Origin of the sequence: Mycobacterium sp. 20KCMC460 (assembly GCF_022179425.1) — a bacterium.
In the GTDB taxonomy this organism is placed as follows: domain Bacteria; phylum Actinomycetota; class Actinomycetes; order Mycobacteriales; family Mycobacteriaceae; genus Mycobacterium; species Mycobacterium kiyosense.
Map to the genome: position 1 here is coordinate 227957 of NZ_AP025524.1, position 115343 is coordinate 343299.

99 protein-coding genes, 2 tRNA genes and 3 pseudogenes (2 of these 104 running past the window's edge) are annotated in these 115343 nt (G+C 68.0%); 56 read left to right on the forward strand and 48 right to left on the reverse strand.

The genetic code is table 11. The annotated features are described in order from the left end of the window. Positions 1-660, reverse strand: partial view of a serine--tRNA ligase gene (gene serS / locus MKCMC460_RS01075; protein ID WP_236979120.1) — the 5' portion only. 594 nt of this gene lie to the left of the window's left edge; the window shows 660 of its 1254 coding nt (coding positions 1-660); its start codon is at positions 658-660; its stop codon lies off the left edge, out of view. Between the two features lie 208 nt (positions 661-868). Here serS and MKCMC460_RS01080 point away from each other — a divergent pair, with 208 nt between their 5' ends. The 3 genes and pseudogenes from MKCMC460_RS01080 (at position 869) to MKCMC460_RS01090 (ending at position 2912) form a co-directional block, all read left to right on the forward strand. Next, positions 869-2257 (forward strand): septum formation family protein, encoded by a 1389-nt coding sequence (locus MKCMC460_RS01080; protein WP_238305941.1) that lies wholly within the window; start codon positions 869-871, stop codon positions 2255-2257. Between the two features lie 4 nt (positions 2258-2261). Further along, a pseudogene (locus MKCMC460_RS01085) lies at positions 2262-2700 on the forward strand (metallopeptidase family protein). Next, positions 2697-2912, forward strand: a complete 216-nt coding sequence (locus tag MKCMC460_RS01090; RefSeq protein WP_236979122.1) for a hypothetical protein — start codon at positions 2697-2699, stop codon at positions 2910-2912. The pseudogene MKCMC460_RS01085 and the gene MKCMC460_RS01090 overlap by 4 nt, the downstream one beginning before the upstream one ends. Here MKCMC460_RS01090 and MKCMC460_RS01095 read toward each other — a convergent pair. Together MKCMC460_RS01095 and pheA are read right to left on the reverse strand one after the other, a co-directional pair. Then, entirely contained in the window at positions 2889-3587 is a 699-nt protein-coding gene (locus tag MKCMC460_RS01095) for a histidine phosphatase family protein (protein WP_236979124.1), read from the reverse strand. The two genes, MKCMC460_RS01090 and MKCMC460_RS01095, sit on opposite strands and share 24 nt — an antisense overlap. Continuing rightward, positions 3584-4513 carry a prephenate dehydratase gene (gene pheA, locus MKCMC460_RS01100; protein WP_238305211.1) on the reverse strand — a complete coding sequence of 310 codons (930 nt, stop codon included), beginning with the start codon at positions 4511-4513 and terminating at the stop codon, positions 3584-3586. The genes MKCMC460_RS01095 and pheA overlap by 4 nt, the downstream gene beginning before the upstream one ends. Before the next feature lie 98 nt (positions 4514-4611). Between pheA and MKCMC460_RS01105 the strand changes: the two genes are divergently transcribed. The 3 genes from MKCMC460_RS01105 (at position 4612) to MKCMC460_RS01115 (ending at position 7363) form a co-directional block, all read left to right on the forward strand. Next, a complete protein-coding gene (locus tag MKCMC460_RS01105) occupies positions 4612-5397 on the forward strand; it encodes a DUF2470 domain-containing protein (protein WP_236979126.1) in 786 nt (261 codons plus the stop codon). A gap of 50 nt (positions 5398-5447) precedes the next feature. Continuing rightward, the gene (locus MKCMC460_RS01110; protein WP_236979128.1) at positions 5448-6641 is read left to right on the forward strand and encodes an LCP family protein; all 1194 of its coding nucleotides are present in this window, start codon (positions 5448-5450) and stop codon (positions 6639-6641) included. Between the two features lie 176 nt (positions 6642-6817). Next, entirely contained in the window at positions 6818-7363 is a 546-nt protein-coding gene (locus MKCMC460_RS01115) for a ferritin (RefSeq protein WP_236979129.1), read from the forward strand. Between the two features lie 4 nt (positions 7364-7367). Here MKCMC460_RS01115 and MKCMC460_RS01120 read toward each other — a convergent pair whose 3' ends face one another. Together MKCMC460_RS01120 and MKCMC460_RS01125 are read right to left on the reverse strand one after the other, a co-directional pair. After that, entirely contained in the window at positions 7368-8171 is an 804-nt protein-coding gene (locus MKCMC460_RS01120) for a glycerophosphodiester phosphodiesterase (protein WP_236979131.1), read from the reverse strand. A 4-nt stretch (positions 8172-8175) separates the two neighbouring features. Next, positions 8176-9195: a DUF4328 domain-containing protein gene (locus MKCMC460_RS01125; RefSeq protein ID WP_238305943.1), complete on the reverse strand. Its 1020-nt coding sequence runs from the start codon at positions 9193-9195 to the stop codon at positions 8176-8178. 488 nt (positions 9196-9683) lie between these two features. On the opposite strand from MKCMC460_RS01125, the gene MKCMC460_RS01130 reads away from it, so the two are divergent. The 8 genes from MKCMC460_RS01130 (at position 9684) to rraA (ending at position 14453) form a co-directional block, all read left to right on the forward strand. Beyond that, complete coding sequence (locus MKCMC460_RS01130; RefSeq protein WP_238305212.1) at positions 9684-9836, forward strand: hypothetical protein; 153 nt, start codon at positions 9684-9686, stop codon at positions 9834-9836. 162 nt (positions 9837-9998) lie between these two features. Then, a complete protein-coding gene (locus MKCMC460_RS01135; RefSeq protein WP_236979133.1) occupies positions 9999-10622 on the forward strand; it encodes a superoxide dismutase in 624 nt (207 codons plus the stop codon). 215 nt (positions 10623-10837) lie between these two features. Further along, the gene (locus MKCMC460_RS01140) at positions 10838-11371 is read left to right on the forward strand and encodes a peptidase (protein ID WP_236979135.1); all 534 of its coding nucleotides are present in this window, start codon (positions 10838-10840) and stop codon (positions 11369-11371) included. Positions 11372-12026: 655 nt separating this feature from the next. Then, complete coding sequence (locus MKCMC460_RS01145; protein WP_236979137.1) at positions 12027-12425, forward strand: transcriptional regulator; 399 nt, start codon at positions 12027-12029, stop codon at positions 12423-12425. A 96-nt stretch (positions 12426-12521) separates the two neighbouring features. Continuing rightward, positions 12522-13178, forward strand: coding sequence for a DUF6474 family protein (locus MKCMC460_RS01150; protein ID WP_236979139.1), 657 nt, complete (start codon positions 12522-12524; stop codon positions 13176-13178). A gap of 5 nt (positions 13179-13183) precedes the next feature. Further along, positions 13184-13414 (forward strand): hypothetical protein, encoded by a 231-nt coding sequence (locus tag MKCMC460_RS01155; RefSeq protein ID WP_236979142.1) that lies wholly within the window; start codon positions 13184-13186, stop codon positions 13412-13414. 86 nt (positions 13415-13500) lie between these two features. Beyond that, the gene (locus tag MKCMC460_RS01160) at positions 13501-13965 is read left to right on the forward strand and encodes a nucleoid-structuring protein H-NS (RefSeq protein ID WP_236979144.1); all 465 of its coding nucleotides are present in this window, start codon (positions 13501-13503) and stop codon (positions 13963-13965) included. Positions 13966-13967: 2 nt separating this feature from the next. Beyond that, the gene (gene rraA, locus MKCMC460_RS01165) at positions 13968-14453 is read left to right on the forward strand and encodes a ribonuclease E activity regulator RraA (RefSeq protein ID WP_236979146.1); all 486 of its coding nucleotides are present in this window, start codon (positions 13968-13970) and stop codon (positions 14451-14453) included. Here the strand turns inward: rraA and MKCMC460_RS01170 are convergent. After that, entirely contained in the window at positions 14450-15919 is a 1470-nt protein-coding gene (locus tag MKCMC460_RS01170) for an NAD(P)/FAD-dependent oxidoreductase (RefSeq protein WP_236979148.1), read from the reverse strand. The two genes, rraA and MKCMC460_RS01170, sit on opposite strands and share 4 nt — an antisense overlap. 72 nt (positions 15920-15991) lie before the next feature. Here MKCMC460_RS01170 and dinB point away from each other — a divergent pair, with 72 nt between their 5' ends. Continuing rightward, positions 15992-17191 (forward strand): DNA polymerase IV, encoded by a 1200-nt coding sequence (gene dinB / locus MKCMC460_RS01175; protein WP_236984518.1) that lies wholly within the window; start codon positions 15992-15994, stop codon positions 17189-17191. On the opposite strand, the gene MKCMC460_RS01180 is transcribed toward dinB, so the two are convergent. Further along, entirely contained in the window at positions 17188-18198 is a 1011-nt protein-coding gene (locus MKCMC460_RS01180) for a PHP domain-containing protein (RefSeq protein ID WP_236979150.1), read from the reverse strand. The genes dinB and MKCMC460_RS01180 overlap by 4 nt on opposite strands. Next, entirely contained in the window at positions 18198-18623 is a 426-nt protein-coding gene (locus MKCMC460_RS01185) for a hypothetical protein (RefSeq protein ID WP_236979157.1), read from the reverse strand. Before MKCMC460_RS01185 ends, MKCMC460_RS01180 begins: the two co-directional genes overlap by 1 nt. A gap of 40 nt (positions 18624-18663) precedes the next feature. Here MKCMC460_RS01185 and MKCMC460_RS01190 point away from each other — a divergent pair, with 40 nt between their 5' ends. Next, a complete protein-coding gene (locus MKCMC460_RS01190; protein ID WP_236979159.1) occupies positions 18664-19515 on the forward strand; it encodes an LLM class F420-dependent oxidoreductase in 852 nt (283 codons plus the stop codon). A 391-nt stretch (positions 19516-19906) separates the two neighbouring features. Here the strand turns inward: MKCMC460_RS01190 and MKCMC460_RS01195 are convergent, their stop codons facing one another. The 3 genes from MKCMC460_RS01195 to MKCMC460_RS01205 form a co-directional block, all read right to left on the reverse strand. Next, entirely contained in the window at positions 19907-21361 is a 1455-nt protein-coding gene (locus MKCMC460_RS01195; protein ID WP_236979161.1) for a glutamate synthase subunit beta, read from the reverse strand. Further along, the gene (gene gltB / locus MKCMC460_RS01200; RefSeq protein WP_238305214.1) at positions 21354-25937 is read right to left on the reverse strand and encodes a glutamate synthase large subunit; all 4584 of its coding nucleotides are present in this window, start codon (positions 25935-25937) and stop codon (positions 21354-21356) included. Before gltB ends, MKCMC460_RS01195 begins: the two co-directional genes overlap by 8 nt. A gap of 1262 nt (positions 25938-27199) precedes the next feature. Then, positions 27200-27358, reverse strand: a complete 159-nt coding sequence (locus tag MKCMC460_RS01205; RefSeq protein ID WP_236984658.1) for a hypothetical protein — start codon at positions 27356-27358, stop codon at positions 27200-27202. Between MKCMC460_RS01205 and MKCMC460_RS01210 the strand changes: the two genes are divergently transcribed. Then, positions 27300-28217: a MinD/ParA family protein gene (locus tag MKCMC460_RS01210; protein ID WP_236984520.1), complete on the forward strand. Its 918-nt coding sequence runs from the start codon at positions 27300-27302 to the stop codon at positions 28215-28217. The genes MKCMC460_RS01205 and MKCMC460_RS01210 overlap by 59 nt on opposite strands. A gap of 125 nt (positions 28218-28342) precedes the next feature. On the opposite strand, the gene MKCMC460_RS01215 is transcribed toward MKCMC460_RS01210, so the two are convergent. Next, positions 28343-28633, reverse strand: coding sequence for a WhiB family transcriptional regulator (locus MKCMC460_RS01215; RefSeq protein WP_236979173.1), 291 nt, complete (start codon positions 28631-28633; stop codon positions 28343-28345). A 433-nt stretch (positions 28634-29066) separates the two neighbouring features. Here MKCMC460_RS01215 and MKCMC460_RS01220 point away from each other — a divergent pair, with 433 nt between their 5' ends. The 14 genes from MKCMC460_RS01220 to eccD (MKCMC460_RS01285) all read left to right on the forward strand — a co-directional run bounded on the left by MKCMC460_RS01220 (position 29067) and on the right by eccD (MKCMC460_RS01285) (position 46508). Beyond that, positions 29067-30137, forward strand: a complete 1071-nt coding sequence (locus MKCMC460_RS01220) for an FHA domain-containing protein (RefSeq protein ID WP_309297882.1) — start codon at positions 29067-29069, stop codon at positions 30135-30137. 239 nt (positions 30138-30376) lie between these two features. Beyond that, the gene (locus tag MKCMC460_RS01225) at positions 30377-31618 is read left to right on the forward strand and encodes an EspA/EspE family type VII secretion system effector (protein ID WP_236979175.1); all 1242 of its coding nucleotides are present in this window, start codon (positions 30377-30379) and stop codon (positions 31616-31618) included. Between the two features lie 88 nt (positions 31619-31706). Further along, positions 31707-32018 (forward strand): ESX-1 secretion-associated protein, encoded by a 312-nt coding sequence (locus MKCMC460_RS01230; RefSeq protein WP_236979177.1) that lies wholly within the window; start codon positions 31707-31709, stop codon positions 32016-32018. Between the two features lie 2 nt (positions 32019-32020). After that, positions 32021-32857, forward strand: a complete 837-nt coding sequence (locus MKCMC460_RS01235) for an ESX secretion-associated protein EspG (RefSeq protein ID WP_238305216.1) — start codon at positions 32021-32023, stop codon at positions 32855-32857. Positions 32858-32898: 41 nt separating this feature from the next. Continuing rightward, positions 32899-33459 carry a DUF2694 domain-containing protein gene (locus MKCMC460_RS01240; protein WP_236979181.1) on the forward strand — a complete coding sequence of 187 codons (561 nt, stop codon included), beginning with the start codon at positions 32899-32901 and terminating at the stop codon, positions 33457-33459. Next, positions 33456-35186 carry a type VII secretion AAA-ATPase EccA gene (gene eccA, locus MKCMC460_RS01245; RefSeq protein WP_236979189.1) on the forward strand — a complete coding sequence of 577 codons (1731 nt, stop codon included), beginning with the start codon at positions 33456-33458 and terminating at the stop codon, positions 35184-35186. Before MKCMC460_RS01240 ends, eccA (MKCMC460_RS01245) begins: the two co-directional genes overlap by 4 nt. Positions 35187-35189: 3 nt before the next feature. Further along, positions 35190-36635 carry a type VII secretion protein EccB gene (gene eccB / locus MKCMC460_RS01250; RefSeq protein WP_236979191.1) on the forward strand — a complete coding sequence of 482 codons (1446 nt, stop codon included), beginning with the start codon at positions 35190-35192 and terminating at the stop codon, positions 36633-36635. 13 nt (positions 36636-36648) lie between these two features. Beyond that, a complete protein-coding gene (eccCa, locus tag MKCMC460_RS01255) occupies positions 36649-38889 on the forward strand; it encodes a type VII secretion protein EccCa (RefSeq protein ID WP_238305218.1) in 2241 nt (746 codons plus the stop codon). Then, on the forward strand, positions 38886-40643 hold the full coding sequence (gene eccCb, locus MKCMC460_RS01260) for a type VII secretion protein EccCb (RefSeq protein WP_238305220.1): 1758 nt from the start codon (positions 38886-38888) through the stop codon (positions 40641-40643). Before eccCa ends, eccCb begins: the two co-directional genes overlap by 4 nt. A gap of 237 nt (positions 40644-40880) precedes the next feature. Continuing rightward, positions 40881-41981, forward strand: a complete 1101-nt coding sequence (locus MKCMC460_RS01265) for a PPE family protein (protein WP_236979193.1) — start codon at positions 40881-40883, stop codon at positions 41979-41981. 90 nt (positions 41982-42071) lie between these two features. Continuing rightward, positions 42072-42374: a WXG100 family type VII secretion target gene (locus MKCMC460_RS01270; protein WP_236979194.1), complete on the forward strand. Its 303-nt coding sequence runs from the start codon at positions 42072-42074 to the stop codon at positions 42372-42374. Between the two features lie 50 nt (positions 42375-42424). After that, positions 42425-42712: a type VII secretion system ESX-1 WXG100 family target ESAT-6 gene (gene esxA / locus MKCMC460_RS01275; protein WP_236979197.1), complete on the forward strand. Its 288-nt coding sequence runs from the start codon at positions 42425-42427 to the stop codon at positions 42710-42712. Between the two features lie 488 nt (positions 42713-43200). Continuing rightward, a complete protein-coding gene (locus tag MKCMC460_RS01280; protein WP_370653052.1) occupies positions 43201-44976 on the forward strand; it encodes an AAA family ATPase in 1776 nt (591 codons plus the stop codon). After that, complete coding sequence (gene eccD, locus MKCMC460_RS01285) at positions 44973-46508, forward strand: type VII secretion integral membrane protein EccD (RefSeq protein WP_238305224.1); 1536 nt, start codon at positions 44973-44975, stop codon at positions 46506-46508. Before MKCMC460_RS01280 ends, eccD (MKCMC460_RS01285) begins: the two co-directional genes overlap by 4 nt. Before the next feature lie 10 nt (positions 46509-46518). Here eccD (MKCMC460_RS01285) and MKCMC460_RS01290 read toward each other — a convergent pair whose 3' ends face one another. The 6 genes from MKCMC460_RS01290 to mycP (MKCMC460_RS01315) form a co-directional block, all read right to left on the reverse strand. After that, on the reverse strand, positions 46519-47316 hold the full coding sequence (locus MKCMC460_RS01290; protein WP_236979201.1) for a hypothetical protein: 798 nt from the start codon (positions 47314-47316) through the stop codon (positions 46519-46521). A 90-nt stretch (positions 47317-47406) separates the two neighbouring features. Further along, positions 47407-49650 (reverse strand): secretion protein EspK, encoded by a 2244-nt coding sequence (locus tag MKCMC460_RS01295; protein WP_238305226.1) that lies wholly within the window; start codon positions 49648-49650, stop codon positions 47407-47409. Positions 49651-49744: 94 nt separating this feature from the next. Continuing rightward, positions 49745-50074 carry a YbaB/EbfC family nucleoid-associated protein gene (locus MKCMC460_RS01300; protein WP_370653131.1) on the reverse strand — a complete coding sequence of 110 codons (330 nt, stop codon included), beginning with the start codon at positions 50072-50074 and terminating at the stop codon, positions 49745-49747. A gap of 5 nt (positions 50075-50079) precedes the next feature. Further along, a complete protein-coding gene (locus tag MKCMC460_RS01305; RefSeq protein WP_236979205.1) occupies positions 50080-51468 on the reverse strand; it encodes a secretion protein EspB in 1389 nt (462 codons plus the stop codon). An 86-nt stretch (positions 51469-51554) separates the two neighbouring features. Further along, positions 51555-52943: a type VII secretion protein EccE gene (eccE, locus tag MKCMC460_RS01310; protein WP_238305228.1), complete on the reverse strand. Its 1389-nt coding sequence runs from the start codon at positions 52941-52943 to the stop codon at positions 51555-51557. Next, positions 52940-54292, reverse strand: coding sequence for a type VII secretion-associated serine protease mycosin (mycP, locus tag MKCMC460_RS01315; protein WP_236979209.1), 1353 nt, complete (start codon positions 54290-54292; stop codon positions 52940-52942). Before mycP (MKCMC460_RS01315) ends, eccE (MKCMC460_RS01310) begins: the two co-directional genes overlap by 4 nt. A gap of 288 nt (positions 54293-54580) precedes the next feature. Between mycP (MKCMC460_RS01315) and MKCMC460_RS01320 the strand changes: the two genes are divergently transcribed. The 5 genes and pseudogenes from MKCMC460_RS01320 (at position 54581) to MKCMC460_RS01340 (ending at position 59409) form a co-directional block, all read left to right on the forward strand. Next, on the forward strand, positions 54581-55756 hold the full coding sequence (locus tag MKCMC460_RS01320) for a thiolase family protein (RefSeq protein ID WP_236979211.1): 1176 nt from the start codon (positions 54581-54583) through the stop codon (positions 55754-55756). A gap of 55 nt (positions 55757-55811) precedes the next feature. Beyond that, positions 55812-55928 (forward strand): annotated as a pseudogene (locus tag MKCMC460_RS01325) (type II toxin-antitoxin system VapB family antitoxin); the annotation flags it as partial. A 9-nt stretch (positions 55929-55937) separates the two neighbouring features. Continuing rightward, on the forward strand, positions 55938-57713 hold the full coding sequence (locus tag MKCMC460_RS01330; RefSeq protein ID WP_238305230.1) for a serine/threonine-protein kinase PknH/PknJ: 1776 nt from the start codon (positions 55938-55940) through the stop codon (positions 57711-57713). 11 nt (positions 57714-57724) lie between these two features. Further along, positions 57725-58705, forward strand: coding sequence for a serine/threonine-protein kinase (locus MKCMC460_RS01335; RefSeq protein ID WP_238305232.1), 981 nt, complete (start codon positions 57725-57727; stop codon positions 58703-58705). Next, positions 58705-59409, forward strand: a complete 705-nt coding sequence (locus MKCMC460_RS01340; protein WP_238305234.1) for a sensor domain-containing protein — start codon at positions 58705-58707, stop codon at positions 59407-59409. The genes MKCMC460_RS01335 and MKCMC460_RS01340 overlap by 1 nt, the downstream gene beginning before the upstream one ends. Here the strand turns inward: MKCMC460_RS01340 and eccA (MKCMC460_RS01345) are convergent, their stop codons facing one another. From eccA (MKCMC460_RS01345) to MKCMC460_RS01390, 10 genes are all read right to left on the reverse strand, one after another. Further along, complete coding sequence (eccA, locus tag MKCMC460_RS01345; protein ID WP_289624961.1) at positions 59410-61251, reverse strand: type VII secretion AAA-ATPase EccA; 1842 nt, start codon at positions 61249-61251, stop codon at positions 59410-59412. It lies immediately after the preceding gene. Further along, positions 61248-62786, reverse strand: coding sequence for a type VII secretion protein EccE (eccE, locus tag MKCMC460_RS01350; protein ID WP_236979219.1), 1539 nt, complete (start codon positions 62784-62786; stop codon positions 61248-61250). The genes eccA (MKCMC460_RS01345) and eccE (MKCMC460_RS01350) overlap by 4 nt, the downstream gene beginning before the upstream one ends. Beyond that, positions 62783-64420, reverse strand: a complete 1638-nt coding sequence (mycP, locus tag MKCMC460_RS01355) for a type VII secretion-associated serine protease mycosin (RefSeq protein WP_238305235.1) — start codon at positions 64418-64420, stop codon at positions 62783-62785. The genes eccE (MKCMC460_RS01350) and mycP (MKCMC460_RS01355) overlap by 4 nt, the downstream gene beginning before the upstream one ends. Then, a complete protein-coding gene (gene eccD, locus MKCMC460_RS01360; protein ID WP_236979221.1) occupies positions 64417-65919 on the reverse strand; it encodes a type VII secretion integral membrane protein EccD in 1503 nt (500 codons plus the stop codon). The genes mycP (MKCMC460_RS01355) and eccD (MKCMC460_RS01360) overlap by 4 nt, the downstream gene beginning before the upstream one ends. Continuing rightward, complete coding sequence (locus MKCMC460_RS01365) at positions 65920-66945, reverse strand: MinD/ParA family protein (RefSeq protein ID WP_370653053.1); 1026 nt, start codon at positions 66943-66945, stop codon at positions 65920-65922. A gap of 36 nt (positions 66946-66981) precedes the next feature. Next, entirely contained in the window at positions 66982-67815 is an 834-nt protein-coding gene (locus MKCMC460_RS01370; protein ID WP_236979223.1) for an ESX secretion-associated protein EspG, read from the reverse strand. A 62-nt stretch (positions 67816-67877) separates the two neighbouring features. Further along, positions 67878-68168 carry a WXG100 family type VII secretion target gene (locus MKCMC460_RS01375; RefSeq protein WP_238305236.1) on the reverse strand — a complete coding sequence of 97 codons (291 nt, stop codon included), beginning with the start codon at positions 68166-68168 and terminating at the stop codon, positions 67878-67880. Between the two features lie 48 nt (positions 68169-68216). Further along, on the reverse strand, positions 68217-68543 hold the full coding sequence (locus tag MKCMC460_RS01380; RefSeq protein WP_236979246.1) for a WXG100 family type VII secretion target: 327 nt from the start codon (positions 68541-68543) through the stop codon (positions 68217-68219). A 250-nt stretch (positions 68544-68793) separates the two neighbouring features. After that, positions 68794-69297 (reverse strand): pullulanase, encoded by a 504-nt coding sequence (locus tag MKCMC460_RS01385; protein WP_236979248.1) that lies wholly within the window; start codon positions 69295-69297, stop codon positions 68794-68796. Between the two features lie 43 nt (positions 69298-69340). Next, positions 69341-70780 (reverse strand): CCA tRNA nucleotidyltransferase, encoded by a 1440-nt coding sequence (locus tag MKCMC460_RS01390; protein ID WP_236979250.1) that lies wholly within the window; start codon positions 70778-70780, stop codon positions 69341-69343. A 381-nt stretch (positions 70781-71161) separates the two neighbouring features. Here MKCMC460_RS01390 and MKCMC460_RS01395 point away from each other — a divergent pair, with 381 nt between their 5' ends. From MKCMC460_RS01395 to MKCMC460_RS01430, 8 genes and pseudogenes are all read left to right on the forward strand, one after another. Next, a complete protein-coding gene (locus MKCMC460_RS01395) occupies positions 71162-71920 on the forward strand; it encodes an NUDIX hydrolase (protein WP_238305237.1) in 759 nt (252 codons plus the stop codon). Continuing rightward, entirely contained in the window at positions 71917-74337 is a 2421-nt protein-coding gene (locus MKCMC460_RS01400) for a hypothetical protein (protein WP_236979252.1), read from the forward strand. The genes MKCMC460_RS01395 and MKCMC460_RS01400 overlap by 4 nt, the downstream gene beginning before the upstream one ends. Further along, a complete protein-coding gene (locus MKCMC460_RS01405) occupies positions 74334-77966 on the forward strand; it encodes a murein biosynthesis integral membrane protein MurJ (protein WP_238305238.1) in 3633 nt (1210 codons plus the stop codon). The genes MKCMC460_RS01400 and MKCMC460_RS01405 overlap by 4 nt, the downstream gene beginning before the upstream one ends. Before the next feature lie 36 nt (positions 77967-78002). Further along, positions 78003-78656: an RNA polymerase sigma factor SigM gene (sigM, locus tag MKCMC460_RS01410; protein ID WP_236979253.1), complete on the forward strand. Its 654-nt coding sequence runs from the start codon at positions 78003-78005 to the stop codon at positions 78654-78656. Then, positions 78607-79326, forward strand: coding sequence for an alpha/beta hydrolase (locus tag MKCMC460_RS01415; protein WP_236979255.1), 720 nt, complete (start codon positions 78607-78609; stop codon positions 79324-79326). The genes sigM and MKCMC460_RS01415 overlap by 50 nt, the downstream gene beginning before the upstream one ends. Positions 79327-79417: 91 nt before the next feature. Next, positions 79418-80432 (forward strand): annotated as a pseudogene (gene trxB, locus MKCMC460_RS01420) (thioredoxin-disulfide reductase). Next, a complete protein-coding gene (gene trxA, locus MKCMC460_RS01425) occupies positions 80429-80779 on the forward strand; it encodes a thioredoxin (RefSeq protein ID WP_236979259.1) in 351 nt (116 codons plus the stop codon). The pseudogene trxB and the gene trxA overlap by 4 nt, the downstream one beginning before the upstream one ends. Before the next feature lie 167 nt (positions 80780-80946). Further along, the gene (locus tag MKCMC460_RS01430) at positions 80947-82167 is read left to right on the forward strand and encodes an N-acetylmuramoyl-L-alanine amidase (protein WP_236979261.1); all 1221 of its coding nucleotides are present in this window, start codon (positions 80947-80949) and stop codon (positions 82165-82167) included. 6 nt (positions 82168-82173) lie between these two features. Here the strand turns inward: MKCMC460_RS01430 and MKCMC460_RS01435 are convergent, their stop codons facing one another. The 9 genes from MKCMC460_RS01435 to rpmH form a co-directional block, all read right to left on the reverse strand. Then, positions 82174-82956: an acetyltransferase gene (locus tag MKCMC460_RS01435; RefSeq protein WP_236979263.1), complete on the reverse strand. Its 783-nt coding sequence runs from the start codon at positions 82954-82956 to the stop codon at positions 82174-82176. A 431-nt stretch (positions 82957-83387) separates the two neighbouring features. Continuing rightward, positions 83388-84371, reverse strand: a complete 984-nt coding sequence (locus tag MKCMC460_RS01440) for a ParB/RepB/Spo0J family partition protein (RefSeq protein ID WP_238305239.1) — start codon at positions 84369-84371, stop codon at positions 83388-83390. Positions 84372-84374: 3 nt separating this feature from the next. Continuing rightward, positions 84375-85310: a ParA family protein gene (locus MKCMC460_RS01445; protein WP_236984526.1), complete on the reverse strand. Its 936-nt coding sequence runs from the start codon at positions 85308-85310 to the stop codon at positions 84375-84377. Between the two features lie 146 nt (positions 85311-85456). Continuing rightward, positions 85457-86170, reverse strand: a complete 714-nt coding sequence (gene rsmG, locus MKCMC460_RS01450; protein WP_236979274.1) for a 16S rRNA (guanine(527)-N(7))-methyltransferase RsmG — start codon at positions 86168-86170, stop codon at positions 85457-85459. Positions 86171-86274: 104 nt separating this feature from the next. Beyond that, positions 86275-86829, reverse strand: coding sequence for a R3H domain-containing nucleic acid-binding protein (locus MKCMC460_RS01455; RefSeq protein ID WP_236979276.1), 555 nt, complete (start codon positions 86827-86829; stop codon positions 86275-86277). Between the two features lie 119 nt (positions 86830-86948). Continuing rightward, positions 86949-88043 (reverse strand): membrane protein insertase YidC, encoded by a 1095-nt coding sequence (yidC, locus tag MKCMC460_RS01460; RefSeq protein ID WP_236979278.1) that lies wholly within the window; start codon positions 88041-88043, stop codon positions 86949-86951. Beyond that, positions 88027-88290, reverse strand: a complete 264-nt coding sequence (gene yidD / locus MKCMC460_RS31655) for a membrane protein insertion efficiency factor YidD (RefSeq protein WP_370653132.1) — start codon at positions 88288-88290, stop codon at positions 88027-88029. Before yidD ends, yidC begins: the two co-directional genes overlap by 17 nt. Positions 88291-88382: 92 nt before the next feature. Then, positions 88383-88763: a ribonuclease P protein component gene (rnpA, locus tag MKCMC460_RS01470; RefSeq protein WP_236979280.1), complete on the reverse strand. Its 381-nt coding sequence runs from the start codon at positions 88761-88763 to the stop codon at positions 88383-88385. 23 nt (positions 88764-88786) lie between these two features. Further along, positions 88787-88930 (reverse strand): 50S ribosomal protein L34, encoded by a 144-nt coding sequence (gene rpmH, locus MKCMC460_RS01475; RefSeq protein WP_180916038.1) that lies wholly within the window; start codon positions 88928-88930, stop codon positions 88787-88789. 567 nt (positions 88931-89497) lie between these two features. Here rpmH and dnaA point away from each other — a divergent pair. From dnaA to MKCMC460_RS01520, 9 genes are all read left to right on the forward strand, one after another. Beyond that, entirely contained in the window at positions 89498-90979 is a 1482-nt protein-coding gene (dnaA, locus tag MKCMC460_RS01480; protein ID WP_236979282.1) for a chromosomal replication initiator protein DnaA, read from the forward strand. 561 nt (positions 90980-91540) lie between these two features. Beyond that, positions 91541-92737, forward strand: coding sequence for a DNA polymerase III subunit beta (gene dnaN / locus MKCMC460_RS01485; RefSeq protein WP_236979291.1), 1197 nt, complete (start codon positions 91541-91543; stop codon positions 92735-92737). 16 nt (positions 92738-92753) lie between these two features. Continuing rightward, positions 92754-93911, forward strand: a complete 1158-nt coding sequence (gene recF / locus MKCMC460_RS01490) for a DNA replication/repair protein RecF (RefSeq protein WP_238305240.1) — start codon at positions 92754-92756, stop codon at positions 93909-93911. After that, positions 93908-94456 carry a DUF721 family protein gene (locus MKCMC460_RS01495; RefSeq protein WP_236979293.1) on the forward strand — a complete coding sequence of 183 codons (549 nt, stop codon included), beginning with the start codon at positions 93908-93910 and terminating at the stop codon, positions 94454-94456. Before recF ends, MKCMC460_RS01495 begins: the two co-directional genes overlap by 4 nt. A 245-nt stretch (positions 94457-94701) precedes the next feature. Next, on the forward strand, positions 94702-96735 hold the full coding sequence (gyrB, locus tag MKCMC460_RS01500; protein ID WP_236984528.1) for a DNA topoisomerase (ATP-hydrolyzing) subunit B: 2034 nt from the start codon (positions 94702-94704) through the stop codon (positions 96733-96735). Positions 96736-96769: 34 nt separating this feature from the next. Next, on the forward strand, positions 96770-99874 hold the full coding sequence (gene gyrA / locus MKCMC460_RS01505; RefSeq protein ID WP_236979295.1) for an intein-containing DNA gyrase subunit A: 3105 nt from the start codon (positions 96770-96772) through the stop codon (positions 99872-99874). 71 nt (positions 99875-99945) lie between these two features. Then, on the forward strand, positions 99946-100797 hold the full coding sequence (locus tag MKCMC460_RS01510; protein WP_238305241.1) for a DUF3566 domain-containing protein: 852 nt from the start codon (positions 99946-99948) through the stop codon (positions 100795-100797). A 132-nt stretch (positions 100798-100929) separates the two neighbouring features. Continuing rightward, positions 100930-101003: transfer RNA gene (locus MKCMC460_RS01515), tRNA-Ile, on the forward strand. Between the two features lie 148 nt (positions 101004-101151). Further along, positions 101152-101224 (forward strand) — tRNA-Ala (locus tag MKCMC460_RS01520). 734 nt (positions 101225-101958) lie between these two features. Here the strand turns inward: MKCMC460_RS01520 and MKCMC460_RS31505 are convergent. The 4 genes from MKCMC460_RS31505 to cwsA all read right to left on the reverse strand — a co-directional run bounded on the left by MKCMC460_RS31505 (position 101959) and on the right by cwsA (position 105900). Further along, positions 101959-103446: a PE domain-containing protein gene (locus tag MKCMC460_RS31505; RefSeq protein WP_305071299.1), complete on the reverse strand. Its 1488-nt coding sequence runs from the start codon at positions 103444-103446 to the stop codon at positions 101959-101961. Positions 103447-103953: 507 nt separating this feature from the next. Further along, complete coding sequence (locus MKCMC460_RS01530; RefSeq protein ID WP_236984530.1) at positions 103954-104790, reverse strand: SDR family oxidoreductase; 837 nt, start codon at positions 104788-104790, stop codon at positions 103954-103956. Between the two features lie 94 nt (positions 104791-104884). Further along, positions 104885-105235 carry a VOC family protein gene (locus tag MKCMC460_RS01535; protein WP_236979297.1) on the reverse strand — a complete coding sequence of 117 codons (351 nt, stop codon included), beginning with the start codon at positions 105233-105235 and terminating at the stop codon, positions 104885-104887. A gap of 239 nt (positions 105236-105474) precedes the next feature. Continuing rightward, positions 105475-105900, reverse strand: a complete 426-nt coding sequence (gene cwsA, locus MKCMC460_RS01540) for a cell wall synthesis protein CwsA (RefSeq protein ID WP_236979299.1) — start codon at positions 105898-105900, stop codon at positions 105475-105477. 137 nt (positions 105901-106037) lie between these two features. Here cwsA and MKCMC460_RS01545 point away from each other — a divergent pair, with 137 nt between their 5' ends. Then, complete coding sequence (locus MKCMC460_RS01545; protein WP_236984532.1) at positions 106038-106586, forward strand: peptidylprolyl isomerase; 549 nt, start codon at positions 106038-106040, stop codon at positions 106584-106586. 10 nt (positions 106587-106596) lie between these two features. Here MKCMC460_RS01545 and MKCMC460_RS01550 read toward each other — a convergent pair whose 3' ends face one another. Next, positions 106597-107016 carry a PH domain-containing protein gene (locus tag MKCMC460_RS01550; RefSeq protein WP_236979301.1) on the reverse strand — a complete coding sequence of 140 codons (420 nt, stop codon included), beginning with the start codon at positions 107014-107016 and terminating at the stop codon, positions 106597-106599. Between the two features lie 167 nt (positions 107017-107183). After that, a complete protein-coding gene (gene crgA / locus MKCMC460_RS01555) occupies positions 107184-107465 on the reverse strand; it encodes a cell division protein CrgA (RefSeq protein WP_236979303.1) in 282 nt (93 codons plus the stop codon). A 144-nt stretch (positions 107466-107609) separates the two neighbouring features. Between crgA and MKCMC460_RS01560 the strand changes: the two genes are divergently transcribed. Both MKCMC460_RS01560 and MKCMC460_RS01565 read left to right on the forward strand, forming a co-directional pair. After that, complete coding sequence (locus tag MKCMC460_RS01560; protein WP_236979305.1) at positions 107610-108377, forward strand: DUF881 domain-containing protein; 768 nt, start codon at positions 107610-107612, stop codon at positions 108375-108377. A 36-nt stretch (positions 108378-108413) separates the two neighbouring features. Next, complete coding sequence (locus tag MKCMC460_RS01565) at positions 108414-109112, forward strand: aminodeoxychorismate/anthranilate synthase component II (protein ID WP_236979307.1); 699 nt, start codon at positions 108414-108416, stop codon at positions 109110-109112. On the opposite strand, the gene pknB is transcribed toward MKCMC460_RS01565, so the two are convergent. The 5 genes in view from pknB to MKCMC460_RS01590 are tightly spaced (at most 58 nt apart) and all read right to left on the reverse strand, a layout consistent with a single transcriptional unit that may run on beyond the window. Then, complete coding sequence (gene pknB / locus MKCMC460_RS01570; RefSeq protein ID WP_236979309.1) at positions 109090-110967, reverse strand: Stk1 family PASTA domain-containing Ser/Thr kinase; 1878 nt, start codon at positions 110965-110967, stop codon at positions 109090-109092. The genes MKCMC460_RS01565 and pknB overlap by 23 nt on opposite strands. Further along, positions 110964-112217, reverse strand: a complete 1254-nt coding sequence (locus tag MKCMC460_RS01575) for a serine/threonine-protein kinase (RefSeq protein WP_236979311.1) — start codon at positions 112215-112217, stop codon at positions 110964-110966. The genes pknB and MKCMC460_RS01575 overlap by 4 nt, the downstream gene beginning before the upstream one ends. A 58-nt stretch (positions 112218-112275) precedes the next feature. Beyond that, positions 112276-113754, reverse strand: coding sequence for a D,D-transpeptidase PbpA (pbpA, locus tag MKCMC460_RS01580; RefSeq protein WP_236979313.1), 1479 nt, complete (start codon positions 113752-113754; stop codon positions 112276-112278). Further along, positions 113751-115166 (reverse strand): FtsW/RodA/SpoVE family cell cycle protein, encoded by a 1416-nt coding sequence (locus tag MKCMC460_RS01585; RefSeq protein WP_236979315.1) that lies wholly within the window; start codon positions 115164-115166, stop codon positions 113751-113753. The genes pbpA and MKCMC460_RS01585 overlap by 4 nt, the downstream gene beginning before the upstream one ends. After that, positions 115163-115343, reverse strand: the 3' end of a protein-coding gene (locus MKCMC460_RS01590) for a PP2C family serine/threonine-protein phosphatase (RefSeq protein ID WP_236979321.1). It continues 1337 nt past the right edge of the window; 181 of the gene's 1518 nt are visible here — the last part of the coding sequence; its start codon lies beyond the right edge, outside the window; it ends in the stop codon at positions 115163-115165. The genes MKCMC460_RS01585 and MKCMC460_RS01590 overlap by 4 nt, the downstream gene beginning before the upstream one ends.

Genomic DNA, 115343 nt, shown 5'->3' on the forward strand with positions numbered 1-115343 from the left:
GTCGTCGGCTTCGAGTCGGTACACCTCGTCGGCGTGCGCGCCCAGGAAGCCGGTGCCGCTCATCACCTCGGGACGGACCAGCACCGGCGGGATCATCGGGACGAAACCGTTCTCGACGGCCACTCGCAGCGCCAGCTGCAGCAGGCCGAGCTGCAACAAAGCACCGCGGCCGGTCAGGAAGTAGAACCGCGATCCCGACACTTTGGCGCCGCGCTGCATGTCGATCAGGCCCAGCGACTCACCGAGTTCGAGGTGGTCCTTGGGCGCGGTCAGCGCTGGTGGTTCACCCACCACGTCCAGGACTGCGTAGTCGTCTTCACCGCCGGCCGGGACGCCGTCGATGATGACGTTGGAGATGGCCAGGTGCGCGGCGGTGAAGGCCGCCTCCGCGGCTACCTGATCGGCCTCGGCGGCCTTGACCTGCTCGGCGAGCTCCTTGGCGCGCTGCAGCAACGCCGGGCGCTGCTCCGGCGAGGCCTTCCCGACGGATTTGCTGGCGGTCTTCTGTTCGGCGCGCAACGAATCCGCCGCCGAGATCGCAGCGCGGCGCGCGGCGTCGGCGCTCAACAGGGCGTCCACGGCTGCGGGGTCTTCGCCGCGGCTGAGTTGGGAACGCCGCACGGCGTCGGGGTCTTCCCGGAGCAGCTTCAGGTCGATCACGGCCGCAAGACTACTTTTGCGTCGCCGGACGGGTCGCGGCAGCCAGACCACTCCGTCCCCGGTATCACATCTGCAACATTGGTAACACCGCTGGTCGGGTGCTGTCAGAATGGAGCCGATGTTGGACGCGCCGGAGAAAGATCCGAAACCCGAGCACCCCGCCGACGGCGAGGTCGACGAGTCGACGACGGCCGTCGAGGGATCGGCGCTGGTTGACGCTCCCGACTCACTCGCCGGTGAGCCAGGTGAGCCAGGTGAGCCCGGCGAGCCCGGCGAGGCCGATGAACCGGAGGAATCGCATGACGAATCCGCCGAGGCTGCACCGACGACTCCGGGTTCGCCCGGGTTCCGCTGGCCGCGCGCTCTGCAGGCCTCGGCAACCAGGCGGGCCCTGCTGCTCATCGCCCTGGGCGCGCTGCTGATCGCGGGCCTGCTCACCGCGCTACCGGACTTCGGCGCCGGACCGGATCGGCTGGCCGGTTACCTCAACAGCGACCCGGTACCCAGCACCGGCTCCAAGACCAACAGCGCCTTCAGCCGCGCCAACAGTGGTGACTGCCTGAACTGGCCGGACGGCACACCGGAATCCGCCAGCATCGTCAACTGCGCCGAGGACCACCGCTTCGAGGTCGCCGAGGCGGTGGACCTGCAGACCTTCCCCGGCTCGGAGTACGGACCCACCGCCGCTCCCCCCTCCCCGGCCCGCATCCAGCAGATCAACACCGAGCAGTGCGAGCCCGCCGTCCGTCGCTACCTGGGCACCAAGTTCGACCCCAACAGCAAGTTCACCGTCAGCATGCTGTGGTCGGGCGATCATGCCTGGCACCAGGGCGGTGAGCGCCGGATGCTGTGCGGCCTGCAGTTGCCGGGGCCGAACAACCAGCAGGTCGCCTTCAAGGGCAAGGTCGCCGACATCGACCAGTCCAAGGTCTGGCCGGCCGGCACCTGCCTGGGCATCGATCCGGCGACCAACCAGCCCGTCGACGTTCCGGTCGACTGCGGGGCGCCGCACGCGATGGAAGTCACCGGCACCGTCAACCTGGCCGAGAAGTTTCCCAACGGGTTCCCTGCCGAGGCGGATCAGGACGGCTTCATCAAGGACGCCTGCACCAAGATGACCGACGCCTACCTGGCGCCGATCAAGCTGCGCACCACCACGCTGACCCTGATCTACCCGACGGTGTCGTTGCCCAGCTGGGCGGCGGGCAGCCGCGAGGTCGCGTGCAGTATCGGCGCGACGCTGGGTAACGGGGGCTGGGCCACGCTGGTCAACAGCGCGAAGGGGCCGTTGCTGATCAACGGCCAGCAGCCGGTGCCGCCGCCCGACATTCCCGAGGAGCGGCTGAACATTCCGCAGCTGCCGGTTCAGCTGCCCACCCAACAACCCTCGGCTCCCGCCCCGCAGCAGACCCCCACCGCTCCACCGGGCAACCAGCATCTGCCCAACCAGCAGCCGGTGGTGACTCCCACCCGGGAACCGTCCTCGCCCGCCCCCCAGGCCCCGGCCGCCCCGCCTGTGCAGGGGCCCCCTGGCGGTGGCGCTCCGGCGCCGGCGCCGGCGCCGGAAGGTCCAGCGCCCGGCGAACCCCCGGCCTAGCGCCATGGCCGTGCCGATGGACCCGCAGCGCTTCGACGAACTGGTCTCCGACGCACTCGACCAGATCCCCTCCGAGCTGACCGCGGCCATGGACAACGTCGTGGTACTCGTTGCCGACCGCCATCCCGACGACGACGAGCTGCTCGGCCTGTACGAAGGGGTGGCGTTGACCGAGCGCGACTCCGACTATGCCGGGGCGCTGCCGGACGCGATCACGATCTACCGCGACGCCCTGCTGGATGTCTGCGGGTCCGAGGACGAGGTGGTGGAGCAGGTGGCGATCACGGTGATCCACGAGATCGCCCACCACTTCGGCATCGACGACGGCAAGCTCGACGAACTGGGCTGGGGCTGATCATTTCCGGCCCGCAGCGGTCAATTCCGGCCCCCAACGGCGGGGCAGCTCGGATTTGTCGGCGCCCGGTGTTATGAACGGGTTATGAGCACAGGCTGCCGCGACTGCCGGGCAGGTTTTGACCACTGCCACGGCACCATGATCGTTCATTCGCTGAGCAGGCCGGAATGCACGGAGCCCGACTGCGCGGTTCCTGAGTTGTTCACGCACGCGTTCGTCATCGACTGCGACGTGGTCGGGTGCGAGTGCGCGCAGGCGGACGGCGAAGCGGGCTGGTCAGCCCATCGGGTCGGTGCCTAACGCGACGGCATCTTCGACCGGTGTGATGGCCGGTTCGGGGTAGAAGGGCGGGGTGAGCGCACCCCAGTGCACGCAGCTCCACCGCCCGTCGGTGGTCGGCGCCAGCACCACCGACTCGGCGTTGTTCAGCGGGTTGTCGAGCACGAAGGTGCCGTCCACGCCGGCCAGCACCGCCGAGGCCAGCCGGATCGCCGCGCCGTGGCTGACCACCACGATGTCGCCGTCCCATGCGGGGTCGTCGAGGTAGCGCATCCGCAGGTCGGTGAGCACCGGCACGTATCGATCCAGCACCTCCTGCGCGGACTCGCCACCGGGTAGCGGGATGCTCAGCTCGCCGAGATGCCAGCGCTTGTAGATGGCGTTGAATTCGGCGACCGCTTCGTCGTCGCTGCGATTCTCCAGCTCGCCCACCTGGACCTCGTGAATCCCGGCCAGCTCCCGGGCCGCCACACCGAGCTCCGCCCCGATCACCGCCGCCGTCTCCGACGCCCGGATGGCCACCGAGTGCGCCAGGACGGCGGGCTTGCGCCGCGGCCCCAGTTGGCGTTGCGCGAAGGTTCGCGCCTGGTCGCGGCCCAGCGGAGTCAGCGCCGCCCCCGGCGGCACGGTGTCCAATCTGCGTTCGACGTTGCCGAACGACTGCCCGTGTCGCACTAACACCAATCGTCCGCTCATCGCGGCCCCTCCCCCCGTCCGTCGCGCAGCCGTGCCAGCCAGCGCGACGCCTCCTCCGACACCGGAGGTAACGCGCCCGCGGGCTGGCCGGTCGGCCAGGAACCCAGGTAACGCACGTCGGCACAACGACGGTGCAGCGCCTTGAGTGCCTCGGCGACGGCGTCGTCGTCGATGTGCCCTACACAGTCGACGAAGAACATGTAGGTGCCCAAACCGGTCCGGGTCGGTCTGGATTCGATTCGGGTCAGGTCGATACCGCGGATTCCGAATTCGGTGAGTACCAGCAGTAGTGCACCGGGTGCGTTTTCGATGCGCAGCACTACCGACGTGCGGTCGGCGCCGGTCCGGGCCGGCGGGGGGCCGGGCGGGCCGATCAGCACGAATCGGGTGCGCGCACCGGATTCGTCCACCACCCCTTCGGCGAGCGCCGGCAGCGCGTAGTGGGCGGCGGCCAGCGGTGACGTCACCGCTGCGTCGACACGCCCGTCGGCCACCTGCCGCGCCGCGTCGGCGTTGGAGTAGGCCGGGCACAGCTGCACCCCGGGTAACTGCGCGTTGAGCCACTGCCGCACTTGCGCCGCGGCCACCGGGAACGCGGCCACGGTGCGCACGTCGGTGACGGCGCGACCGGGTTGCGCGACGATGCTGAATGCCACGTCCAGCGTCGTCTCGGCGAATATCTGCAGCGGCGAGCCGATGGCCAGGCTGTCCAGGGTGGAAGCCAGCGATCCGTCGATCGAGTTCTCGATGGGCGCGCACGCAAATTCCGCGGCACCGGTTCGCACCGCGTCCAGGGCCGCCGGCGTGCTCTCCACCGACAGTCGGTCCACCGCGCCGTCGTTGGGAACCAGTCCGGCGTCGGCGATTTGAAGCAGCGCGGCCTCGGTGAAGGTCCCTGCCGGGCCGAGGTATGCGATGCGGGTCACACGCACAACCCTAACGGCGCACCTCCACACGGACGCGCCTCTTGCGACCTAGCCTAGCCTAAGTTACGTTAGGCTTACCTAAAAAGCTGGAGGTAATCGTGCTACCGGTCACATATCCGACGCCGACGACAGCCGAGCGTATCCGCAGCGCGTGCGCGCGAGCGGGCGGCGCCCTGCTGGCGGTCGAGAGCGCCGACCCGGTGGCCACCCCCGTACACCACCTGCTCTACGACGGCACCTTCGCGGTTGCGGTGCCCAGCGCAACAACGACCAGTGACATCGATTGCGGATCGCAGGCGCTGCTGGAGCTCACCGACTATGCGCCGCTGCCGGTGCGCGAGCCGGTCCGCTCCCTGGTGTGGGTGCGCGGCCGGCTGCACCGGGTTCCGCCCGGAGCGGTGGCCAAGTTGCTCGACCTGATCGCCACCGAGAACCCCGACCCGGCGTTGCTGCAGGTCGACACCCCGCGATCCGGGCCGGCCCGCGACGACGAGACGCGGTACACGCTGCTGCGGCTCGCGATCGACTCCGTGGTGGTGACCGACGCGACCGGCGCCGAACCGGTCAGTGTCGGCGACCTGCTCGCGGCGCGGCCCGACCCCTTCTGCGAGATCGAGTCGACGCTGCTGTGGCACCTGGCCACCGCCCACAACGACGTGGTGGCGCGGCTGGTCTCGCGGCTGCCGGCACCGCTGCGCCGCGGACAGGTACGTCCGCTGGGCCTGGACCGCTACGGGGTGCGGTTCCGCGTCGAGGCGAACGACGGTGACCGTGACATCCGGCTGCCGTTCCATAAGCCGGTCGACGACATGAATGGCCTCAGCCAGGCCATCCGGGTGCTGATGGGTTGCCCGTTCGTCAACGGCCTGCGCGCGCGTCCGTAATCGCACGTCATCGGCTACCCGTGTGGTGGTCCACCACGTAAATTGACCGGGTGGACGGCGAGCGGTCACCGCGACGACGGCCGGAGGCCGGTCGGTCTCGACGGCCGGTGCCGCGCCCGGTCCCGGAACCGCCGCCGGTGTTGCGCCGCCCGAACCGACCGCCGGCCGGAGCAGCCTTCGCCGCCGAGCCGACGGCACCGCTGCGGTCCCCGCCGGCGCAGCCCAGCCCCGCACCACCGGCCCGGCCCGTCGCCCCGCGGCCACGCCGTCACCGCGGCAGCCGCCGTCGGCTGCGCACACTGGCGCTGAGCCTGGTGGTCGTGCTGCTGCTGGCCGCGGCCGGCCTCCTGGGCCTGACGCTGTGGTTCGATTCGGTCATGCACCGCGCGACGGTGCTGGCCGACTATCCGGATCGGCCGGCCCCCGGCCGCGGCACCACCTGGCTGCTGGTGGGCTCCGACAACCGCCAGGACTTGTCCGCCGCGCAACAGGAAGAGCTGTCCACCGGCGGCGACGTCGGGTCCGCCCGCACCGACACGATCCTGCTGGTCCACCTCCCCGGGTTCGGGTCGGCCACCCCGACCACGCTGGTGTCGATACCGCGAGATTCCTATGTGCCGATCCCCGGCCACGGCCGCGACAAGATCAACGCCGCGTTCGCCCTCGGTGGGGCGCCGCTGCTGGCGCAGACGGTCGAGCAGGCCACCGGGTTGCGTCTCGACCACTACGCCGAGGTCGGATTCGGCGGCTTCGCCGTGCTGGTCGACGCCCTGGGCGGCGTCACGGTGTGCCCGGCCGAGCCGATCCACGATCCGCTGGCGGGACTGGATCTGGCCGCCGGCTGTCAGCAGTTGGATGGTCGCCGGGCGCTGGGCTATGTCCGGACCCGGGCCACGCCGCGGGCGGACCTGGACCGCATGGTCCACCAGCGACAGTTCATGTCGGCGCTGCTGAGTCGCGCCACCAGCCCGGCGGTGTGGCTCAACCCGTGGCGCTGGTATTCGGTGCCGCATGCCGCGGCCGCCGCGCTGACGGTGGACCGCGGGGTGCGCGCCTGGGACCTGGCCCAACTGGGTTGGGCGCTGCGCGGTCACCCCACCGCCCTGACCGTGCCGATCGGCGAGTTCACCGACAACGGCGCCGGTTCGGTGGTGGTCTGGAATCACGATGCGGCCCGCGCGCTGTTCGAGGCGATTGCCGCCGACGCACCGGTTCCGGCCGCCGCGATGGACGAACAGCCGTAACCGGCAAATGGCCGGGCAATTGGACGGATAGCTTAGGTAATCCTTCGGCGATCTTTCGCCCGCCCGGCTGGGCCAAGGGAGAATATGATTATTGTGGGCCAACAGTTAGGAAACCCTTTCCTGAGTAAGTGATACCTTCGTTGCTGATGCCCCGTGAACTGGGATAACCTGCGCCCATGACCGATTACGACGGAACGAAGACAAAATTCCATGCACTAATGCAGGAACAGATTTTCAACGAATTCACCGCCGCCCAGCAATATGTTGCCATTGCCGTTTATTTCGACAGCGAGGATCTTCCGCAATTGGCGAAGCACTTTTACGCTCAAGCGGTCGAGGAGCGCAACCACGCGATGATGCTGGTGCAGCACCTGCTCGACCGCGACCTACGGGTGGAGATCCCGGGAGTGGACGCGGTACGCAATCAGTTCGACCGACCGCGGGAGGCGCTGGCGCTGGCGCTGGATCTGGAGCGAGTCGTCACCGACCAGGTCAGCCGGATGACCGCGGTGGCTCGCGACGAGGGTGACTACCTGGGCGAGCAGTTCATGCAGTGGTTCCTCAAGGAGCAGATCGAGGAGGTCGCGCTGATGTCCACCCTGGTTCGCGTCGCCGATCGGGCCGGCGCCAACCTGTTCGAACTGGAGAACTTCGTGGCACGCGAGGTGCCCACTGCTCCGGCCGGACCGGGCGCGCCGCCCGCCGCCGGGGGCACCCCGTAGCGCCTCAGCCGTTCTCCAACCACGCCTTGGTGCGGCCGGGGTGGTTGGTGGCGATCCACGCCACCCCGACTTCGCGGCAGAAGTCGACGTCGTCGTACTCGTCGACGGTCCAGCAGTACACCGACCGGCCCTGGGCCGCCGAGCGGTCCACGAGTTGCGGGTAGTCGCGCAGCGCCGCCAGCGAGGGTCCCACCGCGGTGGCGCCGACCGCAGTGGCCGCGCTGCTGGTCAAGTACCGTCCGGTCTTGCCGAGCAGCACGGTCGGCAGCATCGGGGCTGCGCGCCGGATCCGCCATACCGCGGCTGCGGAGAAGGACATCACGACCGCGCGCGATCGATCCGCGGAGGCCGGGGCGGCGATACCGAACCGGTGCAGCAGCGCCAGCAGCTTGCTTTCCACCAGGGAGCCGTAGCGCACCGGGTGCTTGGTCTCGATGAAGATCTTCACCGGCCGGTTCCAGTCGAGAACCAGCGCTACCAGCGCGTCCAGGGTCAACAGGCGGGTGTCTCCGTGGGTCCCGTCGGCCCGCCAGCTGGCGTGCCAGGCGCCGTACTCCAGCTCGTGCAGCTCGGCCAGCGTCGCGGTGCTGACCAGGCCCTCGCCGGTCGAGGTCCGGTCCAGCCGGCGATCGTGCACGCAGACCAGGTGACCGTCGCGGGTCAGGCGCACGTCGCATTCCACGCCGTCGGCGCCTTCTTTGAGAGCCACGTCGTAAGCCGCCAGGGTGTGTTCCGGCCGGGCTGACGACGCGCCACGGTGGGCAACCACGAAAGGGTGCCCGGCGAGGACCTCATCCGCCCGCGTCATACGCCTATGCTGCCGGTTCCTGTCCCTCCAGCTCAACCGCAGCGACCGGCGCGGGGCTGGTCTGCTGGTCCGGCTCGACGACGAGCCACCGGTGGGCGGGCCGCTGGACCGGCTTGCGTTCGAATCCTTCGAAGACCCGCGCGACGGCGGCCACGGTGAGTGCGGCGACCAGGTACCCGAGCACCACCATGACGGTGTTGTTGGCGATGCCCTGCGCGTCGGTGGATAAGCAGGTGAGAATCCCGAAAAGCGAGATCAGGTAGCTGACGACCCACGCGAGCCACCAGATGGTGACTTGTTTGCGCACCCGCTCGTAGTTGTCTTCGACGAGCGCCAGCTCGATGACGTAGACCGGCGCCATCACCAGGTTGGCGAACGGCAACAGGCACCCGGCCCACAACCGGCGCACCGAGCGATGCTCGGGCAGCCCGTGGTACTCGAAAGCTGCAGCCCGCCGGCAGATCAGCCATTGGATGAGGGCGACGAAGCAGGCCAGCAGCGCCACCATCGCCGCCACGCTGGCCGCGATGCCCAGCCAGTCGGCGGCGAAAGCGACCAGCGGGTTCAACAGCGTGTTGCGGTTGTAGATCAGCAGCCCGTAGCGCACCGCGTACACCAACGCGGCGCCGCAGAGCACCAGCTGAGCTGCGAACATCAACACGCGCACCAATTCCGGGCGCGGCCCGGCCTTCGCCGGGGTAACTCCGGACGCCGGCACCGCCTGCGGAACCCGATCGACCAGTCCCCAGCGGGGGATGACGCTGTACCGCGGCGTCGGGCCCAGCGGCCGCCGCGGCCGACGCCGCGGCGGTGCGGCTCCGGGACGAACCGCTATCCAACGGAAGCCCGGCGGCAGCCGAGGCGCCTCGCGCGGAGTAGGCGCAGCGGGCGGACGCCACCGGGGGTCACCCGGGGGCACGTCCGGCAGCGGCGCCATCAGGGCACCCCGGCAGCGGGGACACCACATGCGCTGTCGCTCGCGAACGTTCCATCGAGTGCCGCACTGGGAGCACACCTGGATCACCGCACCAGGGTAACCGCGGCGATGGCGGCCGGCGTGCAGCATCCGCGAGAGTGTGGTTGCACCCTGAACGCGCCGTGCGCCGGCTCGCGCCATAAGTGACGTAGGCCACAGCTACCAAGACCTATCCACAATTTCCACAGGTTTATCCACAACGTGGCGAGGCGGTGCAGACAGCTTCTATCGGCCAGGTTCGACGTGAGCTGTGGATAACATTGCGATAACGGCCGGACCCATCGACAGGTTCACGGCTCGTCCGAGCGAAATTCGCTAAGAGGCGGAACCGTTCACTTGTACCCCCTGCGGTCGGCGGCCAAACATTCGCATCAGCAACGAATTTGGCCGCCGACCCGCCGCCGTGGGCATTACGGATCACGAGGATTTTTCATGCCGCGCAGTGCGCGCTATGATCGCGGACACACGTTCGGTTGTGACTCAACTCACTGAAAACGATGCGCACAGCGAAGAACATGCAGGTGGAAGGCATTTAGATGGCCACACATTCGTTCGGCCCGGGATCGACGCAGTCGAGCTCGTACTCGGGGTCGCCCGCCTGGAATCACGCGTACGTCATCGCCGCCTTGCGCGCGGGCCTTATCGCGCTGGCCTTGCTGGCCGTGCTGGCGCTGATCGCGCTGTCTTGATTCCCGATTGATCGCCGGGCAGGGTACTCGAGCCCAACAACCCTCGGGGTCATCCTTGCGGCATGAGCGGTGATGGAGCAGGGTTGAATAGGTCATGCCGCCGCGTGGCGGGACCCCGCGAACGATGCGTCAGACGATCCGCTCATCAAAGGAAGGAATGCCGTGGCTGAATACACCCTGCCCGACTTGGACTGGGACTACGCAGCACTGGAACCGCACATTTCCGGTCAGATCAACGAGATCCACCACAGCAAGCACCACGCCACCTACGTCAAAGGCCTGAACGACGCAGTCGCCAAGCTCGAGGAAGCTCGCGCCAAGGACGATCACTCCGCGATCTTCCTGAACGAGAAGAACCTGGCTTTCCACCTCGGTGGTCACGTCAACCACTCCATCTGGTGGAAGAACCTCTCGCCGAACGGTGGCGACAAGCCCACCGGCGACCTCGCCGCCGCGATCGACGACCAGTTCGGTTCGTTCGACAAGTTCCGCGCCCAGTTCAGCGCCGCGGCCAACGGTTTGCAGGGCTCGGGCTGGGCGGTGCTGGGCTACGACACGTTGGGCGACAAGCTGCTGACGTTCCAGCTCTACGATCAGCAGGCCAACGTTCCGCTCGGCATCATCCCGCTGCTGCAGGTCGACATGTGGGAGCACGCTTTCTATCTGCAGTACAAGAACGTCAAAGCCGACTACGTCAAGGCGTTCTGGAACGTGGTCAACTGGGCCGACGTTCAGGACCGTTATGCGGCTGCCACATCGAAGACCTCGGGCCTGATCTTCCCCTGATCTTCGCCGCACTCGACTGGGGCGTCGCGCTGGTTTGCGCGGCGCCCTTGTCGTTGGCGGACTTTCGGTGTTGCGGTTGCTTTCCCAGCAGTCGTCGTGTCGAGTTGCGTGCCGCCAAATCCCCGCGCATTCTTGGTTATTCAAGCTAGATTTACCTTTTGGCAATTCGAGCTACCAGCGTGGTTACTTCGGATGGAGGCGGTTCGGAGGGCGAGATGGATGCCGGCTCAGGTAGACCTATTGGGGTTGCTCCCTTTCATTCTCGTGGGGCCCTGAAGGGATTCGTGATCTCTGGGCGCTGGCCCGATTCCACCAAGGAATGGGCCCAACTGTTGATGGTCGCCGTCCGGGTCGCTTCGCTGCCCGGATTGCTCTCCACCACAACGGTATTCGGTGCCCGCGAGGAACTGCCCGACGAACCGCAGCCCGACACAGTCGGGTTGGTGCTCGCCGAGGGCACGGTGTTCGGCGATCAGGCGATTCAACCGGGTTACTTCGCGGAGCATCAGCCTCCCGCGCTGCTGATGCTGCATCCGCCGTCCGAGACGATGCCGTCGTTGCCGGAGTGCACGGGTGCGGCGTCGGGATGTGTGCTGCTGCCCGGACTGCCGTATCTGGGTTTGGAGCACCGGGCCGCGTGGGTGGAGGCCGAGGCCGACGGAACCATCACCTCGATGGTGAGCCGGGTCGGTGTCGACCCGATCAGCCACCCGGACACCGCGATCCTGGCGATGCTGCTGGCCGCTTGACGGCCGCGGTGTTCTCGCGGGGCGCGCCGGCACCCGGGCTCCGCCGTGATCGGGGGTCTGCTGACGGTGCGCAGAGCACTCGGAACGGCGGCGCACGGTAGCTCGGCGGGGCCGCGGCGCAAACTCGACAGCGCGGCGCGGGGCGGCTGGACTACGTAGTCGGTGGGGTCGCAGGCCGCCCGCTGCGAGCGATGCGGCCGGGGGTCCTAGAGGTCCCGGCGCGCATTCGGTACAGCCCGCGTTGCGGGCCGCCGGACGGGTCCGCCAGAGGCGGCGCAGGTCAACCACAGTGGCCTCGGCGGCACCGGGCAGCAAAGTGGGTATTTGCGGCTTCCGCTCCATCGACTGGTTGCCCGAGGCGGAGCGATCGCGTCCATCGTGGCTCCGCTGACTTATTCGTCAATTCGGCTGACCGCGGGTCATCGCGTCCGTTCCGGGGGTGTATTCTGCGGATAACCTGTGAATCCGGCCAATTTGTGGACACCCGGTCATATCATTTGAATGCTCAGCGGGGACGCCCCGCGCAGGCGCCCGCAGCCCTGGTACCGAATACGCGCAGGTTTGCAATTGGTTGTGGACGACGGAAGTCGCTACCATGATCAGCAAATAACTAGGAATACCCGTTTGATCTTATTGCCCGGTGGAGGTCATATCGATGAGCACGACGTTCGCTGCCCGCCTGAACCGCCTGTTCGACACGGTTTATCCGCCCGGCCGGGGCCCGCACACGTCCGCGGAGGTGATCGCCGCGCTCAAGGCGGAGGGCATCACGATGTCGGCGCCCTACCTGTCGCAGCTACGTTCCGGCAACCGCACGAACCCGTCGTCGGCGACCATGACCGCGCTCGCCAACTTCTTCCGCATCAAGCCGTCCTACTTCACCGACGACGAGTACTACGAGAAGCTCGACAAGGAGTTGCAGTTCCACGCCACGGTGCGCGACAACGGGGTGCGCCGCATCGCGACCCGGGTGCACGGTCTGTCGGAGGAGGCGCAGCAAAAGGTGCTCGACCTCGTCGACGAGTTGCGCCGCACCGAAGGGATCGACTCCTGACCTGACGGACCGCCGTCGGCGTCGCCGGATTAGGGTTGGCGCAGCGCTCGCGCACGCGCACGCGATAGTCCACGAGAGACCGGGAGGCGGCGGGGAATGGGCCTGTTCCGCAAGCGAAAGAGCCGCGCGACCCGTCGCGCCGAAGCCCGCGCGATCAAGGCCCGCGCCAAGCTCGAGGCCCGGCTGTCGGCCAAGAACGAGAGACGCCGCATCAAGTCCGCCCAGAAGGCCGCCGACAAGGCGTTCAAGGCGCAACTCAAGGCACAGAAGGACAGCGACCGCGCCGCGCTGAAGGTCGCCGAGACCGAACTCAAAGCGGCGCGGGAGGGCAAGTTGCTCTCGCCCACGCGTATCCGCCGGGCGTTGACGGTGTCGCGGCTGCTGGCTCCGGTGCTGACGCCGTTGATCTACCGGGCGGCCGTCACCGCCCGCGGGTTGATCGATCAGCGGCGTGCCGATCAGCTGGGTGTCCCGTTGACCCAGATCGGGCAGTTCTCCGGCCACGGCGCCCGGCTGTCGGCGCGCATCGCCGGCGCCGAGCAGTCGCTGCGCACGGTGCAGGAAAAGAAGCCGAAGGACCCGGAGACCAAGGAGTTCGTCACCGCGATCAGCGCGCGGCTGGCCGATCTGTCGGCGGCCGTCACCGCCGCGGAGAACATGCCCACCCAGCGGCGCCGGGGCGCCCACGCCGCCATCTCCTCGCAACTCGACGGCATCGAGGGTGACCTGTTGGCCCGCCTCGGGCTCGGCTGACCGCCATGTCAGGACGTGGTTTCGAGGCGAAGGCGCAACTGCGGCGGCTGATCGTGCGGATGGGCCTGCTGTCGGCCGTCCTGGTCGGGTGCGCGGTCCTGACGGCCGGTGTGGCCTCGGCCTACGCCGCCGCGCCGCACGAACCGGATCCCAACCCGCCCGTATGGCCGTTTGTGGTCGGGGCGGTTGCCGCCGTCGCGGTTGTGGCGATCTGGCAGGTACGGCGCAGGCCGTAGCCGGCCCGGACCCGGCTGGCATGATGGGACCCGGGGTGTTCAGCGACCTCGTAGGCAACGATTGAGAGCTGTAAAGGAGCGGCCGCATGGCAGACCCGCAGGATCGACCCGACAGCGAACGAGCCGCAGACCCGCCGGCCAGGAAGCAGCCCCCCAAGAAGGCACCCGAAAAGGCGGCCAAGGCGCCCGCCGCCAAGGCACCCGCTGCGAAAGCACCCGCTAAGAAGGCTCCGGCGAAGAAGGCCCCCGCGAAGAAAGCGGCGGCCAAGAAGGCACCCGCCAAGAAGGTCGAGCCCGCACCGGCACCCGTCCAGGCGCCGGCCGCCGTCGACAAGCCTGCCGACCTGCAGCAGCACGCCGAAACCAATGGACAGCTCGAGGCCGCGAAAGATGTTGCGGCACAGGCGAAGTCGACTGTGGAGAAGGCGCAGAACCCGCTGCCCGCCGAGGAACCCGAGGCTTCGCCGCTGCAGTCGCCGCTGCCGTGGGTGGTTGCCGTCACGCTCAGTCTGCTGGCCATGCTGCTGATCCGGCAGTTGCGCCGTCGCTGACCATGACCGTCTCGTTCCGCCCGACGGCCGATCTGGTCGACGACATCGGCCCTGACGTGCGCAGCTGCGACCTGCAGTTCCGTCAGTTCGGGGGCCGCTCGCAGTTCGCCGGGCCGATCACCACGGTCCGCTGTTTCCAGGACAATGCCCTGCTGAAGTCGATTCTGTCCCAGCCGGGCTCCGGTGGAGTGCTGGTGGTCGACGGCGACGGTTCGCTACATACGGCGCTGGTCGGTGACCTGATCGCGGAACTGGGCCGCTCCAACGGGTGGGTAGGCCTGATCGTCAACGGCGCGGTGCGCGACTCCGCGGTGTTGCGCGGCATCGACATCGGCATCAAAGCGCTGGGCACCAATCCCCGCAAGAGCACCAAGACCGGCGCCGGACAGCGGGACGTCGAGATCACCTTGGGTGGTGTCACTTTCACGCCGGGCGACATCGCCTACAGCGACGACGACGGCATCGTCGTGGTCACCGCGGATAACTAAACTGCTACCGCCGCAGGCTTTTTGGCGAAGCGCAGCCCCTCGTCGTCGATCTTGCCGCGCCGGATGAGGTGGATGTCGCGCAGATAGTTCTGGTTGAGCCGCCACGGGGTCCGCGAGCCCTGTTTGGGCAATTCGTCCAAAGACCGCAACACGTAGCCCGGGGTGAACTCCATGAAGGGCCGTTCCTCGACATCGGCCGCGGGCTCCTCGACCACGACGGAGTCGAAACCGTTGTCGTCCATGTAATTGAGCAGGCGGCAGGCGAATTCCGACACCAGGTCGGCCTTCAGGGTCCATGACGCGTTGGTGTACCCGACCGTGTAGATCATGTTGGGCAGACCGGACAGCATCATGCCTTTGTAGGCCGTCGTCTTGCTCAGGTCTACAGGCCCGCCGTCGACACTGGTGGTCGCGCCGCCGAACAGCTGCAGGTTCAATCCCGTTGCGGTGACGATGATGTCGGCCGGCAACTCGGTGCCCGAGTTCAGCCGGATACCGGTCGCGGTGAATCGGTCGATGGTGTCGGTGACCATCTCGGCCTTGCCGTGCCTGATCGCCCGGAACAGGTCGCCGTTGGGAACCAGGCACAACCGCTGGTCCCAGGGACTGTAGTGCGGGCCGAAATGCTTTCGTACGTCGTAGCCTTCGGGCAGCTGACGCTGGGCCCAGCCCATCAGGGTCTTGCGCATGCGCCGCGGCCATTTCTTGCAAGCGCCGTACACGGCCGCCTGTTGCATCACGTTCTTCCACCGGATCGCGGTGTATGCCGCCTTTTCCGGCAGGACGCGGTTCAGCCGGTCGGCGATGGGATCTTTTTGTGGCTGCGACACGATATAGGTGGGTGAGCGCTGCAACATGGTGACGTGCTTGGCGCCCGAATTCGCCAGTGCGGGAACCAGAGTAACGGCGGTGGCGCCGCTGCCGATCACGACGACGTTCTTGTCCTGGTAGTCGAGATCCTCGGGCCAGTGCTGCGGGTGGATGATCGGGCCGGTGAAGTCCTCGGATCCGGGGAACTTGGGCGAATAACCTTCGTCGTAGTTGTAGTAGCCGCTGCACAGGAACAGAAACGAGCAGATGATGGTGGCGGGCGTGCCGTCGTTGTCGATCTGCAGGGTCCAGCGGTTCTCGGTGCTCGACCAGTCCGCACCAGTGACCTTGTGGCGGTAGCGGACGTGCTTGTCGATGCCGTACATGGCGGCGGTGCTCTTGACGTACTCGAGGATCGGCTTGCCGTCGGCGATGGCCTGGCGCTCGGTCCAGGGACGGAACCGGAAGCCGAGGGTGTACATGTCGGAGTCCGAGCGGATGCCCGGGTAGCGGAACAGGTCCCAGGTGCCGCCCATGTCGGCACGCTTTTCCAGGATGGCGTAGCTCTTGGTCGGGCAGCGGTCCTGCAGGTGCCAGGCCGCGCTCACCCCCGAGATGCCGGCGCCCACGATCACAACGTCCAGGTGCTCAGTCATGCAGCCACGCTATCAACGGTGTGGCCTTCGCTATGGAGAGTCGCCGCAGCTGTCGTACCGGCATGCGAACATTTGTTCGTGCGCGGTGAGGCATCGATCCTGCACGCGGATCTGGACTCGTTCTACGCCTCCGTCGAACAGCGGGACGACCCTGGCTTGAGGGGCCGTCCGGTCATCGTCGGTGGCGGGGTGGTGCTGGCCGCCAGCTACGAAGCCAAGGCCTTCGGCGTGCGTACCGCGATGGGCGGCGCCCAGGCGCGGCGGTTGTGCCCCTCGGCGGTGGTGGTACCGCCGCGGATGCGGGCCTACTCCAAGGCCAGTGACGACGTCTTCGAGGTGTTCCGCGACTGCACCCCGCTGGTGGAGCCGCTCTCGGTGGACGAGGCCTTCCTCGACGTCAGCGGGCTGGGCCGGGTGTCCGGCACGCCGGTGCAGGTCGCCACGCGGCTACGCGCCGAGGTGCGCAGGCGGGTCGGCCTGCCGATCACCGTCGGCGTCGCGCGCACCAAGTTCCTGGCGAAGGTGGCCAGTCAGGAGGCCAAGCCGGACGGGCTGCTGCTGGTCCCACCCGACGGCGAGCTGGCCTTCCTGCACCCGCTGCCGGTCCGCCGGCTGTGGGGCGTCGGCGCGGTGACGGCCGAGAAGCTGCGCGCGCACGGCATCACCACGGTCGCGCAGGTCGCCGAGCTGACCGAGTCGACGCTGGCCTCGCTGGTCGGCCACGCGATGGGGCATCAGCTGTACGCCCTGTCGCGCAATATCGACAACCGCCGGGTGCACACCGGGGTGCGACGGCGATCGGTCGGTGCCCAACGGGCGCTCGGCCGCGCCGGCAGCTCCATGTCGGCGGCCGAGGTCGACGCGGTGGTGGTCAACCTCGTCGACCGGATCACCGGCCGGATGCGGGCTGCCGGGCGCACCGGACGCACCGTGGTGCTGCGGCTGCGGTTCGACGATTTCACCCGGGCGACCAGGTCCCAGACAATGCCGTGGGCCACGTCGTCGACGCAGCCGATCCTGACCACGGCTCGCCGTCTCGTTGCGGCGGCGGCGCCGCTGATCGCCGAAAAGGGTCTGACGCTAATCGGTTTCGCGGTGTCGGGTATCGACCGCAGCGGGGCCCAGCAGCTGGCGTTGCCGTTCGACGCAGAATCACCGGCGGTCGACGCCGCCATGGACGAGGTGCATCGCCGCTACGGGAGGTCCGCCTTGACCCGGGCGGTGCTGGTCGGTCGTGACCCGGGATTGGAGGTGCCGCACCTAGCCGACTAGCTGCCCGACGCGGCCCACCCCAGCAACTTCTCGGCCGGCCAGGTGTTGACGATCCGGTCCACCTCGATCCCGGCGTCCAGCGCGCGCTGCGCACCGTAGCCGAGGAAGTCGAGCTGACCGGGCGCGTGCGCGTCGGTGTCGATGCTGAATACGCAGCCGATGTCGCGGGCGAGTTCGAGCAGCCGTGTCGGCGGGTCCCGGCGCTCGGGACGAGAATTGATCTCGACCGCGGTGCCGTGGTCGCGGCAGGCGGTGAACACCTGCTCGGCATCGAATTTCGATTCCGGCCGGATCCCGCGGCCCCCTGAGACCAGCCGGCCGGTGCAGTGCCCCAGCACGTCGGCCTGCCCGCCCGAGACCGCGCGCAGCATGCGACGGGTCATCGCCGCGGCGTCCATCGAGAGCTTGGAGTGCACGCTGGCCACCACGATGTCGAGGCGGTCGAGCAGTTCGGGCTCCTGGTCCAGGCTGCCGTCGTCGAGGATGTCGACCTCGATGCCGGTCAGGATGCGCATCGGCGCGAACCGGTCCCGCAGCTCGTCGATGACGTCGAGCTGTTTGCGCAGCCGGTCCGGCGACAAGCCGTTGGCGATGGTCAGCCGTGGCGAATGGTCGGTGAGCGCGCAGTACTCGTGCCCCAGCGCGGCCGCGGTGGCCATCATCTCCTCGATCGGCGCCGATCCGTCCGACCAGTTGGAGTGCAGGTGCAGATCACCGCGCAACGCCGCACGGATCGCTCCCCCACCAAGATCCTTTGCCGCGGAACGCAATTCGATCAGCTGGTCGGGTTCCTGGCCCGCCCAGGCCTGCGCGATCACCTTGGCGGTCTTGGGGCCTATCCCCGGGATCGACTGCCAGCTGTTGGCCTGGCCGTGCCTTTCCCGAGCTTCGTCGTCGAGACGTTCGATGATGTCCGCGGCGTTGCGGTAGGCCATTACCCGCCGGGAGTCCTGCCGCTCCCGGTCTTTGTAGTAGGCGATCTGACGCAGCGCGGCCACCGGATCCATCAGAGCAACTGCCCCGCGACGAACCCGGCCAGCACCACCGCGAATCCGCCCATCTCGCACAAAATCAGCAGCACCATGAAGAGGCCGGTGCCGCGCACCGGCGGGTCGAATTGGTTCTCGGTGTCGCGGCGCGCCCCGTGCACGATGTAGCCGACGATGGCGGCGACGAAGAAGAACACCGCCGCGCCCGTCGCCACCAGGTTCACCCACACCGGCCACGCGCTCAGTTCGACGAATACCGCGAACAGCGCCGTCGCGAACGAGTACAGCAGCGCCGCCCGGTGCGCGATGTCGACGTAGACGTGCGCGCGGTGGTCGTCGGCAATCATGATCTGGCGGTACTTCCACACCCCGAGGCCCAGGGCCAGCAGGAAGATCAACCCGGCCGCCAGCAGGGTGATTTTGGTGTCGATTCCGAGTGCCATCGTTGTACCGAGTCTAGGTGGCGCGACTACGGTCGAAATCATGCGATTCGCGTTCAAGACCTCACCGCAGAACACCACCTGGGCCGACATGCTGGCGGTCTGGCAGGCCGCCGACGACATCGACGTCTTCGAGTCGGGCTGGACGTTCGACCACTTCTACCCGATATTCAGCGACTCCACCGGCCCCTGCCTGGAAGGCTGGACCACATTGACGGCACTGGCCCAAGCCACCAAGAGGCTGCGGCTGGGCACCCTGGTCACCGGCATCCACTACCGGCATCCCGCGGTGCTGGCCAACATGGCCGCCACGCTGGACGTGATCTCGGGCGGGCGCCTCGAGTTGGGCATCGGCGCGGGCTGGAACGAGGAGGAATCCGGCGCCTACGGCATCGAGCTGGGCAGCGTCCGGGAACGTTTCGACCGGTTCGAGGAGGCCTGCCAGGTGCTGATCGGCCTGCTCAGCCAGGAGACGACCAGCTTTGACGGCAAGTTCTACCAACTCAAGGACGCCCGCAACGAACCCAAGGGCCCGCAGCGCCCGCACCCGCCGATCGTGATCGGCGGCAGCGGCGAAAAGCGCACGCTACCGATCACCGCGCGGTATGCGCAGCACTGGAACTTCGCCGGCGGCACGGCTGAGGAGTTTGCCCGCAAGCGCGACGTGCTGCACGCCCGCTGCGCCGACATCGGGCGCGACCCGAAGGAGATCACGCTCTCAGCCCATCTGGGCCTAGGACCGGACCGCAATTACGCGCAGCTCATCGAGAACGCGGCCGCGCTGGGGGCCGAGGGGCTGGACTTGGGGATCGTCTACCTCGCTCCGCCGCACGACCCTGCCGTGTTGGAGCCGGTTGCCGAGGCGATCCGGGAATCGGGGCTTCTCACGAGTTGAAGCTGCGGGTCGTCCGCGAACGCTCAGCGACGTCCCGATCGGCGTAGAGCAAACCTTTGCCGCGCTGGTCGCAGCTCCGGCGAGCGATCAGAAAGCGAACCGCAGCAAGTCCTCGGCCGTGACCAGGCGCTCGTGCTTGGCGGGAAACTCGCGGCTCTTCACCGGGTGCCGAACCAACGACCAGGCGATTCGCCCCATACGGGTCCGGGGAACTGGGTTCATGTGCACAGTGAACACTCCTGCGATCGTTCAACACAACCAGGCTTCGAGGCGACGCTGCTGCACCTCCGGTGTGATGAAGCCCACAGGCAGTTATTAGACACCCATCTGCTGGCAAACTGTCGGCGGCGCGCCGACCGAATATAAAATGTTTCGGATGTGACTGGTGTGGTTACGTGAGCGGGGCTGCCGTCGGCTTGATCGGGGCCGGCAATGCGGTGGAACCCATCAAGAACCGGTCCACACCCGCAGCCGCGGCACGGCCCTCGGCGATCGCCCACACGATCAGCGACTGCCCGCGCCCCATGTCGCCGGCGACGAACACGCCGGGCACCGAGGTGTCGAAGTCGTCGCCGCGGGCGACATTGCCGCGCTCGGTGAGCTTGACCCCGAGCTCGGTGAGCAGGCCTTCCTTCTCCGGTCCGACGAAGCCCATCGCCAGCAACACCAGATCGGCGGGCAGCTCGAAGTCGGTGCCCTCGACCTTGACGAACTTGCCGTCCTGCATGGTCACCTCGTGCGCCTTGAGCGCCGTGACGTGGCCGTCCGCACCGATGAACTCCTCGGTGTTCACCGAGAAAACGCGCTCGCCGCCTTCCTCATGCGCCGAGGAGACCCGGTACATCAACGGATACGTCGGCCACGGCGTCGAACTGGCGCGGGTTTCCGGCGGGCGCGGCATGATCTCGAACTGGTGAATGCTCGCCGCGCGCTGGCGGTGCGCGGTGCCCAGGCAGTCGGCGCCGGTGTCACCGCCACCGATGATGATGACGTGCTTGCCCTCGGCCGTAATCGGCGGCGGACCGTCCAGATCGCCGGCCGCAAAGCGGTTGCCCCACGGCAGATACTCCATCGCCTGATGGATGCCGTCCAGGTCGCGCCCCGGCACCGGCAGGTCGCGCCACGCGGTGGCACCCCCGGCCAGCACGACGGCGTCGTAGTCGGACAGCAGCTGCTCGGCGGTGATGTCCACCCCGACGTTGACGCCCGGCCGGAACTCGGTGCCCTCGGCCGCCATCTGCTCCAGCCGACGGTCCAGGACGCGCTTCTCCATCTTGAACTCGGGGATGCCGTAGCGCAGCAGGCCGCCGATGCGGTCTTCGCGCTCGAACACGGTGACCTTGTGCCCGGCCCGGGTAAGTTGTTGCGCCGCAGCCAGACCGGCCGGGCCCGACCCCACCACCGCCACGGACTTGCCGGTCTCGCAGTGCGGCGGCACCGGTGTCACCCAGCCCTCGTCGAAAGCCCGGTCGATGATCTCCAGCTCGATCTGCTTGATCGTCACCGGGTCCTGGTTGATGCCCAGCACGCAGGCCGGTTCGCACGGCGCCGGACACAGCCGTCCGGTGAAGTCGGGGAAGTTGTTGGTTGCGTGCAACCGCTCGATCGCATCGCGGAAGTGGCCGCGTCGCACCAGGTCGTTCCATTCCGGGATCAGGTTGCCCAGCGGACAGCCGTTGTGACAGAACGGAATCCCGCAGTCCATGCAGCGGGTGGCCTGCTCCCGCAACGTCTCGGTCTCGAATTCCTCGTAGACCTCTTTCCAGTCCTTCAACCGCAGCGGAACGGGCCGCCGCTTGGGCAGCTCGCGGTGCGTGTACTTCAGGAAGCCGGTCGGGTCAGCCATGAGCGGCCGCCATGATCGCCTTGTCGACATCGGTGCCGTTGCGTTCGGCTTCGGCGATGGCCTCCAGCACCTTGCGGTAGTCCCGTGGCATCACCTTCACGAAATGCCGCTGCTGGATCCGCCAGTCGGCCAGAATGCGTTGTCCGACAGCCGAATCGGTGGCGTCGACGTGCGCCTGGATGATGCCGTGCAAAAACTCCACGTCCTCTTCGTCGAGAGCCTCGGGGTCCACCATCTCGGTGTTGAGGTTGTCGGGCAGTTTCTCGTCCGGGTCGTAGACATAGGCCACGCCACCGGACATGCCGGCGGCGAAGTTGCGGCCGGTGCGGCCCAGGATCACCACCCGGCCGCCGGTCATGTATTCGCACCCGTGGTCGCCAACCCCTTCCACGACGGCGTGGGCGCCGGAGTTACGCACCGCGAACCGCTCGCCGACCACGCCGCGCAGGTACACCTCACCGCTGGTGGCGCCGAACAGGATCACGTTGCCCCCGATGATGTTGTCCTCGGCGACATAGCCTTCCGGGGCGTTGTCGGAAGGCCGCACCACGATCCGGCCACCGGACAGCCCCTTGCCGACGTAGTCGTTGGCGTCGCCGTAGATCCGCAACGTGATTCCCTTCGGCACGAAGGCGCCGAAGCTGTTGCCGGCCGATCCTTCGAACGTGATGTCGATGGTGCCGTCCGGCAACCCTTGGCCGCCATAGGCTTTGGTCACCTCATGGCCGAGCATGGTGCCGACCGTGCGGTTGACGTTGCTGATGTTCGTCGAGAACCGAACCGGCTTCTGGGAATCCAGCGCCTCCCGGCTCATCACGATCAGCTGCTGGTCGAGCGCCTTGTCCAGGCCGTGGTCCTGCCGGGAGCTGCAGTACAGGTCCTGGTTCATGAAGGCCGACTCGGCCTCGTGCAGAACCGGAGTCAGGTCCAGCCGGTGTGCCTTCCACAGCGCCCGGGCCAGGGTGGTGTCCAGCGCCCCGGCTTGGCCGACCGCTTCGTTGATGGTGCGGAAGCCCAACTGCGCCATGTATTCCCGCACTTCTTCGGCGATGAACATGAAGAAGTTCTCCACGAACTCCGGCTTGCCGGTGAACCGCTCCCGCAGCAGCGGGTTCTGGGTGGCGACCCCGACCGGGCAGGTGTCCAGGTGGCAGACCCGCATCATGATGCAGCCGGCCACCACCAACGGCGCGGTGGCGAAACCGAATTCCTCGGCGCCGAGCAGCGTCGCGATCATCACATCTCGCCCGGTCTTGAGCTGGCCGTCCACCTGGACGACGATGCGGTCGCGTAAACCGTTGAGCAACAACGTCTGCTGTGTCTCGGCCAGACCCAGCTCCCACGGCGCTCCCGCGTGCTTCATCGACGTCAGCGGGGTGGCCCCGGTGCCGCCGTCGTGACCGGAGATCAGCACCACGTCGGCGTGCGCCTTGGAGACGCCGGCCGCCACGGTGCCGACCCCGTTCTCCGACACCAGCTTCACGTGCACCCGCGCGGACGGGTTGGCGTTCTTCAGGTCGTGGATCAGCTGCGCGAGATCCTCGATCGAGTAGATGTCGTGGTGCGGTGGCGGCGAGATCAGGCCGACGCCGGGGGTGGAGTGCCGCACCGAAGCGACCCACGGGTACACCTTGTGCCCTGGAAGCTGGCCGCCCTCACCGGGTTTGGCGCCCTGGGCCATCTTGATCTGGATATCGGTGCAATTGGTCAGGTAGTGCGACGTGACGCCGAACCGGCCGGAGGCCACCTGCTTGATAGCGCTGCGCCGCCAGTCGCCGTTGGGGTCCGCGTCGAAACGCTTGACGTCCTCCCCGCCCTCGCCGCTGTTGGATCGGGCGCCGAGGCGGTTCATCGCGATCGCGAGCGTCTCGTGCGCCTCGGCGGAGATGGAGCCGTAGCTCATCGCCCCGGTGGAGAACCGCTTGACGATCTCACTGGCCGGTTCGACCTCCTCGATCGGCACCGGAGGACGCACGCCCGCACGGAATTTCAGCAATCCGCGCAGCGACGCCATCCGCTCGGTCTGGTCGTCGACCAGCCGGGTGTACTCCTTGAAGATCGAGTACTGGCCGGTGCGGGTGGAGTGCTGCAGCTTGAACACGGTCTGCGGGTTGAATAGGTGGTACTCGCCCTCGCGGCGCCACTGGTACTCCCCGCCCACCTCGAGTTCGCGGTGCGCCCGCTCGTCCGGCCGGTCCAGATACGCCAGCCCGTGCCGCGCAGCGACGTCGGCGGCGATGTCGTCCAACGTGATACCGCCGGTCGGACAGGACAATCCGGTGAAGTATTCGTCGAGCACATCTTCGGAGATCCCGACCGCCTGGAACAGTTGTGCCCCGGTGTAGGACGCCAACGTCGAGATGCCCATCTTGGACATCACCTTGAGCACGCCCTTGCCGGCGGCCTTGACGAAGTTGTTCAGCGCCTTGCTGCGCTCGATGCCGTCGATGACGCCCCGGTCGATCATGTCGTCGATCGACTCGAACACCAGGTAAGGGTTGATGGCGGCGGCACCGCAGCCGACCAGCATGGCCATGTGGTGCACCTCGCGGGCGTCGCCGGTTTCGACGACGAGTCCCGCGTGCGTGCGGGTCCGATCCCGGACCAGGTGGTGGTGCACACCGGCCACCGCCAGCAGCGACGGGATCGGCGCCATCGTCTCGTCGGAGTTGCGGTCGGACAGGATGATGACCCGGGCGCCGTCGGCGATTGCCGCCGAAGCCTGCGCGCGCACGTCGTCCATCGCGGCCGCCAACCCGGCGCCACCCTCGGCGACCGGGTACAGACAACGAATCACCTTGGACCGCATGCCGTGTGGCCGGCCGTTGACCTCGTCGTCGGGGTTGAGGTTGATCAGCTTGGCCAACTCGAAGTTGCGCAGGATCGGCTGCATCAGTGAGATCTGGTGACAGGAATACTCGTCCGGGCTGAGCAGGTCGCGCTCCCCGCCGGTGGTGCCCTGCAGGCTGGTCACCACCTCTTCGCGGATGGCGTCCAGCGGCGGGTTGGTCACCTGGGCGAACAGCTGCTGGAAGTAGTCGTAAAGCATCCGCGGACGCTTCGACAGCACCGCGATCGGGGTGTCGGTGCCCATCGACCCGATGGGTTCGGCGCCGGTGCGGGCCATCGGAGCCACCAGCAGATTGAGCTCCTCGTAGGTGTAGCCGAAGGTCTGTTGCCGCACGACCAGCCGGTGGTGCGGCATCCGCACGTACTTGTTCGCCGGCAGCTTGTCGATCGGGACCAGTCCCTTGTCGAGCCACTCCTGATACGGGTGCTCGGCGGCCAGTTCCGTTTTGATCTCCTCGTCGGAGACGATCCGCCCCTGGGTGGTGTCCACCAGGAACATCCGGCCCGGCTGCAGGCGCATCCGCTTGACCACCTTGGCCGGGTCGAGGTCCAGCACACCGGCCTCCGACGCCATCACCACCAGGCCGTCGTCGGTGACCCAGATCCGCGACGGGCGCAGACCGTTGCGGTCCAACACGGCGCCCACGATGGTTCCGTCGGTGAAGGTGATCGACGCGGGCCCGTCCCACGGCTCCATCAGCGACGCGTGGTACTGGTAGAACGCCCGCAGTGCCGGGTCCATCGACTCGTGGCGTTCCCACGCCTCGGGGATCATCATCAGCACCGCGTGGGCCAGGCTGCGACCGCCCAGATGCAACAGTTCGACCACTTCGTCGAAGCGGGCGGTGTCGGAGGCCCCGGGGGTACAGATCGGGAACAACTTCTCCACGTCGGCCTGCGAACCGAAGACGTCGGTCTCGATCAGCGCTTCCCGGGCGCGCATCCAGTTCTCATTGCCGGTGACGGTGTTGATCTCGCCGTTGTGCGCCACTCGCCGGAACGGGTGCGCCAGCGGCCAGGACGGGAACGTGTTGGTGGAGAACCGGGAGTGCACGATACCCAGCGCACTGTTGATGCGGTTGTCCTGCAGATCGAGATAGAACGCCTTGAGCTGCGGGGTGGTCAGCATGCCCTTGTAGACGAAGGTCTGCCCGGACAGGCTGGGGAAGTACACCGTCTCTCGGCCCGGCCCGTCCTGCCCGGGCCCCTTGGTGCCCAGTTCGTGCTCGGCCCGCTTGCGCACGATGTACGCGCGGCGCTCCAGCGTCATGCCGGAGGCGCCCGTCATGAAGACCTGACGGAAGGTGGGCATCGCGTCGCGGGACAGGGCGCCCAGCGACGAGTCGTCGGTCGGCACGTTGCGCCAGCCGAGCACCTGCAGGCCCTCGGATTCGGCGATCTTCTCCACCGAAGCGCACGCGGCGGCGGCGTCCTTGGCCGATTGCGGCAGGAAGGCGATACCGGTCGCGTAGCTGCCGGCCTCGGGCAGGTCGAAGTCCACGACGGCGCGCAGGAACTCGTCCGGCACCTGGATCAGGATGCCCGCGCCGTCCCCACTGCGCGGTTCGGCGCCGGCAGCGCCACGATGTTCGAGGTTGAGCAGGGCGGTGATCGCCTTGTCCACAATGTCGCGGCTGCGCCGGCCGTGCATGTCCACGACCATGGCGACCCCGCACGAATCATGTTCGTATACGGGGTTGTAAAGCCCGACGCGCTTGGGCGCCATACCCACCTAACCCTTCAACAGACTCACTGCACCGCCGCTCTTGCGGATCGACTTTCCTGACCGAGGGGAACCACACCCGGAGGTTGCGGGCCGAGACCCCCTCGGTCTCGTCGATAGGCTGACCGCCAAGCGGAGATGATCCGGTCAGGACTTCGTCCGTGCAGCTTTGAACGGTGACCCTGTACCTGGTTTCGACAAGTCTTCAAACGATATGACAAAAACCGCCTGACATGCCAACTTACCCATACTATCTTGCGAACTGGCGGCCTCGTAAATTCGCTGTTACCAGCGTTTGACGGCCGCGCGACAGGGCATCCGAGCGGCTGAAATCCCGTCCTGCCGATGCGCCGGCCGCGCTGGGCCGAGTCTCGGCTTCGGCGGCGACACCGGTTAGCTGGAGACGGTCCGAACACCCCGCCTGGGGACCCGCGCGCCTGCCACACCCGCAACAAGGTGCCCGATAAGGCGTGGCAGCCAGGTGCGCGCGATCTCTTCCCGGCGGGGCCGAGGGCAGGTCGGCACGCCGGAAATCGTGCCCCCACGAGTTTGCGCAGCGCCGCAGGGCGCACCGCTGCGGCGCTGCGCTGTGCCCAAGCTGAATCGGCCGCGTTCGGTGCGACCGGCGGTTGCCCGATACTGGACTTGCGCGTCGCGTGCTGGCCGACAGACCGTGGGGTTCGTCACCGGAAGAACTTTGCGAGGTCAGTCACAGGCGCGACGATCCGCCGCCGTCGCACCGAGGAGCCCATGAACGAGCCCCAGGAATTCCTGCGTAATCGAGTGCGGGCCGATCAACCGGCGACCCCGCATCCGCCGGTTCCACGGCGGGAGGCCGCGCGACCGGTCCCGGCACCGGGTTTTTCGCCGCCACCCACTCCGGTCCGGCCTGCGCAGCCGGCGCCCCGCCCGGCCCCACCGCCGCCGGCCCCACCGCCGCCGAGCGGGGACGCGCCACCGCCGCCACCACCCCCAACCGAGGCAACGTCAGCCTCAACGGACGAGACTAAAACACCTCCCGCGCCACCGCGCGTGGACCAGCCACCCCGCCCGGCGCCACCGCACCAGCAGGAACCCCCGGCCCCGCAGTTCGTGCCGCCACCGGCACCGGAGGCACCGAAACCGCCCGCCGCACCGCACTCCGAGCCGGCCCCGAGGCCCCCACTTCCGCCTGCGTCGTCGCACCCGATGCCGGCTCCGCCGTTGGCACCGCCGCACGGCGGCGCGCCGGCACCCGCGCCACAGCACCGCCCGCCGGCCCCGCCCTACCGTCCGGCGGCCGCGCCGCCGCCGTCGCCGAGCCTGCCGGCGTCCTCGTCGGCGCCCCCGCGGCCGAGTTCATGGCAGGGCACCGGCGCGGGCCCGGTGCGCACCGCATCCCAGCCGACCGAGCGCGGCTGGCGGCGCATGGTGCGGGTGGCCACGTTCGGGCTCGTCACGCCCGGCCCGTCCGCCGCGCAACGGGACATCGCGCAGTTCGAAGCGGCAATCCGCACCGCCCTGCACGGCAATCACAAAGTCGGCGTCCTGGGCAAAGGCGGCGTCGGGAAGACGTCGGTGGCCGCCAGCGTCGGCTCGATCCTTGCCGAGCTGCGCCAGCAGGATCGCGTCGTCGCCATCGACGCCGACACCGCTTTCGGCCGGCTGAGCAGCCGCATCGACCCCCGCACCACCGGCTCGTTCTGGGAACTCACCGCGGACAAGAACCTGCAGTCGTTCGCGGACATGACCGCTCGGGTGGGCCGCAACGCGGCCGGTCTCTACGTCTTGGGCGGTGAGCCGGTTTCGGGTCCGCGCCGGGTGCTCGATCCGGCGGTCTACCGGGAAGCCGCCCTGCGCCTGGATCGCCACTTCGCGATCTCGGTGATCGACTGCGGATCCACGATGGATGCGGCGGTCACGCAGGAAGTGCTGCGCGACCTCGACGCATTGATCGTGGTGTCCTCGCCGTGGGCGGACGGGGCCGCCGCCGCGGCCAAGACCGTGGAATGGCTGGCGGATCACGACCTGCGCCACCTGCTGCACCGCAGCGTGGTGGTGCTCAACGACTCCGACGGCCACGCCGACAAGCGCACCCGGTCGTTGCTGGCACGCGAGTTCGTCGATCACGGCCAGCCGGTGGTGGAGGTGCCCTTCGATCCCCACCTGCGGCCCGGCGGCGTCATCGACGTCACCAACGAGATGGCGCCGGCGACGCGACTGAAATTTCTGCAAGTCGCCGCCACCATCACCGGCTACTTCGCCTCGCGGGCCGACGCCGGGCGGGAACGACCCGGCGCCTGACCACGCGAAGCTGACGAATCGAGCAGCCGCCGACGGCGCGAGAAGACATCCAATCTCTCACGCCGCCAACGTATTTCGCAGTTTCCGTTACCCCGGCCGCTGGACGCCGCCCGGCGGGCACCGGGTCATGCCGATTGGGCGGTCACCCGCTCACGAACCGCGAGCCCGTTGCGCTCGGCCAGCGAACGCAGCTGGTTGAGCGCGAAGGTCCGGGCACGGCCCGAGTCGGGGATCACCACACCGGCCCACAGGCCTTCGGCGCCGGGTAGTTCCACCGCTTCCTTGGCGCACAGCCAACGGCGGGGGCACGCCCGGCACAGCGTCTTGGCCTCCGCGTCGGGAGTCGTCGTCCAACGGTCGGGGTCTTGGGTGCACACGCCGAGCTGCGGGACCTCATACAGAGTCGTAGCAGTCATGTCTTTACGTTCCTCCAAAAACGTTGCGGGTTGTGCCCCTCCGGTTCAGAAGGTTATAGCACCAACCGTTGCAGTGCAACAGTTCATTTCCATGACACCGGCTGGGCGCTATGACTTTGCCAAAAGGTCGCAGACCGTAGCGGCCAAACCTTCGGTTACCTGGGGGATTTGCTGTCAATTAGCTGTAAAACCCCTGCTGATCGGCTGTCCAACGACTAGCAGGAGGCCGGGGAGCGGTTCTGGTAACTGCCGCTGGCGCGGCGATAACCGTAGCGTTGAGCACGTTCCGGTTCATTCGGAGCGGGTCCGCATCACGTCGGGAAAGTGTAGCGAAGGTATAGCAATAGGCGGGTGCAACGGTTACGCTGTTGGTCAGCGGTACACGCTTGCGGTCCGCACCGATTGCCGCCGAATGCCGACGAGGAAGCTGCAGATGCCCAACGCCCAATCGACCGTGGGGCCAGCCGCGCTGGCCGCGTTCGGGGGCGTCAGGCCGGCCGCGCCCGGCGTCATCCAGGTTGGCGGCCCGTCGCGGGCAACCCGAGCGACCACCCGAGCCGACCTTCGAGTCGCGTCCCGCGAGGGTCCGCGGCACATCGTCGCACCGCGCGACGGCTCGGTCACCGTCAGCGACAACCCCGACATCGGCGAACCAACTGGAGGCAAGGCGTTGACGTTCGAAGCCGTCAGGCCGGCGAATTCGCCCGAAGAGCACACGCGCGCGGGTCAGGCCGAGCAGCCGACCGACTCCGCGGACGACCACACCAACGGCCTCGATCCCGGCCTGGTCCGGGCCGGCGCGGCCGCCGCGGCGCGGCGGCGGGAACTCGACATCAGCCAGCGCAGCCTCGCGGCCGACGGAATCATCAACGCCGGCGCGCTGATCTCCTTCGAGAAAGGCCGCAGCTGGCCCCGCGAACGCACTCGGGCCAAGCTCGAGGAAGTGCTGCAGTGGCCCGCTGGAACCATCGCGCGGATCCGCGACGGGGCACAACCGGCGCACCAGTCCGCACCCCATCCGGCGCCGCAACCGGTGCCCGACGCCGCCCCCGAATCAGCGCCGCCCGCACAGGGTCCGGCATCGTTGATCGCCCAGGCCGTGGCCGCCGCGGTGGACACGTGCAGCCTGGCGATCGCGGCACTGCCCTCGCCCCAGGATCCCGAGTTCACCGAGCGCGCGGCGCCGATCCTCGCCGATTTACGGCAACTCGAAGGCATCGCCGTTCAGGCCACCCGCATCAGCCGTATCACTCCGGAATTGATCAAGGCGATGGGTGCGGTGCGCCGATATCACGACCAATTGATGACGCTGGGCGCAACGGCACCCGGCGCCACACTGGCGCAGCGGCTGTATGCAGCGCGCCGGCGCGCCAATCTTTCTACTTCGGAGACGGCACAAGCGGCCGGAGTCACCGAGGAAATGATCGTTCGCGCCGAAGCCGAAGAACCTTTACCGGCCGAGACCGCCGCGGCGATCGAAACGCTTATCAGCCAAATCAATTGAGCTGCCCTCCGGTGCCGCGGCGCGCTCTCGCGGCACCGAGGCTGCTCGACGGATGGCGCGCCGACAATACCGCCAAGCCCAGCCCGGCCGATTCCGCATACGCCCGAAAAGCACGGCGCAGCCTGAAAATTCGTGCATCTAGCCCTGCCACCACGCTGTTAAGCTCGTCCTACGGTGCGAAGGTGCATAACGAAAACGAGACCGTGCACTCCAACAAGCCAACGTGAGGAACTCTGCAAATGTCGGGTAGCGCGATATGCAAGACCACCAGTAACTTCATTTACACTCAACTGTTTTTACTGGGCGACGGCATTCCCGACCCGGGCGACGTTTTCAACGCAGGTTCGGCGCTGTTCAAAGGAGTGGCCGACAAGATCGGTTTGGCCATTCCGGGCACCAACTGGATCGGTGACGCGGCCACCGCCTATTTGAATCAGAACACCGCCCAACAACTTCGCGCGAAGTTGATGGGTGAGATCGACGGTCTGACCGGCAACCTGATCTCCAATCAGGCCGAGCACGTGGAAAGCACCCGCAAAGTACTGCGCGCCATGAAGAGCATGGTCGACGGCGTGTACAAAGCCTGCAAGTGGTGCGAGGACAACCTCTGGATCGTCGGTGACGCCATCTCGGTGGCGATGGCGATCCCGGCGTGCGGGTTGGCGATGACTGTCGTCGGCGGCGCCCTGCTGTACCTGACGATCATGACCGCCATGAACGCGTTCAACATGATCGGGCTCGGCGGCCGGCTGCTCGACATCTTGACGAACCTGCCCAGCCTGGCCGGGCTGATCCCCGACATCATCGGCGACATCATCGACACCGTCTGGCCGCCCAAGCTGCCCGACATCCCGATCCCCGGCCTGCCCGACATCCCCGGCCTGCCTGACTTCACCTGGCCGCCCCAGGTCGGCGTCCCCGACTTCACCCTGCCGATACCCGGCCTGCCCGAGTTCCAGTGGCCGTCCATCCCGGGCCTGCCCGACTTCGGCGGCAGCCTGCCCGACCTGGGCGGCCTCATCCCCGGCTTCCCCAGCCTGCCCGGGTTGCCCGGCATCCCCGACCTATTCCCCGGGCTACCCGGACTCGGCGATCTATTCCCCGGCGTCGGCAACATGGCAAAACTGCCCACCTGGACCGAATTGGCCGCGCTACCGGACTTTTTGGGTGGTTTCGCCGGTCTGCCGGCGTTGAGCTTCAGCAATCTGCTCAGCTTCGCCCAGCTACCGGGCGTCGGGCAGGTCACGTCCACGATGGGCCAGCTGCAACAACTCATGGCGGCCGGCGGCGGTCCCGGCCAACTGGGCAGCATGGCCGGCCAACAGGCCCAGATGATTTCCGCCCAGGCCCAACAAGGCAGCCAGCAGGACGACTCGGACGACGAGCAGGCGGGTGCGGCCGCCGGAATCGCCGGCGCCGAACGCGCGCCCGTCGACGCGGGAACCGGTGGCGGACAGAGTCCGCCGGGAACCGTGCTCTAAGACTCGGCAATCGGCCTGTAACCAGCCAAAACCATAGCAAGCCAAAGCCATAGCGAGTAGAACCTTAACCGTAGAGGAGGGTTTTCCCATGTCAGGAGTTCTCGGCGTCGTGCCTTCGTTCCTGAAGGTGCTGTCGGGTATGCAGACCGACATCGCAGGCCAATTCCAGACCGCCACCAGTTCGGTCACCGGGATCAGCGGGCGAGTCTCGATGACCCATGGTTCGTTCACGTCGAAGTTCAACAACGCGCTGCGCGACGTGGAGACCAACCGTGCCAACACCGGTAAGGGGGTGCAGGCCGTCAGCAACGGGTTGGCCACCAACCTGCTCTCGGCCGCCAGCGCCTACCTCAAGGCCGACGAAGGTCTGGCCGGCGTCATCGACAAGATCTTCGGCTGATCATGGCCGGTCCGCTCGCTTCCGGCCGCGCGGGCCTGTACGACGACGTCGTCGGGGTCGAGTTGACCATCGACGGCATGCTGGTGATCGCCGATCGACTGCACCTGGTCGATTTCCCTGTTGCACTGGGGATCCGGCCCAACATCCCGCAAGAGGATCTGCGCGCTGTCGTATGGGACCAGGTGCAACGCGATCTCACCGGGCAGGGCGTGCTGGACCACAACGGCCTGCCGCATCCGGCTGTCGCCGCCATGGTCGACACGATCAGCAGGGCCGACCGCACCCTGGAGTGCCGCTGGTGGCGACGCGACCGGGGCGTGATGGTGCGATTCGTGGTGTGCCGCAGGGGCGAAACCCACGTGGTCGCGGCCCGCGACGACGACCTGCTGGTGTTGCAGCTGGTCGCTGCCCAGGTCGGTCTGGCGGGAATGCTGACGACCGTGCTGGGGCCGGCCGATCCGGCCAACGTCGAACCGCTGACGGGGCTGGCCCACGAGTTGGCCGAGTGCACCACGGCCGCGCAGCTGACTCGGCACGGCGTCGCGCCCGCCCAGGCCCGCATCTTCAGCGAGATCGTCAGCAACCCGACCGGTTGGGTGGAGATCGTGGCCAGCCAACGCAATCCCGGCGGCACCACCGCCACCACCCCGGCGGCCGCGGGTGTGCTCGACTCCGAGCACGGCCGGCTGGTGTCGCTCCCGCGGCGCGTGGGTGGCGAACTGTACGGGAGTTTCCTCGCCGGCACGCAACAGAATCTGCAGCGGGCGCTGGACAGCCTGGTCGAGCTGTTACCGGCCGGCTCTTGGTACGACCACGCCGAAGCCGCCGCATCAGGCTGACACACTTTTCGCCAGCCACGAGTTCAGAAAGGGGCGCCACAGTGGACCTGCCCGGGAACGACTACGACACCGACGATCTCGGTGCGCTGGATTTCTCCGGCGGCAGCGCCGCCGAGGAATCGTCGCTGGACGCGCTCAGCGACTATGCACCGCCCGTCGGGGACACCGAATCCGGTGACAGTGGAACGGAACTGGACGCCCTTGCCGGTCTGACGGAACACCAGGACGAGCCCGACCTTGCGTTGTTCACGGTGACCAACCCGCAGGGTTCGGTGTCGGTGACGGCGCTGATGGACGGACGCGTCCAGCACATCACCGTGACCGACAAAGCCTCGAGCATGTCCGAGTCCGCGTTATCGGAGGAGATCTTCGTGATCGCCGACCTGGCTCGGCAGAAGGCCCGGGCCGCCCAGCACACGTTCATGGTGGAGAACATGAGCGAGATGACCGGTGACGGCGACGCGCAGAACAACCTGCTGCACGAGTTCGTCGGGATGACGCTGAACCTGCCGACCCCGGAAGAGGCGGCGGCCCGCGAGGCCGAGGTCTTCGCCACCCGCTACGAGGTGGACTACACCGCCCGGTACAACGGTGATCAATGACTGATCGCCTGGCCGGTCTGTTCGACAGTGCCGTCGGCATGCTGCCGTTGTCGGAGGCACGTTCACTCGATTTGTTCACCGAGATCACCGATTACGACGAGTCAGCGTGTGACGCCTGGGTGGGCCGGATCCGGTGCGGCGACACCGACCGGGTGACGCTGTTCCGGGCCTGGTACTCGCGCCGCAACTTCGGCCAACTTTCGGGGTCCGCACAGATCTCGATGAGTGCGGTGAACGCACGGGTCGCCATCGGCGGGCTCTACGGCGACATCACCTACCCGGTCACGTCCCCGCTCGCCGTCACCATGGGATTCGCGGCATCCGAAGCGGCCCAAGGTAATTACGCCGACGCGCTGGAGGCCCTCGACGCGATGGCGCCAGGAGCGGCGGGCGGGTCCGAGCACCTGGTGTCCTGGCTCAAGGCGGTGATCTACGGCGCCGCCGAACGCTGGACCGACGTGATCGACCAAGTCAAGGGCGCCGGCAAGTGGCCGGACAAGTTCCTCACCGGCGCCGCCGGGGTCGCGCACGGGGTGGCCGCAGCCAACCTGGGCCTGTTCACCGAGGCCGAGCGGCGGCTCACCGAGGCCAACGACTCGCCCGCCGGGGAGGCATGCGCGCAGGCCATCGCGTGGTTTTTGGCGATGGCGCGGCGCAGCCAGGGCAACGAAGACGCGGCAGTGGCGCTGCTGGAGTGGCTGCAGACCACCCATCCGGACCCCAAAGTGGCTGCAGCACTGAAAGATCCGACCTACCGGCTGAAGACGACGACGGCCGAGCAGATTGCCTCCCGCGCGGATCCGTGGGATCCGGGCAGTGTGGTGACCGACAACTCCGGCCGCGAGCGGCTGCTGGCCGAAGCCCAGGCCGAACTGGATCGCCAGATCGGCCTGTCCCGGGTCAAGACGCAGATCGAGCGCTACCGGGCGGCAACCCTGATGGCCCGGGTGCGCGCCGCCAAGGGCATGAAGGTGGCGCAACCCAGCAAGCACATGATCTTCACCGGCCCACCCGGCACCGGCAAGACGACGATCGCGCGGGTGGTGGCCAACATTCTGGCCGGACTGGGGGTCATCTCCGAACCGAAGCTCGTGGAGACCTCCCGCAAGGACTTCGTCGCGGAATACGAGGGGCAGTCAGCGGTCAAGACCGCCAAGACGATCGACCAGGCTCTGGGCGGTGTGCTGTTTATCGACGAGGCGTATGCGCTGGTTCAGGAGCGCGATGGCCGCACCGACCCGTTCGGCCAGGAGGCGCTGGACACCCTGCTGGCCCGGATGGAGAACGACCGCGACCGACTGGTGGTGATCATCGCCGGATACAGCAACGACATCGACCGGCTGCTGGAGACCAACGAAGGGCTCCGTTCGCGCTTCGCCACCCGGATCGAATTCGACACCTACAGCCCCGACGAACTCCTCGAGATCGCCAAAGTCATTGCCAAAGACAATGACTCGATGTTGAGTCCCGAAGCCGCCGACGAATTCCTCAACGCGGCCAAGGAACTGCACGACCGCACCCTGCGCGGCCGGCCGGCCCTCGACATCGCCGGGAACGGCCGTTACGCAAGGCAATTGGTCGAGGCCGCCGAGCAGTGCCGGGACATGCGGCTGGCGCAGGGCCTCGACATCGAATCGTTGGATGTGGACCGACTACAGGAGATCAACGGCACGGACATGGCCGAGGCAATCGCCACGGTGCATGCCCACCTCAACACGAGAGAGTAAGACATGGGGCTTCGCCTGACCACCAAGGTCCAGGTCAGCGGCTGGCGCTTCCTGCTCCGCCGCGTCGAGCACGCGATCGTGCGGCGCGACACCCGCATGTTCGACGATCCGTTGCAGTTCTACAGCCGGTCGGTATGGCTGGGCGTCGTGATCGCGGTGGTGATCCTGGTGGGCGCGGGTCTGCTGGCGTACTTCAAACCTCAGGGAAAGCTCGGCAACACCACCCTGTTGACCGACCGGAGCACCAACGAGCTGTACGTGATCGTCTCGGGGCATATGCACCCGGTCTACAACCTGACCTCGGCGCGGCTGGTGCTGGGCAGCCCGGCCAACCCCGCCGCCGTGAAGTCCTCCGAACTGAGCAAGATGACGCTGGGCCAGACCCTGGGCATCCCCGGCGCGCCCTATGCGACACCGGTGTCCGGCGGCAACAACTCGGTGTGGACGTTGTGCGACACCGTGTCCCGCGCTGACAGTGCCGCGCCGGTGGTGCAGACCTCGGTGATCGCGATGCCGTTGCAGATCGATCCCACCGTGGACCCGGTCGACTCGAACGAGGCCCTGCTGGCGACCTACCAGGGCCAGCAGTGGATTATCACCGAAAAGGGCCGCCACGCAATCGATCTCAACGACCGCGCACTCACCTCCGCGATGGGGATACCGGTCGACGCCAAGGCCGTGCCCATCTCCGAGGGGATGTTCAACGCGCTGCCCAGCCAAGGCAATTGGCAGCTGCCACCGATCCCGGACGCGGGCGCGCCCAACACCCTGGGGTTGCCCGACGAATTGGTGATCGGCTCGGTGTTCCTGATCCACGCGGAGAAAGGACCGCACTACTACGTGGTGCTGCCCGACGGCATTGCCATGGTGAACTCCACCACCGCGGCGGCACTGCGCGCCACCCAGTCCCACGGACTCATCGCTCCCCCGGCGGTGGTACCCAGCGTCGTGGTGAGAATCCCCGAGCGCGTCTATCCCTCACCGCTTCCCGACGAACAACTCAAGATCCTGGCCCGGCCCGCCGAACCCACGCTGTGCTGGGCCTGGGAACGCGCCTCCGGGGACCAGGCACCCAAACAGACGGTGCTCTCCGGTCGGCATCTGCCGATATCGCCGTCCCTGATGAACACCGGGATCAAGCAGATTCAGGGAACCGCAACGATTTACATCGACGGCGGCAGGTTCGTACGGCTGCAGTCACCGGATCCGCGGTTCGGCGAATCGATGTACTACATCGACCCCGAAGGGGTGCGGTACGGAGTGCCCAACGCCGACGCGGCGAAGGCCCTCGGCCTGAGTTCGCCGAAAACCGCTCCCTGGGAGATCATTCGGCTGCTGGTGGACGGTCCGGTGCTGTCGAAGGAGGCCGCGATGCTCGAACACGAAACCTTGCCCGCCGACCCGACCCCCCGGAAAGTACCGGCCGGCACGCCCGGTGTCCCCCAGTGAGGACCGACATTTCATGACGACCAAGAAGTTCACCCCGACCATCACCCGCGGCCCCCGGCTGACCCCCGGCGAGATCAGCCTCACCCCGCCCGACGACCTCGGCGTCGACATCCCGCCGTCGGGCGTGCAGAAGGCGCTGCCCTACGTGATGGGCGGCTGCATGGTCGGCATGATCGCGATCATGCTGGTCGGCGGCACCAAGCAACTGTCGCCCTACATGCTGATGATGCCGCTGATGATGATCATGATGATGGTCGGCGGGATGGCCGGCGGCACCGGCGGTGGCGGCAAGAAGGTGCCGGAGATCAACGCCGACCGCAAGGAATACCTACGTTATCTCGCGGGGTTGCGCGGCCGGGTCACCTCCTCGGCCACCTCGCAAGTGGCGTTCTTCTCCTACCACGCACCACATCCCGACGACCTGCTGTCGATCGTCGGCACCCAGCGGCAGTGGTCCCGGCCGGCCAACAGTGACTTTTACGCGGCCACCCGGATCGGGATCGGGGACCAGCCGGCGGTGGACCGGTTGCTGAAACCGGCCGTCGGCGGCGAACTGGCGGCGGCCAGCGCGGCGCCGCAACCGTACCTGGAGCCGGTGAGCCACATGTGGGTGGTGAAGTTCCTGCGCACCCACGGTCTGATTCACGACTGCCCGAAACTGCTGCAGCTGCGCACCTTTCCGACCATCGCCCTGGGCGGCGAGCGGCCCGGCGCGGACCGGTTGCTCACCGCCATGATCTGCCACCTGGCCGTGTTCCATCCGCCGGATCTGCTGCAGATCCGGGTCCTCACCGACGACCCGGACGATCCCGACTGGTCCTGGCTGAAATGGCTGCCGCACGTTGCGCATCAGACCGAGACCGACGCCGCCGGACCGGTCCGGCTGATCTACACCCGCCCGGACGGCCTGGCCGACCTGGCCGCCCGCGGCCCGCACGCCCCCGATACGTTGCCGACCGAACCGTACGTCGTCGTCGTCGACCTCACCGGCGGTAAGGCCGGATTCCCGCCCGACGGCCGCGCCGGGGTCACGGTGATCACGCTGGGCAACCACCGCGGCTCGGCCTACCGCATCCGGGTCGCCGAGAACGGCTCAGCCGACGACCGGCTGCCCGGCCAGCAGTTCCGCTTGGTGGTCTCGGCCGCCGACGGCATGTCACCCGCGGAGGCGACCCGGCTGGCCCGCAAGTTGGCCGGCTGGTCGATCACCGGCACCATTCTCGACCGGACGCAACGGGTGCAGAAGAAGGTCGCCAGCGAGTGGCACCAACTGGTGGGCGCCAAGAGTGTCGAGGAGGTGACACCGGCCCGCTGGCGGATGTACACCGACACCGACCGGGACCGCCTCAGGATCCCATTCGGCCACGAGCTCAAGACCGGCAACGTGATGTACCTCGACATCAAGGAGGGCGCCGAGTTCGGCGCCGGTCCGCACGGTATGCTGATCGGTACCACCGGGTCGGGCAAGTCGGAATTCCTGCGCACCCTGATCCTCTCGCTGGTCGCGATGACCCACCCCGATCAGGTGAACCTGCTGCTCACCGACTTCAAGGGCGGGTCCACTTTCCTTGGTATGGAAAAGCTTCCGCATACCGCCGCCGTCGTCACCAACATGGCCGAGGAAGCCGAGCTGGTGAGCCGAATGGGTGAGGTGTTGACCGGCGAACTGGACCGCCGGCAGAACATCCTGCGGCAGGCCGGCATGCAGGTGGGCGCGGCCGGCGCACTCTCCGGCGTCGCCGAATACGAGAAGTACCGGGAGCGTGGCGCCGACTTGCCGCCGCTGCCAACGCTTTTCGTGGTGGTCGACGAGTTCGCCGAGTTGCTGCAGAGCCATCCGGACTTCATCGGCCTGTTCGACCGGATCTGCCGGGTGGGCCGTTCACTGCGGGTGCACCTGCTGCTGGCCACCCAGTCGCTGCAAACCGGCGGGGTGCGCATAGACAAACTGGAACCCAACCTGACGTATCGAATCGCGCTGCGCACCACCAGCTCTCATGAGTCCAAGGCGGTGATAGGAACACCGGAGGCGCAGTACATCACCAACAAGGAGAGCGGCGTCGGGTTCCTGCGGGTCGGCATGGAGGATCCGGTGAAGTTCAGCACCTTCTACACCGGTACCCCGTACCTTCCGCCGGTGGTCTCCGACACCGACGGCGACGGTGGGCGCGGCGGTCCGCCGGCCGCCAGGCAGGCCGTGAGGATCCACCGATTCACCGCCGCCCCGGTGACCGAGGAGGCGTTGACGTCATGACCGAGACTGCCGAACCGCGCGCGCTGCGCGAGGTGATACTCGACCAGCTGGGCACCGGCGAGTCCCGCGCATACAAGATGTGGCTGCCGCCGCTGGCCGACCCGACGCCGCTGAACGAACTGATCGCCCGGGATCGACGGCGCCCGTTGCGATTCGCCCTGGGCATCATGGACGAACCGCGGCGGCACCTGCAGGAGACATGGGGTGTAGACGTGTCCGGCGCGGGCGGCAACATCGGCATCGGCGGTGCGCCGCAGACCGGAAAGTCAACGCTGCTACAGACATTGGTGATGTCGGCGGCCGCCACCCACTCCCCGCGCAACGTGCAGTTCTACTGCATCGACCTCGGTGGCGGCGGTTTGATCTATCTGGAGAACCTGCCGCACGTCGGCGGGGTGGCGAACCGCTCCGAGCCCGACAAAGTGCATCGCGTGGTCGCCGAGATGCAGGCGGTGATGCGGCAACGCGAGCAACTGTTCAAAGAGCACCGGGTCGGCTCGATCGCGACGTACCGGCAACTGCGCGACGACCCGAACCAGCCTGTCGCGGCCGATCCCTACGGTGACGTGTTCCTGATCATCGACGGGTGGCCCGGTTTCGTCAGCGAGTTCTCCGAACTGGAAGCGCCGGTGCAGGATCTGGCCGCGCAGGGCCTCGCGTTCGGCGTCCACGTCATCATCTCCACACCGCGGTGGACGGAGCTGAAGTCACGCGTGCGCGACTACCTGGGCACCAAGATCGAGTTCCGGCTCGGCGACGTCAACGAGACGCAGATCGACCGGATCACCCGGGAGATCCCGGCGAACCGGCCCGGCCGGGCGGTGTCGATGGAAAAGCACCACCTGATGATCGGCGTCCCCAGGTTCGACGGCGTGCACAGCACCGACAATCTGGTGGAGGCGATGACGGCCGGCGTGGCCCAGATCGCGGCCCAGACCACCGAGCAGGCGCCGCCGGTCCGGATGCTGCCCGCGCGGATCCACCTCTACGAACTCGATCCCAACCCGCCCGGACCCGACGCGGATTACCGCACCCGGTGGGAAATTCCGATCGGATTGCGCGAGTCCGATCTGACGCCGGCCTACAGCCACATGCACACCAACCCGCACCTGTTGATCTTCGGGGCGGCCAAGTCGGGCAAGACCACCATCGCGCACGCCGTCGCCCGCGCCATCTGTGCTCGCAACAGTCCGCAGCAGGTGCGCTTCATGCTGGCCGACTACCGCTCCGGCCTGCTCGACGCGGTCCCGCAGTCGCATCTGCTGCAGGCCGGTGCGATCAACCGCAACAGTGCGAGCCTGGACGAGGCGATTCAGGCGCTGGCGGTGAACCTGAAAAAGCGCCTGCCCCCGACCGATCTGACGACACAACAATTGCGTTCTCGATCGTGGTGGAGTGGATTCGACGTGGTGTTGCTTGTCGACGACTGGCACATGATTGTCGGCGCGGCCAGCGGCATGCCGCCAATGGCGCCGTTGGCCCCGTTGTTGCCGGCAGCCGCGGATATCGGATTACACATCATTGTCACCTGTCAGATGAGCCAGGCCTACAAGGCCACGATGGACAAGTTCGTCGGGGCCGCGTTCGGGTCGGGCGCACCGACGATGTTCCTCTCCGGCGAGAAACAGGAGTTTCCCTCCAGCGAGTTCAAGGTCAAACGTCGGCCACCTGGCCAGGCATTTCTCGTCTCTCCCGACGGAAAGGAGGTGATCCAGGCCCCGTACATCGAGCCCCCCGACGAGCTCGCAGAATAAGTGTTCGGAGCACCCCCGGACCCCGGTTAGGATTATTTCGACACCGACGAACCGGGTTCTCGCCGACACCGAGAAATCGAGCTACGACAGTCACCGACCGCCGGATTCGTGTAGGGCGATAACGACGACGTTCAGGCCCGGGAAACCATTTCCTCATTGCATAACTGAACAAATTGGAATGGCGCCTGCGTTTTCGCCGATTACCGACAAAATCGAGCCGGAAGGGAGTTGATCACCATGCTGTGGCACGCAATGCCGCCGGAATTGAACACCGCTCGGCTGATGGCCGGTGCCGGACCGGCACCGATGCTGGCTGCCGCCGCGGGATGGGAATCCCTGGCCGCCGCCCTGGACGCTCAAGCCGTCGAACTGACCGCGCGGCTGAACTCCCTGGGCGAAGCCTGGACCGGCGGCGGCAGCGACAAGGCGATCTCGTCCGCGCTGCCGATGGTGACGTGGCTGCAGACCGCCTCGGCGCAGGCCAAGACGCGCGGCATGCAAGCTGCCGCCCAAGCCGCCGCCTACACCCAGGCGATGGCGACCACACCGTCGCTGCCCGAGATCGCGGCCAACCACATCACCACCGCGGTGCTGTGCGCCACCAATTTCCTTGGCATCAACACCATTCCGATCGCGTTGAACGAGATCGACTACTTCGTCCGGATGTGGACCCAGGCAGCCGTGGCGATGGACATCTATCAGGCCGAGACGCTGGTCAACACGATGTTCGACAAGATCGAGCCGATGGCGGCCATCCTCGACCCGGGGATGAGCCAGAGCATGGCGTCGAGCCCGCTGATCGGTATGCCGGCCCAGCTCGGCGCGCTGACCCCGGAGACGGTGCAGGCCACCGCCGGGCAGGTCGCCGAACTCAGCGGCCCCATGCAGCAGCTCGCCCAGCCGGCGCAGCAGATGACCTCGATGTTCAGCCAGCTGGGCAGCAACTCGGGCGGCACCGGTACCGGACTGGGCGACGACGAAGCCCAGCTGGGTCTACTCGGGGCCAGCCCGCTGTCCAACCACCCGCTTGCGGGCGGCTCGGGCGCGAGTGTCGGCGCGGGATTGCTACGCGGGGAAGCAATCCCGGGCGCCGGCGGCACGTTGGCCCGCACACCGCTGATGACCGGGCTGATCGACAAGCCGGCCGGTCCGGCGGTGCTGCCGGCGGCCGCAGCCGGGGAATCGGCGACGGGTGGCACCGCCCCGGTCGGTACCGGCGCGCTGGGTCAGGGCGCACCAGGCGGCGGCACCCGGGCGGCGCTCGCCGTTCCGGCCGCAGCGGCCGACGAGCACGACGAACCAGAAGAAGACCTGTGGGACGACGATGACGACTGGTGATCCCCACAGCCACCGCAGACTTCCCGGTCAACCGGGCCGGAAGACTTGCCAACCGATGGCGAGGAATGGAAAGAGAGAAAGAAGTCCAGCATGGCAGAGATGAAGACTGATGCCGCTGCCCTCGCGCAAGAGGCAGGTAACTTCGAGCGGATCTCGGCCGACCTGAAGACCCAGATCGACCAGGTCGAGTCCACCGCAGCGTCGCTGCAGGGTCAGTGGCAGGGTGCCGCCGGTCAGGCCGCCCAGGCCGCCGTGGTGCGGTTCCAGGAAGCCGCCAACAAGCAAAAAGCCGAACTCGACGAGATTTCGACGAATATCCGTCAGGCCGGCGTCCAATACCAGCGGGCCGACGAGGAGCAGCAGCAAGCACTGTCCTCGCAAATGGGCTTCTGATCAGTTTCCTCAAATCCCCCAAATACCACCAAGAAAAACGGAGCAACGACATGACAGAACAGCAGTGGAATTTCGCGGGTATCGAGGCCGCGGCCAGCACCATCCAGGGAAATGTCACGAGCATTCACTCCCTGCTCGACGAGGGCAAGCAGTCCCTGACCAAGCTCGCCGCGGCATGGGGCGGCAGTGGTTCGGAGGCCTACCAGGGCGTTCAGCAGAAGTGGGACGCCACCGCCCAGGACCTCAACAACGCGCTGCAGAACCTGGCCCGCACGATCAGCGAGGCCGGTCAGGCCATGCAGTCGACCGAGGGCAACGTGACGGGGATGTTCGCGTAACAAAACCCCTTTGTACGCGTAGACTCTCGAGGCACGAGATCGGGCGAGTTCAACCCAGTTCGGGGGATCTCGCCCCTTCTCGTGCTTAATACGTTCTGGCGAAATTCCGAGAGGTTCTGATGCCGGCCGACTATGACGCGCTCTTTCGGCCCGCCGCGGATTCCGATTTGCGCGAAGATGACGCCGGGCAAACTTTTTTCGACCCGAATGCCTTGGCCGGGGTCGTACCCGAAAATGGCCGGAGTACGCCCACCCCGCCACCGGTCGACTGGTCACAGCCACCAGCGCCGGTGGCGTTGGCGCCCGCGCCTCCCGCGCCTCCCGCGCCTCCCGCACCGCCGCCCGCCGCTCCCGCACCGCCCGCGGCTCCCCTACCGCCTTCCGCGCCTCCCGAACCGGCGCCCGCATCTGCCGAACCACCCTCCGCGGCAACGGAGCCGGCGCCGGTCAGCGGGCCAGCCGCGGGGTCGAAATCACCACTTCCGCCGATGCCCATCGGTGGACCGCCACCACCGCCGCCGCCCGCGCTGCCGCAGTACGAGCCCGAACCACCGCCCGTGGCGCCGCCCGCAGCCGAGCCGCCACGACAAGATGCGGAGCCTGCCGGCGAAGCCGCGCCCGCCGAGCAACAGCCCGCGCAAGCCGAACCACCTCGCCCGCAACAGATCTCGGCCGCAACACCTGCACCACCGCAAGCGCCGTCAGCGGCCCCGGCGCCCCCGGTTCGGCCCCCGGCCCCCAAGGCGCCGTCAGCCCCCTCCCCCACCAATGGCGCGCCGCCGCACCGCGCCGCCCCGACCGGACCGCCGCCGGTCCGGTGGGATCGTCCGGCGCCGCCTCCGGTGCCGCCGAGCGAGCGCACCCAGACCGCGTCCGGCGACATCCCCAACCGGCGGGTGCGGCTGGGCCCGACACAGCAGCCCGCACCGCACCCCACCGAGGCGCACCCACCCGAGACGCCGCCGGTTGAGGCGCCCCGAACCACCGAGCCGCCGCGGCGGGCGCGGCGCGGACACCGCTATCTGCCGGACCCGGATTCCGGCGAACCAGACCCGGGGGGCGGCCCCTACTTCCGCGTCCCGATGCCCGAAAACCAGGTCGGGCAGGCACGCCCAGTCGCGCCCGAACCGCCGACTGTACCGTTCCAGCTCAACCAAGCCGCACCTGCCGCGCGGGCACCCAAGCCCCCGGCGACCCGGCCCCGACCCGACTCGCAGCCTCCCGGCGAACGACGCAGTGCGGCACCGAAACCCCCTCCGGTCCGGCCGGCGCCACCGAGCCCGGCGCCGTCGGCGTCCACCCCCGCTGCACCGGCTGCACAGGCCACCGCACCGGCGCCCACCGCTGCACCACAGCCGCAGCCACCGGCACCGGCCGGCCCCAAGCCCATCCCCCAACGGGGTTGGCGCCGTGGCCTTTACCGGCTCACCCGGATCAACCCCGGCCTGTCCCGGGACGAGAAGTACGAACTGAGCCTGCGTACCCGGATTCGCCGTCAGCCGCGTGGTTCGTACCAGATCGGGATGCTCGGCCTCAAGGGCGGCGTCGGCAAGACCACCACCACGGTCACGCTGGGCACCATGCTCGCGCAGGTGCGCGGCGACCGCATCCTGGGGCTGGACGCGGATCCCGGCTGCGGAAACCTCGCCGAGCGCGCGGGCCGCACCTCGCCGTCGTCCATCGCCGACCTGGTGGCCGACAAGAACGTGTCGCACTACAACGACGTCCGCGCACACATCAGTGTGAACTCCGACAACCTCGAGATACTGCCGACTGCGGAGTACGCCACCGCCGCGCGCGGGCTGAGCGGCGAGGACCTGCGCCTCGCGGTCGACACCGTGTCGAAGTTCTACAACCTGGTGCTCGCCGACTGCGGCCCAGGCCTGTTCGACCCGGTGACCCGAGGCGTGCTGGAGACGGCGTCGGCCATCGTGATCGTGACCAACGTGTCGGTGGACAGCGCCCGGCAGGCCGAGAGTGCCCTGAAGTGGTTGCGCCACAACGGTTATCAAGATCTGCTCGATCGTGTGGTGGTGGTCGTCAACCACGTCGCGGTCGGCGAGACCAACGTCGCGGAGAAGCAGTTGGTGCGCCAGTTCCAACAACTGGTACGGCCCGACCGGGTGGTACTGCTGCCGTGGGACAAGCACATCGCGACCGGGTCCGAAATTCAACTCGACCAACTCGACCCCGACTACAAGCGCCGGGTCCTCGAACTGGCCGCGGCTCTGTCCGACGACTTCGAAAGGGCGGGACGTCGTTGAGCGCACCTACTGCCACTGCCGGTACCAGCACGGCGGGCGCGACGCCCGCACGACCCGCCACCACTCGGGTGACCGTGCTGACCGGACGGCGGATGACGGATCTGGTGTTGCCCGCGGCCACACCAATGTCCACCTACATCGACGAGACCGTCGCGGTGCTCGCCGAGCTGCTGGAGGACACCCCGCCCGACATCCTGGCCGGCTTCGACTTCGCCGCACAGGGCGTCTGGACTTTCGCCAGGCCGGGAGCACCGCCGCTGAAACTCGACCAGTCCCTGGACGAGGCAGGAGTCGTCGACGGATCGTTGCTGACCCTGGTGGCCGCGAGCCGGACCGAACGGTACCGACCGCTCGTCGAAGACGTCATCGACGCGATCGCGGTGCTGGACGAGTCCCCTGAGTTCGACCGGCCGGCCGTGGACCGGTTCATCGGGGTGGCGATTCCGATCCTGGCGGTGCCGATCACTCTGGCGGCCATGCGGGCGTGGTGGCTGACCGGCCGCAGCTGGTACTGGGCACTGGCGCTGGGCTTGGTCGGAATCGCCGTTCTGGCAGGATCTTTCGTGGCCAACCGCTTTTACCGCAAGGCCGAGTTCGCCGAGTGCCTACTGATGGCATCGGTGCCGTTGATCGCGGCCGCGGCGGCGATCGCCGTGCCGCTGCCCCGCGGGGTGAGCGCGCTGGGCGCGCCGCAGCTCGCCGCCGCTGCCACCGCGGTGCTGCTCGTCACCTTGTTGGTGCGTGGCGGGCCGAGGCGACGCCACGAGTTGTCCTCGTTTGCCGTGATAGCCGCGATCGCGCTGCTCGGTGCCGCGATCGCGTACGGATACGGCTACCAGCGCTGGGTCCCGGCCTGTGCGATCGCCTTCGGCCTGTTCGTCATCACCACCGCGGCCAAATTGACGGTCGCCGTGGCCCGGATCGCGTTGCCGCCCATACCCGTTCCGGGCGAGACCGTGGACAACGAAGAACTGCTCGATCCGGTCGCCACCGACGAGACGACCACCAGCGAGACCCCCACCTGGCAGGCGATCATCGCGTCGGTGCCCAACTCGGCGGCCCGGCTCACCGAGCGCAGCAAACTGGCCAAGCAACTGCTGATCGGCTTCGTAACAGCGGGTGCGCTGATTCTGGCCAGCGGCGCGGTTGCGGTGGTGGCACGAGGGCACTTTTTCGTCCACACCCTGGTGATCGCCGCGCTGCTGATGGTGCTCTGCGGCTTCCGTTCCCGGCTATACGCCGACCGCTGGTGTGCCTGGGCATTGCTGGCCGCGACTGTCGGCATCCCGACCGGGGTCACCGTCAAGCTGAGTCTCTGGTACCCGCAGTGGGCCGCGTTGATCCTGGGCGGTTACCTCGCGCTGGTGGTCATTTCTCTGGTGGTGACCGGCGCGACGGCGCCGGTGCGGCGCGTTTCGCCAGTGGCCAAACGGATTTCGGAGCTGATCGACGGCGCTGTGGTCGCCTCCGTCATCCCGCTGCTGCTGTGGGTGACCGGTGTCTACGACATGGTGCGCAATCTGCGGTTCTGAACCGGCCGGGTCAGACCGGGCCGGCGGCACCACCTGATGCGGGTGTACCGGCAGCAGCCGCCGTGTCCGCCACCGGGGCGCTGACCAACGTAGCCGAACCCGCCGCGGCACGATCGGCCGACTGCGTTTCGTCGTCGCCGTCGTCGTCCTGGTTCTCGCCGTCGGGCTTGTTGTCACTGGCCAGCTGGGCCGGCGAACCGCCGCCCTGCGACGCTTGCGACGCGGCCTGCTGCACGCTCTGCCCCACCTGCTGGCCCATCGGGGTCAGCTGCTGACCCAGCGGCGCCAGCTGAACCAGCTGCGGCACGGTCGCCTGCAGGTGCGGGGTCACCGCCGCGACCTGCCCGCTGACCGCCTCAGCGAACTGTTGGCCAACTCCGGCCACGGCCGCGGTGCCACCGGCCGCACCCGGCAGTTGTCCGGGCGCGCTCGCCGGCCCGCCCAGCGTTGCCGCACCGAGCGTGCCCGCGTCCGTCTGACCCGACGCGGCCGCCATGGCGCCCAGCGTCGGTGCGGCGCCGTCGAACCCGTCCTGCGACAGCGCTTGGCCCAGCGACTGGTCGGCTTTGGTGTAGATATCCGCTGCGGCGATCATGCGTCCGGCGGTCCGTCGCAATGCTGCGGTGACACCGGGCAGGCCGTCGGAGACCAGGGACTCGATGCCCGGCATCGTCTCGTTGATCGCCGCCGACACCGCGTCCGTCCCGGCCACCTGCATCGGGGCGGGCGGAGCGGGGAAAACGAGTTCGGAGAGTTTGCTCGCCGCAGCGGTGAGACGGGTGGGATCGACAGCCAGTGGTTCAGCCATCACAACATCCCCTCGGTGCGAGCCCCATTCGACGAATTTTACCGGACCTGACGCGCCCTTCCCGCGCCAATTCTGTTGCCGAACCCGTCTTCAGCAGGTTCCGGTCAGGGCACTGTCGAGCAGCGCGGCGACGCACCGCCAGTACAGGAAGTCCTCGACGGCCAGGCGCTGGGGTTGCCCGCCCGCCGCACCGTAAGCGCGGTGCAGCGCGAGTTCGCGACAGTGCGTGGCGTAAGCGAAAAATGCTCGCAAATGCGCGATTTCGCGACCGGTGGCGGTGCTGGTCATCGGCTTCATCAGATCGAACCAGAGCATGTGCCGCTCGTCGTCGGGTGTCTTCTCGTCGGCCGGGGCCGGCGGCAACAGGTCCAGCAGGTGCAGGTCGTCGGTTTCCTGCAATTGGGCCGCCGACGACGGGTCGACCACCTCGAGCCGGGACCGGCCGACCATCTTTCCGCTGTCCGGGATGTCGTCGTCTTCCAGGACGATCTTGGCCACGCCCGGATCGGAATTCGCCAGTTGCTCCGCGGTTCCGATCACCGCGCGCAGCTCAAGGTCGTGGAAGGCGGCCCAGCCCTGCACCGCCAGCACGGGATAGGTTGCGGTGCGCGCCTTTTCGTCGGCGGGAAGGGCGCGGTCGGCGGTTGCCATGAAGACCTTGGCGGGCAGCTGGACTTCCTCGGGGATGTAGGCCAGCCCGTAGCTGTTGGCCACCACGATCTCGCCGTCGGTGGTCACCGCGGTGATCCAGAAGAACCCGTAGTCGTCGTCACCGCCGCTGTCGCGTGCGTTGAGTGCCGCGGCGACCCGTCGAGCCAGCCGCAGCGGGTCCTTCTTGGCGCCGCGGGCGCCGACGGCCGCGGCAACGGCATCGCGTGCCGCGCGAGCCGCCGAGACGGGCACCGACGGCAACGCCGTCACGTCGTCGGACGGCTTCTTCTTGTCGGTGTCCTCGCTTGGGGGCGCCGGACGTGCCGGCGGCGCGGTCCGCGCTCCCGCCGCGCGGGTCGACGTGGCGACCGGAGCCTTGCCCGCCTGGGGGGCGCGCCCGCCCGCGGCGCGGGTTCCGGCCGCCGCGGCGGCACCGGTGCCCTGGTTCGTGGCCGCAGCCGTGGGTGCGCCGCCAACTCCGGGCGACGAACCTCGCATCGGCGCCGCCATACCGGTGGCGGCCGCGGGTGTCATGGCCGGGGACGCGTCGTCGCTGCGGTGTGCGGGTCCGGAGGAGCCCGCGGGCTGTTCGGTACGGCCGGGCGAAAGGTCGTTCGCTGCAGCCGGTTTCACGTGTACGGGCTCGGTGCTCGGCGTACCCGATGGGCCCGGCGTCGGGGATGCACCGGGGCCCGCGGGCAGCGACGGCTGATTCGGCGATGGGTTCGTCGGCGACGGGCTGGGGGTCGGGTGCGACGGGCTGACCGGTGCCGGCGACGGGGTGGGCTTCGGGCTCGGATTGACCGGCGTCGCAGGGGCGATCGGAGTCACCGGCGTCGCAGGGGCGACCGGACGATCCGGGTGCGGCTGGGCCGGGGTGACCGGTGTGACCGGCGGGCTCGGAATCACCGGCGTGACCGGGATGACCGGGGTTACCGGGGCGCCAGGGTTCACCGGGTCGTAAGGGTTCGCCGGCGTCGGCTCGAACGGCGTCGGGGTCACCGGCGGCACCGGAGTGCCCGGCCCGACCGGCTGGTAGGGATTGGCCGGTGTCGGCTCGAACGGAGTGGGCACCGGGGCGACCGGGCTGGGCACGCCAGGCGACGGAACCACCAGGGTCGGCACGTCCGGGGCCGGGGGCATCACCTGGTGCAGCAGATCCTGCAGCGCATTGTGCGGCGGTCTCCAGTCCTTGGAGGCCAGAACCTGTTCGGCGGTTTCGGCGACCAAACTGCTGTTGGCCTCGTGCGTCGCCCGGACCACCGCGTTGATGGCGGCGACGCGCGCTTCGGCTTGGAGTTCCGGATCGTGCTCCAGGATGGATATCTCGCGCTGAGCACCGTCCACGTTGTTGCCGATCTCGGCCTTCGCCGCAGCGATCAATCCGGCGATGTGCCGGTGCCAGGTGATGACGGTGGCCAGGTAATCCTGCAGCGTGCTCAGCTCGGTCAGATTGGTGCCGAGTGCGCCGTTGGCCGCGTTGGCCGCACCACCCGACCAGACGCCGCCGTCGAAGACCTCGACCTGTTGACGACGGGCCGCGTCCATGACATCGGTGACCTTGCGCAGCATCCGGTTGTACTCCTGCGCGCGGTCGTAGAACGTGTCCTCGTCAGCCTGCGGCCAGGCGCCCGGTTCGAGCATCTGACCGGCGTACTCGCCCGTCGGTCGCGGAATGCCCATCACCTGCTCTCCTCTCGCCGATCGTGAATCTCACTACGCGACACGCTGATTCGCCGTCGGGTGATTCACACTCGGCGGCGATAAGGAAGTTGTTTCAGGCGTTGCTCGCCCTGCTCATCGCTTCGAGTGCGGCGGTCAATTGCTCCCCCGCGGCGGCGTTGTACTCGCTGGCCGCCGCCTGCGCGTTCTGCAGTGCCTCGTTGACCCGCGCGCCGACCGCCTCGGCCCCCAGTTCCCGGATCAGGCCGTCATTGATACGCACGCCGGTCAGCCACTGGTGCCCGTTGATCGTCACCTCAACCGTCTCGGCCGCGTCCTTACCGCGGAACGCACCGGCGTTCATCTGGTTGAGGGTGCCTTCGAGGGCCTGCTGGAATCGTGCCGCCAGCGCCAACGCCGCCGCGACGTGCGGCTCCATCTCCATGTCGGTCACTTCGACTCCTTGCTGTCCTGCCGGCGACGTTGACCGATGACGGCCTCGGTCCATTCCCGGTCCTCGGTGTAGAGCGCCTCGTCATCCTGTTGTGCGCCTTTGGTTTTGGACCCGCCCCCGCCCTGGCCATGGGCGCCCATCGGCATTCCCATACCGCCGCCGCCCGGGCCGGCGCCCCGGCCGGCACCGGCCTGTCCGGCACCGCCGATGTCGCCCGCGCCGGCCGGCCGCACCGACTCACCCGCGACGCCGGCGCCGCCCGCCTCCGCCAACGGCATCGACGGCATTCCGCCGCCACCGCCGCCACCGAGCGACATCGGTTTCATGCCAGGCTCTTTCGGCAGACTCGCCGCCGCGTCCCGGCCGGCCGCCGACAACTCGGCACCAACGCCGGACGGCATGCCACCGCCGGCACCGCCACCGGTCATCGGCATCATCGGCGCCTGCATTGGCGAACCCGAACCCCCGCCGGCCATACTCGCCGCCTGCATCACCTGGGTGGGGATCAGACCCGGGGTCTGCGCCGGAGGCGGCGGGTCGATCTTGATCGCGGCCGGCGGCTTCGGCGGGTTCACCGCTTCCAGTTGAGCCTTGTTCGTGTACTCGTTGAGCACCTGCTCGGACTTGGACTGGTACTCGGCGTAGAGCTTGATCGCCTGATCCTTGTAGGCCGGATCCTTCGACAGCTCTTCGAGTTTGGTGATGTCGGCCAGCGTCGGGTGCGAGCGCCTGGCCCACAACTGCAGCTGCGCCAGGTAGGTGCCCTGCTTGCCCAGCGCGGTCGCCAGCTTGGCCATGTGGGTGATCCACTCGCGCTGCTGGTCCAGCGAGGCCTCACACGCGGTGGCCGCGTCGCCCGTCCAGTTCTCGAAGATGCGGAACCGCTTGACATCTGCCTGCAAAGCGAAGCTCAGCTGGTTCCATCCGTCGGCGAACGCCGCCAACGACGCGCCCTGGTCGCCCGATTCCAGTTTCGTTGCGGCAGCCTTCAAATCGGTGAACCCGTCGTCGCCGGCGGCAGCGACCTGCTGGGTGTCCTGCAGGCCCGCGGAGTTGTCGCCGCCGACGCCGCCGGCCGATTCGCCGGACACCTCGCCGCCGTCGTTGTTCAGCGCCGTCGCGCCTTCCTCGTCGACGTCACCGTAGGCCTTGGCCGCGTTGCGCAGGGACGTCGCCAGCCGCTGACGCTCCCGCACCCCGGCAGCCAAAAAGTCCCGCATGTTCTGGGCGGACAACCGCAGCTGCTCGGCGGCGTTCTTCGCCGCCGTCAGGCCGCACGGCGCCGCGGGGACGTCGGCCGGTGGCGTGGCCATCGGGGCTTCCACCTCGTCGGCCCGCGACAGGATTTCCTGCTGGTCCACCGTCACGGTCTGCGGCTGAGTCATATCGGATAGTCCTCCTTAATGCTCTAACCATTATCGTCGCCGCACGACGGGCTCCCCGCACCAAAATCGGCCGGATAGGTCGACCACTACTTGGGCAGGGCCAGCGCGAACCGGCTCTCCTCGGGCGGCGACACCCGCCTGATCGGCAGCTCCCGGTGCCGTGGGGTGCGGACCAGGTTGTGCCGCAGCACCACCTTGTCGACGCCGGGATGCGGGCCCAGGTACGTCGTCGCGTTCGGCCACGCGACCTTGGCTTCGGAGCCCACCTGCGCGCCGACCAGCCGGGCGAATTCCTCGAAATGCGCGCCGACGGTCACCGTCGCGCCCGCCGCCGCCGCGCGCACCACGAATTGCGTAAATGCTTGTGCGTCACCAAGATTAAGGCTCACGTCGACGTCGTCGAACGGCAGGTAGACCGGGCAGCGGTGCACCGTCTCGCCGACCAGCACACCGGCCGACCCGATAGGGATCTGACAGTGCCGGTTGGTGACCAGATCCTGGCCCGTCAGCGCCGGCCGCTGCCCGCCGAACAGCCGGGTGAAGCCGCGCGGCGTCTTGGGTTTACCGGCCGTGGTGAGCAGCACGGTGGCCTGCGGCGGCTCGCCGGGCCGGATCCGGACCCGGGTGACGGTGTGATCGGCGCGCGCCGACCACCACTGGTCGGGACCGCCCAGCGCGGTATACGCGGCGGTGTAGGAGTCGCGGCCTTTGATCATCGACCACTTCTCCCGCACGAAGCCGATGTCGATCGCGTGGTCGTAGTCGTCGAAACTGCGTCCGCATACCGCGTCGACGCCGTGGCTGGCCAGGTCGTCCGCGATGCGCGTCGCCGAGGCCACCAGATACCGGGCCAGCCCGGCGACGCCCTCGTCGCGGCGCTGTGCCGCGCGGCGGGTGCGTTCGGGGTCGGCGCGCAGCATGATCCAGGTCCGGCGGTTCGCCGGGGCCGGATCGGCGCCGATCACCCGCTGGTACAGGCTCACCACGTCCGGCGCGGCGGTGCGGCCCACCCGGAAACCGGCCGAGACCACGTCGGCTTCCATCTCGGGGCAGTGCACCTCCAGCAGCTGTTCGAGCAGCCTGGTGTCCAGCACGTCGTCGGTGTGGGCCACCCCGTCGACGATCACCGTCGGCGTGAACGGCCGCGGCCTGAGTTCGATCACCGCGATCAGGTGATCGCGGCGCCAGCGCACCGCGACGTGATCGCCGGGCTTGACGGTGGCTCCGACTTCCGGCTCGGACGGCACGTCGGGCGGCTTGCGCCGTCGGCGCAGCCACGCGAACACGGTCGCCACCCAGCCGGTGAGCCGGCGGTCGAAGAAGGTGACGAATACGACGACGGCACCGACCGCGACCAGGACGATGCCCACCCACCAGTACCGCGTCGGGGCGAACACCAGGGTGGCCAGCGGGGCCAGCACCGTCAGGACAACCGTGTGGCCGGTGGTGAACCGCAGCCGGACCGGGTTTCTCATCGGCGCCTCAGTGCCCGCGCCGTCAGCGCGCCGAAGACCAACGCCAGCAGCAGTCCGCCGACGGCCAGCGTCACCGCCGTGATGGGCCGGCGATCGGGCGCCGGCACGGGGGCCGGCGACGGCAGGCGCCGGACGTTGTACGGGATGGTCGCCGGGCCGGGCGCGATGTCCCACGTCAAGGCCGCGACGGCGTTCACGACACCGGCGCCGACCAGGTCATCGACCCCACCGCCGGGATGCCGTGCGGTCGCGGTGATCCGGTTGATGATCTGCACCGCGGTCAGCGCGGGAAACCGCTGCCGCAGCAGCGCCGCCAGACCGGAAACGTAGGCCGCGGCGAAGGAGGTACCGGCGATGGGAACCGGACCCTCCTTACCCTGCAGGGCGTTCACGGGGTCGCCGCGGTCACCGAGCGCGACGATGCTCTCCGCCGGTGCGGCCACCCCGACCCACGGGCCGTGCATGGAAAACGTGCTCGGCACCCCGCTCTCGCCGATCCCGCCGACGGGCAGCACCAGCGGCGCATACCAGGCCGGTGTCACGACGGTCTGCACCTTGTTCCAGCCACGCGAATCAGTGGGCGTCGCGGCGTCGGGCAACGGATTCTGCGCGCAGTCGCCACCGGTGTTGCCGGCCGCGACGACGATCACCGCCCCCTTCACATTGGCGGCGTAGTCGATGGCGGCACCCAGACTCGCCTCGTCGATCGGCTTGCTCACCTTGTAGCAGGCGGCTTCGCTGATGTTGATCACCCCGGCGCCCAGATTCGCCGCGTGCACCACCGCCCGAGCCAGGCTGCGGATCGACCCGGCCGCCGGGGTGGAGTTGGGATCGTTCGGATTCGCTTGGGCGCCAACGGGTTCGAAGGCCTCCGAGGTTTGCCGTATCGAGAGCAGCCGTACGTCGGGGGCGACGCCCACGTACCCGTCGGTGGGCGCGGGCCGACCGCCGATGATGGCCGCGGTCAGCGTCCCGTGCGCGTCGCAGTCCGATAATCCGTCGCCGGCCTGCGCTACGAAATCGCCGCCGGGCTCGGCCGGCACCCGCGCAGACGCGGCGACGCCGGTGTCGATCACCGCGACCGTCACCCCGGCTCCGGTGGCGAACTTGTGGGCTTCGGTGACCCCGACGTAGGAGTTGCCCCACGGCGGGTCGTGGAACGTGGAGTCGGGGAACACCGTCGCCGAGGTGCACTGCACCCGCTGCTCGGTCGGCTGGTCGGGACCGGTCACGTCCGGCGGCAGCGCGCCGGGATCGATAGCGGGCGGGGTGATTGCCATGGCGGACGGTGCGGTCAGCGGCGCCATCGTCAAGGCCAGCGCCACCGTCGTCGACAAGATCCGGTGCACCCCCGAATCACTCCGTTCATCGAGTCAGTACGGCCTGGCAATCCTGGGAGCAGTTTAGACGTAACGGGTGCGTAAACGGTGCTATTCGGATCGGGGCTTGGCGGCGCGTGTGTCCCGTCGCCCAGGCTGCGGAACACGCCGATTTGCGGCCTGAATTTCCGATAGCTCGCCAAGTGCCGGTGCGCTGGCCGATCCGGCCGGCCGGGCGTTACATAGCTCACCACTATTGTAAATACGGTACTTGCTACGATTGGGCTCGATTCCCGACAGAAAGCTCGAGGTTTGTTCATGGCCACACCCGTTATCGTCGGCGCCGTTCGGACCGCGATCGGTCGTTCGTTCAAGGGCACGCTCGTCAACACCCCGCCCGAGACGCTGATCACCGCGGTATTGCCCGAGGTGGTGCGCCGCTCCGGGGTGGACCCCGCCGCGATCGACGACATCATCTTCGCCGAATCACATTACGGCGGTGGTGATTTGGCGCGTTACGCGGCGACGGCCACCGGACTCGAGCACGTGCCCGGCCAGTCGGTGAACCGGCACTGCGCGGGCAGCCTGACCGCGATCGGCAACGCCGCGGCGCAGATCGGTTCCGGCATGGAGCGGGTGCTGATCGCCGGCGGCGTGCAGTCGCTGTCGATGACGCCGCTGACCAACTGGCGTATTCCCGGCCCGGAGCTGAAGTTCGAAGAGCGCTGGATGCCGCCCACCCATGTCGAGACCCCGGACGCACCGGCCAAGGACATGTCGATCACCGTCGGATGGAACACCGCGCAGTCGGTCGGCATCACCCGCGAAGAGATGGATGCCTGGGCGGCCCGCTCGCACCAGCGCGCCGTGGCAGCCCAGGACGCCGGCAAGTTCGCCGAGGAGATCCTGCCGCTGAAGATCACCCAGTTCGACGGCTCGGTGGTCGACTTCTCCGTTGACGAGCACCCGCGCCGCGACACCACGGTGGAGAAGCTGGCCGGCCTGAAGGTGCTGCACCCCGAGATCGAGGGCTTCTCGATCACCGCGGGCAACAGCAGCGGCACCAACGACGCGGCCGCCGCGGTCGCCCTGGTGGACGCCGATTACGCCGCCGCCGAGGGGTTGAACGTGATGGGCAGGGTCCGGGCCTGGGCCGCCGCCGGGGTACCGCCGCGCGACTGCGGGCTGGGCGCGGTCAAGGTGATCGGCAAGGTGCTGCAGCGGGCCGGCCTGTCGGTCGGGGACGTGGCGCTGTGGGAGATCAACGAGGCGTTCGCCTCGGTGCCCATCGCCGCGTGCCGCGAGTACGGCATCGACGAGGAGCTGGTGAACTTCTCCGGCAGCGGTTGCAGCCTGGGCCACCCGATCGCCGCCTCGGGCGCGCGGATGGTGACCACGCTGACCTATGAATTGGCAAGGCGCGGAGGCGGTATCGGGGTCGCGGCCATGTGCGCAGGCGGCGGTCAGGGCGGGGCGGTCGTCATCGAGGTGTGATCACCGCGTTCAGTTGCTGGTGGGAGCTCTGCCCTGAGCCGGGTAGCGTTCTACCGTGGGCTTGAACATCAAGAGTGACCGCACTGTGGCGCTGGTGCGTGAGCTCGCCAGCCATGCCGGCACCAACCAGACCGCGGTGATCCAGGACGCTGTCGCGCGCCGGCTCGCCGACGGTTAGACCATGCTGAGTCCCGGAACGGTAGTGGCGGGATACCGCATCGAGCGGCTGCTGGGCTCCGGCGGCATGGGCGAGGTGTACCAGGCCGCCCATCCGAATCTGCCGCGGTTCGACGCGCTCAAGGTCCTCAACGCGCAACTGTCCCAGGACCCCGATTTCCGGGTCCGCTTCCTGCGCGAGGCCGACGTCGCCGCCCGGCTGGACCATCCCAACATCGTCTCGATCTACAACCGCGGCCAGACCGAGCAGGGCCAGCTGTGGATCGCGATGCAGTTCGTCGACGGCACCGACGCCGACCGCGCCCTGGAATCCGGTGCGATGACCCCGGCCCGCGCGGTGCACATCGTCGGCGAGGTCGCCAAGGCGCTCGACCACGCGCACGGCCAGGGCGTGGTGCACCGCGACGTCAAGCCCGCCAACTTCCTGCTGTCCGGACCGACGGGTCCCGACGAGCGGGTGTTGTTGGGGGACTTCGGAATTGCGCGCGCCCTGGGCGATGCCGGGTTGACGGTCACCGGTTCGGTGGTGGCCACGCTGTCCTACGCGGCACCGGAATTACTCAGCGGCCAGCCGTTCGACGGTCGCGCGGACCTGTACTCGCTGGGGTGCGCGCTGTTCCGGTTGCTGACGGGCAAGGCGCCGTTCTGTTGGGCCCAGGGCTTGCCCGCGCTGGTGGGCGCACACCTGCAGGCCCCGCCACCGCGGGTCACCGAATGGGCGCCGGGGTTGCCGCCGCGCCTGGACGCGGTGATCGCCACCGCGATGGCCAAGGACCCCGCACAGCGGTTCGCGTCGGCGCGGGAGCTGGCGGCAGCCGCCGCGGACGCCCTTGCCGAACAGTCGACCTCGACAACCGCTCCGTGGCAACCGATCTCGAGCAACCAGGTCAGTGACTACTCGACCCCGGCGCCGGCGTGGTGGCAGCCGGGCCAGGACCGCACCCTGGCGGCCACACCCGCACCGGCCGCGCCGCCCGCGCCACCCCCGCCGGGTTGGCCGACGCCGGCGCCTGCGCCTGCCCCGCGCCGTCGCCGGGGCCGGATCGCCGCCGCGATAGTGGCGGCGGCCGCAGCGACAGCCGTGATCGCTACGGTGGCGGTGCTGACCGTGCGCTCGCCGTCGCACCCACCCGCATCGGCACCCCCGTCGACCACATCGGTGACCAGCGGCGCTGCGACCACCACGACGGCCAATGGTCCGGTGCCACCGGTGATCGCTTCCGAGCTACCCGGATTCCTGCTCCCCGCCGACCAGATCAAAACCATAATGGGCACTGCCGCAATGCAAGTCGTCGAATCCGACGCCGATTCGTGGGCCAACGCCTCGTCCTACATTTCCGACCAGGACTGCGTCGGGCCCTACCAGCCTGCCGACTTGGCCGCCTACAACAACTCCGAAGCCAAAGGATCGCAACGCCAGTTCCTGACCAACCCCGCCGGGGGGGCCGACGTCCAGCAGGCCGTCATCGTCTTTCCCAGCGCCGACGCCGCGCAGAAAGCTCTCGCCGCGCAGCATCCGGTGTGGGCGGCGTGCGCGGGGCGCACCTTCACCGTCACGCTGCCAAACGAGAGTCCGCACCGGTGGAGTTTCGGTGCGTTGAGCAACCCGGACGGCGGCCTGGCGATCACCACCGCTCGCGAGGGGCACCACTACGTCGGTTGCCAGCGCGCGCTGACCGCGGCCAACAACGTGCTGGTCGACGTCGGTGCCTGCAGCATGAGCACCGACCACCACGGCGTCGCCATCCTGGAGGCGATTTTGGCGAAGATCCCGCACTAAAGTCGGGTGCGATGAGCATGCTGAGCCCCGGGTCCATGGTGGCCGGGTACCGGGTCGAGCGGGTACTGGGCACCGGCGGCATGGGCGAGGTGTACCTGGTCGCCGATCCGAATCTGCCCAGACATGCCGCGCTCAAGGTTCTTCCCGTCGCGCTGTCCGGCAACCCGGAGTTCCGCGCCCGGTTCCTGCGGGAGGCCGATATCGCGGCGCGGCTGGATCATCCGAACATCGTGTCGATCTACGACCGCGGCCAAACCGAGCACGGCCAGCTGTGGATCGCGATGCAGTTCGTCGACGGCACCGACGCCGCGCACGCGCTGCGGGCCGGCACCATGACCCCGGCGCGGGCGGTGCACATCGTCGGTGAGGTCGCCAAAGCGCTGGACTACGCGCATCAGCGCGGCGTGGTGCACCGCGACGTCAAGCCCGCCAACTTCCTGCTGTCCGGTCCGGCTGGTCCCGACGAACGAGTGTTGCTGGCGGACTTCGGTATTGCCCGCGCGCTGGGTGAGACGGGATTGACCGGCACCGGTGCGGGGATGGTGACGTTGTCGTATGCGGCGCCGGAGGTGATCGCCGGCGGACACGTCGACGCCCGTGCCGACCTGTATTCGCTGGGCTGCAGCCTGTTTCAATTGCTGTGTGGGACACCGCCTTTCGCCAGGGACGGTGGTGTTGCCGCGGTGGTGGCCGCGCATCTGCACGCGCCGCCGCCGCGGGTCGGCGAGCGGGTGCCCGGCCTGCCGCCGGAGCTGGATGCGGTGATCGCGACGGCGTTGGCCAAGGACCCCGCGCAGCGTTTCGGCTCGGCGCGGCAGTTGGCCGCCGCGGCCGCGGCTGCACTGTATCCGGCTGCGCCGGTGGCTCATCCGGCGCCGCGGCCACCGCTGCCCGCCCGCCCCCACCGTTGCCCGCCCCGCCCCCACCGTTGCCTGCCCCCGACCCGGGGCGGCGCGGCCGCATCGTCGCCGCGGCCGCCGGTCTCACCGTGATGGTCGCCGCGGTGGCCCTGGCGGTGACCATGATCATTCGCTCCCCGGCGCCGCGCTCGGCCGCCCCGCCCTCTTCGGCCGCGCCGACATCGTCACCGGCCAGCACGTCCGCGACACCCACCATGGCGCCACCGGCGGCGGTGTCGCTGCTCCCGCAATTCCTGTTGCCGCCCGAGCAGATCGCCGGCCTGCTGGGCGTCGCCGCGATGAAGGTGTCCGACTCGTCGTCGCACGGGTTCACCGACAACACGCAGTTCGTGTCGGACAAGGAGTGCACCGGCCCGTACTCCCCCGGCGACCTGGGTGCCTTCGGCCGCTCGGGGTCGATCGGTTCGCAACTACAGTTGCTGACCAACCCCGATGGCCCCAACGCCGTGGAGCAGGCCGTCATCGCCTTTCCCAGCGCCAGCGCGGCCCAGCAGGTGCTCGCCGCCCAACAGCGGCAATGGCAGGCGTGCTCGGGACGCACGTTCACCGTCACCACCCCCAGCGAGACACCGTCGGACTGGACTTTCGGCCCGCTGACCACGTCCGGCGGGACGCTGGTGATGAGTTTCGTTGCCCGGCTGCGTAGTTCGGTCAGTTGCCAGCGGACGATGGCCGTTCGCAACAACGTCATCATCGACATCGCGGTCAACGGGTTGAACGTCGGCAACCACGGGGTCGACGTGCTCAACGCGATCGCGGCGAAGATACCCGGGTGATCAAAGCGCTATCGGCACATGCTTTTCCGCACACGCATCGCGCACGGCGGTGATCACGTCGGCGGCGCGTAGCGTCTGTAGGTCGTCGACCGTCACCGAGCCCTTCGCGCTGCGGTGCTGCGCGGCCACCCGCGAATCCCGCAGCCGCTCGGCACGTTCCACCACATTGCGGGCGAACCGGCCGTTGTGCATCACGTCGATGCCGTGCGTGCCGTCCGGGGCGTGGTACTCGCCCAGCACCGTGCACGCCGCGTTCAGCGCCGCTGCGGCCTCGGGTGCGATCACCGTGGCGCGCGGATCGCCGTAGCGCACCGCAATCTCGACCAACTCGTCCGGGGTGTAGGACTCGAAGCGCAGCTTGCGGTTGAAGCGACCGGCCAAACCCGGGTTCACGGTGAGGAATTCGTCGACTTCCTTCTCGTATCCCGCGCCGATGAAGCAGAAGTCGAACCGGTGCACCTCCAGCGCCACCAGCAACTGATTGACCGCCTCCATGCCGATCATGTCCGGCCGCCCGTCCTGGTGTCGCTCCACCAGCGAGTAGAACTCGTCCATGAACAGGATGCGGCCCAGCGACCGGTTGATCAGTTCGTTGGTCTTGGGTCCCGACGCCCCGATGTGCTCGCCGCAGAAGTCGGCCCGCTTGACCTCGACGATCTCGGGGTGCCGGACGATCCCGAGCCCGGCATAGATCTTGCCCAAAGCCGCCGCGGTGGTGGTCTTTCCGGTCCCGGGGGGTCCCACCAACAGCATGTGGTTGGTTTGATTGGCCACCGGCAGCCCGGCCGCAAGGCGCAGGGCGCGAACCTCGATCTGATCCTCGAGCTCCGCCACCGCCCGTTTCACATCGGCCAGCCCGACCTGGTTGTCCAGTAACGCGCGCCCCTCTGCCAGCAGCTCGTTGCGTCGCTCCTCGTTCTCGGCTTCGGTGCGCTGCTTCGCCGAGCGCTGGGTGCTGACGTCCCATTTGTCCGTCCGGGTCGCGATGACATCCTCTTCGGTGATCACCAGTTGCAAGCCCGGATCAGCCAACGCCTGCTTGGCCGCCTCCATCAGCGCGCCGTTGATGGTCGCGCGGGACAACCACACCTGCGCCTGCTGCTCCTCGCCTAGCTGACGGTGTGCCATGCCACGCACGTAGGCCAAATCTGCTGCGATCAAGGGGAACTCGGCGGCATCGATCGCTGCGGAGGTCAGTTGCCGGCGAGCCTGCGTCGGACTGGGATGGTTGGCCCGCACCTCGACGCGATCCGCCCACTCCAGCGCGACCCGCGCCTGCCCCAGGTGCGCCGCCGCGTGCGCGGCCAGCGCACAGGTCGCCGCCGTGACGGCCGACATGATGATGGCCTGCGGCGGCAAGATCGCCGCCGCGACCGAGATCACGTCCGGCCAGCGTTGCGTCGCGAACATCAGGTACGCCTCGAGATGTTGCTGCCACTGATGGTTCTCCCACGCATCCAGCAGAGCCGAATCCGCCAGCAGCGCTGCGGCTTTCTGATACTGCCGGTCGTCGATGAGGGCACTGGCCAGCGCCAGACCGGCGTGCGAGGCTTCGGTCACCGAGATCGACAGGTACGGGCCCGCTTTGACGGGTGCCGACAGCCGCACCCCGATCCGGTTCGTCTCCCGATGCAACCGGGGCCCGTATTCGTAGAGCTGTTGCACCGTCGGCAGGGACTCGTCACCTGCCGCGATCAGGCCTAGCCACGCATCGGCCATCGCGGGATCGATCTCGGTGGCTTCCCGGAAACGCGCTCTGGCACCGGCCAGGTCGTTGTCCAGCAACGCCATCGCTTGGTCGAAGCGTTTGCGGGCGGCGGCGGTGCTGGTGCTGCTGGTCATGGCGCATCCACTGGTTCGAGTTCGCCACTGCGCAGGACGGTCGGCTCGGACGACACGTAGCGATTCTCGGCGCGAAACAATTCGATCTCCACGGTATGGGTCCGGCCGCCGGCGGACACCTCGACGGTCGCCGGCCCGGTCTGCGTGATCAGGACGCTGGCGAAACCCCGGTAGGCTGCGTCTCGGTCGCCGACCGAGACCACGGTGTTCGGGCGCGGCGACGGCGTCACGGTCCCGTCCACGACACTGACGGTGGTTCCGGCCACCGGTTTGGCCGCGTCGGTGACGGCAACATCGGGCATGCGAACACTGGTCCAGCGTCCGGGGTTTCGGGTATGCACCGTGATCCGCTCGCCAGCGCCCGCCAAGCGCACCACGATGCGCTTGGCCAGTGCATCCTCGGCGGCGATGTGCACGCGGCTGAACTCCCCCGGATCATCCAGCGGCAACAACATCCGATCGCCCGCGCCGACCTTGCCCAGCAGCACTCCGGACGGGCCGACGGGTATCACGACGGGACCGGTCAGCACGCCGTGGGCGACACCGCGCAACACCGGTAGCGGGCCACACAGGCTGGCCGCTACGGCGTTCGCCTGCTCTCCGGGCAAGGTCTGCAACATCGTGCTCGGCGGGGCGGTCGGTGGTTGTGCGGTTCGGGCCGTCAGCGTCGCGGCGACACCGCCATCTGCGAAAAGCGTGATGTTCTGCGTGATTCCGTCAGCCCGCAGCATCCAAGCCTGGGCCAGCGCGGCAGTGGTGATGTCGGCGGGCCGGTAGGAGTAGCTGGTCAGCCAGCCCGCGTCGGCACGCACTGAGCGCCACCGGCGATTCGCGGCGTCCAGGGCCGAACGTCCCAGCCGCCGTTCGAGTTCGACGATGTCGGTCGCAGTCGCCACCTTGGCCCGGATTCCGTGCTGGCGCATCACCGCGGCGATCCGCTGCGCGACGGCCAGGGTCGCGGTGCCGATCGAGGAACGGCATTGCAGCGCCTCCACATTGGCCAGTGCGGCCACCCGCACGATCACCCAGGTCTCGCGCTGCCCGGCGTACGGAGGAGTGCCGATCAGTGTGTCGTACACCCGCGGGTAGTCCCCGGTGCTACGTCGTCGGGCACCGGTAGTGACGACACTCAGCGAATGGACCACAAGGCCCAGGCTCTGCCGCATCAGCGGCCGCAAAGCGGCGATGTCGACGGTGTTTTCGGTCCGAGTCGAGGTGGAGCCGGTGAACAGGGTCGCGACGTGCGGCTTGCCGAGCAGTTGTACTGCGGCCACCGCGACCCCATCTTGATATCGCACTCCGCCACCGGCGCGGTCGTTGGCAACCGTCAGCGGATCGACCAAGGTGATCGGCCGGTGACGCCGCCCCCACAACAGCAGCCATTCCCAGCCCGTCCGGCCTCGCCAACGCAGCAGACACAAAGCCGCCACGAACGCCGAAACCGCTGTGGCACAAAGGTATCCATCGATCGCCAATCCGGTCAGGAAGGCAGTGAACACAGCGGCGATGATGGTCAGCCGCTTGGTCGCCGTCATCGTTCCCGCCGCACTCGAGCGATCAGGGCCACACCGGCGGTGACCGCCAGGACCACGCCGGCGAAGACCAGTGCGGCGCTGCGGGCACGGTGATCCGGTGGTGCCGGCGGCGCGGTGGGTGTGATGACCCGGCTGTGCGCCCCCGGCGCGAGCCGATCCCCCACCGGCACGTCGAAGGTCAATGCAGCCACCGGATCGACGACGCCGTAACCGACTTGGTTGTCCACGCCGCGCGGCGGGTTGTGCGCGGTCTGCAGGATCCGATTGATGATCTGGTGCGCCGACAGGGTGGGGTACTTGGCGCGCACCAACGCGGCGACACCGCTGACATAGGCGGCCGAGAAGCTGGTGCCCCAGATGGGCATGTTCTTCTCGCCCGGATGAATCGGCGGGTAGGCGTTGACCGGGCCACCGGTTTGCGGGGACAACCCCATGATGCCCACGCCCGGCGCGGCGGCAGCCACCCACGGCCCGGCGAGGCTTTTGCTGATCGGCGCCCCGGTATTGTCCACCGCCCCAACAGATAAGACGTAATCGGAGAACCAGGAGGGAGACGAGACCGTCTTCACCTGATGCCAGTCCCGCGGATCCGAGGCGTCCAACGGGTCGAAGGAGGGGTTCTGTGCGCAGCCGTCCTCGCTGTCGTTGCCGGCGGCGGCGACGATCACTGCGTCCTTGACCGTGGCCGCATACCAGACGGCCGCGCCGATGGCGGCCTGGTCCAGCGGATCGGCGGCCGAAACACACGATGTCACACTGATATTGATCACCTTTGCGCCCATGTTGGCGGCGTGCACGATGGCGGTAGCCAGGGATGCGATCGACCCGGCCTTCTTGCGGACCTCCGAATCACCGGGGCCGGGGTTCACCGGTTCGAACGCCCGGGAGGACTGGCGGATGGAGATGATCACCGCGTGCGGCGCGACGCCCACCACCCCGTCGGGTGCCCCCGGCGCCGGACCCGGAACCTCGGGAACGTCGGCGGGCCCGGTGCCGGGATCCCCTGGACCGCTGGACGGTTCGTCGGACGGCGGGGGCGGGGGTGGTGCCGGCTTGGTCTCGGTGACCGTCACCGGGGTGGGCGGCGGCGGGGGTGCCGGTGGCGGCGGGGCACCGCCGGGCGGGGGCGCCGCGGACTCGACCGGTGCCGGGCCGGCCGGCGGTGGGAAGGCCGGGGCACTCGGCATCGGCGCCGGCATCGGACTGCCTTGCGGCGCAGCACCTATCAGTGACGCCACGATGGTGCCGTGCGCGTCGCAGTCCATCAGCCCGTCACCGCTCATGATGTAGTCCCCACCCGGCACCACCCGTAGCCGGGGGCTGGGGTTGATGCCGGTGTCGATGATCGCCACCGGTACCCCGTTGCCGGTCGAGTACTGCCAGGCCTTGCCGATGTTGAGCATGGTGAAACCGGGCGCGGTGACGGCCACGTTGGGATCGGCGATGGTGATGGTGCGCGCGCACATGTTGCTCTGCCGCATCGGCTGGTCCGGCCCCGGTCTACCGTCCGGCGGGACCCGGGCGGGATCGATGGTGGGCTGCGGAATCGCCAGCGCCACAGGCACGTTAGCCGACAACGCCACCGCCAAGGTGACCAGCGTCAGCACCAACAGCCGTCCGCCGATGGAACTCATCGCATCCGCACCCAGGTGAACAGCCCGCCAATCCACGCTGCCAGCGGCAACGCGGCGATGATGGCCACGATCTCCAGCCATTCGGCTGCCATCCGCACCAGCGGGGTGAACCTGGTGACGGGCACCAACAGCGCCGCCAACAGTCCCGCGCCGGCGAATGCCGAGAGCAGCACCGCCGCACCCAGCACTGCCTGCCCGTGGGAAGCCGGTTCGTGCACAACGTATTTGATGACGCCGGCACAAGTGGCCACCGCGGCGCCGCAGACCAAGGCGACCGCTTGGCGCTTGTCGGCGAAGGCCCGGCCCCGGCTGATGAAGATCACCACGAACAGCCCACACAGCACCGCGGCCGCAGTGGCACGGTCGCGGCCGGGCATCAAGGTGGCCCATACCGCTGCCGGCAGCGCCGCGGCGGCACCCACGCAGATCCCGGTCAGCACACTGTTGGCACGTATCGCCGCCCGGGCGATCTGCGCCCCACGGGCGGTGGTGTCGGGATTGACATCCTCCGCGCCACCCTCCGTGCCGTCGCTCACCGGGGAGACGGCGTCGACCGGCATACCGTCCGCGCGCCGGAACAGATCGCGCCCGGTGATCGAGCCGAAGTACGGCGGCCGGATGCGGGCGGCCCACAGCGAGATGGTCGGGGCCATCGTCAGAACCAGCAGCAGGGCTACGAGGGTGCACATGCCCAGCCACTGAGCCGGAATCGGCCACCACATCCGCGGCGCGGCCACACTCGCCCCAAGTGCGCACCAGGTCACCACCGCCGCTGCCGCATCGACATGGCGCCGGGTCGCCGTCGCGAGGCCGCACGTCAGCACCCCGACCGCCAGCACCGCGATGAAGACGTGGGCCGACCCGAGCCTGCCGGGCGCGGCAGCGCCCAGGCTGACCGCGATCAGCGGCACGGCCAGCCAGCCGAACCCGTCGAGCATGTCGACCCGGCGCGGCCACCACCGCCACACCGCCACCGCCGTGCTGCCCAGGACCAGCCCCGTCCCGCCGGAAACCAGCGCAGCCAGCAGCGAGTCGGATGAGATCCGCTGCCGCACCACTAATCCGAGAATCGTGACGGCGACCATCGCGACGATCGCCAGCGCGGTATGGGCGGCCGTCTGCACGGTGACGGGTTCGAAGAGTTTCTTGCCCACCCGTGCCAGACCGGTGGACAGCGACTCGTATTGCGGCTCGAACGACTCCCCCTCGGTCGCGGGTACCAGCGTGAGGGTGGCGCCGTCCTCCACGCCGAGTTCGTCCAGCGTCTTTGTGACGTCCAGGCGGACCCCGTTGGCTTTGTGGAGTTCGTATCCGACGCCGGATTCGAGCCCCGGCAAGCCACGGCGCCTGAGTTCGTCGTTGACGAGTTCGACGACGTTGTCGACGAAGACCTCGATCGGCACCGAGGCCGGGTACACCTGCGAGAGCAGGTGTTCGCCGCAGACCACGGCGACCGCGCACCGCGCCGGGAACGAGACCTTGCCAACCAGCGACGTCATTTAGCGAGGCCTGTCGGCGTCCGGAATGTACTTGTCGGCCAGCGCCGCCGCGATCTCGAACAGTCGCAGCCGCGATTTCTTTTTCAGTTCGTGGCGGGTATCGATGATGCCGCCCTTGGCGAGATACGGGTCATAGGGCATGAATTCGACTGTTGCACCGGATTGCTGGAACCGCTCGGTCAGGTATGCCAGGGCGTCGGCGTCGTACTGGTCGCGGCTGTCGTTAAGGATCACCGTGCTGCGCGACACCAGTTCGTGGTATCCCATCGACCGCAGCAGATCGATGGCGCGCGTCACCGGCAGCGACGTGTCGGCGGTCAGCCCGGAGACGAACACCAGCGCGTCGCAGGCATCGAGCACCGCCTTCATCACCGGGTGTTCGATGTCGTCGGATGTGTCCACGACGATCACGGTGTGGGTTCGGCGCAGCCGCGACAGCACCCCGGTGAACATGGACGGAACTAGCGGCCGGGGCTGATCCGAGGCCCGGTTACCCGCCAATACATCGAGGCCGATGCTGTTCTGCCCCAGATGTTCTCGGATATCCGCGTAACCTTGCACGTCGGTGTCGTTGAGCACCGCCGAATAGTCGCCCGGCGGGGATTCGTCGATGCGTCCGGCCAACGTCCCGAATCCGGGAGCGGCGTCGATCGCAACGACGTTGTCGGGTCGGCATTCTCGGAACACACCTCCGATGCACGCCGTCATCGTGGTCTTGCCGACGCCGCCCTTACCCGAGACCACCCCGATCACGTACTGCTTACGGATGTGGCGTCTGATCCGGGCCTGCAGCTCCCGATAGTGTCGCTCAGCCGGTGACTCACCGAGGTTAATCGTCTGAAACGAGATGTTGTACAAGAACTTTCGCCATCCCGAACCGGGCGGGATCTTCCGCGGCGCCACCATGTCAGAAATCCGCAGTGTGCCCGACACCGACTCTTGGTGCACGAAGCGCCCAGCGGGCACGTCCCGTTGGGTCATCCCCGACTGCTCGGCATTGGGGCCGGCATTCCACGAGTTCGTCACGACACGTCTTCCGACACTTTGAGTTACACCTCTCGACTACACAACTTTGCGGTACGAAAACCATTCCTGTTCGGCGGGCAGGCGCCGCATCATGCGGTTGATCGCGCCGGCGATATTGCCGATGGTGCCGGGCGCGATGATCATCCACTTTCGGCCGGCGGAGTCGACGTCCTCGGCGACCAGCCGCCCTTCGGGAGTGTCGATGACCGTTACCGCACCGGCTTCGACGTGCGTGCGCAACGATCTGCCGGTGGCCACTCCGGTCTGCACGGCCACAATCGAGGCTTGCGCCGACCGCCTGGGGTCGGCGGCCAGCGTCAGCAACCGCACCTGGTCGGACTCGAGCCCCTGACTGCCGATGAACGCGTCGAGTTCGGACCGGCTGACCGACGCCGCGCGCAGGGCCTCGGCAGCGAGTGTGACGGGCCGCAGCGTGGCCGGCGCGTGCTGGCCGCACCACCGTTCGATCTGTGCACGGATCACATTGCCGGCCGATCCCTCCGCGCTGGAGGTGCCCGCGGCGCTGATGCGAATCAAGTCTGCGGAGCGTTCCAGGGCGACCCACCACTGCGCGAAACGCGCGAGCAGCGCCCGCGCGGGCTCCTCATCGCCGGGTCCGCGCAGCTGCACGAACAGCCCGATGTCTCGGCGCGCCAGCACCGTCAGCCATTCCAGCACGATGCCGTCGACCGCTCCGGATTCGTCGACAACCCCGGCGGCGCGCAACTCTGCGGTGACGGGGTGCCGCAGCGCCAGACTCCTGGGTTCCACACTGGGCAGCAGCGGTCGCAACCCCAACTCGGGGGCGACGGTTTCGATGCCGGTAAGGACCTGTAGGGCCCACAGCCCGTCGACGGTGGTGGTTAACACGGTGTTCCTCGACATAGGCCCGGGGCGCACGCGTCGCATGCGCCCCGGCCCGATCAAAGTGGCTAGGTGAAGAGGTTGCCCATCTGGGCGTCGGTGGCCTGGGCCATCTCGTCGACGCTGTGCACAGTGTGGGCGTGCCGGCTGACGGTCTGAATCAGATCTTCCAGCCCGTGCAGCATCTGCTGCTGCGCGTCGAAAAACGCGGTAGCGCCGTGGCCTTGAAAGAAGTCCCCCAGGGCCTGAGTCAGGTTGAGGACGTCGCTGTGGATTTCCATCAGCTGCGCGGCCTGGGCCCCGACCTCGCCGGCGAACCCGACGACCGCTCCGTGGTTGTAGACGATGTGATCTGCCATGAACGTTCCTAACTTGTGGTCAGTGGAATGGGTGAACAGCGATTCGGGCTAGACCGCTTGGGTCCCGCCGCCGAACACACCGTTGAGGTTGTGCGCCGCATCGGCCTCGTGGTTCTCCATCAGCACCGCCGCTTGACCCAACCCGTGCGCGAGCCGTTGACCGCCCGTCATGATCTGTTGGAGGTCGTGATGGATCTGACCGGCAGTATTCAGCGAGGTGTTTCCCGCGTCGCCTGCCCAGCCGGTGGCGCTGATGATGTTCTCGTGCCCGCTCAGGTACTGGTTGGCGATCGCGGCGGCTTCTTGCAACCGCGTTTCGATCCGCTGCTGGGTGCTGCGCAGCAGCTCTGGAGTGACAACTGTTGCGTTTGCCATACTGAAATCTCCCTCGAATATTTGCTTTCGCCGAAGCCGGATCTGCGTAAAGCTAGATCAGCTTGCCCCCGACTGTCACTTCACCCACATGACCACTGCACATAGGTGGAACAGGCTGTTTAGTGGACAACAGAATTCTCCGCGTGTCAAACGATGGACGGCCGCCCCACTCCGGATAGCCGAGGTCACCCCGGCCCCGCTTCCGGCCGGGGTGGGCTGACAATTAGCTGGTGGCCTTTTCTCGGCAGACTCACACGGCTGCGGCGCCGTCGGCTGACCCGTCGCCGTCGGAATCGGAAAGCCGGATATCCCAGCGTCCGTCACCGTCGGTGTCGACGTATCCGGTGACTCCTGCGGGACCGGTGCACACCACCTGATCGGCAAGTCCGTCGCCGTCGCTGTCGACCAGTCGGTCATTCGGTTCGCCCTGTCCGTCGAAGTCGACGAGCGGCCCGCCGGAATGCTCCACACCGTCAAGGCCGAACCACCGCACCTGCCGGTCCACGGCGACCGTCCACGTCCCGGACCCGTCGTCGACGAAGTAGCTCTCCGGGATGCCGTCGTTGTCGACGTCCAGGACGGCGTGGTCGGCGGTCCCGTCATGGTCGAGGTCCAGCAGCGCGTCGTCGCGCAGTCCGTCACCGTCCAGATCCAGCCCGACGGCGTCGAACGTGCCGTCGCCGTCCAGATCGAGGTCGGACGGACGATTCCAGATCGAGGCGGTGCCGTCCGCACCGCTCACGCAGTACTCCATGCACGGTTGGACGCAGACCCGGCGCGGCGGGTTCCGGTGACCTTCAGTCGCCCCGGTTCTGCCACCACGCCAGCAGTTCGGCGGTGGCCTCCTCGCGGGACAGCGGCCCCCGATCCAGCCGCAGCTCCTTGAGGTACTTCCACGCCTGGCCCACCTGGGGACCGGCCGGGATGTCGAGCAGCCGCATGATCTCGTTGCCGTCCAGATCCGGACGCACCCGGTCCAGGTCCTCCTGGGCGGCCAGTTCGGCGATCCGCTCCTCCAGCCGGTCATAGGACGCGCGCAGCCGCGCGGCCCGGCGCTTGTTGCGGGTGGTGCAGTCGGCACGCACCAGCTTGTGCAGCCGCGGCAGCAGCGGTCCGGCGTCGGTGACGTAGCGGCGCACCGCGGAGTCGGTCCACTTGCCTTCCCCGTAGCCGTGGAACCGCAGGTGCAGATACACCAGCTGGGACACGTCGTCGACCATCTGCTTGGAGTACTTCAGCGCCCGCATCCGCTTGCGGACCATCTTGGCGCCGACCACCTCGTGGTGGTGGAAGCTCACCCCGCCGTTGGGTTCGTGGCGGCGGGTGGCGGGCTTGCCGATGTCGTGCAGCAGCGCGGCCCAGCGCAGCACCAGATCGGGGCCCTCGTCCTCGAGTTCGATGGCCTGGCGCAGCACGGTCAGCGAGTGCTGGTAGACGTCTTTGTGCTGGTGGTGCTCGTCGATGGCCATCTGCATGCCGCCGACCTCGGGCAGCACCACCGCGCCCATCCCGGACTGCACCAGCAGGTCGATGCCGGCCACCGGGTGCGCGCCGAGCAGCATCTTGTCCAGCTCGACGGCCACCCGTTCGACGCTGATCCGCCCCAGCTGCGGCGCCATCGCCTCCAGCGCGGTCAACACCCGCGGAGCGACGGTGAAGCCGAGCTGGGAGACGAACCGGGCGGCGCGCAGCATCCGCAGCGGATCGTCGCCGAAGGACACCTCCGGGGCCGACGGAGTGTCGAGCACCTTGGCGCGCAGCGCGGCCAGGCCACCGAGCGGGTCCAGGAATTCCCCCGCCCCGGCCGCGGTGACGCGCACCGCCATCGCGTTGACGGTGAAATCGCGGCGCACCAGGTCGTCCTCGAGGCGGTCCCCGAACCGCACGTCCGGGTGGCGCGACACGTGGTCGTAGGTGTCGGCGCGGAACGTGGTGATCTCCAGGCGGTGCTCGCCCCTGCCCACCCCGACGGTGCCGTACTGGATACCGGTGTCCCACAGCGCATCGGCCAGCGGCCGCACGATCTGCTGGATCTGGTCGGGGCGCGCGTCGGTGGTGAAGTCCAGGTCCGGGCTGAGCCGGCCCAGCAGCGCGTCCCGCACCGAGCCGCCGACCAGGTACAGCTCGTGCCCGGCGGCGGCGAACGCGGCGCCGAACTCGCCGAGCAGGCCGGCGTACCGGTGCAGTGCGACCGCGGCCGCGGTCAGCAGATCAGCATCCTGGACGGGTTCCACCACGGTCGGTGAGCCTAATAGCAATGCTTCGGTGACTCAGCCCACGTGCGACGGCAGCGGCGGGGCGTCGAGTGTGCAATGGCGGCGCCCAACGTGAACCGACGGCCTTGCGTGTGAAGCTGGGGCGTTGCGCGGGTAGCCAGGGCGGGAAAATTGCCCGGATCCCGCCCTACGTTCACGCTCCGCGCCGTGTGCTCACACTCAACGCCATCGGTTCACCCTGAACAACGAGGCGGTAGAGCGCCCAGACGCTCACGAGCGGGCCGACCCCCGACGAGCGGGCGTTCTGTGGCGTAAGCGATGCACGCGACTAAAGTGACCAAAGGTGTCAACGGACGGCGAGTGCGTCCGGTACACCAGCCCCAGCCAGCTAATATCGCTTGAATGTCGGACGGCGAACAAGCCAAACCACGTCGACGCCGGGGCCGGCGTCGCGGTCGTGGCGCGGGACGTTCGGCGGATCAGAAGCCCAACGGCCAGTCGGCCGACACTGCGCCCACCGCCCCCGCTGCCCCCACCACCCCCAACCCGGCCACCGCCGCCAAACGCCGGGTGCGCCGCAGCCCCGACCGCATGCGGACCGTGCACGAGACCTCGGCCGGCGGACTGGTCATCGACGGAATCGACGGTCCGCGCGACGAACAGGTCGCGGCGTTGATCGGCCGGGTCGACCGGCGCGGCAGGATGCTCTGGTCGCTGCCCAAAGGCCACATCGAACTCGGCGAGACCGCTGAGCAGACCGCCATCCGCGAAGTCGCCGAAGAGACCGGCATCCGCGGCAGCGTCCTGGCCGCACTGGGACGCATCGACTACTGGTTCGTCACCGACGGCCGACGGGTGCACAAGACCGTGCACCATTACCTGATGCGGTTCTTGGGTGGGGAGCTCTGCGACGAAGACCTGGAGGTCGCCGAGGTGGCGTGGGTGCCGATCCAGGAGCTGCCGTCGCGGCTGGCCTACGCCGACGAACGCAAACTGGCCGAGGTGGCCGACGAACTGATCGACAAGCTGCAGAGCGACGGCGAGGAGGCGTTGCCGCCGCTGCCGCCGAGCGCGCCGCGCCGCCGCCCGCAGACCCATTCCCGCACCCGGCACGCCCACGACTCCGCATCCCGGAAGAACGGTAACGGGCAGGGGCCGTGACCGGGCCGCGACTTCGACGGGCCCCGGCCAGGGCCGAAGCCAACGCCAAGGTGGGCCGCCTCGCCGCAGTGATCGGCATCGTGGCCGGCTTCGCCACGATGCTGACCGGCAGTCCGCCGCACGCGAACGCCGGCGAACCCACCGCCACACCCTTCGTGCAGGTCCGGATCGACCAGGTGACACCCGACGTCGTCACCACCACCAGCGACCCCGTCGTCACCGTCAGCGGAATGGTGACCAACATCGGCGACCGACCGGTGCACGACGTGATGGTCCGGCTCGAGCACGCCGGCGCCGTCACCTCGTCCACCGCGCTGCGGACCTCGCTGGACGGCGGCACCGACCAGTACGAGCCGGCCGCCGAATTTCTCACCGTCGCCCCCGAACTGCAGCGCGGACAGCAAGCCGGGTTCACCCTGTCCGCCCCGCTGCGCTCGCTGACCAAACAATCGCTGACCATCGACCAGCCCGGCATCTACCCGATGCTGGTCAACGTCAACGGGACCCCCGACTACGGCGCGCCGGCCCGCCTGGACAACGCCCGCTTCCTGCTGCCGGTGGTGGGCGTACCCCCAGACAAACCGGCGGGCATCGACGCGGCTGTGGCGCCGGAAACCCGCACTCCGGTGTGGATGACGATGCTGTGGCCGCTGGCCGACCGGCCCCGGCTGGCGCCCGGGGTGCCCGGCGGCACCATCCCGGTGCGGCTGGTCGACGACGAGCTGGCCAACTCGCTGGCCAACGGCGGGCGGCTGGACACCCTGCTGTCCGCGGCCGAGCTGGCCACCAGCCGTGACGTCGACCCCGACGGCGCGGTCGGGCGGGCGCTGTGCCTGGCCGTCGACCCCGACCTGCTCGTCACCGTGAACGCGATGACCGCCGGCTATGTGGTTTCCAACTCCCCCGACGGGCCCGCGCAACAACCCGGCACGCCGACCCACCCGGGCACCGGCCAGGCCGCGGCAGGCCTCTGGTTGAACCGGTTACGCGCGCTGGCACACCGCACCTGTGTGGTGCCGCTGCCCTACGCCCAGGCCGACCTGGACGCCCTGCAGCGGGTCAACGATCCGGGGCTGAACACCGCGGCCACCGCCGCGACCGGCGACATCGTCGACCGCATCCTGGACGTCGCCTCGGTGCGCGGCACCGCCCTGCTCTCCGACGGCCCGCTGACCAGCCGGGCGGTGACCCTGCTGGACGCCAACGACAGCACGGTCGCGGTCGCGGCCGCCGAAGCACCCGGTCAGGACGCCGACACCGCCTCCGGCAGCGCCGACATCTCGCCCCGCCGGCTGTCGACGCGGGTGGTGACCGCCCCGTTCGACCCGGCCATCGGCGCCGCGCTGGCCGGCGCGGGAACCAACCCGATCGTGCCCACCTACCTGGACTCGTCGCTGTCGGTGCGCGTCACTCACGACTCGGCCACGGCGCGGCGCCAGGACGCGCTGGGCGCCATGCTCTGGCGCGGGGTCGCACCCGATGCCGCGCCCCGCACTCAGATCCTGCTGCCGCCGGCGTCGTGGACCTTGCAGGGCGACGACGCGCAGTCGATTCTGACCGCGCTGGCCACCACAATCCACTCCGGGCTGGCGGTGCCGCGCCCGCTGCCCGCGGTGATCGCCGACGCGGCGGCACACACCGAGCTGCCCAGCCCGCCGGGCGCCTACCCGTCGGTGCGGGGCCGGTTCACCGACGAGGTCACCGGCCAGATCACCGACCAGGTCGGCCGGGTGTGGAAGCTGACCACGGCATTGATGACCGATGATCGCACCGGGCTGACCGGCGCGCAGTACACCGCGCCGCTTCGCGAGGACATGCTGCGCGCACTGAGCCAGGCAGTGCCCCCGGACACCCGCAACGGGCTGGCGCAGCAGCGGTTGAGCGTGGTCGGCACCACCGTCAACGACTTCTTCCGCTCGGTGACGATCGTCAACCCCGGCGGCTCCTACACCCTGGCCACCGAGCACAGCCCGTTGCCGCTGGCCCTGCACAACGGCCTGGCCGTGCCGATCCGGGTCCGGCTGCAGGTCAACGCGCCACCCGGGATGACGGTCTCCGACGTCGGCGAGATCGAACTGCCGCCGGGATACCTGCCGCTGCGGGTGCCGATCGAGGTCAACTTCACCCAGCGCGTCGCCATCGACGTCGGACTGCGCACCCCGGACGGGACGGCGCTCGGCGAGCCGGTGCGGTTGTCCGTCCATTCCAACGCGTACGGCAAGGTGCTGTTCGCGATCACGCTGACGGCGGCGGCGGTGCTGGTGTTGTTGGCCGGGCGGCGGCTGTGGCACCGCTTCCGCGGCCAGCCCGACCCCGCCGACCTCGACCGCCCCGATCCGCCGTCCGCCGGGCACGGCCGGGCACCCGAGCAGCCCCGCGCCATCTCCGGTCGGGTTCACGAAGAGCATCGCGTATGACCCCCGCACCCCGGCAGGTGCAACCATCGCAGTCGCCGCCGCAGCGGCCGCCGCTGTCGCAACCGAGGTCTGCGGTGCCACCACCGGGCCTACCGCCGCGGCCCGGCTGGACCCCGCACCAGCCGCCCCGCCCCGCCCCGCGCCGCCCGCGCCGCGCCGAACTGTCCGACGCCGCGCTGGTCAAACGCTCCTGGGGGATGGCGTTCGCGACGCTGATCAGCCGGCTCACCGGCTTCGCCCGGATCGTGCTGCTGGCCGCGATCCTGGGTGCGGCGCTGTCCAGTTCGTTCTCGGTGGCCAACCAGCTGCCCAACCTGGTGGCCGCGCTGGTGCTGGAGGCCACGTTCACCGCCATCTTCGTGCCGGTGCTGGCCCGCGCCGAGCAGGACGACGCCGACGGCGGCGCGGCCTTCGTGCGCCGGCTGGTCACCCTGGCCACCGCCCTGCTGATCGTGGCCACCGCGCTGTCGGTGGCCGCCGCGCCGCTGCTGGTGCGGCTGATGCTGGGCCGCACCCCGGAGGTCAACGAGCCGCTGACCACCGCGTTCGCCTACCTGCTGCTGCCGCAGGTGCTGGTGTACGGCCTGTCCTCGGTGTTCATGGCGATCCTGAACACCCGCAACGTGTTCGGGCCGCCGGCCTGGGCGCCCGTCGTCAACAACATCGTGGCCATTGCGACCCTGGGCGTTTATCTGGCGGTGCCGGGCGAGCTGTCCGTGGATCCGGTGCAGATGGGCAATCCCAAGCTGCTGGTGCTGGGGATCGGCACCACCCTGGGGGTGTTCGCGCAGACGGCGGTGCTGCTGGTGGCGATCGGCCGCGAACGCATCAGCCTGCGCCCGCTGTGGGGCATCGACGAGCGGCTCAAACGCTTCGGCACCATGGCCGCCGCGATGGTGCTGTACGTGCTGATCAGCCAGCTGGGTTTGGTGATCGGCAACCAGATCGCCAGCACGGCGGCCGCCTCCGGCCCGGCGATCTACAACTACACCTGGCTGGTGCTGATGCTGCCGTTCGGGATGATCGGCGTGACGGTGCTGACCGTGGTGATGCCGCGGCTGAGCCGTAACGCCGCGGCCGACGACATCCCGGCGGTGCTGGCCGATCTGTCGCTGGCCACCCGACTGACCATGATCACCCTGATCCCCGCGGTGGCGTTCATGACCGTCGGCGGCCCGGCGATGGGCAGCGCGTTGTTCGCCTACGGGCATTTCGGCCAGGTCGACGCCGGATACCTGGGCGCGGCGATCGCGCTGTCCGCGTTCACGCTGATCCCCTACGCGCTGGTGCTGCTGCAGTTGCGGGTGTTCTACGCCCGCGAACAACCGTGGACACCGATCGTGGTCATCGTGGTGATCACCTCGGTCAAGGTCGCCGGCTCGATCGCCGCGCCGCATCTGACGTCCAACAAGCAGCTGGTGGCCGGATATCTGGGGACCGCCAACGGCCTGGGATTCCTGGCCGGCGCGGTGGTCGGGCACCTGCTGCTGCGGCGCAGCCTGCTCCCCAAGGGCGGCCGGTTGATCGGCCTCGGCGAGGTGCGCACCATCCTGGTGACCATCGCGGCCTCCCTGCTGGCCGGCCTGATCGCGCACGTCGCCGACCGGCTGCTGGGGATCGACCGGTTGACCGCCCACGGCGGCATCGGGTCGCTGCTGCGCCTGGCGGTGCTGGCGGTGATCATGGTGCCGATCCTGGCCGGGGTGCTGCTCGGCGCGCAGGTCCCCGAGGCACGCGCGGCCCTCGACGTGATCCGGCGCCGGCTGGGCACCCCGGATCGGGGGGCGGCCCCGCGCAGCACGACGGTTTCGTCCGGGCGGGCCCCGGTCACGTACCCTGAGCAAAGAAATGCGGCCCTGCCGGGCGATAACGCGGTCCGGGAGCCCATCCGGCGCGAACCCCCGGCGACCAGGGCCGGGCTAGCGAAAGGACCGGAGGTGACCGACCGCACACCGGACAGCGCCTCGTCCCCCCGCAGCGCCCAGGCGGGACAGGACCGGCCGCGGGCCGACGACTTCCAGCCCGACATCCCGCCCGCCGCGCACCGGGCTCCGTCGCGCGAGCAGGTCAACGGGGACGCCGCCGAAGCGCGAGCCGCGCTGCCGTTCGACGCTCCCCGCGAACGCGGACCCGAACCAGCGCCAGACGACGCCAACCTGGTTCCCGGCGCCCGCATCGCCAATGGCCGCTACCGGTTGCTGATCTCACACGGGGGCACGCCGCCCCTGCAGTTCTGGCAGGCGATGGACACCGCTTTGCACCGGCAGGTCGCACTCACCTTCGTCGACCCCGAGGGCGCCCTGCCCGAAGACGTCGTGCAGGAGATCCTGTCCCGCACGCTGCGGCTGAGCCGCATCGACAAGCCCGGCATCGCCCGGATACTCGACGTCGTCCACACCGGCTCCGGCGGGCTGGTGGTCGCCGAGTGGATCCGCGGCGGCTCTCTGCAGGAGGTCGCCGACACGTCGCCGTCCCCGGTGGGGGCGATCCGGGCCATGCAGTCGCTGGCCGCCGCCGCCGACGCCGCCCACCGCGCCGGTGTCGCGCTGTCCATCGACCACCCCAGCCGGGTTCGCCTCAGCATCGACGGCGACGTGGTGCTGGCCTTCCCGGCGACCATGCCCGACGCCAACCCGCAGGACGACATCCGCGGAATCGGCGCCTCGCTGTACGCCCTGCTGGTCAACCGGTGGCCGCTGCCGGAGACCGGGGCACGCAGCGGATTGGCGCCGGCCGAACGGGATGCGAACGGGCAGGCCGTCGAACCGACCGTCGTGGACCGCGACATCCCGTTCCAGATTTCCGCGGTCGCCGTTCGATCCGTTCAGGAAGACGGCGGAATACGAAGCGCCTCAACACTTTTGAACCTGCTGCAGCAGGCGACAGCGGTGGCCGATCGCACCGAGGTGCTCAGCCCGATCGCCGAACCACCCGCCCCGGCGTCGCCGCGCCGGTCCACCGGGCGGGGCGACGAAACCTACTCGCGGCGCCGCCGCAACCTGCTGATCGGCCTGGGTGCGGGCGCGATCGTCCTGGTGGTGGCGCTGGTGGTGCTCGCCTCGGTGGTCAGCAAGATCTTCGGCGACGTCGGCAACGGACTCAAGGGCGAGCAGCTGGGCTTGAACAACAACCCGCCGTCGTCGGCAACGGAGACACCCGGCCCCACCGCACCGTCGGGCAGCACGGTCAAGCCCACCAAAGTCACCGTCTTCTCCCCAGGCGGCGACGCCGACAACCCCGGTGACGCAGCCAACGCGATCGACGGCAATCCGGCCACCTCCTGGCAGACCGACACCTACACCGACCCGGTGCCGTTCCCCGGCTTCAAGAGCGGCGTCGGACTGCTGCTGCAGCTGCCCAAGCCGACGGTGGTCGGCGCGGTCACCATCGACATCTCCAGCACCGGCACCAAGGTGGAGATCCGCTCGTCGTCGTCGCCGAACCCGTCGCGGCTGGAAGACACCACCGTGCTGACCCCGGCCACCGCGCTCAAAGCCGGCCACAACACGATTGCGGTCAAAGCGTCCGCACCGACGTCGAACCTGCTGGTGTGGATTTCCACCCTGGGCACCACCGACGGCAAGAGCCGCGCCGACATCTCCGAGATCACCATCCAAGCCGCTTCCTGAAGTGCTCGGCGTGCGCCGATTGGTTACTGTCCGGCGGTGGCATTCCGGCAGGGCGCGCGGCGGCGCAGCGACGCCGAACTGCTGACCGCGCACGCGGCCGGCGACCGCCACGCCTTCGCTGAACTGTTCGCCCGCCACCACCGACCGCTGTACCGGTTGGCGCGGCTGACCAGCCTCAACGCCGAGGACGCTGACGACGCGCTGCAGGAGGCGATGCTGTCTGCGCACCGCGGTGCCGGCTCGTTCCGTCATGACGCGCAGGTCGGTTCGTGGTTGCACCGCATCGTGCTCAACGCCTGCCTGGACCGGATACGCCGCAGCAAAGCGCGGCCGGCGGTCCCGCTGCGCGAGGACTACCCGGCCGCCGACCGCACGGCGCAGGCCGACACCGCGATCGTCGTGCAGCGGGCACTGATGCGGCTGCCGATCGAGCAGCGGGCCGCGGTGGTCGCCGTCGACATGCACGGCTACTCGGTCGCCGAGACCGCCGCGCTGCTGGGAGTGGCCGAAGGCACCGTCAAGAGCCGGTGCTCGCGCGCGCGGGCACGGTTGGCCCGGTTGCTGGGATACCTGGACGCCGGCGCGCCGGGCCTGCCGGGCAGTGCCGGCGCCGAACCGAGCATGACGCACACTGGGGCGGATGAGTCCCGCCGAGAATCACGCCGATCCGGAACCGCCGCCGACGGTTGAGCAGCTCGCCGACCTGCAGGCCGGACTGCTCGACGACGACACCGCCGCGGCCGTCCGCGCCCGGATCCGCACCGACCCGCAGGCCGCCGCGTCGCTGCAGGCGCTGCAGCAGGTGCAGCGCGACCTCGCCGCACTGGCCGCCGCGCCCGCGCCCGAGGCTCCCCCGCAGGTTGTCGGCGACATCTCCGCTGCGCTGCGCGCCCCCCGTGCCGCACACGCGTTGCGGCCACCGATGCGTCCTCTCCGACTCGTCGCCGGCGTGCTCGGTTGCGCCGCCGTGCTGGCCGCCATCGGCGTGGGCACCGCCGCGCTGCTGCGGTCGCCCTCCTCCGATTCGCGAACCGAACCGACCGCGAACCACATCACCGTCTCCACGCCCGTCCCGGTGATTCCGCTGTCGGACCCGGAGATCATCGCCTTGACGCACCGCCCACCGGACTTCGGCGCGCTGGGCAACCCCGCGCAACGCGCGTCGTGCCTGGGTGGGCTGGGCTACCCGGCGGCCACCGAGATCCTGGGAGCGCAACCGGTCGAGGTCAATGCCCGCCCGGGGGTGCTGCTGGTCATGCCCGGCGACACGCCAGACACCGTGACCGCCTACGCGGTGGCATTGAACTGCAGCGCCGCCGACACCGGGCTGCTGGCCACCACCACCATTCCGCGTGCCTGACCGGTTGCGCCGGGTGTCGCGTGCGATGGCCGGGAACACCACTGCCTAGGCTGGCGTTCGTAGACTTTGCAGATCCATCTCGACATCGAAGATTCAGGCCCCGCCCGCGAAAGGCCCGCATGCCCGCTTCAGACACCATCCACGACGTGATCATCATCGGTTCCGGTCCCGCCGGCTACACCGCGGCTCTGTACACCGCGCGTGCTCAGCTCAAGCCGCTGGTCTTCGAGGGGACCTCGTTCGGGGGGGCGCTGATGACCACGACCGAAGTGGAGAACTACCCGGGTTTCCGGGACGGCATCACCGGCCCGGAGTTGATGGATCAGATGCGCGAGCAGGCCCTGCGCTTCGGCGCCGACCTGCGGATGGAAGACGTCGAATCGGTGTCGCTGCGCGGCCCGGTCAAATCCGTGGTCACCGCCGAAGGCGAGACGTTCCGGGCCCGCGCGGTGATCCTGGCGATGGGCGCCGCGGCCCGCTACCTGCAGGTACCCGGCGAGCAGGAATTGCTGGGCCGCGGGGTGAGTTCGTGTGCCACTTGCGACGGCTTCTTCTTCCGCGACCAGGACATCGCCGTGATCGGCGGCGGCGACTCCGCGATGGAAGAGGCCACCTTCCTGACCCGCTTCGCCCGCAGCGTCACCCTGGTGCACCGGCGCGAGGAATTCCGCGCGTCGAAGATCATGCTCGAGCGCGCGCAGACCAACGACAAGATCACCATCCTCACCAACAAGGCCGTGCTCGGTGTCGACGGCGACACGACGGTTACCGGGCTGCGGCTGCAGGACACCGTGACCGGCGAAACGTCCACGCTGCCGGTGACCGGTGTGTTCGTGGCGATCGGCCACGAACCGCGCTCGGCTCTGGTGCGCGATGCCGTCGACGTCGATCCGGACGGCTACGTGCTGGTCCGGGGCCGCACCACCAGTACCTCGCTGGAAGGTGTGTTCGCGGCCGGGGACCTGGTGGACCGCACCTACCGGCAGGCGGTCACCGCCGCCGGCAGCGGCTGCGCCGCCGCGATCGACGCCGAACGCTGGCTCGCCGAGCACGAAGCGGCGGGAGAGGCCGACAGTACCGACACCCTGATTGGAGCAAAGCGATGAGCGACGCCGAAAAGTCGGGAACCATCGAGGTTTCCGACGCCTCCTTCCCCACCGACGTGTTGTCCAGCGACAAGCCGGTGCTGGTGGACTTCTGGGCCACCTGGTGCGGGCCGTGCAAGATGGTGGCCCCGGTGCTCGAGGAGATCGCCACCGAGCGGTCGGCGCAACTGACGGTGGCCAAGCTGGACGTGGACGCCAACCCCGAGACGGCGCGTGATTTCCAGGTGGTGTCGATCCCCACCATGATCCTGTTCAAAGACGGTGAACCGGTGAAGCGGATCGTCGGCGCCAAGGGCAAGGCGGCGCTGCTGCGCGAGTTGTCCGACGCTGTTCCGGGCCTGGGATAGCCCGGCCCCGGTCCACCCCGCGCCCGGCCCCGATGGCCGCGCGTTTTTGCAGAAACAAGCCCCCGACTGGCCTGGGGTTTTCCCGATCCGGCCGAGGATCTGCGACAATACGAGTTAATTGCGCTGCTTTTGGCGGCGATGTCAATTAGTCCCGGAGGACCCTTGGTATGCCGAGTCCGCGCCGCGAAGACGGCGACGCGCTGCGCTGTGGGGACCGCGGCGCAGCTGTCACCGAAATCCGGGCGGCGCTGGCCGCGCTGGGAATGCTGGACGGCTCCGACGAGGATCTGACCACCGGTCGGCACGTCGCGGTCGAGGTGTTCGACGAAGAGCTCGACCATGCGGTCCGCGCCTTCCAGCAGCATCGCGGACTGTTGGTGGACGGGATCGTCGGCGAGGCCACCTACCGCGCGTTGAAGGAAGCCTCCTACCGCCTCGGCGCGCGCACCCTGTACCACCAGTTCGGTGCCCCGCTGTACGGGGACGACGTCGCCACCCTGCAGGCCCGCCTGCAGGACCTCGGGTTCTACACAGGTTTGGTGGACGGGCATTTCGGCTTGCAGACCCACAACGCGCTGATGTCCTACCAACGCGAGTACGGCATGGCCGCCGACGGGATATGCGGCCCAGAAACGTTGCGCTCCTTGTATTTTCTCAGCTCACGCGTCAGCGGCGGTTCGCCGCACGCGATCCGCGAGGAGGAGCTGGTGCGCCGCTCGGGGCCCAAGCTGTCGGGCAAGCGCATCATCATCGATCCGGGCCGCGGCGGCAACGACCACGGTCTGATCACCTACGGCCCGGCCGGACCGATCAGCGAAGCAGACGTGCTGTGGGACTTGGCAAGTCGCCTCGAAGGTCGGATGACAGCCATCGGCATGGAGACGTTCCGGTCTCGGCCGCACGACCACAGCCCGTCGGATGCCGAGCGCGCCGCGATCGCCAATTCCGTTGGCGCCGACCTGATGATCAGCCTGCGTTGTGAAACCCAGGCCAGCCCTTCGGCCAACGGCGTGGCCTCGTTCCACTTCGGCAACTCGCACGGCTCGGTATCCACCATCGGCCGCAATCTCGCCGACTTCATTCAGCGAGAAGTGGTGGCCCGCACCGGATTACGGGACTGCCGGGTGCACGGCCGGACGTGGGATCTGTTGCGGCTCACCAGGATGCCCACCGTGCAGGTCGATGTCGGTTACATCACCAATCCCCGCGACCGCGAAATGCTGATCACCACCCAGACGCGTGACGCGATCGCCGAGGGAATTCTGGCCGCGGTCAAAAGGCTCTACCTGCTGGGCAAGAACGACCGGCCCACCGGTACGTTCACGTTTGCCGAGCTGTTGGCGCACGAACTGTCCGTCGAGCGGGCGAGCCGCATCACCGGCTCCTGACCCCTGCTAGTCCGAGGGGTTTTCGCACTCCTGCGGCGCGCGTAGCACGTTGCCCGTCGCACTCCCCGCCGATGCCGCGCCGACCGGTTGCTCGAGCTGAGCGTTTTCCAGCAGCCGCTCCAGCGCCGCCTCGACTTCGGCCTTCCAGCCCAGCCCCTTGTCCAGCTCCAGCCGCAGCCGCGGGAAGTACGGGTGCGGTGCCACCACCACGAATCCGACGTCGATCAGGAAGTCCGCGTCGATGATGCAGTTCTCGACGGAGCAGTCGTTGAGCGCTTCGAGCACCGGCCGGATGTCCTCGTCGATCGGCTCGCGCAGCTCAGTGGCCGCCTCGGTTCTACCGAAGGCCTCGAGGGCACGCACACCACGACGCACCAGTTCGTCGATGACCCCGGTGATCAGCTGGTCCGGGAGGTCACCCATGACGTCGGCGTGGGCCTGGCCACGCTCGATGCCCATCGACGTCAGCAGCACCGCGTCGGCCGATACCGGCGCGGTGGGAAATCGGTGCGCGCGGGGCACCGCTCGCGGCGGGGCGTAGAGGACGTAGCCGACCACCGGCGGTTCGGCTTGGCTGCGCTCGTCGGGGATCGCGGTAGCGACCTGCCCGCACGAACCCCACTCCAGCATCACCATGGACAGCCACGCTTCTTTTTCGAATTCGGGGTCGGCCAAGTGGTCGTCTTTGCCCAGGGTCGCCGGATCGACTTCCCAGAAGACGCAGCGGCGCGCATGCTTGGGGAGTTGCTCGAAGGCTTCGAGCCGCAGCGCTGAAATCCGAGCTGACACTAGTCTCCTGGCCTCCGTGCGATGCTCAAGACCCTCAAACCCATAAGCCCCACTCCTGTGCGGGCCGGTCCGGCTCGCGTCGTCGCAAGGCCCGCGGTCCGCGGCGTCTCGCGCTGTTGCACTGCGATCCCCCGGCGACCACTTGCTCCGGGCTGTACACCGGAGGTGCGCCGGCAACCCTTCCAGGATAGGGAGTCGGTGCGGATCGGGCCAGTGGTGGCCCGCCCACCACGCAGGGCATGGCGAGTGAGCCGCCCACCACAGCCGGGCACCGCCGGGATCGCCGTGCGGCAAGGCCGGCGATTCCCGAAATAGGTTGCTGCATAACGGATCTGCTGTAGGTGCGGTCGCCTGACAGGGGCAGTCCCACGGCGCGACGTCGGCTTGGTGTCACAGTGACGTAATTACACGATGTGGTGGGTCGTGCCAGTTCAGCCTTGCTTCGCGGTCATCAGGTCGATGATCCGCTGCAGATCGTCGACGGAGCCGAACTCGACGACGATCTTGCCCTTCCGTTTGCCGAGTGCGACCGTGACCCGGGTGTCGAAGGCGTTCGACAGCCGCTCAGCAACGTCCTGCAGTCCTGGCATCTGAATCGGTTTGCGACGCGGCTGGGTCGGCGTGGCACCGTCACCGCGGTTGGCCAGCGTGACCGCCTCTTCGGTGGCACGCACCGAAAGACCTTCCGCCACGATCCGGCTCGCGAGTTCCTCCTGCGCGTCCGGCCCCGACTCCAGCGACAGCAAGGCGCGAGCATGCCCCGCGGACAGCACCCCCGCGGCGACCCGCCGCTGCACCGGGATCGGCAACTTGAGCAACCGGATCATGTTGGTGATCAACGGTCGCGACCGGCCGATGCGGGCGGCCAGTTCGTCGTGGGTGACACCGAACTCGTCCAACAATTGCTGATAGGCCGCCGCCTCTTCCAACGGGTTCAGCTGCACCCGGTGAATGTTTTCCAGCAATGCGTCGCGCAACAGGTTGTCGTCACCGGTCTCGCGCACGATGGCGGGCAGGGTGGCCAGGCCGGCAGCTTGCGCCGCCCGCCACCGCCGCTCCCCCATCACGATCTGGTAATGCGCGCCGCTCGCCGAAGCCGGCACCGCGCGCACCACGATCGGCTGCAACAAGCCGAACTCGCGGATCGAGTGCACCAGTTCGGAGAGGGCTTCGTCGTCGAACACCTGCCGGGGCTGCCGCGGGTTGGGCTCGATGTCCGACGGCGCGATCTCGCGGTACACCGCGCCCATCGCGGTGGCGTCGGGCAGCGGCCCGCCGATCACCACGTCGGCGGCCGCGGACCCCATCCGCGGCCCGAAGCTCGACGGTCCCGAATCACCTTCAGCTGGGCCGGTCGGAATCAACGACGCCAAGCCGCGGCCGAGGCCGCCTTTCCTGCGCGACGGGTTCGTCATTCGTCATTCCCTCCCGGCTGGTCGATCGCGCTGCGCTAGCTCGCGGCTGGCGTCGAGGTAACTCATCGCGCCACGCGAACCGGGATCGTAATCGATGATGGTCATGCTGTAGCCCGGCGCCTCCGAGACTTTGACGCTGCGCGGGATCACGGTGCGCAACACCTTGTCGCCGAAGTACCGGCGGACTTCTTCGGCCACCTGATCGGCGAGCTTGGTCCGGCCGTCGTACATGGTGAGGACGACGGTGGTGACGTCGAGCTGCGGGTTGAGATGTGCCTTCACCATCTCGATATTGCGCATCAACTGGGAGACGCCTTCGAGGGCGTAGTACTCGCATTGAATGGGGATCAGCACCTCGGGTGCGGCCACCAAGGCATTGATGGTGAGCAACCCCAGCGACGGCGGGCAGTCCACGAAGACGTAGTCGAAGTCGAACTCATCCAGCTCGGCCAACGCGTTGCGCAGTCGATTCTCCCGCGCAACCATGCTGACCAATTCGATCTCGGCACCCGCCAGGTCGATGGTGGCGGGCACACAGAACAGGCGCTCGCTGTGGGGGCTGCGCCGCAGCGCTTCCCGCAGTGGCACCTCGCCGATCAGCACTTCGTACGAGGATGGCGTGCCGGATTGGCGGTCGGTGATGCCCAGCGCGGTGCTGGCATTACCCTGCGGATCGAGATCGATGACGAGAGCCTTGAGACCCTGGACGGCGAGGGCCGCGGCGAGGTTGACCGCTGTCGTGGTTTTACCCACCCCGCCTTTCTGGTTGGCGACGGTGAAAACCCGGCGCTGACGGGGCCGCGGTAGCGGTGCGTAGGTGGTGTGCAGGACTCGCATCGCTCGTTCGGCGGCAGCACCGATAGGGGTGTCGAAGTCGGTCGATGTTTCACGTGAAACATTCACGGAGGGATTGTGCTCCTCCGTCGGCGGACCCGCCAACTCGGGGGTGGTCGCCGCGCGCCCCGCACCCGGATCAACCGCCGCCGCAGCGGGGGCCGTTGACGGCGCCGCCTCGGCTCGCGCCGGCCTCGGGACGGTAGTCGGTTCGGCGGGGGGTTCGCCGCGGTTGGCGCTGCGGCCGAATCTCATGTTGCTGCCCTTTTCGCCGACGGCTTCCGCCGCGTGGTTGCGCCACGCCGCGCCGTTACGACGGTGGTGGGCTGCCGCAGCAGGGTCGCTCCACATGTCACCACCCTGACATCGACTGCACCCAGCGAGGCCATCACACGCCGATGTTCCCGGACTTCGTCCGGTGCCCGCTCCCCTTTGATCGCGACCATCAACCCGTCTTGTCTTAGCAACGGCATACTCCACTTCGTCAGTTTGTCCAGCGGGGCGACTGCTCGGGAGACCACCGCATCGGTGTCGCCGAGTTGCTTTCGGATCCCTGGTTCCTCGGCTCGACCGCGCACCACCTCCACCGGCAGCTCAAGCTCAGCGACCACCTCCCGAAGGAATTCGCTGCGTCGCAGTAGCGGCTCCACCAGCACGACACGTAGGTCCGGTCGGGCCATCGCCAACGGCAACCCGGGAAGGCCGGCGCCGCTGCCGATGTCGACGACGGTTGCGGCGTGATCCAACAGTTCTCCGATCACCGCGCTGTTGAACAGATGCCGCTCCCACAACCGGTCGACTTCGCGGGGCCCGAGAAGTCCGCGTTCCACCCCCGCGGCCGCCAAGATCTCCGCGTACCGCCGGGCCTGGCCGATCCGGGAGCCGAAGATCGCCGCGGCGGTGTCCGGGCTGTCCGGATCAAGTTCGGTAGGTCGGTGCGGATCGAGATGTTTCACGTGAAACATTCCTCCGTTCTCCGCACGCCCGATCCGCTTCGCCGACTCGATCGCGTCAGAACTACATGCCTGTAACTCCGATGGTCACCGCGCGATCACGGTTGACAGTCGAGTCAGTCACGCAAGACGACGACGCGGCGTGACGGCTCCGCGCCCTCGCTCTCGCTGTGCACGCCGGCGACCGCAGCGACGGCGTCGTGCACGATCTTGCGCTCGAACGGCGTCATCGGCGACAACGCTTCGCGCTCGCCCGTCTCGGCCACCCGCCGCGCCACCTTGTCGCCGAGCGCCGCCAGCTCTTCACGGCGCCGACGACGCCAGCTCGCAATGTCCAGCATCAGCCGGCTGCGCACTCCGGTCTTCTGATGCACCGCCAGCCGGGTCAGCTCCTGCAGTGCGTCGAGAACCTCTCCCCCACGGCCGACCAACTTGTTGAGGTCATCGCTGCCGTCGATGCTCACGACGGCCCGGTTGCCCTCGACATCCAGGTCGATGTCGCCGTCGAAATCCAGTAGATCCAACAGCTCTTCCAGGTAGTCGCCGGCAATCTCACCCTCGGCTACCAGACGCTCTTCCAGGTCGTCACCCTCGCCGACGGATTCCGCTGGGGAGTCGGTCTGCTCGTCTTGGGTGTCGGTGTCGAGTTCGGTGGTGTCCGCTTCCGTCATCGCTTTCTTTCCCCTCATCCAGGAATTGGTGGTCACACGGCGTTACGCCGCGAGGTCTTCCTCGGTACTACTCGGCCCGCCCGGCGGCGTAGGACTCAGCTGGTCCGCGGGCGGCAGCCCTATCGTTTGCGCTTCTTCGGCCGTGCTCCCGGCCGCGGTGCACGACCCGGACCGCTGCTGTTGCGCGCGGCCGGATTCGGCTTGGTGGACTGGCTGGGCGAGGATTCCTCGGCATCGGCAGACCCCGACTCGGCCGTCGGATCGCTCTCCGCGACCGGCGTCGACTTGGCCGAGCGGATGGGTTTGGCGCCCGGGGCGGGCGCGTTGGCCGCCCGACGTTCGAGCACTTCCTGCTTCTTCGCCTCGTCCTCTTTCTCGATCATCCCGAACACGTAGTGCTGCTGACCGAACGTCCAGATGTTGTTGGAGAACCAGTACAAGATGATGGCCAGCGGCATCGGGAAGAAGATCGGACCGATCAATACGCCGAGCGGAAACACGTAGAGCGCCAGCTTGTTCATCATCGCCGTCTGGGGGTTGGCCGCCGCCTCCGCGCTCTGCCGTGCCACCGACGCACGGCTGTTGAGGTAAGTGGCGATACCGGCCAGGATCATCACCGGCAGGCTCACCGCAATCAACATGCCCCGGTCGAAGTGGCTGAACGCGTCCAGCCCGGTGGTCTGCCTGATTGCCGCCCCGATCGGCGCCCCGAACAGGTTGGCGTCCAGGAAGTTCCCCACGTCCTTGGCGCTGAACACGTAGTTACCCAGACTCCGGTTCTGCTCCACCGACAGCCCCATCCGCCCGATGCCCGACTGGGTCCGGTTGAACGACATCAGCACGTGGTAGAGACCGATGAACACCGGCAACTGGGCCAGCATCGGCAGGCAGCCCAGGATCGGGTTGAACCCGTGCTCGCGCTGCAGCTTCTGCATCTCCATCGCCATCCGCTGCCGGTCCTTGCCGTACTTCTTCTGCAGGGCCTTGATCTGCGGTTGCAGTTCCTGCATCTGGCGGGTGGTCCGGATCTGTTTGACGAACGGTTTGTACAGCAGCGCACGCAGGGTGAAGACCAGAAACATCACCGACAGCGCCCAGGCGAAGAAGTTCTTCGGGCCCAGCAAGAACGCGAACGCCTTGTACCAGACCCACATGATCGCCGATACCGGGTAGTAGACGAAGTCGAGACTGAAGAAATCAAACAAACGATTCACTCTCCCCTTGAGGTGCCGCGCTTCGGTTTCCGTCCGCGGCTTCATCGACGACATCGGCGTGCCGGCTGCACTCGTGACGCTCCGGGATCGGATCCCAGCCGCCGCGATGCCAGGGACCGCACTTGGCCAGTCTGGCCACCGTCAGCCAGCCGCCGCGAACTAGGCCGTACTCACTGAGCGCATCAACCGCGTATTGGCTACAGGTGGGAACGAACCGGCACGATGCCGGCCGCAGCGGCGACACCATGTGCCGGTACAGCTGGATCAGATAAATGACCGCCCGCACCGCCGCGGATCCCACCCGACCCAGGAAGCGCGCCGGCGGTGTTGCCGTGACAGTCATCGGCCGGTGCCCGCCAGCTCGAAAGCTCTACGTAGCCCGCTGCGCACCTGTTGCTCCAGCCGGGCCGACGAGACGTTCCGGCTACTCGGCAAGGCGCGAATCACCACCTGGTCAAGTGGATCCAGACTTCCCAGCATCGGGCGCGCCACATGGCGCAGCCGCCTGGCCACCCGATGCCGCTCGACCGCAGAGCCCACCCGCTTGGCCACGATCAGCCCTACCCGGGGCCCGCGGTCGCGGTCCGGATCCAGGCCGTGCGGGGGCGCGCTGCTGCGCCGGAAATGCACGACGAGGTCCGGCTGCACCGAACGCATGCCGTACTTCACCGTCGCGTCAAATTCCGTCGACCGCCTCATGCGGTTGCGTGCGGAAAGCACCGCTGGAAGACCCGATCTTGCGATCAGGCAGTTAAAGAGCGGCGACCCTTGCTGCGCCGGTTCGACACGATGGCCCGTCCGGCGCGGGTGCGCATCCGCAGCCGGAAGCCGTGAACCCGGGCTCGCCGCCGGTTATTCGGCTGGAAGGTCCGCTTGCCCTTGGCCACCGCGTTCTCCTCGCTGTGTTCGGCATAACCATCCGCCCGCTGATGCTTGGCAGCTCGTCGGGCGGAGAGTGTCTCGCTTACTGGCCGGCGCGGTCCCCGGACCTCTGGTCCCGGTCGCAGCCGTATCGCCGACTTTCGGGCGACTGTTTGAGGGTACTGACCACATGTGTCCTGGTCAAACCTCGGCCGTCACAGCAGACCCAGGACCGCCGCCCGCATCCGCCCGTTCGACACACCTGCGGATCGTTCCTATCGACCAGAATTATCAAGAACGCCACCGGAACCCAAAGAACTGTTGGCAGCCGGAACGAAAACTGTTAGCTTCGGGCGGAGTAGTTCCAAGCCGGGGCGGATTTGAAACTCTGTCGACATGAAGCGAGGACGGCGGATCGACCAACTGGTCGGACCACCTTGACGGTTGTCCCCAGTTCCGAAGGATCGCAACCTGCGGCGGCAGCGGTTGCGGTATGTTATCGACCGTCCTTCCACATCTGTGGATAACCATGTGGACAGGTGTTACTCACCACCTCAAGATGTACCTCGACCGTCGAACCAGGAGATGCGTCGTTGACTGATGACCCCGGTTCCGGATTCGCCACGGTGTGGAATGCGGTCGTCACCGAACTCAACGGTGACTCCGGCAACGGGTCCACTCCGGCCACTCCCCTGACACCTCAGCAAAAGGCTTGGCTCAAGCTGGTTCAGCCCCTGACCATCGTCGAGGGGTTTGCGCTGCTGTCGGTGCCCAGCGTGTTCGTCCAGAACGAGATCGAGCGCCACCTGCGCAACCCGATCACCGAAGCGCTCAGTCGGCGGCTGCAACAGCAGATTCAACTCGGCGTTCGGATCGCCCCGCCGCCGGCCGACGACGAGGTGCCCGCCCAGCCTGATGCCGCGGCGGCCGAGGACGATCCGGAACCGACCGACGACGACCCGAACGGTACCGCCGAGGGCACCCAAACCTGGCCGACGTACTTCACCGACCGCCCGCACACCACCGACAACTCGGCGTCCGGCGGCACCAGCCTCAACCGGCGCTACACGTTCGACACCTTTGTCATCGGCTCCTCCAACCGGTTCGCGCACGCAGCGACCCTGGCCATCGCCGAGGCACCCGCCCGTGCCTACAACCCGCTGTTCATCTGGGGCGAGTCGGGTTTGGGGAAAACCCATCTGCTGCATGCGGCCGGAAACTACGCGCAACGACTGTTCCCCGGCATGCGGGTCAAGTACGTCTCCACCGAGGAATTCACCAACGACTTCATCAACTCGCTGCGCGACGACCGCAAGGTGTCGTTCAAACGCAGCTACCGGGATGTCGACGTGCTGCTGGTCGACGACATCCAGTTCATCGAGGGCAAGGACGGCATCCAGGAAGAGTTCTTCCACACCTTCAACACACTGCACAACGCCAACAAGCAGATCGTCATCTCGTCCGACCGTCCCCCCAAGCAGCTGGCCACCCTCGAAGACCGGCTGCGGACGCGATTCGAGTGGGGCCTGATCACCGATGTGCAGCCACCGGACCTGGAGACCCGGATCGCGATCCTGCGCAAGAAAGCACAAGTCGAACGGTTGGCCGTGCCCGACGATGTGCTCGAGCTGATTGCAAGCAGCATCGAACGCAATATCCGTGAACTCGAAGGCGCCCTGATCCGGGTCACCGCGTTCGCCTCGTTGAACAAGACACCGATCGACAAGGCCCTGGCCGAAATCGTGCTGCGCGACCTGATCGCCGATGCCAGCGGCATGCAAATCAGTGCGGCGACCATCATGGCGGCCACCGCCGAGTACTTCGACACCACGGTCGAGGAACTGCGCGGCCCCGGCAAAGCCCGGCCCTTGGCGCAGTCCCGGCAGATCGCGATGTACCTGTGCCGTGAGCTCACCGACTTGTCGCTGCCCAAGATCGGCCAGGCCTTCGGCCGCGACCACACCACGGTGATGTACGCGGAGAAGAAGATTCGCGGCGAAATGGCTCAACGCCGTGAGATCTTCGACAACGTCAAGGAACTCACCACTCGGATCCGGCAGCGTTCCAAGCGCTGAATCGGGCTCGACCGCGGGCCAGCGGCCGTGCAGGCAGCGGTTCCCGCGCAATTTTTTCCCAAAAACTTCTCTACCTCGAGTCACACCAGCAACACCGACGTGGTGTGGGTAGACCTGTGCACAACCTACTCAAACTGCGGTGCACTACTGCGCTGCCGGTGCACACCGGTGATTCATCCCCACTGCTCCACCGCGGATTACACAACTCCGGTCGCCGTCATCCACACCCGCCCCGGCCCGCTAGCTGCGGTTAGACGCGGCTGTCCCCAGATTGCACATCCCCTATTACTGATATTGAAATATCTTCCTCGATTCTCTTTTGAAGTAGTGGCTTGGGGACATCCCGTCGCGGTGGCCTCGCCGACCCCTCTGCGGGCGGGTCTGTCGGGGTTGTCGATTAGCTTTCAAGTTGGCTCGAGAAGCTCTACGGTTGTTCTTCGACTGCTGTTGCGGCCGTCGCGGCGGATGGGTCCGCCGGCGGCGCTCGCCACGGCGAGTCCCCACCGCCGGCGGGGGAGCCGGCCCTGAATTTCGAGTTTCACTGTTAGGTGAAGGGACGCAATGGACGCGGCTACAACACGGGCGGTCACCGATCTGAGGTTTCGTCTGGTTCGGGAGTCCTTTGCCGAGGCGGTGTCGTGGGTGGCCAAGAGCCTGCCGTCGCGACCCACCGTGCCGGTGCTTTCCGGGGTTCTGCTGACCGGCTCCGACGACGGGCTGACGATCTCCGGATTCGACTACGAGGTGTCCTCCGAGGTTCAGGTTCCGGCTGAGATAGCTTCTCCGGGAAGCGTTTTGGTGTCAGGGAAATTGTTGTCCGACATCACCCGGGCGTTGCCGAACAAGCCGGTGGACTTTTACGTCGACGGTAACCGGGTGGCGCTGACCTGCGGTAGTGCCCGATTCTCACTGCCGACGATGGCGGTGGAGGATTACCCGACGCTGCCGGCGCTGCCCGACGAGACCGGGACGCTGCCCGCCGAACTGTTCGCCGAGGCGATCGGCCAGGTCGCAATCGCCGCCGGGCGTGACGACACACTGCCCATGCTGACCGGCATTCGCGTCGAGATCTCCGGGGAGACGGTGGTTTTGGCCGCCACCGACCGGTTTCGGCTGGCGGTGCGGGAGCTGACCTGGACGGCGCTGTCCCCCGACATCGAAGCCTCGGTTCTGGTGCCGGCCAAGACGCTGGCCGAGGCGGCCAAAGCCGGTACGGACGGCTCGGACGTGCGGCTGTCGCTGGGGTCGGGATCGGGCGTCGGCAAAGACGGCCTGCTGGGCATCAGCGGCAACGGCAAGCGCAGCACTACCCGGTTGCTGGATGCCGAATTCCCGAAGTTCCGCCAGCTGCTGCCGGCCGAACACACGGCGGTGGCCACCATCAACGTGGCCGAACTAACCGAGGCGATCAAACTGGTCGCGCTGGTGGCCGATCGTGGCGCGCAGATCCGGATGGAATTCTCCGACGGCATGCTGCGGCTGTCGGCCGGCGCCGACGACGTCGGCCGCGCCGAGGAGGACCTGGCCGTCGACTATGCCGGCGAGCCGTTGACGATCGCATTCAACCCGAACTATCTGACCGACGGTCTGGGGTCACTGCATTCCGAGCGGGTGTCGTTCGGGTTCACCACGCCGGGCAAGCCGGCACTGTTGCGCCCGGCTTCGGCCGATGACGAGGTGCCCACCGGCAACGGGCCGTTCCCCGCCGTCGCCACGGATTACGTGTACCTGTTGATGCCGGTGCGGCTGCCCGGCTGATCGCTGCAACGCGCACGTGTACGTCCGGCATCTGGGCTTGCGTGATTTCCGGTCGTGGCAGCAGGTGGACCTCGACCTGAGCCCGGGCCGCACCGTCTTCGTCGGGCGCAATGGGTACGGCAAGACGAATCTGCTTGAAGCGCTGTGGTATTCGACCACCTTGTCGTCACATCGGGTCGGCACCGACGCGCCCTTGATCAGGGTCGGCGCCGACCGTGCCGTGGTGTCGACCATCGTGGTGAACGAGGGCAGGGAATGTGCCGTCGACCTTGAGATCGCTGCCGGCCGGGCCAACAAGGCCAGACTCAACCGGTCGCCGGTACGCAGCACCCGCGAGATCGTCGGGGTGCTGCGGGCAGTGTTGTTCGCCCCGGAGGACCTGTCGCTGGTGCGCGGCGACCCCGCCGACCGGCGCCGGTATCTGGACGAATTGGCCACGGTGCGGCGTCCGTTGCTGGCCGGTGTGCGCGCCGACTACGACAAAGTGTTACGGCAGCGCACCGCGTTGCTGAAGTCGTTGTCGGGGGCCCGATTTCGCGGTGACCGCGGTGCGCTGGACACGCTGGAGGTGTGGGACAGCAGACTGGCCGAGCATGGCGCGCAGTTGATGTCGGCACGGATCGCGCTGGCCGACGAGCTGGCCCCGCAGGTGCAGAAGGCCTACGAGCTGCTGGCTCCCGAATCACGTTCTGCTGCAATCACTTACCGTGCGAGCATCGATTCGGTGGTGCCTGATGCCGCGGGGGTGGCAGATCCGCAGACTCTGGAAGTGGCGTTGTTGACGGCGCTGGCTGCACGTCGGGACGCCGAGTTGGAGCGCGGGGTGTGTCTGGTCGGACCGCACCGCGACGATCTGGAGTTGCGGCTGGGCGATCAACCCGCCAAGGGGTTCGCCAGTCACGGCGAATCATGGTCGTTCGCGGTGGCGCTGCGGCTGGCGGCCTACGAGTTGTTGCGGGCCGAGGGCAGCGACCCGGTGCTGTTGCTCGACGACGTGTTCGCCGAGCTCGACGTCAAACGCCGGTCGGCGCTGGCGGCGGTCGCCGAATCCGCCGAGCAGGTGTTGGTGACCGCGGCGGTGCCCGAAGACATTCCCGACGGCTGGGACGCCAAGCAGATGTACGTCGAATTGCGCGACGGCGAGACCGGTTCGGTGTCGGAGGTGGTGTGGTGAGTGCAGAGCCGGACGAGCAAGACGCGGTAAACCAGCGCGGCATCGACCTGGTGCGGCGAACTCTCGAGGAAGCGCGGGCCGCGGCCCGTGAACGCGGCCAGGACGCGGGACTGGGACGTGCGTCGCCGTTGGCGCCGCGGCGCCGGGTCGCCGGATCGCGGCGGCGATGGTCGGGGCCGGGTCCGGACGCTCGCGACCCGCAGCCATTGGGGCGGTTGGCTCGGGATCTGGCCAAGCAGCGCGGGTGGACATCGCAGGTCGCCGAGGGCGCGGTGTTCGGTCAGTGGAATACGGTGGTCGGTCACCAGATCGCCGATCATGCGACCCCGACCGCTTTGAACGACGGGGTGCTCAGTGTGACGGCGGAGTCGACGGCCTGGGCCACCCAGTTGCGGCTGATGCAGAGTCAGCTGTTGGCCAAGATCGCGGCGGCGGTCGGCAACGGGGTGGTGACGTCGCTGAAAATCACCGGCCCGGCCCGGCCGTCGTGGCGTAAAGGACAGAAGTATTCCGGGGGTCGGGGGCCGCGCGACACCTATGGATAGCGGGCGCCCAACCGGCGTGACGAGGGCACTCCTGACGCCGCCTCAGAGCCGCCAGAAATTCACAGACCCGCATCTGGAACGTCGGGACGCATCCCCAGCGAAGAAATTGAGCGCACGGCGCAATCAGATGGGTGGAAACGCACCCACAAAATCGGTCCTGACGGTGGTTCACGGTAGACTGACATGATGCGACCGCTGCGGTGACGGAACCGCTCGCATGCAACCCCAAGGAGAGCATTCCGACCGTGGCTGCCCAGAAGAAGAAGGCGCAAGACGAATACGGCGCGTCGGCGATCACCGTTCTCGAAGGCCTCGAGGCCGTCCGCAAACGCCCAGGCATGTACATCGGGTCCACCGGCGAGCGAGGTCTGCACCACCTCGTGTGGGAAGTGGTGGACAACTCGGTGGACGAGGCGATGGCCGGTTACGCCACCCAGGTGGACGTGAAACTGCGCGACGATGGCAGCGTCGAGGTCGCCGACAACGGCCGCGGTATCCCGGTGGCCATGCACGCTACCGGAGCGCCCACCGTCGACGTCGTCATGACCCAGCTACACGCCGGCGGCAAGTTCGGCGGCGAGAACAGCGGCTACAACGTCAGCGGTGGTCTGCACGGCGTCGGTGTGTCGGTGGTCAACGCGCTGTCCACCCGCCTGGAAGTCGACATCAAACGCGACGGCTACGAATGGTCGCAGCACTACGACCGCGCCGTGCCGGGCACCCTCAAACAGGGTGAGGCCACCCGTAAGACCGGCACCACGATCCGGTTCTGGGCTGACCCCGACATCTTCGAGACCACCGAGTACGACTTCGAGACCGTTGCGCGCCGGCTGCAGGAGATGGCCTTCCTGAATAAGGGCCTGACCATCAACCTCACCGACGAACGCGTCACCCAGGAAGAGGTGGTCGACGAGGTCGTCAGCGACACCGCCGAAGCACCCAAGTCGGCCGAAGAGAAGAAAGCGGAATCGGCTGGGCCACAAAAGGTCAAGCACCGCACCTTCCACTACCCCGGCGGCCTGATCGACTTCGTCAAACACATCAACCGGACCAAGAGCCCGATCCAGCAGAGCGTCATCGCTTTCGAGGGCAAAGGTGAGGGCCACGAAGTCGAGATCGCGATGCAGTGGAACAGCGGCTACTCCGAATCGGTGCACACCTTCGCCAACACCATCAACACCCATGAGGGCGGCACCCACGAAGAGGGCTTCCGCAGCGCGCTGACCTCGGTGGTGAACAAATACGCCAAAGACAAGAAGCTGCTCAAAGACAAGGACCCCAACCTCACCGGCGACGACATCCGCGAAGGCCTGGCCGCGGTCATCTCGGTGAAGGTGGCCGAGCCGCAGTTCGAGGGCCAGACCAAGACCAAGCTGGGCAACACCGAGGTCAAATCGTTCGTCCAGAAGGTCTGCAACGAACAGTTGACACACTGGTTCGAGGCCAACCCGTCGGAAGCGAAAACCGTTGTCAACAAGGCGGTTTCGTCTGCACAGGCCCGGATCGCGGCGCGCAAGGCCCGAGAACTGGTGCGCCGCAAGAGCGCAACCGATCTGGGTGGTCTGCCCGGCAAGCTCGCCGACTGCCGCTCGACGGATCCGCGCAAGTCCGAACTGTATGTGGTGGAGGGCGACTCGGCCGGCGGCTCGGCCAAGAGCGGCCGCGACTCGATGTTCCAGGCGATCCTGCCGCTGCGCGGCAAGATCATCAACGTCGAGAAGGCCCGCATCGACCGGGTGCTGAAGAACACCGAAGTTCAGGCCATCATCACCGCGTTGGGCACCGGCATCCACGACGAGTTCGATCTGACCAAGCTGCGCTACCACAAGATCGTGCTGATGGCCGACGCCGACGTTGACGGCCAACACATTTCGACGCTGCTGCTGACCTTGCTGTTCCGGTTCATGCGCCCGCTGATCGAGAACGGGCACGTGTTCCTGGCCCAGCCGCCGCTGTACAAGTTGAAGTGGCAGCGCAGCGACCCCGAATTCGCCTACTCCGACCGCGAGCGTGACGGTCTGCTGGAGGCCGGGCTGAAGTCCGGCAAGAAGATCAACAAAGAAGATGGGATTCAGCGCTACAAGGGTCTGGGCGAGATGGACGCCAAGGAGCTGTGGGAAACCACCATGGACCCCAGCGTGCGGGTGTTGCGCCAGGTCACCCTCGACGACGCCGCGGCGGCCGACGAACTGTTCTCCATCCTGATGGGCGAGGACGTGGATGCGCGTCGCAGCTTCATCACCCGCAATGCCAAGGACGTCCGTTTCCTGGACGTCTAAAACCGGTTGGCGTTCAACGACAAACGAGGACCACATGACAGACACCACGCTGCCGCCGGGTGGCGAAGCCGGCGACCGCATCGAACCGGTCGACATTCAGCAGGAGATGCAGCGCAGCTACATCGACTACGCGATGAGCGTGATCGTAGGCCGCGCCCTGCCGGAGGTGCGCGACGGCCTCAAACCGGTGCACCGCCGGGTGCTGTATGCGATGTACGACTCGGGATTCCGCCCGGACCGCAGCCACGCCAAGTCGGCGCGTTCGGTGGCCGAGACGATGGGCAACTACCACCCGCACGGTGACGCGTCGATCTACGACACCCTGGTGCGCATGGCGCAGCCGTGGTCGCTGCGCTACCCACTGGTCGACGGGCAGGGCAACTTCGGTTCGCCGGGCAATGATCCGCCGGCGGCGATGAGGTACTGCGTCACCGGAGATACGATGGTCTGGCTGCCCGAGGGCCGCGCTATCCGAATCTGCGATGTAGTCCCGGGCGCTAAACCCAATAGTGACAACGTCATCGAGTTGAAGGTGCTCGATCGGCACGGAAACCCCGTGATTGCAGATCGGTTGTTTCACTCGGGTCAACATCCGACATTCCGGGTGCGCACGCAGGGCGGGCACGAAGTCACCGGAACCGCGAATCACCCGCTGCTATGCCTGGTCGATCTTCGCGGTGTGCCGACACTGCTGTGGAAGCTGATCGAGGAGATTCGACCCGGCGACTACGTGGTGCTGAGCTCCGAGCGTGGGGGCCATGCACGTTTCGCTCGGGCGAAAACCCGCGTAGTCCCCACTGTCGAGGAGGTGCCTGGCCTCGCCGAATTCCTCCGGAACTACGCGGACGATCCCGATGCGTCCGCTATCGCAACCGATCTCACCGACGGTCGCTTCTACTACACCAAAGTCGCCTCTGTCACCGAAGCCGGCTCCCAACCGGTGTACAGCCTCCGCGTCGACACGCAGGACCACGCTTTCATCACCAACGGATTCGTCAGCCATAACACCGAGGCCAGGCTCACCCCGCTGGCCATGGAGATGCTGCGTGAAATCGACGAGGAGACAGTCGATTTCATCCCCAACTACGACGGCCGGGTGCAAGAGCCGACCGTGCTGCCCAGCCGGTTCCCCAACCTGCTCGCCAACGGATCCGGCGGCATCGCGGTCGGCATGGCCACCAACATCCCGCCGCACAACCTGCGCGAGCTGGCCGAGGCGGTGTTCTGGTGCCTGGACAACCACGACGCCGACGAAGAGGCGACGCTGGAAGCGGTCATGGAACGGGTCAAGGGCCCCGACTTCCCCACCTCCGGTCTGATCGTCGGATCCCAGGGCATCTCCGATGCCTACAAGACCGGCCGCGGTTCCATCCGGATGCGCGGAGTCGTTGAGGTAGAAGAAGATTCGCGCGGCCGCACCTCGCTGGTGATCACCGAGCTGCCGTATCAGGTCAACCACGACAACTTCATCACCTCGATCGCCGAACAGGTCCGCGACGGCCGGTTGGCCGGCATCTCCAACATCGAGGACCAGTCCAGCGACCGGGTCGGTCTGCGCATCGTCGTCGAACTCAAGCGCGACGCGGTGGCCAAGGTGGTGCTGAACAACCTGTACAAGCACACCCAGCTGCAGACCAGCTTCGGTGCCAACATGCTGTCCATCGTCGACGGGGTGCCACGCACGCTGCGGCTGGACCAGATGATCCGCTACTACGTCGAACACCAACTCGACGTGATCATCCGGCGCACCACCTATCGGTTGCGAAAAGCCAACGAGCGGGCCCACATTCTGCGCGGCCTGGTCAAAGCGCTCGACGCGCTCGACGAGGTGATCGCGCTGATCCGCGCCTCGCAGACCGTCGACATCGCCCGCCAAGGCCTGATCGAATTGCTCGACATCGACGAGATCCAGGCACAGGCGATCCTGGACATGCAGCTGCGCCGCCTGGCAGCCCTGGAGCGGCAGCGCATCGTCGACGACCTGGCCAAGATCGAAGCCGAAATCGCTGACCTGGAAGACATTCTCGCCAAACCCGAGCGACAGCGCGGCATCGTTCGCGACGAACTCGGCGAGATCGTCGAAAAGCACGGCGACGACCGTCGCACCCGGATCATCGCCGCCGACGGCGACGTCAGCGACGAAGACCTGATCGCCCGCGAGGACGTCGTGGTCACCATCACCGAGACCGGCTACGCCAAACGCACCAAGACCGACCTGTACCGCAGCCAAAAGCGCGGCGGCAAAGGCGTGCAGGGCGCCGGGCTCAAACAGGACGACATCGTGCGGCACTTCTTCGTCTGCTCGACCCACGACTGGATCCTGTTCTTCACCACCCAAGGCCGGGTGTACCGGGCCAAGGCCTACGAACTGCCCGAGGCCTCCCGCACCGCGCGCGGCCAGCATGTGGCGAACCTGCTGGCGTTCCAGCCCGAGGAGCGCATCGCGCAGGTGATCCAGATCAAGAGTTACGAGGACGCGCCGTATCTGGTGCTGGCCACCCAGAACGGGCTGGTGAAGAAATCCAAGCTGACCGATTTCGACTCCAACCGCTCGGGCGGAATTGTCGCCATCAATCTGCGCGGCGAAGACGAACTGGTGGGTGCCGTGCTGTGCTCGGCCGAGGAAGACCTGCTGCTGGTGTCGGCTAACGGCCAGTCCATCAGGTTCTCGGCCACCGACGAGGCGCTGCGGCCGATGGGCCGCGCCACTTCCGGGGTGCAGGGCATGCGGTTCAACGCCGACGACCGGCTGCTGTCGCTGAACGTGGTGCGGGAAGGCACCTATCTGTTGGTGGCCACCTCCGGTGGATATGCCAAGCGCACCGGGATCGAGGAGTATCCGGTACAGGGCCGCGGCGGCAAGGGTGTGCTCACCGTCATGTACGACCGCCGGCGCGGCCGGCTGGTCGGCGCGTTGATCGTCGACGACGACAGTGAGCTCTACGCGATCACCTCCGGTGGTGGGGTGATCCGGACCGCGGCGCGTCAGGTTCGCAAAGCGGGTCGGCAGACCAAGGGTGTTCGCCTGATGAACCTCGGCGAAGGCGACACCTTGCTGGCGATCGCCCGCAACGCCGAGGAAAGCGCCACCGACGACGTGGACGTGACCGGTGAAGACGGCGAGGAATCGAGTAGCTAGCGGGCGGGGGTCGGCTTACGGCGAACCCGGCATAGACTCAGCTACTTGAGCAGAACATGTGAGGAGTCGGGGTGAGTTCACCGAACGAGCCGGGCGCGCCCAGTCCGGGTGACAACCCGAACGGCGACGGGGCAGCAGAACGCGCCGGCGCACACCGGGCCGCGACCGGGCGGGCGCCGGATGCCGCGGACTCGCCGCCCTGGCAGCGCGGGGCCGCCAGGACCACCTCGCAGTCCGGGCCGCGACCGGCGGCTGATCCACCCACCGACGTCCGCACCCCCACCAGCTCGGAGGCTCGTCTGAACCGCTTCATCTCGGGTGGTTCGACGCCCACCCCCACCCCGGCAAACCCGTCGAAGGAGCCGCCGGCGGCGCGCGCCGACAATACGCCCGCGGAGGCGTACGCCAGCGAGCTGCCCGACCTGTCCGGGCCGATTCCGCGGCCGACGCAGCGTAAGTCCACCCCCGAACGCAGCGCGGACACCGCGACTTCGTCGGGCCGCACGGCCGGGGAGGCGCGGGAATCCCGCGCGGTGGCTGTCGGGTCCCGGCGGGGCCGGGGGCCGGTGCGCGCCAGCATGCAGATCCGGCGCATCGATCCGTGGAGCACCCTGAAGGTGTCGCTGCTGCTGTCGGTGGCGCTGTTCTTCGTCTGGATGATCGCGGTGGCCTTCCTCTACCTGGTACTCGGCGGCATGGGAGTGTGGTCCAAGCTGAACAGCAACGTCGGGGACCTGCTGAACAACACCAGCGGTAGCAGCGGCGAACTGGTGTCCAGCGGCACCATCTTCGGCGGGGCGGTGCTGATCGGGTTGGTCAACATCGTGTTGATGACGGCGATGGCCACCATCGCCGCGTTCGTCTACAACCTCACGACAGATCTGATCGGCGGTATTGAGGTGACGTTGGCGGATCGGGACTAAAGAGCCGAGCGGGACGGGTTCGATGGTGGCGACCCGCTGCGCCCGGCCGAGACGCGCTTGCGATCACCACGGCGTTTTGGGAGTCGGGCGGCCGGTGGGGTAATCTCGTCGCTCGTCCGTATGCGCAGTTACGGGCCTATAGCTCAGGCGGTTAGAGCGCTTCGCTGATAACGAAGAGGTCGGAGGTTCGAGTCCTCCTAGGCCCACGATCATGTTCTCGACACGACGTCATTTGAAATGGGTATTGCCGCTGGCGGCGGCCCTGGGCGCGGCGGCCGTAGTGCGGTCGCGGCGCGACGTCGAGGTCTGGCACGTGGCGCCCGATCCATCCTCTGGTCAGGCCTCTGACCCCCAGGGGCCTTAGCTCAGTTGGTAGAGCACCGCCTTTGCAAGGCGGGTGTCAGGGGTTCGATTCCCCTAGGCTCCACTTTGTGATGAGTCGGGTCATGGGTTACACATGAGTCGCGTCATCGGTTACAGATTCCCCGGCCATCGGCCGGGGTTTTTGTTTTGGTTGCGCCAGTAGTTTTTGGTGGCTTCGATGTGGTGGCTGCTGAGGACGTGGTGGCCGGTTTTGCTGATCACGGTGACGGTGTTGGTGGTGACGAGGATCAGTACCGGGGTGCCGGCGTGGGGGCGGCCGACGCCGAGGTGGTGTAGGCGGCTGCCGTGGCGCAGGGTGAGTTTGCCGAATTGGTCGATGGTGTCGTGGCGAATGCGTAAGTGGGTGTGGGGGTTGTGTTTGTACCTCGCGTGGGCTCAGCTGTGGTGCGCCGTACTGGATGCGGCGCAGTCCAGGCTTGGTTGAGCATCCCCGATGTCATCGACTGCCTCGCCGCCCCGTGGCCAGCGAGACAGGTAGCCAGCCTGAAGCGGCGAGTCTCTCTGGCGCGTCCGCAGCCGTGCGACGGCGTACGGCGAGGTCCGTTTCCGGATCTACCAAGCAGACTACGACGCCGCGATTGCCGTGTTACGTAATGCCATGGGCGAGAAGAACTTTAGGAGCGTGACACCATCGTCCTTTGCGAGATCAGCGGTCTGGCGATCGCGCTAGATTGATCGTCTGCGACGACGCCTTACCGTGCGGTTCACGCCGAGATTTGCGGGCGCAGTCCCAAGTCTGAACCTAGATCGCAATCGCCTGGTTCCACTCAGCCACTGTCAGAGCGTCCCGGCAAATCCGGATAGTCCGAACAGCGCCCCGGCGGCGCCGGGAGCGCCTGGGACGCCCAAAATCTCGCCGTTGGGGAGCCCGGGGTTGCCGCCGTTGCCACCCGCCCCGATCAGCACGGCGTCGCCCCCGTCCCCGCCACGTCCGCCGACGGACGAGATGATGTACCCGTCGCCTCCTTGCCCACCGTTGCCGCCGTCACCGATCAGCGCGGCGTGCCCCCCGTGCCCACCGGCCCCACCGGGAGCGCCCAAGCCGACACCAGCGTTTCCGCCGCCGCCTCCTCCGGTGCCGCCGGTGCCGCCCGAGCCTAATAACCCGCGAGCATTGCCACCTGCTCCGCCGGTGCCTCCGGCGTTACTGGCGCTACCTCCGGCCGAGCCGCCGGAGCCGCCGGAGCCGCCGGACCCGATCACCATGGCGGAGTCGCCGCCAGCCCCGCCGGCCCCGCCGGTTTTGCCGTCCCCGCCCGTGCCGCCCGTGCCGCCCGTGCCGAAAAACCCATTGCCGTTTCCGCCGTCCCCGCCTTGACCGCCGAAATTGACGCCATGGCCGCCGGTGCCACCACTGCCACCATTGCCGGACAGCAAGCCACCGGCTCCGCCGTGACCGCCGCTTCCGCCTACCAGCGCCCCGCCGGCACCGCCTGCACCACCCGCACCGCCGGCGCCCAATAGCAAAGCCTGGCCGCCCGCGCCGCCGGCGCCGCCCGCACCGGTCCCTGGTACGCCACCGACGCCGAAGCCGCCGGCGCCGCCGATCCCGCCCGTCCCAAACAGCACGCCGCCGCTGCCGCCGGCGCCGCCGGCGCCGCCGTTCAAGTAGCTGGTCCCACCGTGGCCGCCAGCTCCGCCGGCGCCGAACAGCCCGGCTGCGCCGCCAATCCCGCCCGTCCCCCCGACGCCGGCGTCTGTGGCCCCACCCGCACCCCCAGCGCCCGGGTGTCCCCACAACAGTCCGGCGGCCCCGCCGTTACCGCCGGTACCACCGTTCGGGTTGGGATGCGCGCCGCCGCCTGTTGTCCCGGAGCCGCCGTCGCCGCCGTTGCCGAACAACCACCCACCGGCCCCGCCGTCCTGTCCGGTACCCGGCGCACCGTTAACGCCGTTGCCGATCAGCGGGCGTCCGGTGACCGTCAAAAATGGCGAATTGACCGCGCCCAGCACGCCCTGCTCGATAATTTGCAGGGGTGAGGCACTGGCGGCCTCGGCCTGCGAATACGCGGTGGCCGCCCCGCTCAACGCCACGACGAAGCGGTCGTGGAGGGCCGCCGCGAGCGCAGCTAATCTCTGATAAGCCAGGGCGTAGTCGGAGAACAGCGCCGCGACCGCGGCCGACACCTCATCAGCCGCCGCGACTGCCACCACGCCGGTCGGGGCGGCCGCGGCGGCGTTCGCAGCGCTTAATGCGGACCCAACACCTGCCAGATCGGAGGCCGCCCAAGCGCACACGTCCGGAGTCGCCATTACATACGACATCAATGCCCCCTGATGCTTTACATCCGTCGCTGCATCGGTTTCCGCAAATTAACAGACCGCGAAGGAATGCATAGGCGATTGACGCGAATATTTGTCTGGCTTCCCGCACTTGTTATCCAGTTGGAGCGGAAGGCGGTTGGGCACGCTGTGCACGCGCGAGAGCGCGTTCGATGAGCGGCGGCCGGCAGGCCGACGCGCTCGACTGACTCAGCCGCACATCACCGCCGAACAGGGCCGGTATCGCGACGAAGCACGCAGGTACGCAGCGGAACTCGACGAGGCCGGCACACCGATCGAATACTTACGAAGTCCCGGTGTCGACCACGGCAACAACTGCATCAGCGATGCCATGGACGCGACCCGGCACACCTACGCTCGAACAGCTCGGTCACGTTTCGCACGGCCACCCGGCAGTGTGGTTTTCCAGCCGCAGGTCAGACCATTTCCTTTCAGATGTGCGTAGGGCTCGAGTCTGGACCCACCGGCTCCACAGCGTAAAAGCGCAGTTCAGTACACGTAGTTCTCGCCGCTGGCTCGCACGGTGACGTCGCTGATGTTGATTCCCCACGGCTGGTCGATGACGTGGATCACGGCGTCCGTCAGATCATCCGGGTTGATCAGCCAGTACTCGATCGAGTCCACATCGGTCTGTTCGGGACGAAGCCCCTCCCCCTGCAGTTTGGCGAGGTTGTCGAAGAACTGGCCGCCGCGTTGGGCGGTGATGCCGCTGATCGCGGTGGGGTTGACGATCCAGCTGGCCAAGTTGGTGCCCAGCACGCCGGTTGGCTTGATCGTGGAGACCTTGATCTTGCCCTGCGCCTCGACCCGCAGCGAATCCGAGAGCGCATCCACCGCCGCCTTGGTCGCGCTGTAGACGCCGGCGCCTTCGATGCCGGCGTTGCCGTAGATGGACGAGATGTTGACCACCTGGCCGCGGCCTTGCGCGATCATCGTGTCGTAGACGGCCAGGATGCCGTTGAGCACACCCTTGATGTTGATGTCGATCGCCAGGTGCCACTTCTCCCAGGCACGTTCGTGGTCGGCGAAGAAAGCCAGCGGCATCACGCCCGCGTTGTTCACGATCACGTCGATGGCGCCGTAGGTGTCGACAGCGTGCTCGGCGACCGCCTTGACCTGGGTCAGGTCGGTGACGTCGGCGACCCGTTCGGAGCCCTCGAAGCCGGCGGCCCGGATGCCGTCGAAAACCTCGCCCAAGCTCTCCGGATTGACGTCCATGCCAACAACTTTCGCCCCGCCGGCGGCGCACTTCTCGGCGATCAACCTGCCGAAGCCGCTGGCAGCGCCGGTGACGATGACGACCTTGTCCGTCAAGTACTGCGACATGTCTTGCCCACCCGTCCCGTCGGCCGATAGTGCGTTCCGCACGACTTACATGTCACACGATGTCCGGAACGACGAAACGAGCAGGCCCGAAAAATCAGCTCCCCAGCGGGCGGTAGAACACCAAACCGTTGCCCTTGTTGTCGTAGACCACGGCGCGCCGTTCGTGTGCGTCGTCGTAGGGGGCCTTCACGATGCCGCCGCCACTGGCCTCGGCGGCCTTCGCGGCGGCGTCGACGTCGGCGGTCTTGATCCCGACGACCACCTGCCCGGGGATGGGATGGTCCACCGCGGTCGCCAGCGCCAAGGTGACCGATCCGGCGTCGAGTGCCGCGAAGTGGACGCCGTCGCGGAATTTCACTGTCATGCCCAGGGTTTCGTAGAACCGGATCGACTCCTCCAAGTCGTCGGTCGACAAGATGATCATTCGTACGTCGTGTTCGCTCATTAATGCCTCCTTGGAGACCCATGCTGTATTGGTCCGCAAGGTCGGACTAGGGCCGAGTGTCACTTCGTCAGCCGGGCGACGAAACAAGCGCAGATGTGAAACCGCCGCTTATCGTTGCGACGGCCGAACACCGAACTCGTCGAGCGACCCAATTGACTTGGCGCACAGGGAGTTACATTCGGACACGGTGCGCGAACCGCCGGTGCGGACGTCGAGGAGAGCAGGCCCAACTGCCTCGATCAGGGCCGCGGCTGCACGTCGACGCTCGGCGGACGGGGCGAGGGCTCGGGGCGCGACGAACGGCGCACGATGCTGAACGCGACGGCGCCGCCTGCCAGCACCACCACGGTCGCGCCGGCGATCACCCACGGCTTCTTGCTGCGCCGCTGGTTACGGCGGGCATCCTGCAACAGCTGCGGCAAGCTGGCGACCACTTCCTGCGCCGCGGCCAACTCCTGGCCGATGGTCTCCTGTGCGGCGGCGATCTCCTTGGCCAACTGGCCTTCCCGATACCGCCGGCGGACCTCGGTCGCGGCCGAGTGCGCCGATTGGACGCCGAGTCCGACAACGCCGCGGGTGACGTCCACTGGCCCCACTGCCGAGTAGGTTAGGCCCCGCGTCAGTCGCTCGCGTGGGGTCAACCGGTCTTCCGCGGTTCGGCTCATCTGCTGCCGCCCTTTCTGTGTACTGCTCAAAGTCCTACGCAGTCCTATCAGTTAGCGAGCGTTCGAGCTAGTACCTGCGCGACCGATGCCCGAAAGGGATGCCGCGGGTGCACCGGCTGCGGGTCGAATGCGGGGTGATGGCAGACTGTGATCCCGTGACCAACAGCCCGATTCAGACCGCCACCGCAACGCTGCACACCAACCGGGGAGACGTCAAGGTCGCCTTGTTCGGCAACCACGCGCCCAAGACCGTCGCCAACTTCGTCGGACTGGCGCAGGGCACCAAGGAGTACTCGACGCAGAACGCCTCGGGCGGTCCGTCGGGACCGTTTTACGACGGCGCGGTCTTCCACCGGGTGATCGGCGGCTTCATGATCCAGGGCGGTGACCCGACCGGCACCGGCCGCGGCGGCCCGGGCTACAAGTTCGCCGACGAGTTCCACCCCGAGCTGCAGTTCGACCGTCCTTACCTGCTGGCGATGGCGAATGCCGGGCCCGGCACCAACGGCTCGCAGTTCTTCATCACCGTCGGTCCGACCCCGCACCTGAACCGGCGCCACACCATCTTCGGTGAGGTCATCGACCCCGATTCGCAGCGTGTGGTCGACACCATCGCCACCACGGCCACCGACGGCAACGACCGTCCGCTCGAGCCGGTTGTCATCGAGTCGATCACCATCTCCTGACTCGCGGAAACTAACGCCGGCCGGCGTAGCCGGCGTCTGTGAGGGCGTCAAGCACCTCCAACGGATCTGTTCCCAGGTCCCAGCGGGACAACACGATCAACCCGCCGCCCACCGTTTCGATCTCGAGCAGGCGGACCCGGCGGCCGTGCCGGCGGAATTCGGAGATCCGGATTATCGCGATCGAATCGCGGCGCAATAGCTGGGTGCGGAACCAGCCGCGCAGCGCCAGCCCCTCGTCGGTGATTGCCAGCTTCGGCCGGGCACGCCACGACGCCCCGGCAAACAAGATCAGCCCCGCCGCCGCGATCCCGGCGATCACCCGCCCCGGCGGGTCTGTGACCAGCGTCACAGCAGCGATAGCCATCATCACGCCGCCGAGTCCACAACCAGCGATTCCAGCCGTGCGCGGCGCCCACTCAGTTTGCTGCATGTTCTACCTGGGCCCTCTCACCACCATGGATACGGTTATCCACAGCAGCTATCAACAGTGGGGATGAATCACACGCTTGTGATTGGGTGACCGAAAGGTTGCTGCCGGGCTAACAAAACGCCCCGAAATGAATACACACCGTCGCGTGGATCCCCGGCGGGAGCTCCTCAGTGCCACCGCATCGTGAGCAACAACCCGGTGATCATGAAAGCAAACGCGATCGCGTAGTTCAGCGGACCGAGTTCGGTCATCCAGTGCAGGGCCGCCGGGGCCTGCTGACTCATCGCGCCAAGCTGGAACACCATCAGCCAGATCAGGCCGATCAGCATCAGGCCGATGAACAGCGCGACGAACCACGCGCTCGACGGCCCGACCTTCACCTTCACCGGCGTGCGGCTCACGGCGCTGACGGTGAAGTCGTTCTTCTTGCGGACCTTGGACTTCGGCATTTACGACCTCTGGGTATCAAGCGGGTGGTATCGAAACGAGCGGTACATGCAACGATTACCGTTACGGCTGCGGGCACAACTTGGCTACGAGACTAGCCCACCCAGCGCAGACGTCGAGAAACCCGCCGGGAAACAGGAGACGGCTTGTCCGATCAGACGGACCCCCAGACGACCGGGCCGCGGCGTTCGCCGTGGCGCTTCGGGGTGCCGGTGGTGTGTCTGCTCGCCGGGTTGCTGTTGGCGGCGACCCACGGGGTCTCCGGTGGGGCCGAGATCCGCCGCAGCGACGCACCGCGACTGGTCGACCTGGTGCGCGAGACGCGGTCTTCGGTGAGCCGGCTGGACGCCGAGCGCGCGGCGCTGAGCCACAAGATCGACACCGCACACGGCAGGTCGTCATCCGCGGCGTTGCAGGCCATGCTCAAACGGGCGGCCGAGCTGGCTGGTGAAGCCGACATGAACCCGGTGCACGGCCCGGGCCTGGTGGTCGTCCTCAACGACGCCCAGCGCGACGCCAACGGCCGTTTCCCCCGCGACGCCACCCCCGACGACCTGGTGGTGCACCAGCAGGACATCGACGGTGTCCTCAACGCGCTGTGGAGTGCCGGCGCCGAAGCGATCCAGATGCAGGACCAGCGCATCATCGCCACCTCGGTGGTCCGCTGCGTCGGCAACACGCTGCTGCTGAACGGGCGCACCTACAGCCCGCCGTACACCATCACCGCCATCGGAAACGCGACCGCCATGCAGAGCGCGCTCACCGCGGCGCCGCTGGTGACCTTGTACAAGCAGTACGTGATCCGCTTCGGGCTCGGCTACCGGGAAGAAGTCAAATCCGACGTCGCGGTCGTCGGGCACGCCGAACCGGTGCGACTGCATTACGCGCAGCCGATGGGACCGATCGGTTACTGACCGCAACCACGGCGGCCCGGACGGTACCCTGTCACGATGCGGATCCTGGTCGTCGACAACTACGACAGCTTCGTGTTCAACCTGGTCCAGTACCTGGGCCAGCTGGGCGTCGAGGCCACCGTCTGGCGCAATGACGACTCCCGCCTCTCCGACGCCGAGGAGGTCGCCGCCCAGTTCGACGGTGTCCTGCTCAGCCCGGGCCCGGGCACGCCGGAACGTGCCGGGGCTTCGATCAGCCTGGTGCGCGCGTGCGCCGCGAGCGGCACCCCGCTGCTCGGTGTATGCCTGGGGCACCAGGCCATCGGTGTGGCGTTCGGCGCCACCGTGGACCGCGCTCCGGAGTTGCTGCACGGCAAGACCAGCAGCGTGTATCACACCAATGTTGGTGTGCTGCAAGGCCTTCCGGATCCCTTCACGGCCACCAGATACCACTCGCTGACCATTCTGCCGGAGTCGCTGCCGGCCCAGCTCGACGCCATCGCGCACACCCGCAGCGGCGTGATCATGGCCGTACGGCACACCGAGTTGCCCATCCACGGCGTCCAATTCCACCCGGAGTCGATCCTGACCGAGGGCGGCCACCGGATGCTGGCCAACTGGCTCAGCTACTGCGGCTGGGCGCGCGACGACACCCTGGTGCGCCGACTGGAGAACGAAGTCCTCACCGCTATACGCCCGCACTTTCCCGGCGAGACGGGTGACGCGGCGGGGACTACTGACCGAACTTCAGCGTGATCACGCCGTCCCGGTTCACGCCGTTGCCGGCCGCCGGGCTCTGAAAGACGATCTTGTTGTGCTGGGCGCCCCCGGCATCCACGTCGGGCCCCTTGTCCAGAACCCCGGTCCAGCCCAGTGCGCGCAACCGCGGTTCGGCGTCCGTCCAGAACATGCCCGACAGGTCGGGCATCACGAACTGGTTGCCCTTGGACACCTGCAATTCGATCACCGAATCGACCGGAACGGTGGTCCCCGCGGGCGGGTTGGTGGCGATCACGTCGCCGGCGGTGCGTGTGCTGTCCACCGACGCCTGGCTGAATCGCGAAAAGCCGTACACGGTCAGGTTTTTCTGCGCCATGTCCACCGTCTGGCCCGCGACGTCCGGAATCTGCTTGGTCTCCGGCCCCGACCCCACGATGATCGTGATCACGTTGGTGATCGCCGACGTCTGGTTGGCCGGCGGGTTCGTCCCGGTCACCTTGCCCGCCATCTCCGGGCTGGACGGCGCGCTGGACTGCTTGAACTTGGTGAACCCGGCGGCGCTGAGTTTCTTGACCGCCTCGGCGTAGGTCAGTGACGAAACGTCGGGCAGCTCGCGCTGCTCGGGCCCGGTGGACACGTTGATGGTGATCTCGTCACCGGCCGGGACCGACGCACTGGCCGTCGGGTCGGTGCCGATGACGTGATCGGGCTGGATGCCGGAGTCCGGCTTCTGCTGGGTGCGCGTCTTGAAGCCCTTGTTCTGCAGCGAGGCGATCGCGTCGGCGGCCGTCTGGCCGCGCACGTCGGGAACCTGCACCTTGCGGGTGTTGCCGCCGAACGTGTTGATCGCGATCGTCACGATCACCGTCAGCACCGCCAGCACCGCGACCACAGCCACCCAGCGGCCGACTGAGGCGGCCCCCCGATTGTCGGAGTCGTCGAAACGCTGCCTGGGCAGCGGGTCGGTGCGGGGACCACCGTGGCCCGGGCCGCCGGACGACAGCATCGACCTGCGCTCGGCGCCGGTCAGCACCTTGGGCGCCTCCGGCGTCTCGCCGTTGTGGACCCGCACCAGGTCGGCGCGCATCTCCGCGGCGGTCTGATACCGGTTCTCCGGATTCTTGGCCAGCGCCTTGAGTACCACGGCATCGAGGTCCGGGGAGATCCCCTCGTGCCGTTCGGACGGCGGAACGGGGTCTTCCCGGACATGCTGGTAGGCGACCGACACCGGCGTGTCACCGGTGAAAGGCGGCTCCCCGGTGAGCATCTCGTACAACACGCAGCCCAGCGAATACACGTCGGAGCGGGCATCCACGGAGTCGCCGCGAGCCTGCTCGGGCGAAAGGTATTGCGCGGTGCCGATCACTGCCGCGGTCTGGGTGACGCTGTTGCCGCTGTCGGCGATCGCGCGGGCGATGCCGAAGTCCATCACCTTGACCGCGTTGGTCGAGCTGATCATGATGTTCGCCGGCTTGACGTCGCGGTGGATGATCCCGTTCTGGTGGCTGAAGTTCAGCGCCTGGCAGGCGTCGGCGATCACCTCGATGGCGCGCTTGGGTGTCATCGGGCCGTCGGTGTGCACGATGTCGCGCAACGTGACGCCGTCGACGTACTCCATCACGATGTAGGGCAGCGGTCCGGCGGGGGTCTCGGCCTCGCCGGTGTCGTAGACCGCGACGATCGCGGGGTGGTTGAGCGCCGCCGCGTTCTGCGCTTCCCGACGGAACCGCAGGTAGAAGCTGGGGTCGCGGGCCAGGTCGGCGCGCAGCACCTTGACCGCGACGTCGCGGTGCAGCCGGGTGTCGCGGGCGAGGTGAACTTCGGACATGCCCCCGAAGCCGAGGATGTCGCCCAGTTCATAACGGTCGGACAGATGCCGAGGGGTGGTCATCGTGTTGTCTCGTATCGGGCCAGCACCCCAGGAGTACCCGTTTCACCGCGATCCGTCCAATTGACCCGCAGGCCGGGTGCAGCACCGGAGTCGTCGATGCTGACCTGTCCGCTTCCGGTGTTCGGGACGGTCCGCGGCGTCTCCTGACTGTTGCCGTTGCCCGACTTCATCACGATGAGCACCGCGATGATGATCGCCAGTGCCCCGAGCACGCCGGCAGCCCACAACAACGCCCGCTGACCCGAGGAGAACGTGCGCCGGGCCGGTGGGGGGCGGCGACTCGAAGTCTGGGCTGAGCGGCGGGGCGCGGTGGTCCGGGCGACCGGGGTCGGTGCAATCCGCGCCGGGGTGGCCGACGGGATCGCCGCGGGCGCGGCCCGGCCGGCCGGCGGTGACTGGCTGGGTCGCGGCGGTCGGCGGCCGGCCCGCACCGCGGCCACCGCGTCGGCGAACGGTCCCCCGCTGCGATAGCGCTGGCTGGGATTCTTCACCAGCGTGATCTCGATGAGCTCGCGGACGTTGGGCGGCAGGTCGGCGGGCAGCGGGGGCGGCGGCTCCTTGATGTGCTTCATTGCCACCGTCAGGGCGCCGTCCCCGGTGAACGGCCGCTTGCCCGACACCACCTCGTAGCCGACCACGCCCAGGGCGTAGACGTCGCTGGCCGGCGTCGCGTCGTGGCCCAGGGCCTGCTCGGGTGCGATGTACTGGGCCGTGCCCATCACCATCCCGGTCTGGGTCACCGGTGCCGCGTCGACGGCCTTGGCGATACCGAAGTCGGTGATCTTGACCTGACCGGTGGGGGTGATCAGGATGTTGCCCGGTTTGACGTCGCGGTGCACCAGGCCGGCGGCGTGCGCAACCTGCAGTGCGCGGCCGGTCTGCTCGAGCATGTCCAGCGCGTGCCGCAGCGACAGCCGACCGGTGCGTTTGAGCACCGAGTTCAGCGGTTCCCCGTTGACCAGCTCCATCACCAGATACGCGGTGCGGCCTTCGCCGTCCAGTGCGCTTTCGCCGTAGTCGTGCACTTGGGCGATGCCGGGGTGGTTGAGCATGGCGGTGGTGCGGGCTTCGGCCCGGAACCGCTCGATGAACTCGGGGTCCTGGGAGAACTCCTGCTTGAGCACTTTGACGGCGACGCGCCGGCCCAGGCGGTTGTCCACCGCCTCCCAGACCTGGCCCATCCCACCGGTGGCGATGAGCCGCTGCAGCCGGTAGCGGCCGGACAGCGTCACCCCGACGCGGGGACTCATGCTGTGCCTCCCGCTCGCTCCGGTCGCGCGTTGCTCACGCGCACTTGCCTGCGGCGACTCATGGTCCCCCTTGCAACGCAGCTTCGATCACTGCCCGCCCGATCGGCGCCGCCAGCGCGCCACCGGTCGCGGACAGGCGATCGGCCCCGTTCTCCACCAGCACCGCCACGGCGATCTTGGGGCCCTGCGCGGGGGCGAAGGCGATGTACCACGCGTGTGGTGGCGTGTGCCGCGGATCGGTGCCATGCTCCGCGGTACCTGTCTTGGATGCGATCTGCACGCCGGGGATGGCCCCTTTCTGCTGCGCGTTCTTTTCGGCGCCGACCATTAGCTCTGTTAGCTTAGCGGCGACCTGCGGCGACACCACGCGGCGCTGCTGATAGGGGGCGGTGGAACTGATATTGGCCAGGTCGGGCCCCTTGAGACTTTCCACCAGGTAGGGGCGCATCAGCACGCCGCCGTTGGCGATCGTCGCGGCCACCTCGGCGTTCTGCAGCGGGGTCAGTGCGACGTCCTTCTGGCCGATACTGGTCATCCCGAGCGCGGCGGCGTCGGAGATCGGTCCGACGGTGGATTCGGCGACCTGAAGCGGAAGCGGGTCGGGTGTGTCGTCCAGGCCGAAGGCGCGCGCCATGTTGCGCAGCGCGTCGGTGCCGGTGAGCAGACCAAGCTGGACGAACGCGGTATTGCACGACTTGGCGAACGCTTCACTCAGCGGCACGGTGGGTTCGGGGCCGCACGGGGTATCGCCGAAGTTCTCCAGCATGGCCGTGCTGTTGGGCAGCGGAATCCTGGCGGCCGAGGTCAGCTGCTGGTTCTCGTTGGCGCCGGCGGCCAGTGCGGCGGCGGTGGTGATGACCTTGAAGGTGGAGCCGGGTGGATACGTCTCGGAGATCGCCCGGTTGATCAGCGGCGAGTCGGGGCTGTCCCGCAGCGTTTGCCAGGCCTGGGCCTGCACGTCGGGATTGTGCGAGGCCAGCAGGTTGGGGTCATACGACGGCGACGAGACCAGCGCCAGGATCTTGCCTGTCGACGGTTCCAGCGCCACGACGGCGCCTCGGCAGGGCGAAGCGCCGCAGCCTTCCTGCATCGCGTCCCACGCGGCCTGCTGGATGCGCGGGTTGATGGTGGTGTCCACGTTTCCGCCGCGCGGGTCCCGCCCGGTGAAGAAGTCGGCCAACCGCCGGCCGAACAGGCGCTCATCGGAGCCGTTGAGCAGCAGGTCCTCGGCCCGCTCCAGCCCGGTACTGGAATAGCGCAGCGAGTAGAACCCGGTCACCGGGGCGTAGACGGCGGGGTTCGGGTACACCCGCAGGAACCGGAACCGGCTGTCGGTGGCCACCGAATAGGCCAGCAGTTGGCCGCCGGCGATGATCTGACCGCGCTGGCGTGAGTACTCGTCGAGCAGCACCCGCTGGTTGCGCGGGTCGGCGCGCAGTCCGTCGGCGGTGAAGACCTGCGTCATGGTGGCGTTGAGCAGGAGCAGCACGATCAACGCCATCACGGTCATCGAGATCCGGCGCAGCGAGGTGTTCATACGCGCTCGATCACCTCGGTGCTGGCCGCGGCTATCGGCGACTTCTTCTTGCGGGGACGGGGGCGCAGCGGACGCCGGGCGCCGTCGGAGATTCGGGCCAGGATAGCCAGCAGCACATAGTTGGCCAGCAGCGATGACCCGCCATAGGAGAGCCACGGCGTGGTCAGGCCGGTCAGCGGGATCAGCTTGGTCACCCCGCCGACGACGATGAACAGCTGAATGGCCAGCGTCGAGGCCAAGCCCGCGGCCAGCAGCTTGCCGAAGCTGTCGCGAGTGGCGATCGCCGTGCGCATCCCGCGGATGATGACGATGGTGTACAGCATCAGGATGCTGGCCAGGCCCACCAGCCCCAGTTCCTCGCCGAACGCGGCGGTGATGAAGTCGGTCGACGCCGCGGGCACGGTGTCGGGCTGGCCGTTACCCAGTCCGGTCCCGAAGATGCCGCCGGTGGCGAAGCTGAATAGCGCCTGCACCATCTGGTAGCCGTTGCCGTCGGGGTCGGCGAACGGGTCCAGCCATGTCTGCACCCGGACGCGAACGTGCTCGAATGAGTAGTAGGCGGCCACACTGCCCATCGCGAACAGCACCATCCCCAGCACCACCCAGCTGAACCGCTGGGTGGCCAGGTACACCACCACCAGAAACGACGAGTACAGCAGCAGCGAAGTGCCGAGGTCCTTCTCGAAGACCATCACCGCCACCGAGATCACCCACGCCGCCAGCAGCGGCGCGAGGTCCCGAGGGCGCGGCAGCGTCATGCCCATCAGATGCTTGCCGGCACTGGTGAACAGATTGCGTTTGGCCACCAATACAGCCGAGAAGAAGATCAGCAACAGAATCTTGGAGAATTCCGCCGGCTGAATGGAGAAGCCGTGCAGGCGAATCCAGATTTTCGCGCCGTTCTGCTCGGACAGCGACCTGGGTAGCAACGCGGGGATGACCAGCAGCACCAGACCCGTCAACCCACAGATGTAGCCGTAGCGCGCGAGTTGACGATGATCCTTGAGCAGGGAGACCACGAACGCGAACGACACCACACCGAGCAGGGTCCACAGCATCTGCTGATTGGCGCTGGGGTGGCCGCGGCGGCCGATCTCCTTGTCCACCAAATCCAGGCGGTGAATCATCACCAGGCCCAGGCCGTTGAGCAATGCGACCACCGGCAGCAGCAGCGGATCGGCGTAGGGCGCGAAGCGCCGCAACGCCAGGTGGGCGAGGATGAACAGCGTCAGGAAACCCAGCCCGTAGGTGGCCAGGTCCCAGTGCAGGCCCCGCTCTTGGTTGGCCTCCACGATCATCAGCGCGGCGACGGTGATGAAGGCGGCGAAAACGAGCAGCAACAACTCGGCGTTGCGCCGGGTCGGTAGCGGAGGAGTCACCGCAACCGGTGCGGGCAGTTCCGTCGTTGTCATGCCGCTGTCCGGCAGTCCACGCCTGGTTTTTGTGCGGGTTGGATGGTCTCGGTCGCTACGGGCGGGGCAGAGGTTGTGGTCGGGCTGTTGCTGGAAGACGCGGAGGCGGTCGTGGTTGGGGTGGTCGCTGTACCGGGCGTGGTCGCGGTCGTCGACGGGGTGCTGGTTGCGGTCGGC

Bases quoted from the DNA above. Each gene is read 5' to 3' on its own strand.
- MKCMC460_RS01280 (WP_370653052.1), top strand. From the start codon at position 43,201: ATGCCCATCGGTGGACCGCCACCACCGCCGCCGCCCGCGCTGCCGCAG.
- gyrA (WP_236979295.1), top strand. From the start codon at position 96,770: ATGACAGACACCACGCTGCCGCCGGGTGGCGAAGCCGGCGACCGCATC.
- crgA (WP_236979303.1), bottom strand. From the start codon at position 107,465: ATGCCGAAGTCCAAGGTCCGCAAGAAGAACGACTTCACCGTCAGCGCC.
- MKCMC460_RS01225 (WP_236979175.1), top strand. From the start codon at position 30,377: ATGTCGGGTAGCGCGATATGCAAGACCACCAGTAACTTCATTTACACT.
- MKCMC460_RS01270 (WP_236979194.1), top strand. From the start codon at position 42,072: ATGGCAGAGATGAAGACTGATGCCGCTGCCCTCGCGCAAGAGGCAGGT.
- gltB (WP_238305214.1), bottom strand. From the start codon at position 25,937: ATGGCGCCCAAGCGCGTCGGGCTTTACAACCCCGTATACGAACATGAT.
- trxA (WP_236979259.1), top strand. From the start codon at position 80,429: ATGAGCGACGCCGAAAAGTCGGGAACCATCGAGGTTTCCGACGCCTCC.
- MKCMC460_RS01575 (WP_236979311.1), bottom strand. From the start codon at position 112,217: ATGAGTCCCCGCGTCGGGGTGACGCTGTCCGGCCGCTACCGGCTGCAG.
- MKCMC460_RS31505 (WP_305071299.1), bottom strand. From the start codon at position 103,446: ATGTCGTATGTAATGGCGACTCCGGACGTGTGCGCTTGGGCGGCCTCC.
- MKCMC460_RS01180 (WP_236979150.1), bottom strand. From the start codon at position 18,198: ATGGATCCGGTGGCCGCGCTGCGTCAGATCGCCTACTACAAAGACCGG.
- MKCMC460_RS01130 (WP_238305212.1), top strand. From the start codon at position 9,684: ATGGCCACACATTCGTTCGGCCCGGGATCGACGCAGTCGAGCTCGTAC.
- MKCMC460_RS01380 (WP_236979246.1), bottom strand. From the start codon at position 68,543: ATGGCAAACGCAACAGTTGTCACTCCAGAGCTGCTGCGCAGCACCCAG.
- pknB (WP_236979309.1), bottom strand. From the start codon at position 110,967: ATGACCACCCCTCGGCATCTGTCCGACCGTTATGAACTGGGCGACATC.
- MKCMC460_RS01120 (WP_236979131.1), bottom strand. From the start codon at position 8,171: ATGACGCGGGCGGATGAGGTCCTCGCCGGGCACCCTTTCGTGGTTGCC.
- MKCMC460_RS01195 (WP_236979161.1), bottom strand. From the start codon at position 21,361: ATGGCTGACCCGACCGGCTTCCTGAAGTACACGCACCGCGAGCTGCCC.
- MKCMC460_RS01375 (WP_238305236.1), bottom strand. From the start codon at position 68,168: ATGGCAGATCACATCGTCTACAACCACGGAGCGGTCGTCGGGTTCGCC.
- MKCMC460_RS01320 (WP_236979211.1), top strand. From the start codon at position 54,581: ATGGCCACACCCGTTATCGTCGGCGCCGTTCGGACCGCGATCGGTCGT.
- eccE (WP_236979219.1), bottom strand. From the start codon at position 62,786: ATGACGGCGACCAAGCGGCTGACCATCATCGCCGCTGTGTTCACTGCC.
- MKCMC460_RS01535 (WP_236979297.1), bottom strand. From the start codon at position 105,235: ATGAGCGAACACGACGTACGAATGATCATCTTGTCGACCGACGACTTG.
- MKCMC460_RS01235 (WP_238305216.1), top strand. From the start codon at position 32,021: ATGGCCGGTCCGCTCGCTTCCGGCCGCGCGGGCCTGTACGACGACGTC.
- MKCMC460_RS01305 (WP_236979205.1), bottom strand. From the start codon at position 51,468: ATGACTCAGCCGCAGACCGTGACGGTGGACCAGCAGGAAATCCTGTCG.
- MKCMC460_RS01585 (WP_236979315.1), bottom strand. From the start codon at position 115,166: ATGACAACGACGGAACTGCCCGCACCGGTTGCGGTGACTCCTCCGCTA.
- MKCMC460_RS01530 (WP_236984530.1), bottom strand. From the start codon at position 104,790: ATGTCGCAGTACTTGACGGACAAGGTCGTCATCGTCACCGGCGCTGCC.
- eccA (WP_289624961.1), bottom strand. From the start codon at position 61,251: ATGACCAGCAGCACCAGCACCGCCGCCGCCCGCAAACGCTTCGACCAA.
- MKCMC460_RS01550 (WP_236979301.1), bottom strand. From the start codon at position 107,016: ATGCAGCAAACTGAGTGGGCGCCGCGCACGGCTGGAATCGCTGGTTGT.
- MKCMC460_RS01090 (WP_236979122.1), top strand. From the start codon at position 2,697: ATGAGCACAGGCTGCCGCGACTGCCGGGCAGGTTTTGACCACTGCCAC.
- MKCMC460_RS01565 (WP_236979307.1), top strand. From the start codon at position 108,414: ATGCGGATCCTGGTCGTCGACAACTACGACAGCTTCGTGTTCAACCTG.
- MKCMC460_RS01415 (WP_236979255.1), top strand. From the start codon at position 78,607: ATGAGTCCCGCCGAGAATCACGCCGATCCGGAACCGCCGCCGACGGTT.
- MKCMC460_RS01545 (WP_236984532.1), top strand. From the start codon at position 106,038: ATGGCAGACTGTGATCCCGTGACCAACAGCCCGATTCAGACCGCCACC.
- MKCMC460_RS01160 (WP_236979144.1), top strand. From the start codon at position 13,501: ATGGCAGACCCGCAGGATCGACCCGACAGCGAACGAGCCGCAGACCCG.
- esxA (WP_236979197.1), top strand. From the start codon at position 42,425: ATGACAGAACAGCAGTGGAATTTCGCGGGTATCGAGGCCGCGGCCAGC.
- MKCMC460_RS01300 (WP_370653131.1), bottom strand. From the start codon at position 50,074: ATGGAGATGGAGCCGCACGTCGCGGCGGCGTTGGCGCTGGCGGCACGA.
- mycP (WP_238305235.1), bottom strand. From the start codon at position 64,420: ATGAGTTCCATCGGCGGACGGCTGTTGGTGCTGACGCTGGTCACCTTG.
- MKCMC460_RS01115 (WP_236979129.1), top strand. From the start codon at position 6,818: ATGACCGATTACGACGGAACGAAGACAAAATTCCATGCACTAATGCAG.
- rraA (WP_236979146.1), top strand. From the start codon at position 13,968: ATGACCGTCTCGTTCCGCCCGACGGCCGATCTGGTCGACGACATCGGC.
- MKCMC460_RS01335 (WP_238305232.1), top strand. From the start codon at position 57,725: ATGAGCATGCTGAGCCCCGGGTCCATGGTGGCCGGGTACCGGGTCGAG.
- MKCMC460_RS01455 (WP_236979276.1), bottom strand. From the start codon at position 86,829: ATGACGGAAGCGGACACCACCGAACTCGACACCGACACCCAAGACGAG.
- MKCMC460_RS01215 (WP_236979173.1), bottom strand. From the start codon at position 28,633: ATGACTGCTACGACTCTGTATGAGGTCCCGCAGCTCGGCGTGTGCACC.
- MKCMC460_RS01170 (WP_236979148.1), bottom strand. From the start codon at position 15,919: ATGACTGAGCACCTGGACGTTGTGATCGTGGGCGCCGGCATCTCGGGG.
- rsmG (WP_236979274.1), bottom strand. From the start codon at position 86,170: ATGTTTCACGTGAAACATCTCGATCCGCACCGACCTACCGAACTTGAT.
- MKCMC460_RS01340 (WP_238305234.1), top strand. From the start codon at position 58,705: ATGGTCGCCGCGGTGGCCCTGGCGGTGACCATGATCATTCGCTCCCCG.
- MKCMC460_RS01385 (WP_236979248.1), bottom strand. From the start codon at position 69,297: ATGGAGTACTGCGTGAGCGGTGCGGACGGCACCGCCTCGATCTGGAAT.
- MKCMC460_RS01290 (WP_236979201.1), bottom strand. From the start codon at position 47,316: ATGGCTGAACCACTGGCTGTCGATCCCACCCGTCTCACCGCTGCGGCG.
- MKCMC460_RS01145 (WP_236979137.1), top strand. From the start codon at position 12,027: ATGAGCACGACGTTCGCTGCCCGCCTGAACCGCCTGTTCGACACGGTT.
- eccD (WP_236979221.1), bottom strand. From the start codon at position 65,919: ATGACGTCGCTGGTTGGCAAGGTCTCGTTCCCGGCGCGGTGCGCGGTC.
- eccA (WP_236979189.1), top strand. From the start codon at position 33,456: ATGACTGATCGCCTGGCCGGTCTGTTCGACAGTGCCGTCGGCATGCTG.
- yidD (WP_370653132.1), bottom strand. From the start codon at position 88,290: ATGGTGTCGCCGCTGCGGCCGGCATCGTGCCGGTTCGTTCCCACCTGT.
- MKCMC460_RS01140 (WP_236979135.1), top strand. From the start codon at position 10,838: ATGGATGCCGGCTCAGGTAGACCTATTGGGGTTGCTCCCTTTCATTCT.
- pbpA (WP_236979313.1), bottom strand. From the start codon at position 113,754: ATGAACACCTCGCTGCGCCGGATCTCGATGACCGTGATGGCGTTGATC.
- MKCMC460_RS01185 (WP_236979157.1), bottom strand. From the start codon at position 18,623: ATGGCACTCGGAATCGACACCAAAATCACCCTGCTGGCGGCCGGGTTG.
- eccE (WP_238305228.1), bottom strand. From the start codon at position 52,943: ATGAGAAACCCGGTCCGGCTGCGGTTCACCACCGGCCACACGGTTGTC.
- MKCMC460_RS01190 (WP_236979159.1), top strand. From the start codon at position 18,664: ATGCGATTCGCGTTCAAGACCTCACCGCAGAACACCACCTGGGCCGAC.
- MKCMC460_RS01405 (WP_238305238.1), top strand. From the start codon at position 74,334: ATGACCCCCGCACCCCGGCAGGTGCAACCATCGCAGTCGCCGCCGCAG.
- MKCMC460_RS01155 (WP_236979142.1), top strand. From the start codon at position 13,184: ATGTCAGGACGTGGTTTCGAGGCGAAGGCGCAACTGCGGCGGCTGATC.
- MKCMC460_RS01150 (WP_236979139.1), top strand. From the start codon at position 12,522: ATGGGCCTGTTCCGCAAGCGAAAGAGCCGCGCGACCCGTCGCGCCGAA.
- MKCMC460_RS01440 (WP_238305239.1), bottom strand. From the start codon at position 84,371: ATGACGAACCCGTCGCGCAGGAAAGGCGGCCTCGGCCGCGGCTTGGCG.
- MKCMC460_RS01220 (WP_309297882.1), top strand. From the start codon at position 29,067: ATGCCCAACGCCCAATCGACCGTGGGGCCAGCCGCGCTGGCCGCGTTC.
- MKCMC460_RS01430 (WP_236979261.1), top strand. From the start codon at position 80,947: ATGCCGAGTCCGCGCCGCGAAGACGGCGACGCGCTGCGCTGTGGGGAC.
- MKCMC460_RS01395 (WP_238305237.1), top strand. From the start codon at position 71,162: ATGTCGGACGGCGAACAAGCCAAACCACGTCGACGCCGGGGCCGGCGT.
- eccB (WP_236979191.1), top strand. From the start codon at position 35,190: ATGGGGCTTCGCCTGACCACCAAGGTCCAGGTCAGCGGCTGGCGCTTC.
- MKCMC460_RS01265 (WP_236979193.1), top strand. From the start codon at position 40,881: ATGCTGTGGCACGCAATGCCGCCGGAATTGAACACCGCTCGGCTGATG.
- eccCb (WP_238305220.1), top strand. From the start codon at position 38,886: ATGACCGAGACTGCCGAACCGCGCGCGCTGCGCGAGGTGATACTCGAC.
- MKCMC460_RS01295 (WP_238305226.1), bottom strand. From the start codon at position 49,650: ATGGGCATTCCGCGACCGACGGGCGAGTACGCCGGTCAGATGCTCGAA.
- MKCMC460_RS01330 (WP_238305230.1), top strand. From the start codon at position 55,938: ATGCTGAGTCCCGGAACGGTAGTGGCGGGATACCGCATCGAGCGGCTG.
- MKCMC460_RS01230 (WP_236979177.1), top strand. From the start codon at position 31,707: ATGTCAGGAGTTCTCGGCGTCGTGCCTTCGTTCCTGAAGGTGCTGTCG.
- MKCMC460_RS01095 (WP_236979124.1), bottom strand. From the start codon at position 3,587: ATGAGCGGACGATTGGTGTTAGTGCGACACGGGCAGTCGTTCGGCAAC.
- eccCa (WP_238305218.1), top strand. From the start codon at position 36,649: ATGACGACCAAGAAGTTCACCCCGACCATCACCCGCGGCCCCCGGCTG.
- dnaN (WP_236979291.1), top strand. From the start codon at position 91,541: ATGGACGCGGCTACAACACGGGCGGTCACCGATCTGAGGTTTCGTCTG.
- cwsA (WP_236979299.1), bottom strand. From the start codon at position 105,900: ATGAGCCGAACCGCGGAAGACCGGTTGACCCCACGCGAGCGACTGACG.